The sequence below is a fragment of the Streptomyces sp. NPDC050738 genome (genome assembly GCF_040654175.1).
Taxonomy (GTDB): Bacteria; Actinomycetota; Actinomycetes; order Streptomycetales; family Streptomycetaceae; genus Streptomyces.
In genome coordinates this window covers 56,426-171,370 of the sequence record NZ_JBFAHN010000015.1, presented here as the reverse complement: position 1 = coordinate 171,370, position 114,945 = coordinate 56,426, and the positions used below count along the sequence as shown (strand labels likewise).

The 114,945-nt window shown below is 70.1% G+C and carries 96 protein-coding genes and 1 pseudogene (1 of these 97 running past the window's edge); 39 read left to right on the top strand and 58 right to left on the bottom strand.

The annotated features are described in order from the left end of the window. Positions 1 to 181 precede the first annotated feature (181 nt). Entirely contained in the window at positions 182 to 1,135 is a 954-nt protein-coding gene (locus AB0H78_RS30820; protein ID WP_363237952.1) for a PHB depolymerase family esterase, read from the top strand. Between the two features lie 8 nt (positions 1,136 to 1,143). On the opposite strand, the gene AB0H78_RS30815 is transcribed toward AB0H78_RS30820, so the two are convergent. The 3 genes and pseudogenes from AB0H78_RS30815 to AB0H78_RS30805 form a co-directional block, all read right to left on the bottom strand. Then, positions 1,144 to 1,728, bottom strand: a complete 585-nt coding sequence (locus AB0H78_RS30815; RefSeq protein ID WP_363237950.1) for a DinB family protein — start codon at positions 1,726 to 1,728, stop codon at positions 1,144 to 1,146. A 195-nt stretch (positions 1,729 to 1,923) separates the two neighbouring features. Beyond that, positions 1,924 to 2,316, bottom strand: a pseudogene (locus AB0H78_RS30810) (hypothetical protein); the annotation flags it as partial. A gap of 187 nt (positions 2,317 to 2,503) precedes the next feature. Next, positions 2,504 to 3,103: a TetR/AcrR family transcriptional regulator gene (locus AB0H78_RS30805; RefSeq protein ID WP_363237949.1), complete on the bottom strand. Its 600-nt coding sequence runs from the start codon at positions 3,101 to 3,103 to the stop codon at positions 2,504 to 2,506. Between the two features lie 95 nt (positions 3,104 to 3,198). Between AB0H78_RS30805 and AB0H78_RS30800 the strand changes: the two genes are divergently transcribed. Continuing rightward, on the top strand, positions 3,199 to 4,044 hold the full coding sequence (locus AB0H78_RS30800; protein WP_363237948.1) for a methyltransferase domain-containing protein: 846 nt from the start codon (positions 3,199 to 3,201) through the stop codon (positions 4,042 to 4,044). A 26-nt stretch (positions 4,045 to 4,070) separates the two neighbouring features. Here the strand turns inward: AB0H78_RS30800 and AB0H78_RS30795 are convergent, their stop codons facing one another. Further along, the gene (locus tag AB0H78_RS30795) at positions 4,071 to 4,868 is read right to left on the bottom strand and encodes a polysaccharide deacetylase family protein (protein ID WP_363237947.1); all 798 of its coding nucleotides are present in this window, start codon (positions 4,866 to 4,868) and stop codon (positions 4,071 to 4,073) included. A 179-nt stretch (positions 4,869 to 5,047) separates the two neighbouring features. On the opposite strand from AB0H78_RS30795, the gene AB0H78_RS30790 reads away from it, so the two are divergent. Next, positions 5,048 to 5,821, top strand: a complete 774-nt coding sequence (locus AB0H78_RS30790; RefSeq protein ID WP_363237946.1) for a hypothetical protein — start codon at positions 5,048 to 5,050, stop codon at positions 5,819 to 5,821. A gap of 94 nt (positions 5,822 to 5,915) precedes the next feature. Next, entirely contained in the window at positions 5,916 to 6,458 is a 543-nt protein-coding gene (locus AB0H78_RS30785) for an FABP family protein (RefSeq protein ID WP_363237945.1), read from the top strand. A gap of 10 nt (positions 6,459 to 6,468) precedes the next feature. On the opposite strand, the gene AB0H78_RS30780 is transcribed toward AB0H78_RS30785, so the two are convergent. Continuing rightward, complete coding sequence (locus tag AB0H78_RS30780) at positions 6,469 to 7,086, bottom strand: sigma-70 family RNA polymerase sigma factor (RefSeq protein WP_363237944.1); 618 nt, start codon at positions 7,084 to 7,086, stop codon at positions 6,469 to 6,471. A gap of 77 nt (positions 7,087 to 7,163) precedes the next feature. Here AB0H78_RS30780 and AB0H78_RS30775 point away from each other — a divergent pair, with 77 nt between their 5' ends. Further along, the gene (locus tag AB0H78_RS30775; protein WP_363237978.1) at positions 7,164 to 8,000 is read left to right on the top strand and encodes an alpha/beta hydrolase; all 837 of its coding nucleotides are present in this window, start codon (positions 7,164 to 7,166) and stop codon (positions 7,998 to 8,000) included. A gap of 45 nt (positions 8,001 to 8,045) precedes the next feature. On the opposite strand, the gene AB0H78_RS30770 is transcribed toward AB0H78_RS30775, so the two are convergent. Next, entirely contained in the window at positions 8,046 to 11,543 is a 3,498-nt protein-coding gene (locus AB0H78_RS30770) for a M28 family peptidase (RefSeq protein WP_363237977.1), read from the bottom strand. Positions 11,544 to 11,696: 153 nt separating this feature from the next. On the opposite strand from AB0H78_RS30770, the gene AB0H78_RS30765 reads away from it, so the two are divergent. Further along, entirely contained in the window at positions 11,697 to 12,659 is a 963-nt protein-coding gene (locus tag AB0H78_RS30765; protein WP_363237942.1) for a LysR family transcriptional regulator, read from the top strand. 28 nt (positions 12,660 to 12,687) lie between these two features. Here the strand turns inward: AB0H78_RS30765 and pgm are convergent, their stop codons facing one another. From pgm to AB0H78_RS30740, 5 genes are all read right to left on the bottom strand, one after another. After that, positions 12,688 to 14,328: a phosphoglucomutase (alpha-D-glucose-1,6-bisphosphate-dependent) gene (gene pgm / locus AB0H78_RS30760; RefSeq protein ID WP_363237941.1), complete on the bottom strand. Its 1,641-nt coding sequence runs from the start codon at positions 14,326 to 14,328 to the stop codon at positions 12,688 to 12,690. 124 nt (positions 14,329 to 14,452) lie between these two features. After that, positions 14,453 to 16,201, bottom strand: coding sequence for a glycosyl hydrolase family 18 protein (locus tag AB0H78_RS30755; protein ID WP_363237940.1), 1,749 nt, complete (start codon positions 16,199 to 16,201; stop codon positions 14,453 to 14,455). Between the two features lie 134 nt (positions 16,202 to 16,335). Beyond that, entirely contained in the window at positions 16,336 to 18,351 is a 2,016-nt protein-coding gene (locus AB0H78_RS30750) for an NB-ARC domain-containing protein (RefSeq protein ID WP_363237938.1), read from the bottom strand. Positions 18,352 to 18,466: 115 nt separating this feature from the next. After that, positions 18,467 to 19,492, bottom strand: coding sequence for a cobalamin-dependent protein (locus tag AB0H78_RS30745; protein WP_363237936.1), 1,026 nt, complete (start codon positions 19,490 to 19,492; stop codon positions 18,467 to 18,469). Then, the gene (locus AB0H78_RS30740; protein WP_363237935.1) at positions 19,489 to 21,171 is read right to left on the bottom strand and encodes a PP2C family protein-serine/threonine phosphatase; all 1,683 of its coding nucleotides are present in this window, start codon (positions 21,169 to 21,171) and stop codon (positions 19,489 to 19,491) included. The genes AB0H78_RS30745 and AB0H78_RS30740 overlap by 4 nt, the downstream gene beginning before the upstream one ends. Before the next feature lie 287 nt (positions 21,172 to 21,458). Here AB0H78_RS30740 and AB0H78_RS30735 point away from each other — a divergent pair, with 287 nt between their 5' ends. Together AB0H78_RS30735 and AB0H78_RS30730 are read left to right on the top strand one after the other, a co-directional pair. Further along, on the top strand, positions 21,459 to 22,076 hold the full coding sequence (locus AB0H78_RS30735) for a phosphoribosylanthranilate isomerase (RefSeq protein ID WP_363237934.1): 618 nt from the start codon (positions 21,459 to 21,461) through the stop codon (positions 22,074 to 22,076). A 51-nt stretch (positions 22,077 to 22,127) separates the two neighbouring features. Then, the gene (locus AB0H78_RS30730) at positions 22,128 to 22,826 is read left to right on the top strand and encodes a YoaK family protein (RefSeq protein WP_363237933.1); all 699 of its coding nucleotides are present in this window, start codon (positions 22,128 to 22,130) and stop codon (positions 22,824 to 22,826) included. Positions 22,827 to 22,829: 3 nt separating this feature from the next. On the opposite strand, the gene AB0H78_RS30725 is transcribed toward AB0H78_RS30730, so the two are convergent. The 7 genes from AB0H78_RS30725 to AB0H78_RS30695 form a co-directional block, all read right to left on the bottom strand. Further along, positions 22,830 to 23,027 (bottom strand): DUF4236 domain-containing protein, encoded by a 198-nt coding sequence (locus AB0H78_RS30725; protein ID WP_329113380.1) that lies wholly within the window; start codon positions 23,025 to 23,027, stop codon positions 22,830 to 22,832. A 97-nt stretch (positions 23,028 to 23,124) separates the two neighbouring features. Beyond that, complete coding sequence (locus AB0H78_RS30720; protein WP_363237932.1) at positions 23,125 to 24,411, bottom strand: CAP domain-containing protein; 1,287 nt, start codon at positions 24,409 to 24,411, stop codon at positions 23,125 to 23,127. Between the two features lie 35 nt (positions 24,412 to 24,446). Beyond that, entirely contained in the window at positions 24,447 to 26,387 is a 1,941-nt protein-coding gene (locus AB0H78_RS30715) for an ABC transporter permease (protein ID WP_363237931.1), read from the bottom strand. Positions 26,388 to 26,459: 72 nt separating this feature from the next. Next, positions 26,460 to 27,272 carry a molybdate ABC transporter substrate-binding protein gene (gene modA, locus AB0H78_RS30710; RefSeq protein ID WP_363237930.1) on the bottom strand — a complete coding sequence of 271 codons (813 nt, stop codon included), beginning with the start codon at positions 27,270 to 27,272 and terminating at the stop codon, positions 26,460 to 26,462. A gap of 79 nt (positions 27,273 to 27,351) precedes the next feature. Beyond that, positions 27,352 to 27,747: a helix-turn-helix transcriptional regulator gene (locus tag AB0H78_RS30705; protein WP_363237929.1), complete on the bottom strand. Its 396-nt coding sequence runs from the start codon at positions 27,745 to 27,747 to the stop codon at positions 27,352 to 27,354. A 98-nt stretch (positions 27,748 to 27,845) separates the two neighbouring features. Next, entirely contained in the window at positions 27,846 to 28,307 is a 462-nt protein-coding gene (locus AB0H78_RS30700; protein WP_363237928.1) for a molybdopterin-dependent oxidoreductase, read from the bottom strand. A gap of 155 nt (positions 28,308 to 28,462) precedes the next feature. Next, the gene (locus AB0H78_RS30695) at positions 28,463 to 30,433 is read right to left on the bottom strand and encodes an amino acid transporter (protein WP_363237926.1); all 1,971 of its coding nucleotides are present in this window, start codon (positions 30,431 to 30,433) and stop codon (positions 28,463 to 28,465) included. Positions 30,434 to 30,939: 506 nt separating this feature from the next. Here AB0H78_RS30695 and AB0H78_RS30690 point away from each other — a divergent pair. Next, positions 30,940 to 31,449 (top strand): LAETG motif-containing sortase-dependent surface protein, encoded by a 510-nt coding sequence (locus AB0H78_RS30690; protein ID WP_363237925.1) that lies wholly within the window; start codon positions 30,940 to 30,942, stop codon positions 31,447 to 31,449. 84 nt (positions 31,450 to 31,533) lie between these two features. Here the strand turns inward: AB0H78_RS30690 and AB0H78_RS30685 are convergent, their stop codons facing one another. The 10 genes from AB0H78_RS30685 to AB0H78_RS30640 all read right to left on the bottom strand — a co-directional run bounded on the left by AB0H78_RS30685 (position 31,534) and on the right by AB0H78_RS30640 (position 40,415). Continuing rightward, positions 31,534 to 32,283, bottom strand: a complete 750-nt coding sequence (locus AB0H78_RS30685; protein WP_363237924.1) for an SDR family oxidoreductase — start codon at positions 32,281 to 32,283, stop codon at positions 31,534 to 31,536. A 91-nt stretch (positions 32,284 to 32,374) separates the two neighbouring features. Further along, the gene (locus AB0H78_RS30680) at positions 32,375 to 32,785 is read right to left on the bottom strand and encodes a PTS fructose transporter subunit IIA (RefSeq protein WP_363237923.1); all 411 of its coding nucleotides are present in this window, start codon (positions 32,783 to 32,785) and stop codon (positions 32,375 to 32,377) included. Next, positions 32,782 to 33,348, bottom strand: coding sequence for a dihydroxyacetone kinase subunit DhaL (dhaL, locus tag AB0H78_RS30675; protein WP_363237976.1), 567 nt, complete (start codon positions 33,346 to 33,348; stop codon positions 32,782 to 32,784). The genes AB0H78_RS30680 and dhaL overlap by 4 nt, the downstream gene beginning before the upstream one ends. Before the next feature lie 77 nt (positions 33,349 to 33,425). After that, positions 33,426 to 34,418: a dihydroxyacetone kinase subunit DhaK gene (dhaK, locus tag AB0H78_RS30670; RefSeq protein WP_363237922.1), complete on the bottom strand. Its 993-nt coding sequence runs from the start codon at positions 34,416 to 34,418 to the stop codon at positions 33,426 to 33,428. Between the two features lie 248 nt (positions 34,419 to 34,666). After that, complete coding sequence (locus AB0H78_RS30665) at positions 34,667 to 35,938, bottom strand: HAMP domain-containing sensor histidine kinase (RefSeq protein ID WP_363237921.1); 1,272 nt, start codon at positions 35,936 to 35,938, stop codon at positions 34,667 to 34,669. 10 nt (positions 35,939 to 35,948) lie between these two features. Next, positions 35,949 to 36,686: a two-component system response regulator CseB gene (gene cseB / locus AB0H78_RS30660; RefSeq protein WP_363237920.1), complete on the bottom strand. Its 738-nt coding sequence runs from the start codon at positions 36,684 to 36,686 to the stop codon at positions 35,949 to 35,951. Between the two features lie 74 nt (positions 36,687 to 36,760). Next, positions 36,761 to 37,735 (bottom strand): endonuclease/exonuclease/phosphatase family protein, encoded by a 975-nt coding sequence (locus tag AB0H78_RS30655; RefSeq protein WP_363237919.1) that lies wholly within the window; start codon positions 37,733 to 37,735, stop codon positions 36,761 to 36,763. A 2-nt stretch (positions 37,736 to 37,737) separates the two neighbouring features. Then, on the bottom strand, positions 37,738 to 38,676 hold the full coding sequence (locus AB0H78_RS30650) for a D-alanyl-D-alanine carboxypeptidase (protein WP_363237918.1): 939 nt from the start codon (positions 38,674 to 38,676) through the stop codon (positions 37,738 to 37,740). 297 nt (positions 38,677 to 38,973) lie between these two features. Further along, complete coding sequence (locus AB0H78_RS30645; protein WP_363237917.1) at positions 38,974 to 39,633, bottom strand: class I SAM-dependent methyltransferase; 660 nt, start codon at positions 39,631 to 39,633, stop codon at positions 38,974 to 38,976. 188 nt (positions 39,634 to 39,821) lie between these two features. Next, a complete protein-coding gene (locus AB0H78_RS30640) occupies positions 39,822 to 40,415 on the bottom strand; it encodes an ANTAR domain-containing protein (RefSeq protein WP_363237916.1) in 594 nt (197 codons plus the stop codon). A gap of 177 nt (positions 40,416 to 40,592) precedes the next feature. Here AB0H78_RS30640 and AB0H78_RS30635 point away from each other — a divergent pair, with 177 nt between their 5' ends. Next, on the top strand, positions 40,593 to 40,922 hold the full coding sequence (locus AB0H78_RS30635) for a helix-turn-helix domain-containing protein (protein WP_363237915.1): 330 nt from the start codon (positions 40,593 to 40,595) through the stop codon (positions 40,920 to 40,922). 18 nt (positions 40,923 to 40,940) lie between these two features. On the opposite strand, the gene AB0H78_RS30630 is transcribed toward AB0H78_RS30635, so the two are convergent. Next, positions 40,941 to 41,411 (bottom strand): helix-turn-helix domain-containing protein, encoded by a 471-nt coding sequence (locus AB0H78_RS30630; RefSeq protein ID WP_363237914.1) that lies wholly within the window; start codon positions 41,409 to 41,411, stop codon positions 40,941 to 40,943. A 92-nt stretch (positions 41,412 to 41,503) separates the two neighbouring features. On the opposite strand from AB0H78_RS30630, the gene AB0H78_RS30625 reads away from it, so the two are divergent. Then, the gene (locus tag AB0H78_RS30625) at positions 41,504 to 41,998 is read left to right on the top strand and encodes a PaaI family thioesterase (RefSeq protein ID WP_363237913.1); all 495 of its coding nucleotides are present in this window, start codon (positions 41,504 to 41,506) and stop codon (positions 41,996 to 41,998) included. Between the two features lie 14 nt (positions 41,999 to 42,012). Here AB0H78_RS30625 and AB0H78_RS30620 read toward each other — a convergent pair whose 3' ends face one another. Beyond that, the gene (locus AB0H78_RS30620) at positions 42,013 to 42,993 is read right to left on the bottom strand and encodes an alpha/beta hydrolase (RefSeq protein WP_363237912.1); all 981 of its coding nucleotides are present in this window, start codon (positions 42,991 to 42,993) and stop codon (positions 42,013 to 42,015) included. Positions 42,994 to 43,285: 292 nt separating this feature from the next. Here AB0H78_RS30620 and AB0H78_RS30615 point away from each other — a divergent pair, with 292 nt between their 5' ends. Then, positions 43,286 to 46,618, top strand: a complete 3,333-nt coding sequence (locus AB0H78_RS30615) for a S8 family serine peptidase (RefSeq protein ID WP_363237911.1) — start codon at positions 43,286 to 43,288, stop codon at positions 46,616 to 46,618. A gap of 124 nt (positions 46,619 to 46,742) precedes the next feature. After that, positions 46,743 to 48,002: a cytochrome P450 gene (locus tag AB0H78_RS30610; protein WP_363237910.1), complete on the top strand. Its 1,260-nt coding sequence runs from the start codon at positions 46,743 to 46,745 to the stop codon at positions 48,000 to 48,002. Positions 48,003 to 48,027: 25 nt separating this feature from the next. On the opposite strand, the gene AB0H78_RS30605 is transcribed toward AB0H78_RS30610, so the two are convergent. Next, the gene (locus AB0H78_RS30605) at positions 48,028 to 49,125 is read right to left on the bottom strand and encodes a phosphatidylinositol-specific phospholipase C domain-containing protein (protein WP_363237909.1); all 1,098 of its coding nucleotides are present in this window, start codon (positions 49,123 to 49,125) and stop codon (positions 48,028 to 48,030) included. Positions 49,126 to 49,306: 181 nt separating this feature from the next. Here AB0H78_RS30605 and AB0H78_RS30600 point away from each other — a divergent pair, with 181 nt between their 5' ends. Genes AB0H78_RS30600 through AB0H78_RS30590 form a run of 3 tightly spaced genes read left to right on the top strand, consistent with a single transcriptional unit; the run spans position 49,307 to position 52,542 of the window. Continuing rightward, on the top strand, positions 49,307 to 50,206 hold the full coding sequence (locus AB0H78_RS30600; RefSeq protein WP_363237908.1) for an alkaline phosphatase family protein: 900 nt from the start codon (positions 49,307 to 49,309) through the stop codon (positions 50,204 to 50,206). 1 nt (position 50,207) lies between these two features. Beyond that, positions 50,208 to 51,476 carry an MFS transporter gene (locus AB0H78_RS30595; RefSeq protein WP_363237907.1) on the top strand — a complete coding sequence of 423 codons (1,269 nt, stop codon included), beginning with the start codon at positions 50,208 to 50,210 and terminating at the stop codon, positions 51,474 to 51,476. Between the two features lie 43 nt (positions 51,477 to 51,519). Then, entirely contained in the window at positions 51,520 to 52,542 is a 1,023-nt protein-coding gene (locus AB0H78_RS30590) for a TolB-like translocation protein (protein ID WP_363237974.1), read from the top strand. Between the two features lie 2 nt (positions 52,543 to 52,544). On the opposite strand, the gene AB0H78_RS30585 is transcribed toward AB0H78_RS30590, so the two are convergent. Beyond that, on the bottom strand, positions 52,545 to 53,192 hold the full coding sequence (locus tag AB0H78_RS30585) for a fasciclin domain-containing protein (protein ID WP_363237906.1): 648 nt from the start codon (positions 53,190 to 53,192) through the stop codon (positions 52,545 to 52,547). A gap of 153 nt (positions 53,193 to 53,345) precedes the next feature. On the opposite strand from AB0H78_RS30585, the gene AB0H78_RS30580 reads away from it, so the two are divergent. The 3 genes from AB0H78_RS30580 (at position 53,346) to AB0H78_RS30570 (ending at position 56,074) form a co-directional block, all read left to right on the top strand. After that, positions 53,346 to 53,822, top strand: a complete 477-nt coding sequence (locus tag AB0H78_RS30580) for a peroxiredoxin (RefSeq protein ID WP_363237905.1) — start codon at positions 53,346 to 53,348, stop codon at positions 53,820 to 53,822. Positions 53,823 to 53,900: 78 nt separating this feature from the next. Further along, complete coding sequence (locus AB0H78_RS30575) at positions 53,901 to 55,493, top strand: molybdopterin-dependent oxidoreductase (protein WP_363237904.1); 1,593 nt, start codon at positions 53,901 to 53,903, stop codon at positions 55,491 to 55,493. 71 nt (positions 55,494 to 55,564) lie between these two features. Continuing rightward, complete coding sequence (locus tag AB0H78_RS30570; RefSeq protein ID WP_363237903.1) at positions 55,565 to 56,074, top strand: SRPBCC family protein; 510 nt, start codon at positions 55,565 to 55,567, stop codon at positions 56,072 to 56,074. 37 nt (positions 56,075 to 56,111) lie between these two features. On the opposite strand, the gene AB0H78_RS30565 is transcribed toward AB0H78_RS30570, so the two are convergent. Then, positions 56,112 to 57,923, bottom strand: coding sequence for a coagulation factor 5/8 type domain-containing protein (locus AB0H78_RS30565; RefSeq protein ID WP_363237902.1), 1,812 nt, complete (start codon positions 57,921 to 57,923; stop codon positions 56,112 to 56,114). 338 nt (positions 57,924 to 58,261) lie between these two features. On the opposite strand from AB0H78_RS30565, the gene AB0H78_RS30560 reads away from it, so the two are divergent. From AB0H78_RS30560 to AB0H78_RS30545, 4 genes are all read left to right on the top strand, one after another. Continuing rightward, positions 58,262 to 59,356 carry a DUF1996 domain-containing protein gene (locus AB0H78_RS30560; RefSeq protein ID WP_363237901.1) on the top strand — a complete coding sequence of 365 codons (1,095 nt, stop codon included), beginning with the start codon at positions 58,262 to 58,264 and terminating at the stop codon, positions 59,354 to 59,356. 144 nt (positions 59,357 to 59,500) lie between these two features. After that, the gene (locus AB0H78_RS30555) at positions 59,501 to 61,249 is read left to right on the top strand and encodes a discoidin domain-containing protein (protein ID WP_363237900.1); all 1,749 of its coding nucleotides are present in this window, start codon (positions 59,501 to 59,503) and stop codon (positions 61,247 to 61,249) included. A 116-nt stretch (positions 61,250 to 61,365) separates the two neighbouring features. After that, the gene (locus AB0H78_RS30550) at positions 61,366 to 63,795 is read left to right on the top strand and encodes a glycoside hydrolase family 3 C-terminal domain-containing protein (protein ID WP_363237899.1); all 2,430 of its coding nucleotides are present in this window, start codon (positions 61,366 to 61,368) and stop codon (positions 63,793 to 63,795) included. Between the two features lie 66 nt (positions 63,796 to 63,861). Continuing rightward, the gene (locus AB0H78_RS30545; RefSeq protein WP_363237898.1) at positions 63,862 to 64,908 is read left to right on the top strand and encodes a LacI family DNA-binding transcriptional regulator; all 1,047 of its coding nucleotides are present in this window, start codon (positions 63,862 to 63,864) and stop codon (positions 64,906 to 64,908) included. 4 nt (positions 64,909 to 64,912) lie between these two features. Here the strand turns inward: AB0H78_RS30545 and AB0H78_RS30540 are convergent, their stop codons facing one another. From AB0H78_RS30540 to AB0H78_RS30530, 3 genes are all read right to left on the bottom strand, one after another. Continuing rightward, on the bottom strand, positions 64,913 to 65,275 hold the full coding sequence (locus AB0H78_RS30540; RefSeq protein ID WP_363237897.1) for a (2Fe-2S) ferredoxin domain-containing protein: 363 nt from the start codon (positions 65,273 to 65,275) through the stop codon (positions 64,913 to 64,915). 79 nt (positions 65,276 to 65,354) lie between these two features. Then, a complete protein-coding gene (locus AB0H78_RS30535) occupies positions 65,355 to 66,119 on the bottom strand; it encodes a CbtA family protein (RefSeq protein ID WP_363237896.1) in 765 nt (254 codons plus the stop codon). A 19-nt stretch (positions 66,120 to 66,138) separates the two neighbouring features. Then, entirely contained in the window at positions 66,139 to 66,357 is a 219-nt protein-coding gene (locus tag AB0H78_RS30530) for a CbtB-domain containing protein (protein WP_329113326.1), read from the bottom strand. A gap of 263 nt (positions 66,358 to 66,620) precedes the next feature. Between AB0H78_RS30530 and AB0H78_RS30525 the strand changes: the two genes are divergently transcribed. The 4 genes from AB0H78_RS30525 (at position 66,621) to AB0H78_RS30510 (ending at position 70,817) form a co-directional block, all read left to right on the top strand. Then, positions 66,621 to 67,190, top strand: coding sequence for a histidine phosphatase family protein (locus AB0H78_RS30525; protein WP_363237895.1), 570 nt, complete (start codon positions 66,621 to 66,623; stop codon positions 67,188 to 67,190). Positions 67,191 to 67,291: 101 nt separating this feature from the next. Further along, positions 67,292 to 68,935, top strand: coding sequence for a GMC oxidoreductase (locus AB0H78_RS30520; RefSeq protein ID WP_363237894.1), 1,644 nt, complete (start codon positions 67,292 to 67,294; stop codon positions 68,933 to 68,935). 84 nt (positions 68,936 to 69,019) lie between these two features. After that, entirely contained in the window at positions 69,020 to 69,529 is a 510-nt protein-coding gene (locus AB0H78_RS30515; RefSeq protein WP_363237893.1) for a DUF664 domain-containing protein, read from the top strand. A gap of 109 nt (positions 69,530 to 69,638) precedes the next feature. After that, the gene (locus AB0H78_RS30510; RefSeq protein WP_363237892.1) at positions 69,639 to 70,817 is read left to right on the top strand and encodes an acyl-CoA dehydrogenase family protein; all 1,179 of its coding nucleotides are present in this window, start codon (positions 69,639 to 69,641) and stop codon (positions 70,815 to 70,817) included. On the opposite strand, the gene AB0H78_RS30505 is transcribed toward AB0H78_RS30510, so the two are convergent. From AB0H78_RS30505 to AB0H78_RS30475, 7 genes are all read right to left on the bottom strand, one after another. Continuing rightward, positions 70,774 to 71,634: an ATP-binding cassette domain-containing protein gene (locus AB0H78_RS30505; protein WP_363237891.1), complete on the bottom strand. Its 861-nt coding sequence runs from the start codon at positions 71,632 to 71,634 to the stop codon at positions 70,774 to 70,776. The two genes, AB0H78_RS30510 and AB0H78_RS30505, sit on opposite strands and share 44 nt — an antisense overlap. Continuing rightward, positions 71,627 to 72,589: an ABC transporter ATP-binding protein gene (locus tag AB0H78_RS30500; RefSeq protein ID WP_363237890.1), complete on the bottom strand. Its 963-nt coding sequence runs from the start codon at positions 72,587 to 72,589 to the stop codon at positions 71,627 to 71,629. The genes AB0H78_RS30505 and AB0H78_RS30500 overlap by 8 nt, the downstream gene beginning before the upstream one ends. 1 nt (position 72,590) lies before the next feature. Further along, a complete protein-coding gene (locus AB0H78_RS30495; protein ID WP_363237889.1) occupies positions 72,591 to 73,475 on the bottom strand; it encodes an ABC transporter permease in 885 nt (294 codons plus the stop codon). Beyond that, positions 73,472 to 74,422: an ABC transporter permease gene (locus tag AB0H78_RS30490; RefSeq protein ID WP_363237888.1), complete on the bottom strand. Its 951-nt coding sequence runs from the start codon at positions 74,420 to 74,422 to the stop codon at positions 73,472 to 73,474. Before AB0H78_RS30490 ends, AB0H78_RS30495 begins: the two co-directional genes overlap by 4 nt. Further along, entirely contained in the window at positions 74,419 to 76,074 is a 1,656-nt protein-coding gene (locus AB0H78_RS30485) for an ABC transporter substrate-binding protein (RefSeq protein WP_363237887.1), read from the bottom strand. Before AB0H78_RS30485 ends, AB0H78_RS30490 begins: the two co-directional genes overlap by 4 nt. A gap of 109 nt (positions 76,075 to 76,183) precedes the next feature. Then, positions 76,184 to 77,128 (bottom strand): nitrilase-related carbon-nitrogen hydrolase, encoded by a 945-nt coding sequence (locus tag AB0H78_RS30480; RefSeq protein WP_363237886.1) that lies wholly within the window; start codon positions 77,126 to 77,128, stop codon positions 76,184 to 76,186. Continuing rightward, on the bottom strand, positions 77,125 to 78,162 hold the full coding sequence (locus AB0H78_RS30475) for an agmatine deiminase family protein (protein ID WP_363237885.1): 1,038 nt from the start codon (positions 78,160 to 78,162) through the stop codon (positions 77,125 to 77,127). The genes AB0H78_RS30480 and AB0H78_RS30475 overlap by 4 nt, the downstream gene beginning before the upstream one ends. 126 nt (positions 78,163 to 78,288) lie before the next feature. Between AB0H78_RS30475 and AB0H78_RS30470 the strand changes: the two genes are divergently transcribed. The 5 genes from AB0H78_RS30470 (at position 78,289) to AB0H78_RS30450 (ending at position 85,000) form a co-directional block, all read left to right on the top strand. Then, positions 78,289 to 78,909 (top strand): TetR/AcrR family transcriptional regulator, encoded by a 621-nt coding sequence (locus AB0H78_RS30470; protein ID WP_363237884.1) that lies wholly within the window; start codon positions 78,289 to 78,291, stop codon positions 78,907 to 78,909. Positions 78,910 to 78,992: 83 nt separating this feature from the next. Then, complete coding sequence (locus tag AB0H78_RS30465) at positions 78,993 to 80,120, top strand: agmatine deiminase family protein (RefSeq protein WP_363237883.1); 1,128 nt, start codon at positions 78,993 to 78,995, stop codon at positions 80,118 to 80,120. A gap of 74 nt (positions 80,121 to 80,194) precedes the next feature. Further along, complete coding sequence (locus AB0H78_RS30460; protein WP_363237882.1) at positions 80,195 to 81,121, top strand: oxygenase MpaB family protein; 927 nt, start codon at positions 80,195 to 80,197, stop codon at positions 81,119 to 81,121. Continuing rightward, positions 81,103 to 83,376 carry a serine/threonine-protein kinase gene (locus AB0H78_RS30455; RefSeq protein ID WP_363237881.1) on the top strand — a complete coding sequence of 758 codons (2,274 nt, stop codon included), beginning with the start codon at positions 81,103 to 81,105 and terminating at the stop codon, positions 83,374 to 83,376. Before AB0H78_RS30460 ends, AB0H78_RS30455 begins: the two co-directional genes overlap by 19 nt. A 46-nt stretch (positions 83,377 to 83,422) precedes the next feature. Continuing rightward, positions 83,423 to 85,000 (top strand): NAD(P)/FAD-dependent oxidoreductase, encoded by a 1,578-nt coding sequence (locus AB0H78_RS30450; RefSeq protein ID WP_363237880.1) that lies wholly within the window; start codon positions 83,423 to 83,425, stop codon positions 84,998 to 85,000. A 207-nt stretch (positions 85,001 to 85,207) separates the two neighbouring features. Here the strand turns inward: AB0H78_RS30450 and AB0H78_RS30445 are convergent, their stop codons facing one another. Genes AB0H78_RS30445 through AB0H78_RS30395 form a run of 11 tightly spaced genes read right to left on the bottom strand, consistent with a single transcriptional unit; the run spans position 85,208 to position 99,069 of the window. Beyond that, complete coding sequence (locus tag AB0H78_RS30445; RefSeq protein WP_363237879.1) at positions 85,208 to 86,191, bottom strand: acetylxylan esterase; 984 nt, start codon at positions 86,189 to 86,191, stop codon at positions 85,208 to 85,210. 2 nt (positions 86,192 to 86,193) lie between these two features. Continuing rightward, the gene (locus tag AB0H78_RS30440) at positions 86,194 to 88,584 is read right to left on the bottom strand and encodes a polysaccharide lyase 8 family protein (protein WP_363237878.1); all 2,391 of its coding nucleotides are present in this window, start codon (positions 88,582 to 88,584) and stop codon (positions 86,194 to 86,196) included. 10 nt (positions 88,585 to 88,594) lie between these two features. Next, positions 88,595 to 89,725, bottom strand: a complete 1,131-nt coding sequence (locus AB0H78_RS30435; RefSeq protein ID WP_363237877.1) for an SGNH/GDSL hydrolase family protein — start codon at positions 89,723 to 89,725, stop codon at positions 88,595 to 88,597. Continuing rightward, on the bottom strand, positions 89,722 to 90,795 hold the full coding sequence (locus tag AB0H78_RS30430; protein ID WP_363237876.1) for a right-handed parallel beta-helix repeat-containing protein: 1,074 nt from the start codon (positions 90,793 to 90,795) through the stop codon (positions 89,722 to 89,724). The genes AB0H78_RS30435 and AB0H78_RS30430 overlap by 4 nt, the downstream gene beginning before the upstream one ends. After that, a complete protein-coding gene (locus tag AB0H78_RS30425) occupies positions 90,792 to 91,376 on the bottom strand; it encodes a DUF624 domain-containing protein (protein ID WP_363237875.1) in 585 nt (194 codons plus the stop codon). The genes AB0H78_RS30430 and AB0H78_RS30425 overlap by 4 nt, the downstream gene beginning before the upstream one ends. A 1-nt stretch (position 91,377) precedes the next feature. Next, entirely contained in the window at positions 91,378 to 93,348 is a 1,971-nt protein-coding gene (locus AB0H78_RS30420) for a hypothetical protein (RefSeq protein WP_363237874.1), read from the bottom strand. A gap of 1 nt (position 93,349) precedes the next feature. Further along, positions 93,350 to 95,146, bottom strand: a complete 1,797-nt coding sequence (locus AB0H78_RS30415; protein WP_363237873.1) for a heparinase II/III family protein — start codon at positions 95,144 to 95,146, stop codon at positions 93,350 to 93,352. After that, complete coding sequence (gene fabG, locus AB0H78_RS30410; protein WP_363237872.1) at positions 95,134 to 95,898, bottom strand: 3-oxoacyl-ACP reductase FabG; 765 nt, start codon at positions 95,896 to 95,898, stop codon at positions 95,134 to 95,136. The genes AB0H78_RS30415 and fabG overlap by 13 nt, the downstream gene beginning before the upstream one ends. 26 nt (positions 95,899 to 95,924) lie before the next feature. Continuing rightward, positions 95,925 to 96,833 carry a carbohydrate ABC transporter permease gene (locus AB0H78_RS30405; RefSeq protein WP_363237871.1) on the bottom strand — a complete coding sequence of 303 codons (909 nt, stop codon included), beginning with the start codon at positions 96,831 to 96,833 and terminating at the stop codon, positions 95,925 to 95,927. Further along, on the bottom strand, positions 96,820 to 97,782 hold the full coding sequence (locus AB0H78_RS30400) for a sugar ABC transporter permease (RefSeq protein ID WP_363237870.1): 963 nt from the start codon (positions 97,780 to 97,782) through the stop codon (positions 96,820 to 96,822). Before AB0H78_RS30400 ends, AB0H78_RS30405 begins: the two co-directional genes overlap by 14 nt. A 12-nt stretch (positions 97,783 to 97,794) precedes the next feature. Continuing rightward, on the bottom strand, positions 97,795 to 99,069 hold the full coding sequence (locus AB0H78_RS30395) for an ABC transporter substrate-binding protein (RefSeq protein ID WP_363237869.1): 1,275 nt from the start codon (positions 99,067 to 99,069) through the stop codon (positions 97,795 to 97,797). A gap of 228 nt (positions 99,070 to 99,297) precedes the next feature. Here AB0H78_RS30395 and AB0H78_RS30390 point away from each other — a divergent pair, with 228 nt between their 5' ends. Continuing rightward, complete coding sequence (locus tag AB0H78_RS30390; RefSeq protein ID WP_363237868.1) at positions 99,298 to 100,350, top strand: LacI family DNA-binding transcriptional regulator; 1,053 nt, start codon at positions 99,298 to 99,300, stop codon at positions 100,348 to 100,350. Between the two features lie 4 nt (positions 100,351 to 100,354). Here AB0H78_RS30390 and AB0H78_RS30385 read toward each other — a convergent pair whose 3' ends face one another. After that, positions 100,355 to 102,142, bottom strand: coding sequence for a serine hydrolase (locus AB0H78_RS30385; protein ID WP_363237867.1), 1,788 nt, complete (start codon positions 102,140 to 102,142; stop codon positions 100,355 to 100,357). Positions 102,143 to 102,296: 154 nt separating this feature from the next. Here AB0H78_RS30385 and AB0H78_RS30380 point away from each other — a divergent pair, with 154 nt between their 5' ends. The 3 genes from AB0H78_RS30380 to AB0H78_RS30370 all read left to right on the top strand — a co-directional run bounded on the left by AB0H78_RS30380 (position 102,297) and on the right by AB0H78_RS30370 (position 106,155). Continuing rightward, entirely contained in the window at positions 102,297 to 103,403 is a 1,107-nt protein-coding gene (locus AB0H78_RS30380) for a nitronate monooxygenase family protein (protein WP_363237866.1), read from the top strand. 2 nt (positions 103,404 to 103,405) lie between these two features. Further along, positions 103,406 to 104,956 (top strand): acyl-CoA synthetase, encoded by a 1,551-nt coding sequence (locus AB0H78_RS30375; protein WP_363237865.1) that lies wholly within the window; start codon positions 103,406 to 103,408, stop codon positions 104,954 to 104,956. A gap of 92 nt (positions 104,957 to 105,048) precedes the next feature. Next, positions 105,049 to 106,155, top strand: coding sequence for an ionic transporter y4hA (locus AB0H78_RS30370; protein WP_363237864.1), 1,107 nt, complete (start codon positions 105,049 to 105,051; stop codon positions 106,153 to 106,155). Here the strand turns inward: AB0H78_RS30370 and AB0H78_RS30365 are convergent. Continuing rightward, complete coding sequence (locus AB0H78_RS30365) at positions 106,145 to 108,520, bottom strand: penicillin acylase family protein (RefSeq protein WP_363237863.1); 2,376 nt, start codon at positions 108,518 to 108,520, stop codon at positions 106,145 to 106,147. The two genes, AB0H78_RS30370 and AB0H78_RS30365, sit on opposite strands and share 11 nt — an antisense overlap. A gap of 150 nt (positions 108,521 to 108,670) precedes the next feature. Here AB0H78_RS30365 and AB0H78_RS30360 point away from each other — a divergent pair, with 150 nt between their 5' ends. Further along, positions 108,671 to 110,185: an acyl-CoA synthetase gene (locus AB0H78_RS30360; RefSeq protein WP_363237862.1), complete on the top strand. Its 1,515-nt coding sequence runs from the start codon at positions 108,671 to 108,673 to the stop codon at positions 110,183 to 110,185. Here the strand turns inward: AB0H78_RS30360 and paaK are convergent. Beyond that, a complete protein-coding gene (gene paaK, locus AB0H78_RS30355) occupies positions 110,139 to 111,440 on the bottom strand; it encodes a phenylacetate--CoA ligase PaaK (RefSeq protein WP_363237861.1) in 1,302 nt (433 codons plus the stop codon). The genes AB0H78_RS30360 and paaK overlap by 47 nt on opposite strands. A gap of 163 nt (positions 111,441 to 111,603) precedes the next feature. On the opposite strand from paaK, the gene AB0H78_RS30350 reads away from it, so the two are divergent. Next, on the top strand, positions 111,604 to 113,127 hold the full coding sequence (locus AB0H78_RS30350; RefSeq protein ID WP_363237860.1) for an alpha/beta hydrolase: 1,524 nt from the start codon (positions 111,604 to 111,606) through the stop codon (positions 113,125 to 113,127). Here the strand turns inward: AB0H78_RS30350 and AB0H78_RS30345 are convergent. Next, the gene (locus AB0H78_RS30345; RefSeq protein ID WP_363237859.1) at positions 113,098 to 114,402 is read right to left on the bottom strand and encodes an MFS transporter; all 1,305 of its coding nucleotides are present in this window, start codon (positions 114,400 to 114,402) and stop codon (positions 113,098 to 113,100) included. The genes AB0H78_RS30350 and AB0H78_RS30345 overlap by 30 nt on opposite strands. 70 nt (positions 114,403 to 114,472) lie before the next feature. Here AB0H78_RS30345 and AB0H78_RS30340 point away from each other — a divergent pair, with 70 nt between their 5' ends. Further along, positions 114,473 to 114,945: the 5' portion of a helix-turn-helix domain-containing protein gene (locus tag AB0H78_RS30340; RefSeq protein WP_363237858.1), read on the top strand. It continues 523 nt past the right edge of the window; the window shows 473 of its 996 coding nt (coding positions 1-473); the start codon lies at positions 114,473 to 114,475; its stop codon lies off the right edge, out of view.

The following is a 114,945-nucleotide window of genomic DNA, read 5'->3' as shown; positions in this document are numbered from 1 at the left end:
TGGGCGCGGCTGCGAGGCCCCTCGCCCACATCAAGTGAAGTCCCGCCGCCGGGAAAAGCGGGGCGCAACCGTATTGCGCGGTCATGAAGTGACGCTATGGTCCCGGCCGTTGGCCCATCGGCGCACCTGGCGCCGTACGTGCCGCCCACCCGCAGTGGTCCCCTCTGCTCCTGGAGTAGTCATGCACACGACATTCCGCTCGCTTGTCTGCGCGACGGCAGTCGCCACCGCTTTCGCGGCGACGGCCTTCGGCCAAGGGTCCGCAGCCGCCCGGCCGCAGCCGGCCCACCCCTCCGTGCGATCCGCGGGCTGCGGTACGGCCACGGGTCTCACGCCGGGCCGCACCACCCCGCAGAGGCTCACGGTCGCCGGTGTCACCAGGACCTATCTGCTGCATCTCCCGGCGACGTACGACCCGAGCCGTTCGACCTCCCTCGTGCTGTCCTTCCACGGCCACGGGCGCACCTCCGACTACCAGGAGCGCCTCACGCAGATGTCGGGGCTGGACGCCGTCGTGCTCTACCCGCAAGGTGTCACGGGCACGGACGGCAAGAGCGCCTGGCAGGGCGCCCCGTACTCAGCGGACATCGACGACATCGCCTTCACCCGCGCACTGATCGACCGGACCGAACAGCGGCTGTGCGTGAACACCCGACGCGTCTTCGCCTCGGGCAAGTCCAACGGAGGCGGATTCGCGGCCCTGGTGGCCTGCCGGCTCGCCGACCGCGTCGCCGCGAGTGCCGTCGTGTCCGGAGCCTTCTACCCGCAGGGCGGCGACTGCCGGCCCGCCCGCCCCATTCCTGTTCTGGACTTCCACGGCCAGGCCGACACCACCATCCCGTACGGTGGCGAGCCGGCCAAGGGCCTCCCGCCCCTCGGCGACTGGCTCGCGCAGTGGGGCAAGCGCGACGGCTGTGCCACCGGGCCGCGCGAGACCCGGGTCGAGAGCAATGTCGTCAAGCAGCGCTGGGTGCACTGCGCGGGCGGCTCGACCGTCGAGCACTACCGCATCGAGGACGGCGGACACGTCTGGCCCGCCACCGTCCCCAACGACGACTCGGCCACCCCCACCACGATCGACGCGACCCCGATCATCTGGAAGTTCTTCACGGAGCACCCTCTGCCGACGGTCTGACCCCGCCTCTAAGCCTGGATCGGTGCGGCCGACCTGGCGGCCTGCTCGATCTTCGCGCAGTAGGCCGCACGGGCTTCCTCGTCGATCCGCTGCTCGTGTTCGGGGCGCAGCCCCGTCCGGCCGTCGAGCCCCTCGCGCAGAATATCGGCGTGTCCGGCATGCCGGACGGACTCCCCGAGGACATGGACCATGATGGCGAACAGGTTCGAGGTGGAAAAAGGCTCCGGCCACCACGGCACGTGGCCGGGGGCGTCGAGGGCAAGCTCGTCGATCGTCGCGTCCGAGTGTTCCCACGTGCGCCGGTAGAAGCCGATGATCTGATCGCGGGTCTCGTCCTCGGCCGCCCACTGATCGCTGCCGTCGGAGTCCTGCCACCGGGACAGGGGTTCGGGGGAAGGGCGGCCGAAGACCTCGCCGAAGTACCTCGCCTCGACCGTGGCGACATGCTTGACCAGGCCGAGGAGGTTGGTCCCGGTCGCCGTCAGAGGCCGGCGGGCGTCGTACTCGGACAAGCCGTCCAGTTTCCAGAGCAGGGCCTCACGGTCCCGCCGCAGTCTCCCGTGCAGGTTGTCCTTCGCGAATTCATCGATCATGCGGCAAGAGCCTGCCATGGGCGGCTCGTGGTCTCAAGATCCCGTGTGTGGTCCGCGACGACCGGCGGCGCCGGGTCGACCACGACCCGGGCCTTCATCACGCCCCGCTCATCCTGCTGCGGAGCTGAATACGACGGTGGAGCTTTTCAGCGTGGTGAGCAGTGCCGCGCCCGAAGGCAGCCTGTCGAATGCGGGAAGAGCGGGGATGGCGCGCTGCATCCGCAGTGCGTCGACCGACTCCGCGAGGAGCTCGTATTCCGTGGTGTCGTCGCGGACGGCGAATCGCATGAGCCGGCCGGCGGTGAGTACTTCGGCGGCCGATTCCTGGCGCGCGAGATCATCGCGCCAGGTACGGAACGCATCGGGTATGTCCGGTGCATCCGCGGCCGGTTGGAAAAGCGCCCGCGCCGGAAAGTGCTCGCTGTCGGGGCTGGGATCCAGCCGCTCGGAGATCCACGTGGCCCTGTCCCGCAGCCACCACAGCGCGAGTGCGAGGGTCGGCGCGCGGTACGTGCCCAGCGGCACACCGACACGTCGGCCACCGCAGACTCCGTACGCGGTGACATGACACAGGAATTCGTCGTGCACAGCCACTCCCCTTGGGCAGTTTGCGGCTCGGCAGTCAAAGTCGTACGGTCACCGAGCAACGCGCCAAGAGCCCTTGGGGCATTGCTCAGTTGACTCAACAGGCAATTATCTTCGCTCCCGCCACACCGGTCACCCATGAATCTGGCCATTTCCTTGGCATATTCACTGCTCGGAATGGCCGAAAGTGTCAGGCCGGTGACCCTGCGGCGCCGGAGAGCAGAGCGACCAGCCGTTCCACTTGGGCGCGGGGTTCGGGAGATCCGGCCCAGCCGGTCATCAGCAGATGGTGAACGGTCCCGACGAGCGCGAGTGCGAGCGAGGCGGTGTCGGCGCCGTCCCTGAGCCGTCCGAGCCGCAGTTCGGCGTCCAGATAGTCGGCGACCGAGTCCTGGGTCGCCGCGAATCCTGGCGCACCTGCCTCCAGCGCCTGCCGTACGAGGGCGGCCGCGGCGGGGCGGGAGACGGCAAGGCCGGTGATCCTCGGGCTGGTCGAGGTCAGCAGAGCGAGGGCTGCCGCGGTGAGATTCTCGGCCACCGTCGCCAGGCCTGCCCGCGCAGGGAGTTCCCCGACCTCCCGCGCGGTGGCCGCGAACCGGTCCAGTACGAGTTCCGCGACGAATTCGTCCAGTCCGCTGAAGTGGGCGTGCAGCAGCCCCTTCGCGCAGCCCGCCTCGTCCGTGATGGCGCGGCTGGTCAGCGCCGTCGGCTCCGCACCGGCCAGGACCCGCTCAGCGGCGGCGAACAGCAGCTCGCGTACGTCGGGGGTGGCTACTCCGCGTGGTGACACAGGGCTCTCCTTGCCAGTTTGGGCGTACGCCCATACTGTTTGGGCGCACGCCCATTCTAGCTGTGGAATGCTCGGCCATCACCAGGAGGTGCCGTATGTACGACCTCGTCAACACCCAGCAGGCGCAGGCATGGAACGGCTACGAGGGCACGCACTGGGCGCGGAATCAGGACCGGTGGGACGCAGTGAACGGGGGCTTCGACGAGCCGCTGCTCGCTGCTGCCGGGATCACGGAACAGGACAGGGTCCTGGACATCGGCTGCGGCGCCGGGAGCACGACCCGGCTGGCCGCACAGCGGGCATCCGCCGGGAGTGCCATGGGGCTGGACCTTTCGGCGCCGATGCTGGAGCGCGCCCGGGAGTCGGCGCTGCGCGCGGACATTTCCAATGTGTCCTTCGAGCAGGGGGACGCCCAAGTGCGAGCCCTGCAACCGGAATCGTTCGATGTCGCGATCAGTCGTTTCGGGGTGATGTTCTTCGCCGATCCGGTGGCCGCCTTCGTCAACATCAAAAAGTCCCTGCGTCCGGGTGGCCGGATCGCATTCGTCTGTGCGGCGAATGCGGAGGGAAACGAATGGCTCCAGGCCGTCGCGGCCTTGCGCGACTTCCTGCCCGTCGGAGGCTTCGGGGACTCGGAAGGCCCCGGAATGTTCTCGCTCGCCGACCCTGAGCGCATCAGGGACGTGCTGACCGCCGCCGGGTTCGACCGCATTGCGGTGGAAAGCGCGGAGGCGCGGGGGAATTGGGGGAGTGATGCCGAAGACGCGGCCGACTTTCTTCTCGGATCCGGTCCCGGACGTCATCTGATGGATCAAGCCGACGGGGAATCAAGGGCCCGTGCTCGTGCGGCACTCACCGGAATCCTGCGTTCCTATGAGGAGGGCGGCGCGGTCCGGCTGCGCAGCACCGCTTGGCTGGTCGTCGCCGAACGTCCGGCCTGACCCCGATTTCCTTTTGCCCCCGATGGTCAGCCGGCATTCCAGTACGCGGTACCCGCCTGAGGTTTGTCGGGGGCGAAGAGCTGCGAGACGGTCACCGGGGTGAGACCGCGGGCGCGCAGACCGTCGATGATGCCGGGTACCGCGGGCACCGTGCCCGGGTAGATGTCGTGGAGCAGGATGATCCCGCCCGGCGCCGCACCCTCCAGGACCCGGCTCGTGATGACGTCGGGATCGTGGTCGCGGTAGTCGCTGGCGGTCACGGTCCACAGGATCTGGGCGAGCCCGAGCGAGCGGGCGACCGCGGCGACCCGCTCGTCGGTCCTTCCCTGGGGCGGGCGCATCAACGTAGGTGTACGGCCGGTGAGTTGCCTGACGCGTTTCTGTACGCGCCCGAGCTCGCTGCGGATCTCCGCGTCGCTCACCTCGGTGAGGCGCGGGTGGGTCCAGCTGTGATTGCCCACCTCGTGGCCTTCCAGGTCCTCCCTGGTCACCAGTCGGGGGCGCGTCCGGATGTCGTTGCCCAACAGGAAGAACGTCGCGTTCACACGCTTGGCCTTGAGGATGTCCAGCAGCTCGGCCGTGTCGCGGCCCGGCCCGGCGTCGAAGGTCAGCGCGACACACCGGGCTGTCCGGCAGTCCACCGGATGCGGCCTGGCCCGGGTGGGGCGGGGTGAGGGGACCGGGTTCCGTGGCGCGGCGAGGGGCGACGCGGCGGCGCTCTTCGCCGGTGGAGAAGGGGCCACCTTCGCGGAGCCGCACGCCGCCACGGCGGCGGACAGGGCAACGGCAACGGCTGTCTGCGCAAGGCGACGAGAGGTGAGCACGTGGAATCTGTACCAGAGCCGTCGCTCCGGGCGCGGTCCAGACATGGCGTGATGCCGGGCTTCCCGGCAAACGGCCGACAGCCGCTGCACCGATGCCGGGGCTTCCCAGGGCGTTCAGCCCCGGTTTCCCTCCGGCGGCGACGATCCGCAGGTACCGCCCGGAGAAGAAAGGCCCCCACGTGCAACGACGTGATTTCGCAGCCGCACTGACCGCCGCCCTCGCCGCCCCGGCCGTCCTCGGCGCGACACCGGCTCACGCCGACGAGCGTTCCGGCGGCGGTCTTTCGCGCCGCATGCGCGCGGCTCTGGCGGCGGAGCTCGACGACCAGGACACGGCCCGCACCGTGGTTCCGTACCTCCAGGACATCGGATTCGACTGGCATCCGGAGACCATCGCCCCGGAGCGGCTGGACTTCATCGTGGCCTACGGCTTCGGCAACCGTCCCCCGGCAGGCGGCGGCGACCCCGCGAAGGTGCTCCCCGAGCCGGGGCCGGTCAATGAGGAACTGGCCGACACCGTCGCGCGCATCCGGCGCCGCCGCACCGTACCCGTGTACGCCCAGTGGGAGATCGCCCGGTTCCTCGAGTCGAAGTACCGCATGAAGAACGTGACCTCGATTGAGCCGGTGATCGCCCCCGACGGCACGATCACCTATCTGAGCACCGACGGCGTCGCCGCTCAGGTGGCCGAGGCCCGCAAGCACGTGCCTGGCGGCATCGGCACCGCCGGTGTGGTCGGATTCCGCGACCATGTGAAGCGGTGTGTGCAGACCACCCGCGACCGGGGCATGACGGCGTACGCGCCGCGCGGCTTCGAGATGCCGGGGACCTACGACCCCGAGTCCGGCCAGGCATGGACCAGGCGCCGCGACCTGTACGTGGTGCACGACATGGCCGCCCAGTGGCAGGTCCTGCGGCAGAAGCTCATCGCGCAGGCGTACCCCAACGGCTGAACAGCGGTGCGTATCCAGGGCGGGGCCCGGACGCCTTAGGCTTCGAGCCGTCACCGGCCACCGGCCACCGGCCCCGATCCCTGGAGCGCGCATCGTGTTCGACCTCGTAGCGGAGAACCCGTACCCCGACGGTCACCGTCCGGACGAGGCGCCACAGCCGCACGCGCTGCTGGCTCCGGTGACCGGCCTCATCGGGACGTGGCGCGGGCGGGGGCGCGGCCAATACCCCACGCTCGAAGCGGACTTCGCGTATGCGCAGGAGGTCACCTTCTCCCACGACGGCCGGCCCTTCCTCCGGTACGAGGCCCGCGCCTGGCTGCTCGACGCCGACGGCGCGCCGCTGCGCCCCTCGGCCCGCGAGAGCGGCTGGTGGCGGCTCCAGCCCGACGGCCGGGTGGAGGCGCTGGTCACCCAGCCCACCGGCATCGCGGAGATCCTCGTCGGAACGGCGGACGGAAGCGTCGTCGACCTGTCCACGCACCAGGTCGCCGTCACGCCCACGGCCAAGGAAGTGGACGCCACCCGCCGCAGGTACTCCCTGACCGGTGACGACCTGCTCACCTTCACCCATGACCTCGCGGCGGTCGGTCAGCCGCTGCAGCACCATCTCTTGGCGGAGCTGAGCCGTACGAAGTAGGCGGCCGTTCCTAGGAGTTGTCCCTGAGGCGGTCGCGCTGGAGCTGGTGGGCGAGGGTGCGGCGCACCGAGGCCGGTGCGGTGGAGGCAGTCGAGGCCTTCCCGGGGACGTCGAGCCTGCGGCTGATCTCGTCGTACGCGGCCCGGAATCCGGCGTCCAGGTGCTTCCGGTGCAGCCTCAGGTCCTCCTCCACGAGGCGGCGCAGTTCGTCCACGCTCTGCGGGGTGAAGCGCTTCTTGCCCCGGGTGAGGGCATGGACGTAACCGGTGCAGCTCGTGGCGTCGTGAAAGGTCTCCGAGATCTCCTCGGCCAGGCCCCAGAGCCGTCCTTCGAGCCACGGGGCGTCGTCCTGGTCGAGGGCGAGCTCCATCGGGGGAAGCGGGTCGTCCGTCCGGTGCTTGGTCATCTGCTTGGAAACGGCGGGCTGGCTCATCTCGGTGAGCCGGGCGATCTTCTCCTGGGTCCAGCCGAAACCGGCGAACAGTTTGATCATCTCGGTGCGGAGCTTCCGCATCTCGTCGCCGGCGCGGATCACCTCGTTCATCCGCGCGAGCATCCGCTCGGCCTGCGCCTCTGTGAGCGCTCCGGCGTGTCCGGCGTTCTGTCGACTGCTCTCTTGACCTGCCACCTCTCGGTTATACACCCGTTCGGCACCCCGTCATAACCAGGTTGTATAACCGGGTTATGGATGGCATCATCCAGGGCATGCCCACCTTCTGCGCAACCGACGGAACCCGGCTCGCCTACCGGGTGACCGGCGACGGTGATCCCGTCGTCTGCATCCCCGGCGGACCCGCCGACTCCGCGTACCTCGGCGACCTCGGCGGCCTGTCCGCGCACCACCGGCTGATCGTCCTCGACCTGCGCGGCACCGGCGGGTCGGCCGTCCCCGAGGACCCCGCCTCGTACCGCTGTGACCGCCTGACCGACGACGTCGAGGCGTTGCGCGCTCATCTCGGCCTCGATCGGATCCGGCTGCTCGGCCACTCCGCGGGTGCGAATGTCGCGGCGCAGTACGCGGCCCGCCACCCCGAGCGCGTCGGCACGCTCGCCCTCGTCACCCCCAGCACGCGCGCGGTGGGCATCGACATCACCCCGGAGATGCGACGCGAGCTCGCGCAGCTCCGTAAGGACGAGCCGTGGTTTCCGGCGGCGTACGAGGCCCTGGTGGCGATCACCGAGGGCAGGGGCGGCGACTGGGAGGCCGTCGACCCCTTCTTCTGCGGGCGCTGGGACGCCGCGGCGCGGGAGCAACTGGCCGCCGGGCGACCGGACAACGAGGAGGCTGTCACCCACTTCGGCGCCGAAGGAGCCTTCGATCCGGAGGCCACGCGCGCGGCACTCGCCCTGTGCGCAGCGCGTGTTCTCGTGCTCGCAGGGGAGTACGACCTGAACAGTCCGCCTCGGTCGGCGGCCGAGTTCGCCGGGCTGTTCCCCGCAGCCTCGCTCGTGGTGCAGCCGGGCGCGGGCCACTATCCGTGGGTCGACGACGCCGGCCGGTTCGTGGCCGCCGTGGACGAATTCCTGGGGGGAGAAGCGTGATGTGCCCCGCCCGGGAAACGGGCGGGGCACATCACGGGTGTGGGGTCAGCTCACCTGGAGGGTGACGTCGTCCACGACGTACGAGCTCTGCAGGGCCTGGTCCTCCACTCCGTTGAACTTCAGGACGACGGTCTGTCCGGCGAACCGCGAGACGTCGAACGTCTTCAGTACGTAGCCGGAAGCGGCGTCCAGGTTGGAGTAGCTCGCCAGGTTCTGCCCGCCCACCGAGACGGTGAAGACGTCATAGGCGACGTTCTCCGTCTCGTCGGTGTCGATGTGCTGGTAGAAGGAGAGCCGGTAGGCGGAGCACCCGGCCGGAAGGGTCAGCGACTGCGAGACGCTGTCCGTACGGGGAGAGCCCCAGCCGTTCAGCCAGGCCATGTACGAGCCGCTGCGCGGCGACTCCCCGGCCTGGTTGGTGATGACCCCCGAGGTGCTGGACCACGGGGTGGTGCCGTTCTCGAAGCCGCCGTTGACGACGAGCTGGCCCGCGGTGCAGGTCGAACTGCCGCCCACGGTCACCGAGTAGGTGGTGCTGTGGCTGACCGTGCCGGAACCGGTGACCGTGAGGGTGTAGGTGCCCTTGGGTGCGCTCGCGCCCGCCTGCACGGTGAGGGTCGAGGAGTTCCCCGACTGTACGGAGGTCGGGCTGAGGCTCGCGGTCACGCCGCTGGGTGCGCCGGAGACCGACAGGGCGACGGTCTGCGCGGCGCCGCTCACCGTGGCCGTGTTCACCGTACTGGTGACACTGGAGCCCGGGTCGACGCTGCCCGAGGACGGGCTGGTGGACAGGGAGAAGTCCTGGGCGGGGGTGTCGCTGCCGACGGCCGTCTTCCAGACCGCGTACGCGACACCGTCGGCGCTGCGGTCCAGGACCGTGGCGCTGATGTTGTTCGTGGTGTCGCAGGCGCTGTGATAGCAGGAGTCGTAGGCGGAGTTGGCGGTGCCGCCCCACTTCGTGGCCTGCGCGGCCGTCTTGCGGGCGCTGGCCCCGGCCGCGTATCCGGAGGTCGCGATGCCGGCCGACTGGAAGGACGCGTCGTCACTGCGGCCCTGGCCCTCGACGTTCTCCTCGGGGGCGAGGTTGAGCGAGGTCCAGTACGCCTTGAGCGGGGCCGCGGTGGTGGAGTTGACGTTGTTGATGAAGTAGCCGGCGTTGGTGGAGCCGACCATGTCGAAGTTGTAGTAGCCCTTGATCGTGGCGCGTTGGGCGCTGCTGAGCTGGTTGACGTAGAACTTCGAGCCGTTGAGGCCCTGCTCCTCGTCGGTCCACCAGGCGAAGCGCACGTGCTTCGTCATCGTGGGGTTCTTCTGCGCCAGTACGAGCGCGTTCTCCAGCAGGGTCGCCGAGCCGGAGCCGTTGTCGTTGATGCCGGGGCCCGCCGACACGCTGTCCAGGTGCGCCCCGAACATGACGGTCTGGTCGGCGGGGCCGCCCGGCCAGTCGGCGATCAGGTTGTTGGACGGGTAGGTGCAGGAGGTGCACGGCTGCTCGGTGACCGTGTATCCGGCGGCCTGCAGCTTGCCCTTCACGTATGCCACGGACTGGGTGTGACCGGCGCTGCCCGCGCGGCGGTTGCCGCCGTTCTGCGAGGCGATGGTGTTGAGCTGCGTCAGGTGCGCCTGGATGTTGGTGACGCTGATGTCCGGCGGGTCGGTGCCGGGTGTGGTCGACCCGACGTTGAGCGCGTAGTCGACGGTGTGCGAGAGCGTGGTGCCCTGGCCCTTCACGGTGACGGTGGATGCGCCGGGTGCCGCGTTGGCGGTCGCCGAGAGGGTCAGCACCGAGGACTGGCCGGACTGCACGGTGGCCGGGTTGAAGGATGCCGATACGCCGGCGGGCAGGCCCGAGGCGGTGAGCGTCACGGACTGGGCCGTACCGGTGGTGGTGTTGGTGGACACCGTGGTGGTGACCGAACCGCCCTGCTGGACCGTCCCCGACGCCGGGCTCAGCGCCAGCGAGAAGTCGCTGTTCTGGCCGCTGGGCGTGCAGGTGGGATCGGCGCTCTGGGCGGGCACGCTGATCGCGTCCCAGGCCGCCTTGGTCTTGGTGTAGAGACCGCAGGTGGCATCGAGGGACTTGGCCGAACTCAGCGTCGCCGTACGGTACTTCTTGTACGACATGCTGCTGGTCTTGAGCAGCATCCCGCCGTAGAAGATCTTGCCCGCGTTCTGGACGCCCGCTCCGGTCAGCGTGGTCTGGTTGCAGGTGCTGCTGTTCGGCTTGCCGCCGCCCGGGCTGGTGCCCTCGGCCAGCAGGTAGAACCAGTGGTTGAGCGGACCCGCTGCCGCGTGCACCTCGGTGTTCGGGATGGCGGAGCTGTAGCAGGCCGGGTCGTTGTTGACCGCCGGCGGGTTGTACATGTTGCGGATGGGGCCACGGCCCTGGAGGTTGATCATCTCGCCGACCGTGTAGTCGGGAGTGTCGTACGGGGACGGCTCGTTGATGTACGCCTCGGTCAGCGCGCCGAAGATGTCCCCCGTGCCCTCACCGAGCCCGGCCTCCTGGCCGCTGGTCCCGCCGGGGGTGTTGGTGTCGATGGCGTGCCCGTACTCGTGGGCCACCACGTCCACGCCCGCGATCCACTCATTGGCGCTGTTGTGGCCGATGGTGACGGAGCTGCCGTCCCAGTACGCGTTGAGATCGCTGAGCCCGACCTTGCCGGGGAAGCTGCGGCCGTTGCCGTTGACACCGTTGCGGCCGAGCCAGCTGCCGAGCATGTCCCACTGCTTCTGCGCGGCGAACATCAGGTCGACGCAGCCGGTCTCCTTGGAGGTGGGGTTGCCGGTGCCCCAGGAGTCCGAGGACTTCGAGAAGACCGAACCGGAGCTGTAGTCCGCGCAGCTCAGCCCGGTTCTGCTCGGGTCGCGCAGGCTGTACGTACCACCGGAGTTGGTGGTGTCGATGGTCAGCGGGTTCGGGCCGTTCCACTTGCTGGTGCCGCTGCCCGCCGCGACCTCGTCGTAGCTGTCGATCACCTTGCCGGTGCGTGCGTCGACGAAGACGTGCAGCTTGCTCGGTGCGGTGTTCGTACGGCCCGAGAGCACGGTCTCCCACGCCAGGTTCTGCCGGTCGTCCCTGAGCCGCACGACAAGCCGGCTGGTCAGGACCTTGTCGACCGCCTTCAGCTTCGCCCGCGATACGGCTTCGGCCTTCTTCGCGGTGACCGAGGCCTCGGTCGCGACATCGATGCGCCGGGACGACGCGGACTGCACGGCGCGTACGTCACCGTCGCCGTCCGACAGGACGACCGCGTCGCCCCCGACGACCGGCAGGCCGCGGTAGCTGCGCTCGTACGCGACGGAGTAGAGCCCCTTCAGCCACGGGGTCACCTGACGTCGCTCGTACTGTTCCTGCGGGGCGTTGACAGCTGCGTCCATGCCGCTGCGCACGGCCTGGTCGGCCGCGGCGACGGCCCGGGAGAGCGGGGTGGCCGGCTGGTCGGCCGTGGTGCGGTTCGGTGTCTGCTGCGCGGCCGACGCCTGGCCGGCGGCGGTGCCTGCCAGGCCCGCGGTCAGCGCGAGGGCTGCCACGGCGGCCATCGATCTTATGGGGTGCACGGTCCACTCCGTTCGTGGTGGGGGGCGGGTTCGTCGCGCCGAGTATGGGCGTGGGCATGGCAATGTGGAGACATCTCACCGGGCATAGGACGGGAGTTATGGTGCGCCGGTGAACTGCTGCGTACGCTGCGGAAGATGCAGCTGGAGTTGAGGCACTTACAGGCGGTGTGCCGGATAGCCGAAGCGGGCAGTCTGGGACGCGCGGCACGTCGGCTCGGGGTCTCCCAGCCCGCGCTCTCCGCGCAGTTGCGGCGGATCGAACGGGTCACCGGTGGCGATCTCTTCGTCCGCACGCAACACGGGATGGAGCCCACCGCACTGGGTCAGTTCGTGCTGGACCGGGCGCGCAGGGTGCTCAGCGAGATGGACGCGCTGGGCTCGGAGGCACGCGCGATGACGGCCGGCGCCCCTCTGCGGCTCGGCTGCATCCTGCTCGTCCTGCTCGACGGACTCCTGGAGCAGACGGATCTGCTGATGACCGAGGAGATCACGGTGGATCTCGAACACTCGGTCACCGCGCTGGCGCGGATGCTCGGGACCGGGCGGTACGACGTGATCGTCTACGGCGAGGTCAACGACCACGAGGTCCCGCTGCCGGAAGGGGCGACGGGCAGGACCCTCATCCCCAAGGAACCGTTCGCCGTACGGATGTCGGCGCTCCACCCCCTGGCGGAGCGCCCCGCCATCGAACTCGCCGATCTGGCAGGTGAGTTGTGGATGTCGCTGGTCGAGGACGACGACGGGGGCCCCGAAGCGCTCGTCGAGGCCTGCGCCAGGGTCGGATTCGTGCCCTCGCTCCGGCACCGGATCACCGACCGCAAGATGCACTACAGCCTGATCGCCAGGGGCCGCGCGGTCGCACTGAGCCAGCCCACGGCGCCCGGTGCTGACGGCACGGTCATGCGACCGCTCGCCGGAGCTCCGATCACCGGGCGCATCCGCCTCGCCTGGAACCGCTCTGCCGTCTCGGCCCGGCAGGCCGAGCTGCTCTACCTGGCCGCGGCGCGTGCCTACCTGGCCAATGTGGACAACAACGCCTTCCACCGGGCCTGGTGGGACGCCCACCCGGAGCTGCACCCGGCCGCCACGACGGTGTGAGGCGGGCGAGCCCCGGTGGGCCGGCGTGTCAGGCGGACAGGGCCGCCGAGACCACGGCCTTGGCCTCCTCCTGGACGCGGGCCAGGTGGTCGGCGCCGTGGAAGGACTCTCCGTAGATCTTGTACACGTCCTCGGTGCCCGAGGGACGGGCCGCGAACCAGGCGTTCTCGGTCGTCACCTTGATGCCGCCGATGGCCGCGCCGTTGCCGGGCGCCTCGGTGAGCACGGCGGTCACCGGCTCTCCGGCCAGGGTGTCCGCGGTGACCTGCTGCGGGGAGAGACGGGCGAGCACGGCCTTCTCCTCGCGGGTGGCGGGAGCGTCGATCCGCGCGTAGGCCGGTGCACCGAAGCGGTCGGTGAGCCGCGCGTAGTGCTGCGAGGGAGAGCTGCCGGTGACGGCGAGGATCTCCGAGGCGAGCAGCGCCAGCAGGATGCCGTCCTTGTCGGTGGTCCACACCGATCCGTCGCGGCGCAGGAAGGACGCGCCGGCGGACTCCTCGCCTCCGAAGCCCAGCGATCCGTCGGCCAGTCCGTCCACGAACCACTTGAAGCCGACGGGCACTTCCACGAGCCTGCGGCCCAGGTCGGCGGCGACCCGGTCGATCATCGTGGAGGAGACCAGGGTCTTGCCGATGCCCGCTTCGGCCGGCCACTGGCCGCGGTGCGCGTACAGGTACTGGATGGCGACCGCGAGGTAGTGGTTGGGGTTCATCAGCCCGCCGTCCGGGGTGACGATCCCGTGCCGGTCGGCGTCCGCGTCGTTCCCCGTCGAGATCTGGAACCGGTCGCGCTGCTCGATGAGCGAGGCCATCGCGTACGGCGACGAGCAGTCCATCCGGATCTTGCCGTCCCAGTCCAGCGACATGAACCGCCAGGTGGGATCGGCAAGGGGGTTGACGACGGTCAGGTCGATGCGGTGCTGCTCGGCGATCCGCCCCCAGTACGCGACCGACGCACCACCCAGCGGATCGGCGCCGATCCGCACGCCCGCGTCCCGGACGGCGTCGAGGTCCAGGACGGAGGGCAGGTCGGCGACGTACGCGCTCAGGAAGTCGTGGCGCGAAGTCGTCGCTGCGGCGAGCGCACGGGTGTACGGGATGCGCCGGACGTCCTTGAGGCCGCCCGTGATGATCTCGTTCGCCCGGTCCTGGATCCAGCCGGTGGCGTCCGACCCCGCGGGGCCGCCGCTCGGCGGGTTGTACTTGAAGCCGCCGTCGGCGGGCGGGTTGTGCGAGGGGGTGACGACGACACCGTCGGCCAGAGCGGAGGTCCGGCCCCGGTTGTGGGTGAGGATCGCGTGCGAGACCGCCGGGGTGGGCGTGTACCCGTCGGCGCTGTCGATGAGCACGGTCACGTCATTGGCGGCGAACACCTCGAGGGCCGTCACCCGGGCCGGCTCCGACAGTGCGTGGGTGTCGGCGCCCAGATAGAGAGGTCCGTCGGTGCCCTGCCGGGCCCGGTACTCGCAGATGGCCTGGCTCGTCGCGGCGATGTGGTCGTCGTTGAACGCGGTGGCGAGCGCCGATCCGCGGTGGCCGGACGTACCGAAGGCGACGCGCTGATCCGGCACGGACGGGTCCGGACGCAGTGCGTAGTACGCGGTCACCAGACGGGCCACGTCGATGAGATCCCCGGGACCTGCCTGCTGTCCGGCTCGTTCGTGCGGCATCTGCCCACTCCTGAAGATTGGTTGTCACGGTCGGCTGGACCACCATCTTTGCCGCTCCAGGGCGAGAGCGCCGCATCGCCGTACGGCGGGGGCCGCACCTGGGCAGGTGCGGCCCCCGGTGTGCTCAGCCCACGGCGAGGTCGTCGCCGTACACGACGCCCTGTCCGTACCAGCCGTGCAGATAGACGGTGACCGCGCCCGAGGCGCCCGTCGTGAAGGGGACCGACAGCTTGGTCCAGCCCGCGGAACTGGTCCAGGTGCTGGCACTCGCCCCGCCCCGTACACCGAGGTAGGCGTAGTTCCCCTGGACCCAACCGCTCAGCGTGTACTTGGTGTTGGCGGCGAGCGTCAGGGTCTGGGTGCACTCGCCGCTCTGCGCGGACGTCGGGTTCGTCTTGAGCGCGTGCGTGCCGCCGTGCACCGGGGTGCTCACCACCGCGCCGCCGCTCTCGCAGGTCCACGGTGTCAGGGAGCCGCTCTCCAGATCGCCGTTGACCAGTGCGCCCGTACCACCGCCAGGACCGGAGACGGTGAGGGTGTACGCCGAGGAGTGCGTCGCCGCCCCCGAGGTGCCCTTGACGGTGATCGGATACGTGCCCGGGGCGGCCGACGCCGATGCGGTGACCTTCAGCTGCGATGTGCCGCCCGCGGTGACCGAGGCCGGTGTGAGCGTGGCCGTCACACCGGCGGGCGCACCCGAGGCGGTGAGCGTCACGGTCTGTGCGGTGCCCGATGCGACCGCGGTGCTCACCGTCGCGGTGGCCGAGCCGCCGGGAGCGACCGTCGCCGAACCGGGGGCCACGGAGAGCGAGAAGTCGTCCGCCACCGGACCGCCGCCGCCCGTGAAGGGCGCGAAGGTATGGGTGAAGTACCACTGGTCCTGGGCGATCCCCGAGCAGGTGTCGGAGCCGCCGGTGCCGGGGCAGCCTCCGTTGTCGCGCTGCAGCGCCCAGAAGGAGAGGGTGTTGACGCCCTTGGAGACGGCCCAGTTGTAGACGGCGGTCGCGTCGGCGGTGGTGAACGTCTCCGCCGCGCCGAAGTCGTCGATGCCGGGCATCTCGATGATGCCGGTCATGCCCCACAGCTGTGCGGAGGTCTTCGACGGGTACAGGGAGCCCAGTTGGCCGACCAGACCGGTGATCGCGGTCTGGGTGTCGGTGGCCATGTTGTGCGAGGCGCCGTCGTAGTAGTCGAAGGTCATGAGGTTCACGACGTCGACGCGGGCGCCGTTGGTGACGGCATTGCGGAGCACCGCGAGCCCGCTGCTCGCCAGACCGCTGGTGGTCGTCGGCAGGGTGTACGAGATCTGTACCGTACGGCCGTTGGCGGCGGCCCAGTCCTGCAGCTTCTTGATCGCCTTGTTGCGGCGGTCGATCCCGGCCGTGTTGGTCAGCGAGTTGTCCTCGATGTCCATGTCGAGGCGGGTGACGTCGTAGGTGGTGACGAGCTTCTCGTACGCGGCGGCGATCGAGTCCACATCGGTGCAGCTGTCGGCGATCTCGGTGGCGCCGTTGTCGGCCGCGTATCCGCCGAAGGACGGGATCACATCGCCGCCGCGCGAGCGGATGGTGGTGAAGTCCGCGCCGAAGACGGAGGAGGAGACGGGCTGAGCGGTGCTGCCGTTCCAGTAGGGGGTGCAGGACCCCTTCGCCTCGGTCTGGACGAAGGCCATCGTCAGGTACTTGGCGCCGGACTGCTGGGCGAGTGCGGCGGGGCTGTCGCCGTTGTACGCCTCGAAATAGGGGGCGAAGACATGGGCGGGCAGGGGTGTGGCCGCGTGGGCCGCACCCGAACCGCCCAGGACCAGGCCGGCCGAGGCGACCGTGGTCGCCAGGGTGGCCAGAAGGGCGCGCAGGGGTCTGTTCCGTCTCATGGGGGCTCCCGATGGGTGAGACAAGGAAGGGATCGCGCCCATGATTGGTCTGGACCATGTCCACGTCAAGGGTCCAGACCACTTCATGCCCCAGTGTTTGCCGAGCGCCCGGAGCCGCTGGACGAGGGGGCCGGTTACGGGGAGAAATGCCCCTGCAGGGCGTGGGCCAGGCCGCGTTCGGCGTCGTCCTCCACGGCACGGTGGTACGCCGTCTCGTAGGCGTTGTCCCCCGCCGACTCGCGGGCTCTGCGCTCCCATCCCTCGCGCAGCGCGCCGAGTTCGGGGGTGCCTCGGTTGGGATGGCCGAGCATGCGCCAGTACGTGTCGCCCGTGCCGGAGGTGCGCGCGGCCTCCACCCCGTCGCCCTGGACCGCGATCGTCCCGGCGAGCAGGTCGAGCCCCAGGGCGATGCCGAGGCTGTCATGGATGTCGTGCTTGCTCGCGAGCATCGAGCGGGCATGCCCCTCGGCGTACTCGGGCCGCCCCTGCAGCAGGTGTATGAAGGCGAGTTGGTGATCCGCGTACGACCGCGCCCAGTGCTCGCCGTGGCGCAGGCTGATCCGGCGCAGACTGGAGGCCTCCCGGTACGCCTCGTCCAGCCGTCCCATGGCGGAGAGCGCGAAGGCCCTGATCACCAGACAGCACATGTACGAGGGACCTGCCGGGGGCGCGTCCTCACAGGCGCGCAGCGCGCGGTCGCACACGGCGTACGCGATCTTCGGATGCCCCGTCATCAGACGGGTGAGGCCGACAGTGTGCGCCGCGAAGAGCACGGAATCGGGCTCGTGGTCCTGCCAGGCGGCGAAGGTGCACTCCTCTCCGATCCGCAGGGCGGCCTCGTGGTCGCCCTGGAGGGTGAGGGTGATACCCAGCGCCCAGAGTGCCTGGGTGCGGTGGGGCCCCTTCTCCGTATCGAGGGCCAGGGCACGCTGGAGGTAGTCGCGGGACTCGTGGAGGTGTCCGCAGCAGGGCCAGAACAGGCCGGTGCGCCCCGCCATCTCCACGGCCGTCTCCGGATCCTCGGTGAGGAGATGGTCGAGTGCGGCGCGCAGATCGGCGTGGCTTTCGGAGATCCTGCCGTACCAGGTGACCTGCTGCGGGCTGAGCCAGCCGGCCTGCGCCTGGGCCATCATGTCCGCGAAGTGTGCGGCGTGACGTCCCGCGAGAGTCTGTTCCTCGCCGAGCTCGGCGAGCCACATGGCGCCGTACTCGCGCAGGGTGTCGAGCATCCGGTAGCGGCTGCCGTCCCGCTGGAGCACGGACTGCGCGACGAGCCGCTCCAGGATCGCGGGGATGCTCCCGGCGCTCAACGGACCGCCGGCGCAGACCGATTGGACGTCCGCCTCGTCGACAGGGCCCCGGAAGACCGAGAGTCTGGCCCAGAGGAGCCGCTCCAGCGGGGCGCAGAGTTCATGGCTCCAGCCGATGGCGGTCCGCAGGGCGCGGTGGCGCACCGGCCACATCGACTCGTCGACAAGGGTGTCGAGCCGGGACGTCAGACGCTCCGAGATCTCCGCGACGCTGTTCTCGTACAGCCGTGCACAGGCCAGTTCGACGGCGAGGGGAACCCCTTCCAGGCGGCGGCAGATGTCGGCCACCGCACCGGCGGACTCCGGGGAGTCGAGCGATACGTCGGGAGCGGCCGCGGCGCACCGCTCGCGGAAGAGGAGCACCGCCTCGTCCCCGTCGTCGCCCAGCGAGAGCGGGGGCACCTCCAGGCAGAACTCCCCGATCACGCCGAGAGGTTCGCGGCTGGTGGCCAGGATCGTCAGTCGCGGAGCCGCGGTGAGGAGTTCGCCCACCAGCTCCCTTGCCGCATCGAGGACGCGCTCGCAGCAGTCGAGGACGAGCACCACCTGACGGTCGGCCAGCCAGTCGCAGAGCGCCTCGACGGGGCGTCGCAGACTGTGGTCGAGGAGGCCGACGGCATCGCAGACCATGGCGGTGAACAGCCGGTCGTCGTAGAGGTGGGAGAGGTCCGCCCACCACACCCCGTCGCTGTAGGTGCCGCGCACCTCTTCCGCGGCACGTAAGGCCAGCCGGCTCTTGCCGACACCGCCGGTCCCTGTGAGGGTGACCAGCCGGTGATCCGCCAGCGCCCGCCGGGTAGCGACCAGTTCGCTTCCGCGACCGATGAAACTGGTCGTCATGATGGGGAGGTTGCCTACCACGGCCCTAATCCTGTCGTGTGAGGGTGCACGGTCGTACCGCATCCCGGAAAACGGTCAGAAGCGTTCAGTCCTGGCTATGCGCCGGTCGGTGAACCTAACCGACGCTCGCGTGCAGAACGGCCGCGGCCAGCGGGAAGTCCCTGAGCCGCGCGGCCATGCGTTCCAGGGCGGATTCCAGGAACGCGGGGGTGAGTTGGCGGGGCCGGCCGATCTGCGTCAGCCAGGAGACCGACTCGGCGAAGATGAACGGGTCCGCCATGTACACGGACGAGGCGAGTGACTCCGCGAGCAGCGCCAAGTGGTCCGTGAGCTGCGCGCGATGCAGCGGGTGGGCCGGATCCGGGTGCCCGAGACCGGTGGCCAGATCGTGCACGAGGCGGGCACGGGTGGAGGTCAGGAGCCAGAACTCCTCCTGGTTCTCCGGATCCGGTACGTACGCGGGTGAGCTGTCGCCGCCCAGGGTGCCTTGAGCGAGGAAGGACGCTGCCTCCAGCGCGTCCCCGCACCACTGATCCGCACCCACCTCACGCGCCCGCGCCCCGGAGGGCCCGAACGCCGCACCCCCGGCCAGTACGGGTATGCCCGCGTTCCGGCAGGCCCCGACCGCCGCGTGGGCGAAGGGCAGCCGCGAGGCCATGGAGCAGCTGAGCGCCATGATCTGCGGCCGGTCGGTGCGCAGATGGGCGCGCAGATGGTGGGTGGGGACATGGGCACCGAGGAAGGTGACCTGCCGGCCGTGCAGGCGCAGGATGTCGGCGACCAGACGGGCGGGCAGGGCGTGCCATTCGCCCTCCACGCAGGCGACGGTGATCCGGGTGCGGTCGGGCCGGACGTCAGGACCGTACTGGGGGGCGGCGAGCGCGAGGGTCACGGCCCGGTCGCTGAGGGCCGTCGCGGCATGCTCCTGCGCGACGCCGATCGCGCCGGACGCCCAGGCCTCACCGATCCGCTGCTGGGCGGGAGCCACCACTTCGAGCAGGAAGTCCTGCGGGGTGACCCCCTTGTCCAGGGCCCGGCGGACCAGGGCCGTGGCCATGCTCTCGTTCTGCTGGAGCAGGCTGTTGTGGAACTGGACGGACAACTGCGCGGTGACGGTGCGCCCGTCGGGGCTGTTCATCATGGAGTCTCTCCTCTCCGGCCGCCGGGAAGCGGGGGAGCCTGGATGGCGACCAGGGTGATGTCGTCGTGGTCGCGTCCGTCGAGCCACTGGGCGGTGGTCATCAGCATGTGCTCGACCAGGGCTTCGGGCGGCAGTCCGTAACAGCCGGCGAGCGCGTCCGCGAAACGGTCGTCGCCCAGCAGTTCCCCGTGCGGGCCCCCGCGCGCCTCGGTGAGGCCGTCGCTGTACAGAAGACAGGTCTCGCCGGGCCGCAGCCGTACGACCCGGCTCCGTCCGCTCGCCCAGGGCATGACCCCTATCAGCGTGCCGCCGGAGGCGACGGGCTCGATCTTCCGTCCGCGCCGCAGGAGCAGGGCCGGCGGGTGGCCTGCCGTGGAGATGCGCAGGACGAGCCCGCCCCGGGTGCCGGGTGCGATGGAGGCGAGGACGAGTGAGGAGAAGGCGTATTCGTCGTCGTGGTGCTGGAGGGCGTTGAGGCGGCTGAGGAGTTCGCGGTGGGTGACGTCGTAGCCGGCGAGGGCGGCGAGTTGTTCGCGCATGGCGCTCGCCCGCAGAGCGGAGCGCGTGCTGTTGCCGCAGATGTCGCCCAGCACCACGGTGTCGGGGTCGTGGCGGGGAAGGAAGTCGTAGAAGTCGCCCCCGGCGCCCAGGCCGGTGGGGGAGGGCCGCCAGGCTCCGGCGACATCGGCGCCCTGGAAGCGGAGAGCAGGGGGCGGCCGCAGCTGGTCCCCGAGACCTGCGGCCACTTCGTCCACGATGTGCTGCAGTCCTGCGGCGTGCAGGGCGACCGCGGCCTGCCGTGCGAAGGTGCTGAGCGTGCCGCCCTCGGCGACGGGCTCCTGCGGCCGCTGCCCACGGCGGAGCAGCACCAGGGCTCCCGAGGGTGTGTCGTCACCTGGGAGCGGCACGATGAGCAGTGAGTCGAACTCCGCGGGATCGGGCCCGGTCAGCCATATCGGGAGCTGCGGGGGCGCGGGCTGCCAGTACGGTTCGGGCGCGGGGCCGCCGCCCAGCGCGTCGGCGAGGCCGGGCACCAGGTGCTCCTCGATCCGTACGCGCTCGTGCCGCTCGGTACGGCAGCGCAGGGCTCCGTCGCGCCGGGTGGCCCGGGTCACCTCGGCCGAACCCCGGCGGAAGTGGGTGAGCACTGCCGCACCGTCCGCCCACCGGTCCACCAGCCGGTGCGCGACTGCCCGCGTGCACTGCTCCCATGACGCGCCCGTGTCCCAGAGACTCGGTGGCGGAGAGGCACAGCAGGGGGCCGCGGAAGCGAGGGGCGCCGGCGGGGTGCGTGCCGCCGAGGTCCCGGTCGGCCTTCCGCTCCCGGTCCCGCTCTCACGATGTACGTCGTCCGGGTGAATCTCCTGAGGGGGCGCCGTTGACCGGCTCGCGGAATCCACGGCGTCGACGGCCGGCGACCCGGGCCCGCCGGAGCCCCGGAGATACACATCGCGGCAGACGAGCCAGCCGGGCAGTGCGTCCGGTTCCAGCGGATCGCCCGCTGCGAGGCCCGGCAGCAGTGTGGCGGCGGCCGGACTCAGGGAGACGATGCGGTTGCCCTCGTCCACGAACACAGCGGCCTCGGGCGCACTGAGGAGCAGGGCCACCCAGGACAGGGCCCTCTGGTCCCGGTGTGCCCGATCACTTTCCGGGGCGGGCTGCTGGTGTGTTCGCGACATGATCATTCCGGGGCGGGGTGCCCTACGGCCCCTGCTCCGGAGCCCTCCGTATTCGTCGGTGCTGACAACCGATAGAACACCGTGCCTCAACTGCCGTGTTCGTGCAGGGAACTTGAAGGCAATGGCACACGATCATCGGCCGATGTGAAATCATCGGATCCGGCTCGGATGTGAAAAAACGTATCAGCGTGGCATGTACACGGACGGAAGGGCGATTCGCGTCCACCGGACCGGCGTGAAGAAGATCAAAGTTTCCGGCCGGGCCCGGTATTTGCTTGAATCCGGGCATGAGTGATCTCTTCGTCAAAATTTGTGGTCTGCGGACCGAACAGGACGTGGACACCGCCGTGGACGCCGGAGCCGACGCCGTCGGCTTCGTCTTCGCGTCCGGCGCGCGGACGGTCGACGGTGCCACGGCCTGGCGGCTGGCGCGGCTGGTGCCGGACCGCGTCCTGACGGTCGGGGTCTTCCGCGGGCAGTCCCTGGACGAGGTGCGGCGGCTGACCGAGGAGAGCGGGATCCGCGCCGTACAGCTGCACGGGGACGAGGGCGTGGAGTACTACGAGTCCCTGCGGGCCGAGGGGCGCACCCTGATCCGGGCGACAGCCGCCACCGATGTCCCGGTCAACAACGGGGAGTTGGGTGAAGACCTGCTGCTTCTCGATGCCCCTGACCCCGGTTCCGGCAAACCCTGGAACTGGTCCTCACCCGCGTTCGTGGCCCCCACGGGCCGCTGGCTACTGGCCGGCGGACTGCATCCGGGCAACGTCCGCCGGGCCGCCGAGGCCACCGGAGCGTGGGGTGTGGACGTGTCCAGCGGAGTGGAGAGCGAACGCGGAGTGAAATCACCGGAGTTGATCCGCGCCTTCGTGACGGAGGCCCGGCGGACACCTTCCGGCGCCTGATACCGGGCGGCCGCCGCTCGGGAGCGCCCGTCGTTCTGCCGAAGGAAGCGTATGGACTCTCTCCTCGACCGGGCCGCCGCCCGGCTCTTCCCCGAAGATCCCCGACACCACGGCGTACTGCCGCCGTTGCTGGTGGTGCTGACCGTCGTCACCGGTCTGGTGGACGCGGTCAGCTATCTGGGACTCGGCCGGGTCTTCGTCGCCAACATGACGGGCAACGTGGTCTTTCTCGGATTCGCACTCGCCGGTGACATCCAACTCTCCGCCACCGCCTCGCTGTTGGCGGCCGGGGCCTTCATGGTGGGCGCACTGGCCGGCGGCCGGATCGCCCCGCGGATCCCCGACCGTGTGCGACTGTTCGCGGCATTGGTCGGGGCGCATGCGGTGCTGGTGGCGATGGCGCTCGTGGCGTACCTCACCGGCTTCTCCCCGTACGTACTGATCGCGCTTCTCGCGCTGGGCATGGGCCTGCAGAACGCGGTGGTACTGGGCCTGGGCGTCCCCGACTTCACCACCACCGTGCTCACCCGCACCCTGACCGGACTGGCCGCGGACCGGCCGGGGCCGGCCACCGTGCGCCGGCTGGTCTCGCTCGCCGCCATGTTCTGCGGTGCGCTCGCGGGCGGCCTGCTCCAGCTCCGCCATGGGACGGCCTGGGCGCTAGCGCCCGCGGTCGCCCTGCTCGCGGCCGTCGCGCTGGCCGCCGCCCGCTCCGTACGACCGCCGGCCCAGGCCCAGGCCCAGGCCTAGGCCTCAGCCGCGGCGACGGCGCGTGGTGCGACGCCAGCCGAACGGACCGGGGAGGTCCATGGACGTGGTGCGCCGCCCCGTACTGCTCGACGTGTGGTGCGGCCCGTTGCGCCCGCCGGTGGTGATGGACCAGGAGTGGCGGTTGATGTTCAGCCGCACTCCGGGCAGGATCCGGAAGCTCTTGCGGAACGTGATCGGCATCTGGGGCTCCCTCGGCTTGCAGAGTCGTAGTTCCGTCGGGGATACGGGTAACCCCGAATCCCCTGCGAATGCGCGGCAGTTGCCCGCCGTCCGCGCACTACCCCGACTGTCCGAAGAGCTGGGTCCAGTACGTCCCCGCGAGACCGCCTCCCGCGAAGCCGATCCCGATGTGCGTGAAGTCAGGTTTGAGGATGTTGGCGCGGTGGCCCGGGCTGTTCATCCAGCCCAGCACCACCTCGGGTCCGGTGCGCTGGCCGCAGGCGATGTTCTCGCCGATGCCCCGGTGGTCGGCGCCCGCGGCCGCGGCCCTGTCCCACGGCTGGAGCCCCTCGGGGGAGGTGTGCGAATAGAAGCCGCGGGCCGCCATGTCGGTGCTGTACGCCTGTGCGGCCGCGGCCAGCCTGGGGTCGGTGGCCAGCGGCCGCAGTCCGTCCCGTGAGCGCTCGGAGTTGGTGAGGGCCACCACCTCCGATGCCGTACGGGCCAGCCCCTCCGCCGTGAAGGGCCTGGCCCACAAGGCCGTCCAGTACTCCCCGACGTGCGCGAACCCGGCATCGGTGAGGGCCGGGTTCCGCAGGGCACGCCGGCTCTGGCCGTCGCCCCGGCAGTAGTCGACGAACTCGGCCGGCGTACGGGGCCCGGAGACGAGGTGCTCGGCGATGGTGAGGTACGCGTACCCGGAGGCGGAGACCCGCTGATAGACGGAGATGCCGTCCGGCCCCTCCACGCTGAGGCGGTCCTGCCTTGCCATGCCGGTCGCGTGCGCCCGGGCCGCCGACGTCAGCCGTGGGTCCAGGCGCACGGCCGGGACGCCCGCACCGGAGCGGTCCGCGTTGACGAGCCGCAGCAGACCGTCCGGGGCGTCACGGCTGTCGGGCGCAGGAGCGAGGGTGTCGCCGGGACCGTCCTCCGCGATGTCGACGCCGAAGTCGCGGGCGATCCCGGCAAGTCCGTCCGCGTACCCCTGTCCGAGCGCACGGAGCTTCCAGCCGGTGCCGCGGCGGTAGACCTCGGCGAGCAGCAGCACGGTCTCGTGGGTCGGGCGCGGCGGGACGAACGTGGCGAGGGTCTGACCGCCGGAGCCGGCCAGGCGCAGGGCCGGGGCGGGCAGCCGGCCCAGCGGTGTGCCGGGGTCCGCCGGGCTGATGACGACGGTGACCCTGCTCGCCCCGGACCGCAGCCGGGGCGGGTCCACGCTCACGGTGCCCTCGCCCAGCCGGGCGCCGGGTGCCGTCGGCTGGTTGTAGAAGACGAAGTCCCCGTCGCCGGAGACCTTTCCGCTGTCGTCGGTGATCAGCACCGAAAGATCGAACGGCCCCGGCACATGGAACGTCAGCACACCGCCGGGGAGGGCCAGATTGCCGCCGGGGACCAACTCGCTCATGCCTGGAGAACGCAGTTCGGACCGGTGGCGGTTCCCTACAGCGCGACGAGAGTGACCTCGGTGGCCTTGATGCTGGTCCAGACGGCCGATCCGTCCGCCAGCCCGAGCTCGGCGGCAGCGCCCGGAGTGATCTCGGCGACCAGATCGGGCGCCCCCTCGGAGGTGATCACGATACGCAGACGGCTGCCGACGGCGGTGATCTCACGGACGGTGCCCGGCCACACATTGCGCGGACTCCCGCCCGGCTTGTCGCGGTGCACCGAGACCGCCTCGGGGGCGATGACCGCCAGCGCGGCGGCCCCCTCGGCGAGAGGGTCGGCGACGACGAGGCGCCCGCCCCCCGCGAGTGCGAGGGATCCGTCCCCGTCGGCGGTCCCCGGCCAGGCGTTGCGGCCGAGCATCCGCGCCACCCACGGCGAGCGCGGATGCCGGGAGACGTCGGCGGGCGGCGCGTACTGCAGGGTGCGCCCCTCGTCGAGTACGAGAACCCGGTCGGCCAGCGACACCGCCTCCACCGGGTCGTGCGTGACGATCAGACAGACGCCGCCGAAGCCGGCGAGGTGGGTGCGCAGGGTGTGGCGTACGTGAGCCCGCGTGGTCTGGTCGAGGGCGGCGAGAGGCTCGTCGAGGAGCAGCAGCCGGGGGCGGGCCGCCAACGCCCGTGCCAGGGCCACCCGTTGGGCCTGCCCCCCGGAGAGCTGGCCCGGCTTGCGGTGGCCGAGATGCCCCACCCCGAGCCGCTCCAGCCACTGGCGTGCCTCGCGGCGGGCCTCCGCGCGCCCGGCGCCCTGGGCGCGCAGCCCGTACGCCGTATTGCCGAGGGCGGTCAGATGCGGGAAGAGCGCGCCCTCCTGCGGGACCCAGGCGACGCCGCGCCGGTGCGGCGGCAGGCCCGTCACATCGGCGGAGCCCAGGCGCAGGTCGGCGTGGGCGCGCGGGGTGAGTCCGAGGAGAGCGCGCAGCAGGGTGGTCTTGCCCGCGCCGTTCTCGCCGACGACCGCGATGGTGGTGCCCGGATCGGCGTCCAGGGTCAGCTGGTTGAAGCCGGTGACCTCCGCGTGCAGCGGCCAGAGCTCCTTCGCGGGAGCCGGAGCGATGGCTTCGAACGGGGCGAAGTCGTCGGCGGACACCGGTACTTCGTCCGCCCGGCGCTTGTCGGTCCTGCGGTCCGCGCTCCCGCCGATCCAGCGGCCGCGCAGCGCGATCAGCACGGCCATCGCGATGGCGAGCAGCAGCAGCGAGACGGACGTCGCGGCCTCGGGGGAGTCCTGGAGGAGGAGATAGACCTGGAGCGGGAGCGTCTGGGTGGTGCCGGGGAAGTTGCCGGCGAAGGTGATGGTGGCACCGAACTCGCCCAGCGCACGCGCCCAGGTCAGAGCGGCCCCCGCCGCGAGCCCCGGAGCGACCATCGGCAGCGTCACGGTGAGGAAGACCCGTACCGGCGAAGCGCCGAGGGAGGAGGCGGTCTCCTCGTAACTCGGCCGCAGTCCGGCCAGCGCACCCTCCAGGCTGATGACCAGGAACGGCATCGCGACGAAGGTCGCGGCGACGACCGCGCCCGCGGTACTGAACGGCAGCGTGATGCCGAAAGTGCTCTCCAGCCAGGGGCCGAGCAGTCCGCGCCGTCCGAAGCCGAGGAGCAGCGCGACGCCCCCGACGGTCGGCGGCAGCACCATCGGGAGCAGGACCAGGGAGCGTACGAGCGTCTTGCCGGGGAAGTCGACCCGCGCGAGCAGCCAGGCCAGCGGCACCCCGAAGAGCAGGGAAAGCCCCAGGGCCCAGAAGGAGACGACCAGCGACAGCTTGAACGCCTGGGTGACGCCGGGGCTCGTCAGATGGGTGCCCAGGTCGCCCCAGGTGGTGCGGGCGAGGATCCCGATGAGCGGCATCAGCAGGAACGCGATCGCGAGCAGCGCGGGGACGACCAGGGCGACGGGGGCTCGGGTCGTACGGCTGCGGGGGCGAAGGCGCTTCATCGGCGGTCCCTGAACTGGGGCGGATGCGGGAGGGGCCGCCCGGACCCGTGAGGTCCGGGCGGCCCGTCGAGGTTACGGCTGCTGGAAGCCCGCGTCCTGGAGGATCTTCTGCGCCTCGGGGGTGGAGAGCCACTTCACGAAGGCGGCAGCGGCATCGGCGTTCTTCGACGCCTTCAGCGTCGCGGCCGGGTAGGAGGCCACGGCGTTCTGCGCATCGGGGATGGTGATGGCATCGACCTTGCTCGTCGCGGTGGACGCGTCCGTCTTGTAGACGATGCCCGCGTCGGCCTCGCCCAGCTCGACCTTGCTCAGCACGGCGCGCACGTTGGGCTCCTGCGAGACCGGCTTGACCGTGATCTTCTGCGCGTCCAGGACCTTCTTGCTGTACTTGCCGACCGGCACCTCGGGCGCGGCGAGCACCACCTTCAGCTTGGTGTCCGCGAGGTCCTTGAGCGCGGCGACCTTGTGCGGGTTGCCCTTGCCGACCGCGATGACCAGGCGGTTCTTGGCGATGACCGTCGGGGAGCCGGTGTCGGACGTCAGCCCGTCCATGGTCTTGGTGTCGGCGGTGACCAGCGCGTCGGCAGGAGAGCCCTGCTTGACCTGCGCGGCCAGCTCCTGGGATCCGGCGAAGGAGAACGCCAGCTTGACGCCCGGGTTCTCCTTCTCGTACGCCGCTCCCGCCGTCTTGAAGACGTCGGTCAGTGAGGAGGCGGCGAGGATCTTGAGACTGGCCTTCGACGAGGACGCCCCGGAGGACGCCCCGTTCGAAGCCGTCGCCCCGCTGTCCTTCTTGCTGTCGCTGCCGCAGGCGGCGAGCGAGAGAAGCAGTGCCGCGGAGAGGACGGCTGCGGCGGATCGGCGCCAGGTGATGACGAGAGACATGAGGGTGGGACTCCTAGGTGGAACGAAGCGGCGGGAGCCGTGGGACGGACGGCTCCCGCAGGGGGACGGAGCGGTGACGTCAGACGCGGTCGATGTGCACGCTGGTGGACTTCACACGGGCGGTGGCCTGCATGCCGACCTCCAGACCCAGCTCCTCGACCGCCTCGCGGGTGAGCAGCGAGACGAGCCGGTGCGGACCCGCCTGGATCTCCACCTGTGCCGCGACGTCGCCGAGCTTGACCGCGGTGACGATGCCCGGGAAGGCGTTGCGGGCCGAGGTGTACGAGGTGTCCTCCTCGTCGGTGCCGCTCTGGGCGACCTCGATGGAGAAGGCGGCCAGATCACGGCCGTCGATCAGCCGGCGGCCGCTCTCGTCGCGGTGGGTCGCGACCTTCCCGGCATCCGCCCAGCGACGAGCGGTGTCGGGGCTGACGCCGAGCAGACGCGCTGCCTGGCCGATCGTGTAGGACTGCATAAGCGGAAAGTTAGGCCTTATGGGCTGGCATCTGCAATCCCTGTCCATGTTTTGTGGGGCATCTGCCAACCCTCCTGGAGGAAGGTCCAAGGTCTGGATCACTCCGGGACGGTGCAGGCGCCGACCCAGACGCGGGTGATCGCACTGACGTACCGGGCGCCGCAGCGATCCGAGGGAACCACCAGCTGGCTGCCCTGCGCATCGAGCGCCCGCCCGTCCACGCGTGTGGCCAGCAGGACCGGTGCGTCGCCGAAGTCGGCGTCGATCTCCGCCCAGGACAGCACCGTGTGGTGACCGTCCCCACCGGTGACCGCCAGGACGAACCGGGAGCGGTCCTTGCGTCGCCGCGCGTCGAAGGCCGGGCCCGCGGCCGTGACGACCTCCCTCAGGAGCGGCCCCTCGAAGGTGTGCCGCTGAGGGCCCGCGGTGGCGCAGTCGAAGACCACATCGGCCCGGTGCTGCTCCCACCCCTCCCGCAGTTCCGCGACGGTCAGCGTCACCGGACGGAGAAGCTCCCCCTGCAGGACGAACGGCCTCGTGCGTGTACCGAGCCGGCTCATCGGCTGCCCCCTGTGAGCGATTCGCTGTGACGGATGCCTGAACGTCCTGCCCGGCGTGCGGTGACACGAACCTCAGAAGCAAGGAAAAGGTCGAATTTGCTTGGCAGTTCACGCAATGATGCGCGAACTGTCCCAGCAGATGCGGAAGCGGCGGATCAGCCGACGTGGATGCGCGGGCGCCGCGCCGGATCCGGTTCCGCGCGCCGCAGCACCTCGCGGGTGACCGGGGCGACCTCGCCGTCGCCGAAGACCAGGAAGCGCAGCAGATGGCTGAGCGGGTGGCCCTCCGTCCAGTTGAAGTAGGCGTGCGGGACCTTTCCCGTACGGTCGCGCAGCTCCAGCAGTACGGCGGCGATCGTGTTGGGCACCCCCGGACCCTCGGCGCGCAGGATGCGGACGGCGTGGCGCTGGACACCGCGGACGGCGACCTCGCCGGTGAAGTCGGAGGAGTTCGGGACGGTCACCTCCAGGAACAGCACAGGGCCGCCGCCGGGGATGTGGGTCGCCTCGCGCTGGCTGTACTCCTTGCTGCGGTACTCCGCCATGTCCCGCTCCTGCGGCTCATTGGCGATGACCCGGATCGGCCCGCCCTGCGCGCACTCGTCGATGACCTGGAGCGCCTTCTTGTCGAAAGCGACCTCGGAGGCCCGCAGTTCGAAGGCGCGGTGGACCCGCGAGGCGAAGGACGTCGCCAGGATGCCGATGATGAACAGCAGGGCGATCTTGATGCCGTCGGGCCGCTCGATCACATTGGTGACCAGGGTGTACGCGAAGACCGCGGTGATGGCCCCGAAACCGAGGGTCGCCCGCCGCCGCCCCTTCCGGTGCACCGCGACGGTCGAGGCGAACGCGGCCGAGAGCATCAGCACCAGCACGCCGGTCGCGTACGCACCGCTCTGCGCGTCCACATTCGCGTTGAACCATGCGGTGATGAAGAAGGCGATCGCCACGAAGATCAGCACGAGCGGACGTACCGCGCGTGTCCATTCGGGCGCCATGCCGTAGCGCGGCAGATACCGCGGTACGAGATTGAGCAGACCGGCGGTCGCGGAGGCCCCGGCGAACCACAGGATGGCGATGGTGGAGACGTCGTACACCGTGCCGAAAGCCTCGCCCAGATTCTGATGTGCCAGATAGGCGAGCGCGCGTCCGTTGGCCGGGCCGCCCGCCTTGAACGCGTCCTCGGGAATCAGGATCGTCGTCGCGAAGCTGGAGACCAGCAGAAAACAGCTCATGATCACGGCGGCGGTGGTCAGCAGCTTGCGGGTGTCGCGGATGCGCCCGGCCGGATTCGCGTACGTGTCCGACGCGTCGCCGCGCACCTGCGGCATCACGGCGACGCCCGTCTCGAACCCGGACATGCCGAGCGCGAGCTTCGGGAAGACCAGAAGAGCGACGCCGATCATGGCCAGCGGTGAGGAGTGCTCCGCTGTCATGGCATCCCACCAGTTGCCGATCACCACAGGCTCGGTCGCCACGTGCCACACGGCGTCGGCGAGCACGACGAGATTGAGTGCCAGATATACGCCGACGAGAACCACGGCGATGCCGATGGCCTCCTTGAAGCCCTTGAGGAACACCGCGCCGAGGGCGGCGATCAGCGCCAGGGTGATCCAGAGGTTCTCTCCGTGCAGCCAGCCGGGAGCGAACGGATTCTCCACCACGTGCGCGGAGGCGTCCGCCGCCGACAGCGTGATGGTGATCATGAAGTCGGTTGCGGCGAACCCCAGCAGAACAAGCACGAAAAGCTTCCCCGCCCACCAGGGCAACAGCCGCTCCAGCATGGCGATCGAGCCTTCGCCGTGCGGGCTCTCCTTCGCGACGCGCCGGTACACGGGCAGCGCACCGCCGAGAGTGAGGGCCAGCAGGACGATCGTGGCCAACGGGGAGAGCAGGCCTGCGGCCAGGGCGGCGATACCCGGCTGATAGCCGAGGGTGGAGAAGTAGTCCACCCCGGTCAGGCACATGACCCGCCACCAGGTGTGGCCCTTGTGCTCCGACGGGGGAGTGCCGTGCGGACCGGGGTGGCGGGCCGACTGCTCGCTCAGGCCCTCCAACAGCCAGGCGCGCCAGGAGCGTACCGATGGCTTGGGCGCGGCTGTCGTCTCGGCCTGGGTGCCGGTCATGCGGGTGTCTCCCTGGAGCGGTGGGGCGGTGCAGGGCGGGTGTGGAGCACATCGTCACCCGGCTCCCGCGCCGGAGGCGGCTACTTCGCAGGTCACGGCGCGGCGCGCACCGGCTACCGGGCTTTTCACGATGCATGGCGGGTGCAGGCGGTCGTCGCGGCAATTCAAGCGGAGATAAGGCAACTTGGGTCGCCTGGGGCATTTGGGCGGCATGTGGGCGATTACAGAAAGGTTCGATCACGACGTCGCCGGGACGGTTGCCAACTGCTCGTGTCTGTGGGTGTATTGGGCGCACCTGCGCTATGTGGGGCCTGTGTAAAGGCCTGTGCAGCCAGGCGATAATCTGCGCGCGTGCCGCCAGTCGGGCGGCGCAGCAATTCCGGAGGAATTTAGTGACCGTGACCAGAGGATCGTGGCGACGCCGGGGGGCGCTCATAGCGGCCGCGACTGCAGGCGTTGTCAGTGTCGGACTCAGCGCCGTTCCGGCGCAGGCGCACACTCCCAAGGTGAGCACCACCTGCGATTCGGTATCCGTTGAGCTGACCAACTACGGCAACAACACCGACAACACGGTGACTGTCACCGTGGACGGCACCAACAAGATCATCGACGAGCACTTCAAGAACGACTTCAGTGCGACGAAGCCGCTGCCGGCGCACGACAAGGCAGTCTCCGTTCACTTCGTCATCGTGGCGCAGGACGGCGAGCAGTACTCGCTCGACAAGACCGTGACGGTCGAGCCCTGCAAGACCACCCCGCCGTCGACTCCGCCGGCGTCGGAGTCCCCGACCCCGACCCCGTCCGCCACCCCCAGCTCCGAGGCCCCGGCCCCGAGCCAGTCGGCGACCGTGGCACCTTCCTCCGCGGCCCCCGCGCCGAGCAAGTCCTCGGACAACCTGGCCGAGACGGGATCCTCCAGCTCCACGCCGCTCATCGCGGGCACGGCTGCTGTGGTCATCCTGGCCGGTGGCGGCATCGTGTGGGCCACGCGCAAGCGTCGCTCCGCACAGCACTGACGTACGGAACCACCGCAACACTGAGGCGGCCGGCACCCTCGAAGGGGTGCCGGCCGCCTTGGCGTCCGCTGCCGTGCCGAGACGTCAACGTCCCAGCGCGGCACCGCCGTTGACGTGCACGATCTGAGCGGTCGTGTACGCGGCCTCGGGCGAGGCCACATGGAGGATCGCCGCTGCGATCTCGCTCGGCAGTCCCGGCTTGCCCGTCAGTGACTGGGCCACCCGGCTCGCGATGAACTCGGGCGTCGCCCGGTCCCCGAAGAACTCGGTGTCCGCGACGAACCCCGGGGCGATCGCGTTGACGGTGATGCCGTCCTTGCCGAGGCGCTGGGCGAGTTCGAAGGTGTACGTATTGACCACGGCCTTCGATCCTCCGTACGAACCGGGCCCGCGCAGCGCCGCGATCGACGACAGATGGATGATGCGGCCTCCCGGACGGCTGATGTGGGGGAGCAGCCCCTCGGTCAGCAGTACGGCGGTGAGCACATTGGCGGCGAAGTTGGCCCGGTAGCCCTGGGCGATGGACTCCAGGGTGCCGTCGCCGCCCGACGCCACGTTGCCGCCCGCGTTGGTCACCAGGACATCCACCGGACCGCCGTCCGCCGTGATGAACCCGACTGCGGCGCGGACCTGTTCGGGTTCGCTCAGGTCGGCGGTCGTCCAGGTGGCCGTTCCCTCGCCGTGCACGGCGTTGATACCGTCCGCGGCCTTCCGTAGGACTTCTTCACGCCGGCCGATGATGACGACCTGGTCGCCGTCGGCGGCGAAGGCCTCGGCCGCCGCAAGGCCGATCCCCGTACCGCCGCCGGACACCACTACGCGTCGCTGGCTCACGACTCACCCCACTGTCCCGATATGTGAATATCAATCATGTCCTTGCATGGCGACGCTAGGACGGTGGGATGTGCCGAGTCAAGGAAATGGCCTATGCCTTCCGGTAGTCGTACGCCTCCGCGGCCGCCGCCTCGACCGCATCGAGATCCGCTCCGGCGGATGCGGTCACCAGCGCGGCCACCGCGCCCTCCACGAAGGGCGCATCCACCAGCCGGGTGCCGACGGGCAGTTCGTCCCCCTCGGCCAGCAGCGCCTTCACGGTCAGTACGGCACTGCCCAGGTCGACCAGTACGGCGATGCCCGCACCCCGGTCGACCTCCCGCGCCGCCGCGCAGATCAGTTCCGCACTCGTACCGAGACCACCGTCGGGCGTGCCGCCCGCGGCGGCGACCGGTGCGGTGCCGCCCCCACCCGCCAGCCCGACAGCGAGCTCGGCGACGGCGGCGGCGACCGACGCACTGTGCGAGACGAGCACGATCCCGACAGCGTGCTCCGTGCTCACGCGGCCACCTCCGCCAGTGCGCCGATGAGCAGGGCGGCCGAGGTCGCCCCGGGATCCTGGTGCCCGATACTGCGCTCGCCGAGGTAACTGGCCCTGCCCTTACGGGCCTGCAGGGGCACGGTCGCCAGCGCTCCGGCTCCGGCCGCCTCCCGCGCCGCGTGGAAGGACGAGCCGAGCGCGTCGACCGCGGGCAGCAGCGCATCCAGCATGGTCTTGTCCCCGGCCTGCGCGCCGCCGAGCTGGGCCACCGCGCCGACCCCGGTGCCGAGCGCCGAGGCCAGCTCCTGCCGGCTCACCGCCCCCGCGTCGCCCAGTTCCTTGCCGGTGCGCCGCAGGAGCGTTCCGTACAGCGGCCCCGAGGCCCCGCCCACGGTGGAAATCAACTGCCGTCCGGCCAGGGTGAGTACGCCGCCGGGCGTGTCCGGCGTCTCCTTCTCCAGCACAGCACTCACGGCGGCGAATCCACGCTGCAGATTGCTGCCGTGATCGGCGTCGCCGATGGCCGAGTCCAGGTCCGTCAGCCGACCCGCCTCACGGTCGACGGCGGCGGCCATCGCGTACATCCAGCGGCGGAAGAGTGCGGCGTCAAGGGTGTCGGGCACAGAGTCTCCTCGATGAGATGGCGGTGTACGGAAACGGATCAGCAGCCCCAGCGCAGGGCCGCCGTCTGCACCGGCGCGTCCCACAACCGCAGCAGCTCCTCGTCGATCTGACAGAGCGTCACCGAACAGCCCGCCATGTCCAGCGAGGTCACGTAGTTCCCCACCAGCGTACGAGCGACGACCACCCCGCGCTGGGCGAGCACGCGCTGCACCTCCGCGTTGAACCCGTACAGCTCGAGCAGTGGCGTCGACCCCATGCCATTGACCAGGACCAGCACGGGGCCCGTCGGCTGCCGGTCGTCGAGGATCGCGTCCACCGAGAAGTCGGCGATCTCCCGCGAGGTCATCATGGCCCGCCGCTCGCGCCCCGGCTCACCGTGGATGCCGACGCCCAACTCCAGCTGCCCGGACGGCAGATCGAAGGTCGGGCTGCCCTTGGCCGGCGTCGTGCAGGCGCTGAGCGCGACCCCGAAGGACCGGGAGTGGTCGTTGACCCGCTTGGCTATCTCCGCCACGCGCTCCAGCGGCGCACCCTCCTCGGCCGCCGCACCCGCGATCTTCTCCACGAACAACGTCGCCCCGGTCCCGCGCCGCCCCGCCGTGTACAGGCTGTCGGTCACCGCCACGTCGTCGTTGACGACCATCTTGGCGATCCGGATGTCCTCCTCCTCGGCGAGTTCGGCCGCCATGTCGAAGTTGAGGACGTCGCCCGTGTAGTTCTTCACGATGAACAGCACGCCCGCACCGCTGTCCACGGCCGCGGCGGCCCGCACCATCTGATCGGGCACGGGCGAGGTGAACACCTCGCCGGGGCAGGCGGCGTCGAGCATGCCGCGCCCCACGAACGACCCGTGCAGCGGCTCATGTCCACTGCCACCGCCGGAGACCAGGCCGACCTTTCCGGCGACGGGCGACTCCCTCCGTACGATCACACGGTTCTCGACGTCCACATTGAGCCCGGGATGTGCGGCGGCCATGCCACGCAGAGCGTCGGCGACGACCGATTCCGGGACGTTGATGAGCATCCTCATGTGTGCCTCCAGGGGGACTGACAGCGGGGTATTCGACCTGTGTATTGCCTGTTCGGAGTGGAGAGGAAGAGTTCTGGATCTTGGTGCTTCGTGGGGGCTCTCGGCGGGGCCCGGGTCTCAGTATCGGCTGACGCCATTCGCGAGTCACGGGTGGTGGCGGTACGGGTTACGGCGGCGGACTCGGCAGCCTTACGGGACCCGCATGGGCCCAGCCCCTCCGTCACCGTCAGGCAGGCCGGCACAAGACGTCACCGGGAAGGGCCTGACAGGGACGCGGGCGGATCCTCGTCCAGTTCGAGGGTGGCGACGGCTCCGCCGTCAGGCGCGTTGGCGAAAGTCAGTCGGGCGCCCAGTACCGCTGCCTGGCCGAGGGCGATGGTCAGCCCGAGGCCGTGTCCTGTCCCGCGTTCGGCCGCGCCCGTGACGAAGCGCCGGGGGCCGTCGGTGAGCAAGTCGACGGGCAGGCCCGGGCCGTGGTCGCGTACGGCGATCCTGGTTCCGGTGACGGTGACTGTCACGGGAGGTGCGCCGTGGAGATGGGCGTTGGCGACGAGATTGGTGACGATGCGCTCCACCCGGCGCGGATCGGTCCGTACGGTCTGCGCGTTCTCGACGTCGACGCGGGTGGCGTGGCCGCCCCGGCGGACCACGTCGGTGACCAGTTCGCCGAGGGGGACCTCGTCCAGGCGGGCGCTCTCGGCGCCGGCGTCGAGCCGGGAGACCTCCAGGAGATCCTCGGTCAACTTCCGCAGGGTGCGCACACGTTCCCGTACGAGTCCCGCGGCTTCGTCGTCCTCGTCGAGCAGCCCGGCAGCGGTGACCAGACCCATCAAGGGGGTGCGCAGTTCATGAGCGACGTCGGCCGTGAAGCGTTTCTCCGCCTCGATCCGCTGCTGGAGGGAGGCGGCCATCGCGTCCATGGCGGCGGACATCTGACTGATCTCGTCGCGGGCCCGGCCACGGCGGCCGATACGGGCGGCGAGATCGCCGCCGGCGATGTCGCGGGCGGTGCGTGCCCCGCGCCGCAGGCGGCGGTTGATCGGTTCGGTGGCCAGCGCCGACAGGGGGACGACGACAACGAGCGCGGCGAGTACGGACTTCGCGATGCTCCGGTCCAGGAGCTGGAGGCGGCGCACTTCGGAGCTCATGTCCGTACGGACGGCGAGTACGCGGTCCTCCACGGGTACGGCGGCCCACAGCCAGTACCAGTTGGGCGCCTTGACGTCGTACCAGGTGGCGTAGTCGTCGGACCGCTGCCTGTCCGCCAGGGCGCGCGCCAGCGGCTTCGGCACCTCTCCGGGCGACAGCAGCTCGGCCCCCTCCGGCCGCTTGCCCGTGGTCGCCAACTCCTCCTTGGCCTGGGTCAGTTGAGTGGTGACGCGGTCGTGCCCGACGCGCTCCCCGTACTTCGCCGTCGACTGGTGGACGAGCACCCCGATGACCAGGGCGACACCGCAGCAGGCAGCCGCGGTCAGAGCGGCGATCTTCCATCGCAGAGAGCGGAGTGTGGGGAAACCCATGACTGCCGTTTCAGAACTTGAGGAGTTTGTAGCCGAAGCCCCGGACCGTCTCGATGCGGTCGGCCCCGATCTTCTTGCGCAGCCTCACGACACACAGATCGACGACGCGGGTGTCGCCCTCCCAGCCGTAGTCCCAGACCTCGCGCAGCAGAAACTGGCGGTTCAGGACGATGCCGGGATGTTCGGCGAACACGAGGAGCAGACGCAGCTCAGTGGGTGTGAGCGGGACGAGCTCGCCCGCCCTGCGGACGTCCAGGCCCAGGAGGTCGACGGTCAGGTCACCGAAGACAAGGAGGTCGGGCGGCTCCGCCTCCGTGGCGGCAGCGGGCACCCCGGGGTTCGACGCGGCCTCCGCGGCAACACCCGAGGGCACTGCTGCGCGCCGCAGCAGCGACCGGATGCGGGCGACCAGGACGCCGATGTCGACGGGCTTCACCACATAGTCGTCGGCACCGGCCTCCAGCCCGGACACGATGGCGAGGGCGTCACCGCGAGCGGACATCAACAGCACGGGTACGAGGCTCTCCTCGCGGATACGCCGGCACAGCCCGATCCCGTCCAGTCCCGGAAGCATCACATCCAGGATCAGTAGCTCGTGCTTTCCGGCCCGGAACGCGTCGAGACCGTCGAGCCCGTCGCCTGCGACCGACACCTCGTATCCGTACCGCTCCAGGGCGAGCTGGACGGAGCGGCGGATCACGGCGTCGTCCTCGACGACCAGCACCTTGACTGCGCTCGCTGTCGACACGACCTCACCTCTGTTCGGGCAGCAGTTTGAATATGGGTTGGATTGTACTGATACGCCGAGCGGTGCCGGCCGTCTCACAGACGCAGCGAGGCGGCGACCGGCAGATGATCGCTGCCGGTGGCGGGCAGCGTCCATGAGGAGACCGGTGTCACGCCCCTGACCAGGATGTTGTCGATGCGTACGGTGGGGAACGCGGCCGGCCAGGTGAACCCGAATCCGGCTCCCGCCTCCGCCTGCGCCGAGCGCAGCTGTCCGGTCAGCGGCTCCAGCGCCGAGTCGTCGACCGACCCGTTGAGATCGCCCGCCACGACGACCCTCGGGAGCGGCTCCGCCCGCACGGCCTCGGCCAGTTTCCTTGCCGCCTCATTGCGATTCGCCGTGGTGAAACCGGAGTCCAGGACGACGCGTACCGAAGCCAGATGCGCCGCGTACAGCGCGACGGGCCCCTTCGCGGTGACGACCGTGGCGCGCACCGCGCGTGTCCACGGCATGATGTCCACCGGCTCCACGCCCTTCAGCGGCCGTTTGCTCCACAGGCCGATGCCGCCGAGTTCCGCGGAGTACGGGTAGACGGGGTCCAGTTCGCGTTCGTACGGCGCCCGGTGTTCGCTGGGCAGTTCCTCCAGCGCCAGCACGTCGGCTCCCGATGCGGCCAGCGCCCGCGCGGTCCGTCCCGGATCGGAGTTTCCTTCGCTGACGTTGTGGCTGACCACGGTCAGGTCCCCGCCGGGCGAGCGTTTGTCGGTGAGCGTGCCCGCGAAGAGAGAGCACCAGACCAGAACCGGGGCGAGGGTGGCGACGGCGGCGAGCGGCGAACGCCTGATCCCTGCGAGCGCCAGCAGCGCCACTGCACTCAGCCCCGTCCAGGGCAGCAAGGTCTGGAACAGGCTTCCCGCATTGCCGAAGACGTTCGGGATCCAGGAGTTCAGGGCCATGACCAGCGCGCAGATCAATGCCGCTGCGGCGATCAGCCGGCCTCGCCGCCACCTGCCAAGAACCGGCGGGACGAGCGGCCCGGCATCCGCGGCAGTCTCCGGAGTCGTGTCCATCGTCATATCCGGCCGCCGCCCTGCGCGGCGAGTGCGGCGGGCAGCTTGCGCTGCAGTGCGTCGAGGATCCGGCCGCTGCTCTCCACGGCTGCCGCTTTCCCCTCGGCGGGCGGCGAACCCGTGCGCTGGCCGAGAACGACGCCGTACACAAGCCGGCTCTTCGCACCGTCCACGATTTCGGCCGCCCACACCAGATTGCCGCCCGCCGGGGTGCTCGAGCCGGTCTTCAGGCCGATCACTCCCGCGCGGTCGAGCAGCGTATTGGTGTTCATCACCGGCGTGGCACGGCCGGGGAGCGTGGTGCTGCGCAGGGCCACCGTTGTCCGCAGCGCCGGATCCTTCATCGCCTCGCGTGCCAGCTTGAGCTGATCGGTGGCGGTGGAGCGGGTGGTGGACTCGATACCGCTGGCACCGGTGTACGTGGTGTCCTTCATCCCCAGCCCGGCTGCCTCGTCGTTCATCCTGGCCACGAACTTCTCCTGGCTGCCGGCGTCCCAACGGGCCAGCAGGCGTGCGACGTTGTTCGCGGAGGGGAGCAGCATCAGTTCGAGAAGCTTGCGCTGGGAGAGCTGTTCGCCTTCGGTGACCGGCGCGGTGGACTCGCTGAGTGAGAGTGCCTCGGCCGCGGCCTGGCCGTCGACCGTGATCAAGGGCCCGTCCGCACCGTCCTTGAGCGGATGGTCTTTGAGGATCACGTAGGCGGTCATCACCTTGGTGACGCTCGCGATCGGCACCGGCCGCTGCGTGCCCGGGATGTCGAGCGCGCCGAGGCTGTCCACCGCGATGGCTGTCTGGCCCTCGCGTGGCAGGGGCAGCTCCAGCGTGGCCGTAATGGCCTCGATGACGCGCTCGCGTTCCTTCGCTGCGGCACCATCGGGTACGAGCGCCGATCCACAGCCGGTGGCGGTGGACAGAAGAGCCGCGGCCAGGCCGCAGAGCATGAATCGCCGTGTCAGCTGGGGTCTCGCGGCGGGAACGGAATCATTCGCGGCGTTGAACACAGCAGGGGCCTCCTTGAGCCGGGGAGATGCACGCCGGGAGAACCGGGTACGTCCACACCCTCCAAGGGGCCCGCTTCCGGCAGGTCAGGGCCGGACTTCCGCCTCCGCGCGACTGTGCTGCAACTGTGTATCAACGCGCCTCCCACGGAGCGCCGCGAGCGCCGGAGGCGGAAAGTCGAGGAGGCCGACCCGCCACGGCACATCACGTGAGACACCGGCTCAGGGGTCCGCAGTCATTCAGCGACGTGCGAGCAGTACTCCGCCGAGCTTGCGCGCGGCCGATGTGAGCGTGGGGTGGACCTCGACGGTGAAGCCGGCCTCTTCGAGCCAGGCAGCCACTTGACTCGGCCGGCGACGACGGACGTAGGACTCAGGCCAGCTCTGGCCGTCCTCCTGCGGCTTGGGCGGTGAGGCGTCGCCGACGTGAAAGCCCACCAGCAGCAGACCGTCGGGCCGCAGCACCCGACGGAAGCCGGCCAGGACCGCGCCGATCGCGTCATCGGGGACGTGAATGATCGAGTACCAGGCGATCAGTGCGGCCAACGTGCTGTCCGGCAGGTCGAGTTGAGTCATCGACCCGACTTCGAACCGCAGACCGGGATGCTCACGCCGCGCCACCTCGATCATCCGGGGCGAAAGATCGATGCCGAAGGCGTTCACGCCGAGGTCCCTCAGGTGGGCGGTGATCCTCCCGGGCCCGCACCCGACGTCCGCGACCGGCCCGCCGCCGCGCGCCCGCACCCGCTCGGCGAACAGGGCCATGACGTCCTGCTCGGCCGGCAGTTCGGCCAGGAGGTTTCGCACCTCGTCCGCGTAGCTGGTGGCGTCGGCATCGTAGGACGCCCGGGTGTCCGTCAACCACCGCTCAGGCTCTGGGCCTTTTCGTCCGGTGCTCACACCCGCAGGTTAGCCGGGATCGCGGAGCCGGGGGGCCGCGATATCCAGGCGCTGTCCCATACGGAGGGAGAACGTGCCTGCGCGCCATCTACTGCAGTCGGGTCGGCTCGAAATCGCACCACCTTGACCATGACGGCGTACGAGAGCGGGGCCTCGGCCGGTCCGAAGGCGTGACCGCGGCGCAGGGCTCAGATGTCGGCAGATCGCGCGGCTGTCAGCCGTGCGACGGCCTCGTTGATCTCTTGCCGTGCGGGGTCGGGGAGTTGTTCGCCGTTGACCGTGCCGAGGAGGTTCTGGGCGAGGTGGTGGAGTTTGGTGTTGGTGCGTTGGGAGACCTCCACCAGGACGCTCCAGGCGTCTTCGGGGGTGAGGTTGAAGGATGCGATGAGCAGGCCCCGGGCCATGTCGATGACGGGGCGGGTCTGCATGGCCCGGCGGAGCTGTACGACCTCGGTCCGCAGTTCCTGGTCGATGCTGTCCTCGGGGGAGGTGAACAGCGGAAGGGTGTGGGTGAGGCCGAGCAGTCGGGTCATGGCAGTGCTGGTGGTGGACACCGTGACGGTCTTGCCCTGCTTCAGGGCGAGTTGGCGTATCCGCAGCAGTGTGTTGAGTCCCGAGCAGTCGCAGAATCCCACCTGGCCGAGGTCGAGATCGATGCCGGTGCGGGACTGGCGCAGTGCCGTGTTCAACGTCCTGTGCAGGGAGTGGTCGGTCTCGATGTCGAGTTCACCGATCACCACGACATGCATGCGGTCGCCGCGACGGTCGGCCGTCGCCGTCACGCACCGGCCGCTCGCAGAGCATGCAGACGAAGCACTTTTCAGCATGACAGCCGCTCCCCAGGCCCGTCTGTCGTCAGGTTCCTTCAGATTCCCGCCCTGAGGGCTGACACGTCAAGAGATACACGAAACTTATTTCACCCTTTGATATGCGTGAACAGTCCGTCGTACCCTGGTGCGATGGGAGCTGTACCTGAATCACATACCGGCTGGACGTTCTTGACCAACCACGCCCGCGTACTCGCGGTGATCGCCGAGGATCCGTCCAGTCGCATCCGCGACATCGCGGCGCACTGCATGCTCACCGAGCGGGCGGTCCAGAAGATCATTTCCGACCTGGAGCAGGACGGCTATCTCTCCCACACGCGCCAGGGGCGATCCAACAGCTACAGCATCCAGCCCGGCACCCCGCTGAGGCACCCTGCCGAGGCCGGTGTGACCGTGGCGACGCTTTTGACGGTACTGGCCCGCCATGACGCGGAGCGCGCAACTCCGCACCCGGAATCGTGACCTGATCTGACCTGGCCGTCAGGAGCGGGGCCGGGCCGCCGGACCGGGACTGGCGCGGACCTCGGTGGGGGACAGGCCGGTGTGCCCCTGCTCGCACTCGACCGACACCCGCACCTGCGCTCCGCAGGGGTCGTGCCGAAGGTCGAGCACAGGCCCCTCCGCGTCGTCGCCGGTGTACGTCTCGCCCCACTGCTTGAGCGCCACCAGTACGGGCCACAGATCCCAGCCTTTGCGGGTGAGCCGGTACTCGTTACGGGAGCGTCTGCCGGGCTCCTGATACGGCACGGCCCTCAGGACTCCGGCCTCGGTCAGCTTCCTGAGCCGGTCGCTGAGGACCGCCTCCGACAGGCCGATGTGGCGGCGGAACTCGTCGAAGCGGCGGACTCCGTTGCTCGCGTCGCGCAGGATGAGCAGCGTCCACTTCTCCCCGACCAGGTCGAGCGTGAGCTGGACCGGGCAGTTCTCCGTACTCATCTCAAGCCACTCCATCCCGGCATCGTAGAACCCTGGCTCTGCAATTGACAGTCAGGTGACGCCGGGCTAGCTTCGCCATTCGAAGTCAGATCGGGAGGAGCGGGGCCGTGGCACGAACACGCACGTACGAGTGGGAGGACCCCGCGCTCACGGCAGCGGCCGTCGGGCAGTCCTCCGGTCTGGACTTCCTGCGCGAACTGCAGGCGGGCCGCCTGCCGGGAGCTCCCGTGGGCGCGACCGTGGGCTTCGCGCTCGACGAGGTCGAGAAGGGGCGCGTGGTGTTCTCGCTGGTGCCGGGGGAGGAGCACTACAACCCCATCGGCAGCGTGCACGGCGGCATCTACGCCACACTGCTGGACTCGGCCGCCGGCTGCGCCGTTCAGTCGACCCTGCCGCCGGGCATGGCGTACACCTCGCTCGATCTGACCGTGAAGTTCCTGCGCAGGGTCACCGTGGACACGGGCAGGGTCCGCGCCATCGGCACAGTGATCAGCGGTGGGCGTCAAACCGCCCTTGCGCAGGCGCAGTTGGTCGATGCCACGGACCGGGTGCTTGCTCACGCGACCAGTACCTGCATGCTCTTCCCGCTGCCGACCGGGTGACGCCCCAAGGGGTTTCAGGCGGGTAGGCCGGCCAGCCAGTCGGTCAGCAGCCGATTGATCTCCGCAGGGCGCTCCTGCTGGATCCAGTGGCCGCAGCCCTCGATGATCTCGGAGGAAACCAGGCCCGGCAGGGTCGTGGGGAAAGCCCGGATCGCATCGGCCATCCAGGTGGTGGAGGCGTCCAGGCTGCCGCCCGCGAACAGCGACGGCTGGGTGAGGGGTGCGCCGTCGAGGTCCGCGAGGTCCTCCCAGTCCCGGTCCATGTTCCGGTAGCGGTTGAGCGCCCCGCTCATCCCGGCCCGCTCGAACTCCCCGGCGTAGACGTCCAGATCGTGCTCGCCGAGCCAGCCGGGGAGCCGGCCGGTGGGGAAGCGGTCGCGGAGCCTGCCGCCCCGGTCGGCGAAGTGGGGGTCCGGCGCGTCGGGGGCGGGCATGGTGTCGGCGGACAGGGCGGCGTAGAAACCGGCGAGCCAGCCGCGTACGTCGGGCTCGATCTCGGACTCGGCCCGGCCCGGCTCCTGGAAGCGGGAGACGTAGAACTCCTCGTCCCCGCCCAGCTGTGCGAAGACGGTGCTGGGCCGCGGCCCGCCGCGCGGGGCGTAAGGGACGCTGAGCATCCCCACCGCGCGGAAGACATCCGGCCTGAGCAGGGCCGAGTTGGCGGCGATGGCCGACCCCCAGTCGTGGCCGACGATCACGGCGGACTCCTCGCCCAGCGCGTGCACCACCGCGGCGTTGTCCGCCACCAGCTCCAGCATCCGGTACGCCTCCGTGCCGCCGGGCTTGGAGGAGCGGCCGTAGCCCCGGACGTCGATGGCGGCCGCGCGGTATCCGGCTGCGGCCAGGGCCGGGAGCTGGTGGCGCCAGGAGTACCAGGATTCCGGGAAGCCGTGCACGAGCAGCACCAGCGGTCCGGCGCCCTGCTCCACCACATGGATACGGCCTGCGGGTGAGGGGAGCATCCGTCGCGTGGTGTCCGTGGGCTGCTTCACCATGATTCCTTCCAGGGGCTTTCGTCCGCCGTGCGGCGGGTCCGACACCCGATCATGTGAGCAGCCGCGTGGGTGCGGCGAGTTCTGTTGCCGCTTCGGCAAAGGGGCCCGGGCCGGGCAATTGGCCGACCAGGGGTCGATTCGGGCCGGCGTAAAACGGGTGTCGCGGAGGATATCCCTCCGCCTCTTGCCCTGAGATGCGACACCCATGAATACTGCCCCGCACCGACCAGTCGGTATGCCAAATCATTGGAGCCCCGCGGGCCCAACAGGCCGACCATCCACAAGGATTGATGTGCAGACACCTCACAGAAGACCGATCCTCATCGCACTGGCCGCCACCGCGGCCGTCGCGGTGACCACGGCAGCCATGGTTCCGGCCACCGCCGGAAACGCGACTGCGAAAGCCCCTTCCGCCAAGAAGCAAACCGCCACGCATCGGGTTCAGTTGATCACCGGAGACGTGGCCGAGGTGACCGACGGGCGCGTCAGCGGATTCGACCCCGCGCCGGGCCGCGAGAACATGCCCGTGCATGTGGAGAGCGACGGCAAGCACTCTCTCGTCGTCCCGCTCGACGCCCAGCGACTGATATCCGACGGCAAGCTCGACCGCCGGCTCTTCGACGTGTCCCTCCTCGACTCGGCCGCATCCCGTACCGCGTACAAGAACGGACTGCGCGTCATCGTCGGCTACACCGGCGCCGCATCCGACGCCCGCGCCCGGCTGCGCGACACCGGGTCCACCAAGGTGCGCCACTCGCTCAAGTCTCTCAATGCCGAGGCGGTGAGCGCGCCGTCGGCCGATCTCCCCGCGCTGTGGAAGACACTCACGCGCTCGGACAACGATGTCACGGTCACCGCCGCGCCGGGTGTCGCCCACATCTGGCTGGATGCCACCGTCAAGGCCCAGCTCGACGTCAGCGTCCCCCAGATCGGCGTGCCCAAGGTCTGGGCGGCGGGATACGACGGCAAGGGCGTCAAGGTCGCCGTCGTCGACACCGGTGTCTACGCCGACCACCCCGACCTGGCCGGCAAGGTCATCGCCGCGAAGAACTTCTCCACATCGCCGGACAACGTGGACCACCAGGGGCACGGCACCCACGTGGCCTCCACGATCGCCGGGTCCGGCGCGAAGTCGGGCGGCAAGTACAAGGGTGTCGCACCAGGGGCGAGCATCATCGCGGCGAAGGTCCTCGACGACACCGGAAGCGGTGACGAGTCCGACATCATCAGCGGCATCGACTGGGCCGTCGAACAGGGCGCCGATGTCGTCAACATGAGCCTGGGCGGCCCGGACACCGCCGACACCGACCCGCTGGAAGCGACGGTCGACCACTACAGCGAGACCGACGGCGTCCTCTTCGCCATCGCAGCGGGCAACGAGGGCCCCGGCGCGAGCACCGTCGGCTCCCCGGGGTCCGCGCAGAGCGCGCTCACCGTCGGCGCCGTCGACAGCGGCGACAAGATGGCCGACTTCTCCAGCCGCGGCCCGCGCATCGGCGACGGAGCGATCAAGCCCGACGTGACCGCACCCGGCGTCGACATCACCGCCGCATCCTCCCCGGGCAGTGTCATTGCCGGTGAGGTCGGCGAGAACCCCGAGGGCTACGTCACGATCTCCGGCACCTCCATGGCGACGCCCCATGTCGCGGGCTCTGCCGCCCTGTTGAAGCAGCAGCACCCGGACTGGAAGGCCGCCCAGCTCAAGGGTGTGCTGACCGCCTCCACGAAGGACACCGGGTTCGCGGCGTACGACCAGGGCTCCGGCCGCATCCAGGCCGACCACGCCATGGACGCGACCGTGTACGCCGAGCAGACCTCGCTGAACTTCGGCAAGGCCGCCTGGCCGCACGACGACGACCAGCCGGTCACCCGCACGCTGGCCTACCGCAACACGGGAACCTCCGATGTCGCCCTCGATCTGACGGCGACGGGTACGGGGCCGGACGCGAAGTCCGCTCCCGAGGGCATGTTCACCGTCAGCCCGGCGAAGGTCACCGTGCCCGCCGGAAAGACGGCCGAGGTCACCGTCACCGCCGACACCAAGGTCGAGGCGGCCAACGGACAGTACAGCGGCGCCGTCGTCGCCGCCGGCGTGGGCCAGAGTGTGCGCACGGCCTTCGCGGTCGAGCGCGAAGTGGCCTCGTACGAGGTCAAGTTGGCGCACCTGGGGCGTGACGGCAAGCCCGCCGCGCACTTCCAGACGTACCTCAAGGGCCTGACCGGCGACGCCGCGGGCCAGGAGTTCGCGTTCGACGAGAAGAGCGCGTCCACCTCCGTGCGCCTGCCGATCGGCGAGTACAACGTGCAGGGTGTCGTCCTCGCCGACCGTGCCGACTCGACGAAGGGCACCGACTGGATCGCCCAGCCGAAGCTCGTCGTGGACAAGGACCAGACGGTCACCCTGGACGCCCGCACCGCCAAGCCGGTGGACATCACGGTTCCCGACCGCGACGCGAAGGCCAAGCAGGCGTTCATGGTCTACGCGGTCAAGAAGGGCTACACGAGCTACCAGTTCGGCTGGCAGCTGACCTCGTACGAGAACTTCCGCGCCGCGCACCTCGGTCCGCAGATCACCGACGGCTCGCTCCAGCAGCTGTGGGACGCCGACTTCCTCGTGGGCGCCCACGCCCAGTACTCGCTGGTTTACGGCGGCCCGGTCCAGCACCTGGCCACGGGCTACTCCCGGCACGAGTCGCGCCGCGGGCTGGCGAAGGTCAACGTCGGTCTGGGCGAGGGCATCGAGGGCAAGGACGCGTGGTTCGCGCCGATCCCCTCCCTGAAGGGATCGCTCCTCGGCTACGCCTCGGGCCGGACCCTGCCCGCGCCGGACAAGCAGACGCTGTACGTGTCCACGTCCGACGAGGCGCAGTGGAGCATCTACACGGAGCAGCTCGGTGACATCCTGCCCAACGGCTGGCAGGTCACCGACTCCCGGAACCGGGTGAGCTTCGCGACGTACGAGGCGGGCCGCACGTACACCGAGACCTTCAACACGGGAGTCGCCGGACCCACGCTCGACCCGGGGGCGTACCAGAGCATGTCGCGTTCGGGGAACACGATCTACATGTTCACCAGCGTCTTCAGCGACGGGCAGGGGCACCCGGGCGACGTCAGCACGAAGACGGCCCGCACCAGCCTCGCGCAGGACGGCAAGGTGATCGCGGAGAACGACGGCACGATCGACATCCAGTCCTTCCCCGTGCAGGCCGAGGACCACGAGTACACCCTCAGCTCCACGGTCACGCGCGATCCGAAGACCACCCTGGTCGGCACCCGGATCGACACGAGCTGGACCTTCCGCTCCAAGGAGGGCGACAAGAAACTGCCCGCCTCGGTGGTCCGCTTCCACCCCGCCCTCGACCTCCAGTCGCGGGCCAAGGCCGGCCACAAGATCAGCATGCCGGTGGAGGTGCAGGGCGCGGCGACGGGGGACAATCTCAAGTCCCTTACCGTCGAAGCCTCTTATGACAACGGCGTGACCTGGCAGAAGCTGAGCCTGAAGCACGGCAAGGTGTCGCTGCGCGTCCCCGCCCAGGGCAAGAGCGTCGCGCTGCGCGCCGAGGTCGTCGACCAGCAGGGCACCATTTCCACGGTGGCCGTATACGACGCGTTCCTCGGACGCTGAGGCACTGAGCGGCCCGACCGGGCCGCGGGCATGACCGCCGACACCACTGTGTACCGTCGGCGGTCATGCCCGCGCTTTTCCCCAGCCCCTGGAGTGCACGTTGAGGACGCCGTTCCGTTCTCGTATGACCGCCCGCATAGCGCGCGCCTTCCTGTCCAGGATCCAGCAGCGCGGGCTGGGACCGGCCACCATCAGGCTGCTGCCCGCGGACCTGCTGATGCTGATGCGCCGCGACGGCATGGACCCCGTGGAGCGGCTCGCCAAGGTGCAGGCCAGGACCCCGGTGTCCAAGGTGACGCTGCCCTTCGGCATGGACGCCTGGATCGTCACCGGCTACGAGGAGACGAAGGCCGTCCTCGGCGAGGCCGAAGCCTTCAGCACCGACTTCGCCCGCCTCGCCGTCAACGCCGGGGTGGAGGCGGAACAGACGCCCGGCGGGCTGGGGTTCAGCGATCCTCCCGTACACACCAGGCTGCGTCGCATCCTCACCCCCGAGTTCACGATGCGCCGGCTGCGGCGCCTGGGCCCCCGGATCGACGCCATCGTGGAAGAGCGCCTGGATGCGATGGAGGCCCGGCAGGGGCCCGTCGACCTGGTGCAGGAGTTCGCGCTGCCGATCCCCTCCCTGACCATCTGCGAACTGCTCGGCGTGCCCTACGAGGACCGCCACGACTTCCAGCAGCTGGCCATGGACCGCTTCGACATCGCCGCCGGATCGACCGCGCCCTTCGGTGCGATGTCGGCCTCGCTCGCCTACTTCCGCGACATCGTCAAGAAGCAGCGCGCCGATCCGGGCGACGGGCTGCTCGGCATGATCGTGCGCGAGCACGGTGACAGCGTCGACGACGAGGAGCTCGCGGGTCTCGCGGACGGCGTCCTCACCGGCGGATTCGAGACCACCGCGAGCACCCTCGCGCTCGGCTCGCTCGTCCTGCTGCAGGACGAGGGCCTCGCCGGGCGAATACGGACCGAGGAGGCGATGACCGGACCGTTTGTCGAGGAGGTGCTGCGCTACCTCACCGCCGTCCAGATCGCCTTCCCCCGTTTCGCCCGCCGGGACATCGAGATCGCCGGACAGACCATCCCCGAGGGCGACATGGTCCTGTGCTCACTGAGCGGCGCCAACCGCGATCCCGCGTACACGGCGGACAGCGGCCGCTTCGACCCGCATCGCGACACCGGCGGACACCTGGCGTTCGGCTACGGAATCCACCGCTGCATCGGCGCCGAGCTGGCCCGCATGGAACTGCGCGCCGCCTACCCGGCCCTGCTGCGCAGATTCCCCCACATGCGTCTCGCGACCCCGCCCCAGGACCTCAACTTCCGCAAGCTGTCGATCGTGTACGGCATCGAGTCGCTGCCGGTGCACCTGCGCCGAAGCTGAACCGGCAGAGACTCGGATGCGCGGATCAGCCGGTTCCGCGCGGCAGGGCCAGTGCCTGGATCTCGGGGAGCGCGGTCCAGTCGTTTGAGGCGACCGTGGCGTGCGCGGCGGCCAGCCGGGCCACGCGCGCCCGGGCGTCCGCCGGTGAGGGGTTGGCCGGGTCCAGGGCCGGGGCGACGTTCTGGGCGTCCGTCATCACCAGCAGGTAGTGGCGGGTGTCGTACCAGGCGGTGTCGATCGTGCCGTTGAGGTAGGTGGCCGCATCCCCGTCGAAGACCACGAACCATGGGCGCAGGGAGGTGTCCGCATAGCGCGTACGGGGATCACCCGCGCTCGCCGTGTGGACTGCCGGGAAGATCTGGGCGCTGTCCAGTGTGCCGGCGGACTGCAGGTCGCGGAGGTGGCGCGCGTACTCCGTGTCCGTCCACAGCGAGTCGGTCGGGTTGCTCTCCTCGACCGTGCCGGGGATGACCTCCAGGATCACCTTTCCGGCCAACTGGGCCCGGGTGGGCCAGTTCCCGGCGGTCGCCGCCTCGTCGAGCGTGGCGTACCGGCCGCCGCCGGGGCGGTTCAGCAGGTCCGCGGGGCGGAAGACCGTGCTGCCGAGGTGGGCGGCGACGGCCTTGTCCAGCTGGGCCGGGCCGAGTCCGTAGGTGGACTGGAAGCCCGCCTTCATCTCCAGCTTGATCATCAGCGGCGGGTGCCCGGGGTGGGCCGAGAGCCAGACGCGTACGTCGTCCAGGCAGCTCTCCAGGTTCTTGTTCGCGCCGCCCGAGTAGAGCTGATCCGGGGTGGAGGCGTTGACGCAATTGTTGCTGTTGCCCAGGGGGTTGGAGTGGCTGACCTTCCACTCCTTGGTGATGAAGTCGTCCCACACGTCCAGCTCGATCATCGAGGTGCCGGTGTCCAGGGCCCGGGCCAGATAGGGGAACGCGGCCGGGTCGTAGGTGTTGTGCAGGCCCGACGTCGTCGCACCGGAGAGCGGCAGGTCCTGGGGGCCCGACGCGGCGGCCGTACCTGAGGCGCCCGCGGTGAGTCCGAGGGGGACGAGCGCCGCGACCGCTGTGGCGACGAGTGCCGTACGCAGCCGGGGGAGACGGAGTCTGGGGTGTGAAGGGGACATCGGTCCTCCTGGGTGTGGGGGATGGTTTCGCGTCCGGACCCTGGCAGATCCGAGTGAACCGACGTAGACATGACAACTGCCCTACGTTCCCCGAGACTTCACCCACTGGCACTTCCAGCACAAGGCCACCGTGTCTAACGTCGCGGTGCACCGCCCCCGTTCCCCACACCGGAGGTAAGCCGTGTTCGGCAGGACCCCACGCCATTCCCTTCAGCGCCGTACCCGTCTGGCAGTCGCCGCGTCCGCCGCTCTCGCGGCTGCCGCGGCCGGTCTGTGGACCGGCCTCGGCTCCGCGTCGTCCGCCCATGCGGCGGCCGGACTCCCCACCCCCGACCATGTCGTCGTCGTGGTCTTCGAGAACCACGCCTACAACCAGGTCATCGGCAGCTCCAGCGCCCCGTACATCAACTCCCTGAAGACGGGCGGCGCCAACCTCTCCGCCTCGTACGGGGAGACCCACCCCAGCCAGCCCAACTACTACGCGATGTTCTCCGGCTCCACCCAGGGCATCACGGACGACAGCTGCGTCACCCCCGGCTTCTCCTCCGCCCCCAACCTCGCCTCCGAGCTCATAGCCGCGGGCAAGACCTGGGGAAGCTACAACGAGACGCTGCCCAGCCAGGGTTCGACCACCTGCAGCAGCGGCAAATACGCCCAGAAGCACAACCCCTGGTTCGGGTTCTCCAACGTCCCCACCTCGTCGGCCCGCACGTTCGCCCAGTTCCCCTCCGACTACACGACCCTGCCCCAGGTGTCCTACGTCGTACCGAACCTCTGCAGCGACATGCACGACTGCTCGGTGGGCACCGGCGACACCTGGCTGAAGAACAACATCGGCGCGTACGCGACCTGGGCCAAGACCCACAACAGCCTCCTCGTCGTCACCTTCGACGAGGACAACAGGCTCAGCGGCAACAAGATCCCGACCGTGCTGTACGGCCAGCCGGTGACGCCGGGGTCCTCGTCGTCCACGACCTACAACCACTACAACCTGCTCCGCACCATCGAGGACATGTACGGCACCTCGCACGCGGGCCAGGCCGCCTCCGCCTCCGACATCACGGGCGTCTGGGCTTCCTGACGTGTACGTAGCAGACAGCCGCTCCACACCAGCGGCGACCGCCGCCCGGACAGGTTCCGGGCGGCGGGCCGTGGCGCCCACCGTCCTCGCCCTGGGATCCGTCAGTCTCATCACCGACATCTCCTCCGAGATGGTCACCGCCGTGCTGCCGCTCTATCTGGTGGCCGGACTCGGTCTCTCACCGCTCGGCTTCGGACTGCTCGACGGCCTCTACAACGGGTTCAGCGGACTCGTCCGGCTGGTCGGCGGCCACCTCGCCGACCGCGGCGGCCGCCACAAGACGGTCGCCGTGTTCGGCTACGGCCTCTCCGCCGTCTGCAAACCCCTTCTGCTGCTGGCCGGTTCACTGCCCGTGATCGGGGCGGTGCTCGCCGCCGACCGCACCGGAAAGGGGCTGCGCACCGCACCGCGCGACGCCCTGATCTCCCTCGCGGCCCCACCGGAGGTCCGGGGGCGCGCCTTCGGCATCCACCGGGCGATGGACACAACGGGCGCGCTGCTGGGGCCGCTTGCCGCGTTCCTGATCCTGCACATGGCCGCCGACGGCTATGACGCGGTGTTCACGGTGAGCTTCTGCGTGGCCGTGCTGGGCGTGCTCGTGCTGGTGCTCTTCGTGCCCGGTTCGCGTCCGGGTACGAAGCCCGCCGCACCCGCGGCGCGCTCGGCCGACCCCGTCTCGCTGCGGGCGGCCGTCGGCCTCCTGCGCAGACGGGATGTGCGCGGCCTCGCCCTGTGTGCACTCCTCCTGGGCCTGGCCACCGTCAGCGACTCCTTCGTCTATCTGCTTCTCCAGCGCCGACTCGGCGTCCCCGACCGGTGGTTCGCGCTGCTCCCGCTGGGCACTGCGGCCGCTTTCCTGCTGCTGGCCGTGCCGCTCGGCCGCCTCGCCGACCGGGTCGGACGCCGGCAGGTCTTCCTCGCCGGCCATCTGGTCCTGCTCGCCGTGTACGGACTGCTCCTGTCCTCCTGGCACGGGACCGCCCTGCCCTATGCGGTCCTCGCCCTGCACGGCTGCTTCTACGCGGCCACCGACGGCGTGCTGATGGCGGCCGCGGCGGAGGCCGTCCCCGCCGAACTCCGCTCCAGCGGCATGGCGTTGATCCAGACCGGCCAGGCCTTCGCCCGGTTCGCCTGCTCCTTCGCGTTCGGCGCCGCATGGAGCGTCTGGGGCGACCGGGCCGCCCTGCTCGCCGCCGCCGGGCTCCTCGCGCTGTGCGCCTCGCTCTCCGCCGCGATCCGACCGGGCGCCGGCCGGCCCGTATCCGTATGACGTACCCCGGAACCTGGAAGTGGAAGGCCCCCGTATGCCCGCGCTGACACTCCGCTCGAAACTCCTCGTGCTGCTCGCCGCCGTCCTCGCGCTGTCGGCCGTCGCGGCCACCACGCTGCTGCACGCGAGCGACCGGGCCGCGCGCAAGGACCAGGCGCAGCCCGGCGGCCCCCGGGTGGTGGACGGGCGGGTGTCGCTCGTCCCGGAGGCGGCCGGGCGGCGGATGGTCTTCAGGAACATGGCGTGGGGACCGCACCGCGACGAACTCAGCAGCGTCCCGGCCGGGTCCCCTGGCGGGACGCGCACCGCATCGGGGGTGAAGTGCCTGCGCTTCTACGCCGCCGCCGGCACCGGGATCTGCCTGCAGGCGGAGCACGGCGCGGTCCAGGACAGCTACCGTGCCGTGCTCCTCGACGCGAATCTCCACGAGCGGGCCCACTACGCCCTGCCCGGTATCCCCACCAGGGCGCGGGTCTCACCGAGCGGGCACCTCGTGGCATGGACGGTCTTCGTCGGCGGCGACTCGTACGCGGGCACCAACTTCTCCACCCGCACGGCCGTGCTCGACACCCGCACCGGTCGGCTCGACGCGTCCCTGGAGGACTTCGACGCGATACGCGACGGCCACCGGCTGCACGCCGCCGACCTCAACTACTGGGGCATCACCTTCGCCGACGACCAGCACTTCTACGCCACGATGGCGACCGGCGGAAAGACCTACCTGGTCCATGGCGACCTGACCGCGCGCACGCTCACGGTCCTGCGCTCCAACGTCGAATGCCCTTCCCTGTCACCCGACGGCACCCGGATCGCCTTCAAGAAGCGCGTATCCGGACTGTCCGTGGATGCCCCCTGGCGGCTGTACGTCCTGGACCTGCGCACGATGCGCGAAAAGCCGCTCGGCGAGACGCGCAGTGTCGACGACCAGATCGTGTGGCGCGACGGCCGCACGGTGGTGTACTCGCTGCCCGGTGACTACGGCGCAGACCTGTACTCCGTGCCGGCCGACGGATCGGGCAGCCCCCGCATGGTGACGGGGGCCGCGCTCTCGCCCGCGTACCTCTGACGTCAGCTCTTGGGCATCAGGACGGTGTCGACGATGTAGACGGTGGCATTGGCCGTGGGGACGTTGCCGCACACGACGTTGGACGTGTCGTTGACCTTGTAGGAGGTCCCCGAGCCCGACGTGGTGAGCTTGCTCTTCTCCAGGGTGTCGAACGAGCCGTTCTCCAGCTGCTGGGGCGTCAGCTTCTGGCCCACGACGTGGTACGTGAGGATCTTGGTGAGCTGCGCCTTGTCGTTGAGGACCTTGTCGAGGTCGGCCTTCGGGATCTTCGCGAAGGCGTCGTTGGTCGGCGCGAACACCGTGATGTTCTGGGCGTTGTTGAGGGTGTCGACCAGGCCGGCCTTCTTCACCGCGGTGACGAGGGTGGACAGCGCGGGGTTGTTCGAGGCGGCCGTGGCCACCGGGTCCTTCGCCATGCCGTCGAAGCTGCCCGCACCGTCCGCGGGGACCGACGCACAGGCCGCACCGAACGGCTTGTCCGTGCTGGTCATGTCACCCGAAGCGCTGGCGCTGGGAGCGTCGGACTTCGCGGTCTCGCTGCTGGACGCGCTGTCCTTGCTGTCGCTGGAACAGGCGGCCAGCGACAGGGGAAGGACGGCTGCCGCGGCCACGGTCAGGGCGACGCGGCGGAGGCGGATGCTGCTGTTCATGGTGTTCTCCTTGCGGGTGGGGCGGGATGCGCTCGCACCGGTGATTCGAAGCCGACCCCCGGGCGGCTTGGTCCCTCACCCGATCGGACCAATTCCGCTTCCCCGTACGATCGCCCGGGCAGCAGCCCACCCCGAACGAACTGGAGCCCAGCCATGACGCCCTCGACCGTGCTCGGACAGCCCGCACCCGAGTTCAGCCTCCCTGGCGGGGAGCTCAAGGACGGGGAGTTCGTACGGGGTGAGTACGACCTCTCCGCGCAGCGGGGCCGCCCGCTGGTGCTCGCCTTCTACCCCGGCGACAACACCCCCGTCTGCACCAAGCAGCTGTGCTCCTACTCCAGCGGGTTCGAGGCGTTCGAGGAGCTGGGTGCCCAGGTGTGGGGGATCAGCCCGCAGGACGTGGACAGCCATGAGGCGTTCGCGCTCGCACACGGCCTGCGGATGCCGCTGCTCGCCGACACCGACCGTGCCGTGGCCCGTCTGTTCGGCATCGCGGCGCCCGGGATCGGGGTCCGGCGGTCGGTCTTCCTGATCGCCCCGGACGGCACGCTCCACTGGAAGCACGTCGCCCTGCTCGGCGCGAGGTACCAGAAGCTCGACACGCTGACGGAGCGTCTCGCCGCTCTCTGAGCTCTCTCCGAGATCTCGCTGAGGTCCGAATGGGTGGAGGAACCAATCCGGCGCCCGCGCGGAAACGGATAGTTCGGTGTGAGCAACGAACTGAGGACATCCGCACCCCGGAAGAAGTGGCGGCTCGCAGGGCTGGGCGCATTGAGCGGCCTGCTGGCGGGATACGCGGCGCTGGCGGTGGCAGAACTGGTCTCCGCCGCACTCCGTCCCGAATCAGGACCGATCGTCGCGGTGGGCGGCGCCGCCATCGACCGGACGCCACCGGCGGTGAAGGACTGGGCGATCCGGCACTTCGGGACGAACGACAAACTCGTCCTGCAGCTCGGTATTCTCGCCGTTCTGACGCTCCTCGCCGTCGTCCTCGGCGTGCTGGCCGCCCGCTACCGGCGTATCGGGTCCGCCGGTGTCCTGCTGTTCGGTGTCGTCGGCGCACTCGCCGCGACGAGCCGCCCCGACTCCACGAGCGTCACCGACGCCCTGCCCTCGGTCGTCGGAGCGGTGGTGGGCGCGGGGCTGCTGTACTGGCTGACCGGGCGGCTGCGGCCCGCCGCGCCGGTCGGGGCAGTCCCCTCCGAACCCGACTGGGACCGCCGCGGATTCGTCATCGCCGCCACGGCCGCCGCCGTCGCCTCGACGGGGGCGGGCCTGCTGGGCCGGTCCCTGAACGGGAACAAAGGCCAGAGTGCGGTCGCCTCCCGCGGCCGCATCGTCCTGCCGGCGCCCGCTTCTGCGGCGGCCCCGGTACCCCGGGGTGCGGCTCTGCGGGTCAAGGGCGTCAGCCCGTTCATGACACCCAACGGCGACTTCTACCGGGTCGACACCGCTCTGGTGGTGCCCAAGGTCGACGCCGGCACCTGGAGCCTGCGCATCCACGGAAAGGGTGTCACCCGCGAGTTGAAGGTGTCCTTCGCCGACCTGCTCCGCATGCCCTTGATCGAACGCAACATCACGCTGACCTGCGTGTCCAATGAAGTCGGTGGACCGTATGTGGGCAATGCGCGCTGGATCGGTGTACGACTGGCCGACCTGCTGGAAAGCTGCGGTGTGCGGCCCCCGTCCAAGGGCGGCCCCGCCGACCAGCTGGTGGCGCGGTCCGTGGACGGGATGACGATCGGCAGCCCGGTCGAGGACGTGATGGACGGGCGCGACGCGATGCTCGCGCTCGGCATGAACGGACAGCCGCTTCCCTTCGAACACGGCTTCCCGGTGCGGATGGTGGTCCCCGGGCTCTACGGCTACGTGTCCGCCTGCAAATGGATCAAGGACATCGAGCTGACCACGTTCGACGCCTACGACCCGTACTGGGTGCAGCGGGACTGGGCCCAACGGGCGCCGATCAAGACCGAGTCCCGTATCGACACCCCCAAGCCTTTCGCCCGGCCCGCAGCCGGGAACGTGATGGTCGCCGGGGTGGCCTGGGCCCAGCACCGGGGCATCGACAAGGTCGAGGTCCGGGTGGACGACGGCCCGTGGCAGCAGGCGGACCTGGCCGCCGAGGACACCAGCGACACCTGGCGCCAGTGGTCCTTTCCGTGGGCGGCGACACGCGGAGGGCACACGCTGACCGTCCGGGCCACCGACCGCACGGGCACCACGCAGACGGAGAAGCGGACCCGCACCATTCCCGACGGCGCGAGCGGCTGGCACTCGGTGGTCGTCACCGTCGACTGAGCCGTTGAACCGGCACCCATGACAACTTCCTTACCGGCTAGTAGGGTCATGGGCCGAGGATCGGAGTTGTCATGGCCCGTACGTTCACCGTCTCCCGCAGCATCCTGGTCGAGGCGTCACCTTCAGCGGTGTACGAGCAGATCAGCCGACCCGCACAGATGGGGCGCTGGAGCCCGGAGAACCTCGGGGCCACCCTCCCCGAACCCGACGCTCCGGCGGGCGTGGGCGTGGTCTTCGAAGGGCACAACAAACGCGGCGCCTTCCGCTGGACCACCCGCTGCACGGTCACCGAGGCGGATCCGGGCAGGGTCTTCGCCTTCCGCGTGCACGCGATCGGGCTCAAGCACCCACGGCTCCGGTCGCGTATCGCCACCTGGCAGTACCGCTTCGAAGCGGAGGGCGCGGCGACCCGGGTGACGGAGACCTGGACCGACGACCGCCGCTCCTGGCCGACGGTGGTGGCCAATGCCTTCGACCGTATCGCCACCGGCGGAAAGACCTTCGCGGCGTTCCAGGTCGGCAACATCGACCGGACCCTGAACGGGATCAAACGGGAGTTGGAGGCCGTGCCCCACCCCTGAGACGGGATGGGGCACGGGCCTTCACGCCTGCTCCGGATCAGGGGTAGGAGACCACATTGGAGGGCACGGTCGTCGTCCCCGAAGTGGCGGCGCCGATGTCGTTGATGACGTGCTCGTACTGGCCCATGCCACCGAGCGAGACGACCAGCAGGTCGTGGAACTTCACTCCCGGTGTGTTCGGTGCCGCGAAGCCGTGGTCCTGGCGGATCGTGGAGTCGGAGGTGAAGTTGCAGTAGCTGCCAAGTCCCCATCCTTCGTGGGCGGTCACGGAGTCGGCGACCTTGTACGCGGCGAATCCTTTGACGTTTCCGTCCTGGACCGAGGCCTGGTTCGGGGCGTCGTACGCCTTCTCGTTCTGGAAGAAGACCGTGCGTCCACGCTCACCGAGCCAGTGGACGTCGTACTTGTTGAAGTGCTCGACGAACAGGCCGGTGGCCAGCACGTCGTCGCCGTTGACGACGAATCCGTAGTCGGCGCGGTTGGTCTCCCAGCCCACGCCCTCGCCGTGGTCCGCCCGCCAGATCCAGGTGTGGTCGACGATGGTGTGACGGCTGTTGACGACGATGCTGGTGGTGGCCTTGCCCGCGCCGGCGCCGCCGATGCGGACGAACACGTCCTGCACGGTGATCGGGTTGGCCGAGTGGTCCGTCGAGGCGCCCTGCGGCCCGATCTCCAGCAGGGTCGGGGAGTTGACCGGGCCCGCGTCGATGAGGAATCCGGCGAGCCGCACTCCGTCGACGTCGGCCACCTTCATCGCGGTGACACCGTTGTCGGGGATCAGGGTGGCGTAGCCCAGACCGAGGACGACAGCGCCCGCGCGGTCCACCTGGACAGAGGCGTCGAGGTGGTAGATGCCCGGCGTCAGAAGGAGATTGAGGCCTTGGGCCAGTGCGGCGTTGAGTGTGGCGGCGGAGACGCCGGGCTGCGCCACGTAGAACTGGCTCAGGGGCAGTGAGGTGCCGCGCGGTGTGCCGGAGCCCCAGGTCGTGCCCCGCGCGTTGGTCCGCTGCTCGGGCAGGAACACCTTGTACTCGGCGCCGTCGAGGTACAGGAACGGCTTCTCGCGGGATACGGGTGTCGTGTCGAGCGTGGTGTACGGCGGGGTGGGGAAGCTCTGCCCGGGTGCGCCCTCGACGCCGGAGAACACCATGTTCCAGACGGCGTTGCCCCAGCCGCCTATCGTGCTGTCGCGGGTGTACCACTGCTGCTGGGAGTAGGGGTTGACCGCGCCGTCGATCCGGGAGTCGGCGATGTAGCCGCCGCTCGCCCAGCCGTAGCCGTTGGGGGCGAGATTGAGATCGCCCTTGATGTGCATACGGCGGAACGGGGCGGCCTGCGCGACGGCCCACCGGTTGGTCCCGCTGACCGGCTTGAGCGCGAGGTTCTCGGCGGAGCGCCAGAAGTTCTGGGTGGCGTTGCCGTTGAACCAGCCCGCGTCGACCGTCACGTCCCCGTTGATCGTCGTGTCGTCGGGGGAGAGGCCCAGGCCGGCGATCGAGGTGTAGAAGCCGAGTTGGGCGTTGAGGCCGTTGTACGTGCCCGGCTTGAACAGCAGCGCATAGCGTCCGGTGCCGAACTGGGCGGACTCCTGCTGCTTGAAGATGTCGTCGAGTTTCGTCTGGATGCCGGCGGTGGAGGGATCGAAGACGATCACGTTCGGGCCGAGGTCGCCGCCACCGGGCAGGGCGTCGGCGGCTGCGGTCCGCGGGGAGGGATCCGCCGAAGCGGGGGTGGTGAGGGACGCGATCGCCGGCGCGGCGGCCGCCACCGCTATCGCGCCGAGCACCGTCCTGCGTTGGGGGGACCGGACCGTGCGGGGGGTCGAACTCTCCGTGGGGGGAGTGAACATGTGATGGCTCTCCTGGTTCAGAACTTGAACGAATGAAACAGCTGGGAGCGCTCTCTTGCGGTCGAATGCTTCATCTGTGTGAACGATGCGTCAAGAGTTGAGCCCAGAGTCCTTGAAGTTTTACGGGAGTTGGCGACAACGGCTCTTAACGAGACGTTCATCGACTCTTGACACGGTCGCGTCATCGCCGGAACACTCCGGGCAGGGAGAGCGCTCTCCCGAACGCCTCGCTGGATGAGAGCGCACCCCCCAAAGGCGGTCCCCGGGTGCGTACACGGCCTCCTGGGACCGCCTCCAACCCCCCTCGAGGTTCCGTACTGACATGGCAGGAGGTCTCCATGGCACGGAGATCGAAGATCGTCTCAGGGTTCCTGATATCCGGCGCGCTCCTGCTGACCTCGCTCGGCGTGGGCGGCATGGCGATGAACGCCAATGCGGCCCAGGATCCGAAGAGTTCGGCCGCGCAACCGGCGGCGGCGCACGCGGGTCACGTCATGGCCGCGTCCACCGTCGCCTCCGGGGACGACCCGGACGGTGACGGCTACATCCCCGCGAACCCGCCGGTCACCGGCGTAGACCCGTCCACGAAGGAGCCGCCCCACGCGTACTTCCACGAGTTCCAGGCGCACTGCACGGTGACGCACCACAAGCCGGACGACCCGATCGTCTACCCGGGTCAGCCCGGCAAGTCGCACGACCACACCTTCATGGGGAACACGACCACGGACGCCAACAGCACCACGGCCTCCCTGAACTCCGGTTCCACCAGCTGTCTGGCACCCGGTGACAAGTCCGGGTACTGGATGCCCACCCTGCTCAAGGGCAACACTCCGGTGCTCCCCGTCGGCGAGCAGACCATCTACTACAAGGCCGGTGTCACCGACTACACGAGCGTCAGGCCCTTCCCGAAGGGGCTGCGGTTCGTCGTCGGCAGTCCGATGCAGACCGCGGACGAGTTCCGCCATCACCCCGGTTTTGTCGAGGGATGGGAGTGCGGCACCAGCTACTTCAACACCGAGATCCCGCAGAACTGCCCCACTTCGCAGGACACCCAGCTCAACATCCGTTTCCAGGCACCGAGTTGCTGGGACGGCAAGTACCTGGACACGCCGGACCACAAGAGCCACATGGCCTACCCGATCGTGGTTCCCGGCACGAACAACAACGCCTGCCCGGCGGACCACCCGGTGGCTCTGCCGATGATCGAGTTCAAGATGGCCTTCCCCGTCAACGGCGACCTCTCGCAGGTCAGGCTCGCGAGCGGGACCGGCCACTCCTTCCACTACGACTTCTTCAACGCGTGGGACGACCGCACGCTGAAGGCGATGGTGGACCACTGCGTCGTCGGAGGACTGCAGTGCGACCCGCGTGGCTACGACCAGAACCACCCCGAGGCCGGAGCCGCGCTCAACGAGAGGTACGAACTCCCCTGACCGGGAGCAGTGTCTGACCGGCGTCTTCCCGGGACGGTTCCGCGCTCTGCGGCAGCGGTCCCGGGGAGCGCTCTCCCTGATCCGATCGGGCGCACCCCCCCACTTCCGGCACGACCCCCGTCCCCCCACACAAGGAGATTCGGCATGTACAGACCCCAAGCAACCCGTCGTCGCGTCGCGGCACCGCTCACCGCGGGCCTGCTCGCGGCAGGCGCGCTCGCCCTGCCCGCCCAGCACGCTCAGGCCGCGGGCACGGTGGTCAAGGTGACGGGATCGCAGGGCAACTGGGAGTTGAGCGTCAACGGTTCCCCGTACCAGATCAAGGGCCTGACCTGGGGGCCCTCCGTAGCCGATGCCGAAACGTACATGCCCGATCTGCAGTCGATGGGCGTCAACACCATCCGCACCTGGGGCACCGACGCCTCCAGCAAACCGCTCCTGGACTCCGCCGCGAGCCACGGCGTGAAGGTCATCGCGGGCTTCTGGCTGCAGCCGGGCGGCGGGCCGGGCAGCGGCGGTTGTGTCAATTACTTGACGGACACCGACTACAAAAATCAGATGCTCGCCGAGTTCCCCAAGTGGGTGGACACCTACAAGGACAACCCCGGTGTGCTGATGTGGAACGTCGGCAACGAATCGGTGCTCGGCCTGCAGAACTGCTACAGCGGCGACGAGCTGGAGAAGCAGCGCGACGCCTACACGACCCTCGTCAACGACATCACCAAGAAGATCCACGCGGTCGACCCGAACCACCCCGTGACCTCGACCGACGCATGGGTCGGCGCCTGGCCCTACTACAAGAAGAACGCCCCTGACCTCGACCTGTACGCGGTCAACTCCTACAACGCCGTCTGCGATGTGAAAGCGGCCTGGGAGCAGGGCGGTTACACCAAGCCGTACATCGTCACCGAGACCGGTCCCGCGGGCGAGTGGGAGGTCCCCGACGACGCCAACGGAGTGCCCGAGGAGCCCACCGACCAGGCCAAGGCGGCCGGCTACACCAAGGCCTGGAACTGCGTCACCGGGCACAAGGGCGTCGCGCTCGGCGCCACGATGTTCCACTACGGCACCGAGTACGACTTCGGTGGCATCTGGTTCAACCTCCTGCCCGCAGGCCAGAAGAGGCTCTCGTACTACGCGGTGAAGAAGGCGTACGGCGCCGACACCAGCCGCGACAACACCCCGCCCGTCATCGCGTCGATGAGCGTCGACGGCGACGCGGCCAAGGTCCCCGCAGGCGGCGCCCTCACCCTCGACACCCAGGTGAGCGACCCCGACGGCGACCAGATCTCCTACGAGGTCCTGGTCAACAGCAACTACATCGACCAGAACAAGGCCCTCACCCCCGTCCCGGTGACCGACCTCGGCGGAGGCAAGCTCAGGATCACCGCGCCCGACCGGCCCGGCGTCTGGAAGGTCTATGTCAAGGCCACCGACGGGAAGGGCAACGTGGGCGTGGAGACGCGCTCTGTGCGGGTGGTCCCGCCGCCGGTGAACGGCACGAACATCGCCGTGGGCAAGACCGCGACGGCCTCCACGTACCAGCCCGGGAGCGGCGACTGCCCGTGCCCCGCGGCCAACGCCGTCGACGGAAAGAACGAGACCCGCTGGGCCAGCGACTGGAGCGACCCGCAGTGGCTCCGGGTCGACCTCGGCACCAGTCGGAGCTTCAAGCATGTGCAGCTCAACTGGGAGACCTCGTATGCGAAGGCCTACACGATCCAGACCTCCGACGACGGCCAGAACTGGAAGACCGTCCATGAGGAGGCCAACGGCAACGGCGGAGTCGACGACTTCGACGTGAGCGGCACGGGCCGCTACGTCCGGGTGAACGGCACGGCGCGTGGCACCGGATACGGCTATTCGCTCTACGAGTTCGGCATCTACAGCTGATCCGTCCGCGCGCGGCCCGGCCGGCCGGCATGGCGTGTGCGCATTGACATGGATCACCGACGTTCCCGATGCTGTGGAGAGCGCTCTCCGGGAGCGCTGCAGGGGAGGGGACGAGGATGACCGACGAAGAGATCGCACGTCTGGTGGAGAAGCTGGGCCTGGTGCAGAAGGTCCGGCTGCTGACCGGGGCCACCACCTGGCGCACCCACCCGGAACAGGCCGTGGGCCTGGGGGAGCTGGTGGCCTCGGACGGCCCCGCCGGCGTACGGGGCGAGGCGTGGGACGAGCGCAGGACCTCGGCGCTCCTGCCCTCCGCCTCGGCGCTCGGCGCGATGTGGGACGAGGCGATGGCCGAGCGGCTCGGGGGACTGCTCGCCCAGGAGGCCCGGCGCAAGGGCGTGCACATCGTCCTTGCGCCGACCCTGAACCTCCACCGCTCGCCCCTGGGCGGCCGCCACTTCGAGTGCCTGTCGGAGGATCCGGAACTGGCCGGGCGTACGGGGGCCGCGCTCGTCCGCGGGATCCAGGCGCACGGCGTGGCCGCCACCGCCAAGCACTACGTCGCCAACGATGCGGAGACCGACCGGCTGACGGTCGATGTCCGCGTCGGGGAACGCGCCCTGCGCGAGGTGTATCTGGCACCGTTCGAGGCTGCCGTCGAGGCCGGGGTGTGGGCCGTGATGTCCGGATACAACGGCGTCAACGGCTCCACGATGACCGCCAACCCGCTGCTCGCCGAACCCCTCAAGGGGGAGTGGGGCTTCGACGGCCTCGTCGTGTCCGACTGGGGTGCCGTACGCACCACCGTCGAGACCGCGCTCGCCGCCCAGGACCTGGCGATGCCGGGCCCCGAGGGCGTATGGGGCGAGCGCCTCCAGCGGGCTGTGGAGTGCGGCGAGGTGCCCGTGGAGGCCATTGACGACAAGGTCGCCCGACTGCTGCGCCTGGCGGCGCGGGTCGGCGCGCTGGGCGAACCGGAGCTCGCACCGCCGCCCGTGCCCGTCCGGCCACGACGTCTGCTGCGTGAAGCCGTCGCCGCGGGCTCCGTCCTGTTGCGCAACGAAGGCGTACTGCCTTTCAGTACAGCCGAGTTGGGCACCATCGCCGTGATCGGCGTGCACGCCACGCAGCCCAGGTCCCAGGGCGGCGGCAGCGCAGGCGTCTTCCCCACGCGCGTCGTCACCCCCCTCGAAGGCATACGCGCGAAACTGCGCGGCCGCGCCCGAGTGGTCCACGTCCCCGGCCCGTCCGCAGGGACCGAGCCGCTGCCGCTCGACACCTCCCGCTGTGTGGACCCACGGACCGGCGACCCCGGCGTGCTTCTGCGCGTACTGGACGCGGGAGGACGCGAACTGTACGGCGAACACCGGGAGTCCGGGCGCCTGTTGGAACCGACTCTGGTCCCCGGAGCCCACACCGTGGAGATCAGCGCGCTTCTGCGGCCCGACACCGGCGGCGAGTGGACCTTCGGGATCGGCGGCTTCGGGACGCTGCGGCTCACCGTCGACGGACACACCCTGATCGACGACGACTTCCCCCGGCTGACCGACGACCCGGCCGTGGTGCACGTCGCACCGCCGTGCCACTACGGACGGACGAGCCTGACGCGCGGACACGCGGTGCACGTGGTCGCCCGCCGCGAACTGGCCCCGGACACCGGACGCGCCACCCTCGTGACCGCCGCACCGCCCGCCCCCGACCCGGCCGCCGCGCTGGCCGAGGCCGTCGCCGCCGCCAGGGACGCGGACGCGGTCGTCGTGGTGGTCGGCACCACCGAGGGCAGCGAGTCCGAGGGGTACGACCGGACCTCGCTCGCCCTCCCCGGCCACCAGGACGCCCTCGTCGCCGCTGTGGCCGCGGCCAACCCGCGCACGGTGGCCGTCGTCAACGCCGGCGGCCCGGTGGAACTCCCGTGGCGCGAGGAGACGGGCGCCGTGCTCCTGACCTGGTTCCCCGGGCAGGAGGCGGGTGCGGGCCTCGCCGACGTGCTGTTCGGGGAGGCGGAACCCGGCGGGCGCCTGCCGACGACCTGGGGTGCGCGCCTGGGCGACGTACCCGTCAGCCGGACGCTGCCCGAGGACGGAGTCCTGACGTACGAGGAAGGACTGCACATCGGCCACCGGGCCTGGCTGCGCTCGGGCGGCCGGCCCGCGTACTGGTTCGGACACGGCCTCGGCTACACGACCTGGGAGTACGAGGCGCTCGACGTGCCGCGCGCGACACGTCCCGCGGAATCCTTCGCCGTCCGGGTCCGGCTGCGCAACACCGGTCGCCGTACGGGAAAGGAGGTGGTGCAGGTCTATCTGGCCAGGCCCGAATCGCAGGTGGAGCGCCCGGTGCGGTGGCTGGCCGGGTACGCGTCGGTGGAGTGCGCCCCGGGGGAGACGGTGACCGCCGAGGTGACCGTCCCCGGCCGTGCGCTGCGGCACTGGTCGCCCGACGAGCAGGGCTGGCGTACGGAATCGGGGGTGTACCGGGTGTGCGCCGGCAGGTCCGCCGCGGACCTTCCCCTCGGGGCGGACATCCACCTCGAAGAGCGCCGCTGAGCAGGGCATCGAGCCGGGGAGAGCGCTCCATACCGCTCCCCGGACCAGGACAGTTAGGGTGCGGGAATGAACAGACAGCTGCCGACCCTGGAGGACGTGGCACGGGAGGCGGGCGTCTCGCGTGCCACGGTGTCCAGGGTCATCAACGGCGTACGGAACGTGGATCCGCTCATCCAGGACCAGGTGCGCCAGGCGATCGACCGGACCGGCTACGCCCCCAACCGGGCGGCCAGGTCCCTGGTGACCCGACGGGCGGAGACCATAGCGCTGGTGGTCTCCGGAGCGGGTGACGAGGCCGAGGGGGACGGCGGACAGAACGCCTTCGCCGCCCGGGTGTTCGCCGACCCGTTCTTCGGACGTGTCGTGAGCGGGGTGGTCGGCTATCTCCGGCCGCGCTCGATGCACCCGGTGCTGATGTTCGCCGAGACCGAGAGCGCACGGCAGCAGGTCGTGGGATACCTGCGCCAGGGCAGCGCGGACGGCGCTCTCGTCGTCTCCACGCACGCCGAGGACCCGCTGCCCGCGCTGCTCGCCGCCGAGCACCTGCCGACCGTGTGCTTCGCCCGCCCCGCACTGCCCGCGCCGGTCAGCTACGTCGACCTGGCGCATCGCAACGGCGGCCGGATCGCCGCCGAGTACCTGCTGGAGCGTGGGCGGCGCAGAGTGGCCACCGTGTCGGGCCCGCTGGACCTGCCCGCGGGCCAGGAGCGGCTCGCCGGTTTCCGCGACGGGATGGAGCGCGGCGGTATCCCGTACGTACCGATCGCCGAGGGCGGGTTCACACTCGACAGCGGGGCGCGGGCCATGGCCCGGCTGCTGGGCGAACACCCCGATATCGACGGGGTGTTCGCGGCCAACGACCTCATGGCCCAGGGCGTGTGCCAGGTCCTCAGGGAGCAGGGCAGGCGGGTGCCCGAGGACGTGGCCGTGGTCGGTTTCGACGACTCGTCCGTCGCGGTCACCTGCACGCCGCAGCTGACCACGGTGCGTCAGCCGGTGGAGGAGATGGCCGCGACGATGGCGCAGCTCCTCCAGGAGGTCGTCGAGGGGACCCGTACCGAACCCACTTCGGTGATCTTCGAACCGGAGCTGGTGGTACGGGAGTCGGCGTGACGAGTCAGCGGTCGAGCTCGCGCTGGATGCGGCGCGAGGGCTTGAAGACGTAGAGGCTGAGGATCTCGGGCGGCTCCGCGATGCCGGGGCCGCCTCTGTGCACCCAGTCGGTGATGTCGGCGGTGGCGTCGCGGTCGTTCACCAGGCCGAGCCAGACGGGACGGCCTCCGGCCCGGCGGCCCTCGGGCGAGGGCTGGACGACCACGACGTTGGCACGCTCGCACGCATCGAGGCAGTCGACCCTGCGGACCCTTGCCGCGCCCTCCAACGATGAGCGCAGGTCGGCCAGTTGGGCCTCGTGATCCAGATAGGGGACTTTGGTGGCTGAGCCGCAGCAGCAGTCGCGGCAGACAGTGACCGTGGGCATGGAGAAGGGGCCTTCCGGAGGGGGACATGCGGAACCCGCCGGTGGAGTTCCGGCGGGTTCCGCATGAGGGCGCGGTCGGTCAGTTGACGGGGGCCGCGGCCCGTGCGGCGGTCGGGGTCCCGCGGGTCGCCGCTGCGGCCTTCGGGACGAGCAGACGTTCCGCGAGGTGGCCAAAGAGCAGGCCGAAACCCGTCCACAGCGTCAACTGGATACCCAGGGCCGCCAGCCTGAACTGCCAGAGCAGCGTGGCAGGGAAGTCCTTGGGCACCTCGTTGACCGAGGGAAGGAAGGCGTAGGAGAGACCGATGGCGACCAGGAAGGCCGCACCGGCGACGACGCTCGCGTTCCAGTTGCCGAGCCGTGGCGCCAGACGCTTGCCGAGGACGATCGCCCCGACCGTGAGCAGCACGCTGAGCGCGATCATCAGGAAGTACAGGGTGGTGCGTTTGCCGATGGTGTCGGCATCGCCCACCGCCGGCGGGTTGGCCGGATACTTGAGGAACGGTACGACGTACACGCTCACCAGCGCGCCGACCGAGACCAGCGCCGCGGTGGCCCGCGGTCCGAACCGGCCGATGCGGCCCAGTGCGAAGCAGAACGCCAGCGCGGCGATGCCGCCGAGCGCGACCCCGAACAGCAGCACACCCGTGGCGAGTCCGGCGGTCGACTGCAGGGAGCGGCTGACCAACTCCTCGCCGTGTTCATGGTGATGACTCTCGAGGGCGATGGCCGAGTCAACCCGGGGCTCACCGAGCAGATAGGCCACGACCAGGGCCAGGACGCCGGCCGCGAGGCCGGCGAGCATGCCACGCACCAGAAGGGCGCGGACGGATATGGAGTTCACGCGTGGGTCCCCTCTGTTCTCAGTGGCAGGGGAAGCCGAGGAGGTGGCGTCCGTCGTGGACCCACTCGTGGACGTTCTCGCCGGAGATCAGCGAGGTGGCACCCTGTTCGGCGCCGACGAAGTACAGCAGTACGAGCATGAGAATGCCGAAGAAGACCGCCCAAGGGGCAATGGCCTTCAGAGAGATGGGAGTGATGGCCGGGGTGTCGACGGCGCTGGGCGCAGCAGTCTGTGCCATGGCAGAACCTCCTGGGGGAACACGCGTCCCGATCGTGGTGCCTGAGACGAAGGTGCCGGGTCTGACTTCCCGCACAGGTGCGGGTACACAGTGGCGCGACCGTGCCGGGATCTCACCGGACTTCCGTCACACCTTCGTCATGTCCTCGGGACCGTACCGCCTGAGCGAGGTGCTCCGCTACAGCGCAAGGGGGGCGTGCCGGTGCATGCCAACAGCCGTGATGTGCTGGGGGACATGGGCGGCACGGAGCGCGAGGAGCTGGAGTGACGGTGCGAGTGATCTTGGTCTCACCGGATGTCGGCACGCCTTCGCGGGAGGCCGGGTTCGACGGTGACGCGGAGCCCGACGAGGCCTCGCTGCGGCGCGCCCGGCTCGTCGCGGGGGCGCTGCCGGCTGCGGAGCGACAGTGGTGCGGCCCCTCACGGATGTGCCGTGCGACGGCCGGTGCCCTCGGTTTGCGGGTGCGCACGGAACCGGCTCTCGGGGACTGGGACATGGGCCGCTGGCGCGGGCGGAGGCTGGACGAGGTCGGAGCGGCGGAGCCGGAAGCGGTGGCGCGGTGGATGGCGGTTCCCGCCGCGGCGCCGCACGGGGGCGAGTCGCTGCTCGATCTGTGCGACCGGGCGGGTGCCTGGCTGGAGGGTCTGACCGCGGAGAGCGGGCGGGTGGTGGCGGTGGCAGGTCCCGCGGTGGTGCGGGCTGTTGTCGTACGGGCGCTGGGGCTGCCGGCGGAGGCGTTCTGGCGTCTGGACGTCGTGCCGCTCACCGCTACGGAGCTCAGCGGGCGTTCGGGGCGCTGGAACCTCCGGTGCGGCAGTCCGCTGCGTGTCTGAAGGCGTTCGACGGGTCGAAAGTTACCTTGAGGTATGTAGTGACTTCGTATGCCGTCGGCAGTAGAACCTGTTCCCACTCCATCGAGAGTGAGGAACGTCACATGAGTGACAATGCCATGCGTGGTAAAGGTTCCAGAGGCGTCTCACGCCGAAGATTCTTAGCTGGAACGGGTTCTATTCTGGGGGCCGTTACCCTCTCGGCCCGCGTCACCCCTGCACTGGCCGACAGCGCGGCGGCAACCGCCCCGATCGATTCCGGAGCGCATGTCCCGGTGCTCGTGATCGGCACCGGATACGGCGGTTCGGTCGCCGCCCTGCGACTCGCCCAGGCAGGCGTCGACGTACAGATGGTCGAGATGGGCATGGCCTGGGACACCCCGGGTTCGGACGGCAAGATCTTCTGCAACACGACCACGCCGGACAACCGCTCGTACTGGCTGCGCACCAAGACCAAGCAGCCCCTGAGCAACTTCTTCGGCATCCCGATCGACAAGAGCATCCCGAAGTACACCGGAATCCTCGACGCCGAGGACTTCGCCGGCATCACGGTCTACCAGGGCCGAGGCGTCGGTGGCGGTTCGCTGGTCAACGGCGGCATGGCCGTGACCCCCAAGCGCGAGAACTTCGGCGCCATCCTCCCGTCGGTGAACGCCGACGAGATGTACAACACCTACTATCCGCGGGCGAACGCGGGGCTCGGGGTCGGCACCATCGACCCGGCCTGGTTCGACACCGTCGACTGCTACCAGTTCGCCCGGGTCGGCAGGAAGCACGCCCAGCGGTCCGGATTCCCCTTCGTCTTCGTGCCCGACGTATACGACTGGGACTACATGAAGCAGGAGGCGGCCGGAACCGCCCCCAAGTCGGCCGTTGCCGGAGAGATCCTCTACGGCAACAACTACGGAAAGAAGTCGCTGCAGAAGACCTACATCGCCAAGGCCAAGGCGACGGGCAAGGTGAACATCTCGCCGCTGCACAAGGTCACTTCGGTCGCCCCCGCGGCCGGCGGCGGGTACACCGTCGTCATCAAACAGATCAACACCTCGGGAGACACCACGGCCACCAAGACCGTGACCGCCGACAAGGTGTTCTTCGCGGCGGGCAGTGTGGGCACCAGCAAGCTGCTCGTGCAGCTCAAGGCGATCGGCGCACTGCCGAATCTGAACAGCGAGATCGGCAAGGGCTGGGGTGACAACGGCAACGTCATGTGCGGCCGCGCCAACCACCTGTGGGACCCCACCGGAAAGATCCAGGCGTCCATCCCCTGCGGGGGCATCGACAACTGGACCGCGGGCGGGGCGTTCGCCGAGGTCGCACCGCTGCCGACCGGGATCGAGACGTACGCCTCGTTCTATCTGTCCATCACCAACACCCCCCACCGCGCGTCGTTCACCTACAACGCCGGGACGGGAGGCGTCGACCTGGACTGGCAGACCGCCTGGAAACAGACGTCCATCGACATGGCCAAGACGATCTTCGACAAGATCAACGCCAAGGAGGGGACGATCTACCGGACGGACCTCTTCGGCGTCTACAAGATCTGGAACGACACGCTCACGTACCACCCCCTGGGCGGTGCGGTGCTGAACAAGGCGACCGACAACTACGGCCGCCTGCACGGCTACACGGGCCTGTATGTGATCGACGGCTCGCTGATCCCCGGCAACACCAGCGTCAATCCGTTCGTCACCATCACGGCACTCGCCGAGCGCAACATCGAGAAGATCATCGCGACCGACCTCTAGCGATGTTCTGAAGGAACAAGGCACGGCAGGAGGCGGGCGGACGTCCTCCTGCCGTGGCGTGGGTCCGGGTGTGAGTATGGGTGGATGAACACTGCGGAGGTTTTGGCGGACGCGTTCGGACGCGTCCAGGAGGTAGTGCACGCGGCGATCGAGGGTCTGTCGCCCGAGGAGCTGGAATTCCGCCCGGACGACGGCGCGAACTCCATTGCCTGGCTGGTGTGGCACCTCACCCGGGTCCAGGACGACCACGTCGCCGACGCGGCGGGACTCGACCAGGTGTGGACCGCCCAGGGCTTCGCCGAGCGGTTCCAGCTGCCGCTCGGTGAGGCGGATACGGGCTACGGACACACGGCGAAGGAGGTCGCGAAGGTGCGCGCCGTCTCCGCCGACCAGCTGGGCGCCTACTACGACGCCGTGCACGAGCAGACCCTGTCCTATGTGCGCGGCCTCGACGAGGGCGCGCTCGACCGGATCGTCGACGAGCGGTGGACGCCGCACGTCACCCTGGGAGTGCGCCTGATCAGCGTCATCTCCGACGATCTGCAGCACGCGGGCCAGGCGGCGTACGTCCGGGGCCTGCTGCAGCGCCGCTGACGCGCCGTCACTCACGTACACCAGAGGGCCGAGCCCCTTCCGGATTCTTGAAACACGTTCTACTGTGTGCGCCGCCGCAGGGACGCAAAGCGAGAAGCCTGGAGGGGCCGTGCACCTCGAATACACGCCTGAGCAGCAGCAGCTGCGGACCGAACTGCGTGCCTACTTCGCCGAGTTGGTGCCGGACAACGCCTATGCGCGCTACGGCGACCCCACCGCCCAGAAGCGGTTCTACCGCGAGACCGTGCGGCGCCTGGGTGCCGACGGCTGGCTCGGTGTCGGCTGGCCGAAGGAGTACGGCGGCCGGGGGCTCTCCCCGATGGAGCAGTTCATCTTCTTCGACGAGGCCGCCCAGGCAGGCGTACCGCTGCCGCTCATGGCCCTCAACACCGTCGGCCCCACGATCATGCAGTTCGGCACGGACGAGCAGAAGGCCTTCTTCCTCCCCGGGATCCTCAAGGGCGAGCTCGACTTCGCGATCGGCTACAGCGAGCCCGACGCGGGCACCGACCTGGCCGCGCTCAAGACGCGTGCGGTACGCGAGGGCGACGAGTACGTGGTGAACGGCCAGAAGATCTGGACCACGAACGGCGACACGGCCGACTGGGTCTGGCTCGCGGTACGCACCGACCCCGAGGCCCCCGCCCACAAGGGCATCACCATGCTCCTGGTCCCGACGTCGGACCCCGGCTACACCTGCACCCTCATCAACACCCTGGCCTCGCACGACACCACGGCCAGCTATTACGAGAACATCCGCGTCCCCGTCACCCGCCGCGTGGGCGAGGAGAACAAGGGCTGGCGCCTGATCACCAACCAGCTCAACCACGAGCGCGTCACCCTCGCCGCCCACGGCACCATGGCGATCCGGGCCCTCCACAACGTCCAGCGCTGGGCCGCCGACACCAAGCTCGCCGACGGCCGGCGCGTGATCGACCTGGGCTGGGTGCGCGGCCGCCTGGCGAAGACCCACACCAAGCTCGACGCGATGAAGCTCCTCAACTGGCAGATGGTGAACGCCGTCCAGGCCGGCACCCTCACCCCCCAGGACGCCTCGGCCGTCAAGGTCTACGGATCCGAGGCGCGCCGCGACGCCTACGCCTGGCTGATGGAGATCGTCGGCGCGGCGGGCGCGCTGAAGGAGGGTTCGGCGGGGGCCGTACTGCACGGAGAGCTGGAGCGCGGCTACCGCTCCGCCGTCATCTTCACCTTCGGCGGAGGCAACAACGAGATCCAGCGCGAGATCATCTCGTGGATCGGCCTGGGGATGCCGCGCGTACGGCGCTGACCGCACGCGGATCCCAGTTCGGACCCGGCACGGAGTCCAACAGGAGCTGTGTGTACGGGGTGCTGGGCCGGGAGAGAACCGTGTCCGTGGTGCCGGATTCGACGATGTGCCCCTGCCGCATGACGATCACGTCGTCGGTCACGCTGCGGACCACCCCCAGGTCGTGGGTGATGAACAGGTAGGTGATGCCGGTCTGTTCGCGTATCTGTGCCAGCAGATTGAGGATCTGTGCCTGGACGGAGACATCGAGCGCGGCGACCGCTTCGTCCAGGACGAGGATCCTGGGCTGTACGGCGAGGGCGCGGGCGATGGCGACCCGCTGGCGCTGGCCTCCGGAGAGGCTGCGCGGCCTGGCCTCGGCGGCGCGTGAGCCGAGTTGCACCTGGTCGAGGAGCTCGTCGATCCGCGGGGACCGCGGCGTGCCGGGGCAGTGCAGGCGCAGCGTCTCGTCGAGTGCTTCCCGGGCGCCCAGGCGGGGGTCCAGGCTCTGCAGCGGGTCCTGGAAGACGATCTGCACCTGCCGGGCCCGGGCCAGCCGGTGGGCTTTGCCGCGTCCTGTGGTGCGCGGCAGTCCGTCGATGGTGATCGTGCCGCTGGTGGGGGTGTCCAGGCCGGTGATGATCCGGGCGGTCGTGGTCTTTCCGGATCCGGATTCGCCGACGATGCCGAGCGACCCGCCGGCGGGCACGGAGAAGGTGACGTCGTCCACGGCGGTGAAGTCGCCGAAGCGTTTGCTGAGGCTCCGCACGTCGAGCAGCGGTCGGTCCGCGGTGTCGGAGCCGTCGGAGCTGTCGGAGGCGAGCTCGGTATCAGACATGGAGGTCCAATGTGGTGCTGTGGTGGCAGGCGACAGGGGCTTCGGGCGGGACCTGCCGGAGACAGACCTCGGTGCGGTGGGCGCAGCGTGGGGCAAAGGCGCACCCGGTGACAGGAGTGTCCGGATCGGGCGGGCCGCCGGGTATGGGCGTGAGCTGTCCGGCTTTGCGGTGCAGCCGGGGCGTGGCCTGCAGGAGGGCTGCTGTGTAGGGGTGCCGGGGCCGGGCGAACAACTGGTCCGGGGTCCCGGTTTCGACGATCGTCCCGGCGTACATCACGCAGATGCGGTCGCTGATGGCGGCGGCGAGGTCGAGGTCGTGGGTGATGAACAGCAGTCCGGTGTGGAAGCGCTCGCGCAGGTCGGCCAGGAGTCCGATGGTCTCGGCCTGTGTGGTGGAGTCCAGAGCGGTGGTGGGTTCGTCGGCCAGGAGGAGCTGGGGGTCGGGCATCAGGGCCGCGGCGATGGCGACGCGCTGGAGCATCCCTCCGGACAGCTCGTGAGGATGCTGTCGCAGAACCTTCTCCGGCAGGCTGACGGCTTCGCACAGTTCGCGGGCGCGGGCGAGCGGATCGCTCGTGTACGGCGGCTGGGCGTGGCGGGCGGCTTCGGTGAGGAAGTCGCCAATGCGGTGCAGGGGGTTGATCGATGCCTTGGGGTCCTGGAAGACCATGGAGGCCGTGTGCGAGCGCAGGGTCCGCAACTGGCCGGGGGACGCGGTCAGGACCGCTTGCCCGGCTACGTCGATGCTCCCGCTGGTCCGGGCCCCTGCTGGAGTCAGGCCCAGGGCGCTGCGGGCGGTGAGCGACTTGCCCGAGCCGGATTCACCGACGAGGGAGACGGTCTCACCGGCCCCGACCGTCAGGGTGACGCCTGCCAGGACGGGGCGCGCCTGATGGGGCAGTTGCATGGTCAGCCGGTCGATCCGCAGGACCGGGGCACTTTCCGGGGCGGGCATCTCAGGACCTCCGGGCGACGGTGTCGGCGACGCGTTCGGTGACGACGTTGAAGGTCACCACGGTCAGGACGATGGCCAGGCAGGGCACCGCGGCGGACAGGGGAGCGGATTGCAGGATGGCCGTCTGGCCTTCGTTGACCATGGTTCCCCAGTCGGGTTCGAGGGGCGGGGTGCCGAGTCCGAGGTAGGACAGGGCGGCGAGGTCGAGGAGGGCGTACCCGAAGTTGACGGCGGACTGGGCCAGGACCACGGCGATGATGTTGGGCAGCAGGTGGCGCAGGCACACCCACCAGCCGGAGAAGCCCTGGATGGTGTACGCGGCCAGGTAGGGCTTGTTCATCTCGCTCAGGGCGAGGGAGCGGGCCAGGCGGCTGACGTAGGGGATGTAGGCGAGGGACAGGGCCAGGACGGGGGCGAGCAGCCCGCGTCCGTACAGCGCGACCAGCAGCATGGCCAGGAGCAGTCCGGGGAACGCCAGCAGGAGTTCGCTGCTGCGGGAGAGCAGAGTGTCGACGATTCCGCCGCGCCAGGCGGCGGTCACTCCGATCAGCAGTCCGGCGGCGGTGGACAGGACGACCACGAACAGCGGCCCCAGCAGCGAGGTGCGCGCGCCGATCAGCAGGCGGGAGAGCGTGTCACGGCCGCTGATGTCCCCGCCCAGGAGCCGGTCGGGCGACGGGTCGGCCAGTGCGGTGGAGAAGTCGATGCTGTTGGGGTCGTGGGGGACGATCCACGGGGCGAGGAAGGCAGCGAGGATCACCGTCACCAGGAAGGCCGTGCACAGCGAGAACAGGGCGTTGTTACGGGTCGTCAGGCAGCGCAGCAGCCGGCGGTGCGGCAGCGCGGTCCTGAGCGCGGGGGACCGGGGGACGGCATCGGTGCTCATGCGGTGTTCCTCGCGCCGAGCGTCGTGCGGGGGTCGACCAGCGGGTACAGCAGGTCGATCACGGCGTTGACGCTGATGAACAGGGCGATGATGAGCAGGGAGATGCCCTGCACGACAGGGAAGTCCTTGATGGTGACGGACTTGGCGAGCAGCTCGCCCAGGCCGCCGAGGCCGAAGGCGTACTCGACCAGCACGGTGGAGACCACGAGGTTGGCGACGGCCAGTCCGCTCTGGGTGAGGATGACGCCGAGGGAACCGCGCAGCAAGTGACGTCGGACGATGACGCGTTCGGGTACGCCGCGTGCCCGGGCGACCGTGGTGTGGTCCATGCCGGCCTGTTCGATGATGCTGGCGCGGGTGACGCTGGAGATGACGCCGATGAAGGGCAGCGCGAGCGCGACGGCGGGCAGGGTGAGGTGCCACAGCGTGTCGAGGGGGCCGTCGCCGGATCCCAGCGCGGGAAACCAGCCCAGCTGGACGGAGAAGACGGACAGCAGGGCGATGGCCGCGACGAACGAGGGGGTGGCCACCGCGGTGGAGGTGGTCACGCTGACCGCGGTGTCCACCGGGCCTCGCCGTACCGCCGCGAGAGTCCCCAGGGCGACGCCCACGACGATCACCAACACCGTGGACAGGGTGAGCAGTTCGAGGGTGACGGGCAGTCGCGAGGCGATCAGCGAGGACACGTCGGAGCGGTACTGGACGGAGATGCCGAGGTCGCCGTGGAGGGTTCCGCCGAGCCAGTGCCCGTACTGGGCGAAGAACGGATCACCGAAGTGGTAGCGCTCGCGGATGGCGGCCAGCGCCTCGGGGCTCGCCGCACGGCCGCCGAGCAGGAACGTCTCGGGCCGGCCCGGGGCGATCTGCACCGAGGCGAAGATGAGGAACGAGGCGACGAGGAGCGTCGCGAGGAGTTCGGCCAGGCGCCGGGTCAAGAAGCGGATCATGGCCGCGTCCTTTGTGGTCGTGCCGCACCGATGTCGGCGGCCCAGGGGTAGTAGAGGTAGGAGATGGTGGTGGGGGCGCCGGTGATCCGCTTGTTGAGGAACACACTGTTGGGCAGCTCGGCGACGGGGATGACCGGGAGCTCGCGGTCGGCCAACTGCTCCAGCTGTACGGCGAGGTGGCGGCGCTTGGGCAGTGCGCCCTGTGCGGAGGCCTCGTCGGCGAGCTTGTCGTACGCGGGTGAGGAGAACGCGCCGTAGTTCTCGAACTCGTCGGTGTGCATGTTGGTGTAGAAGCCGAGCGGATCATTGAGGGAGAGGTAGTAGGTGTAGGGGAACAGGTCGATTCCCTTGCGGGCCTCGGCATCGCTGAAGAGCGCGGTGAACGCGTCGGGGGCGATGGTCTTGAGGTCGACCTCGAGCCCGATGCGGGTTCCGGCATCCTGTACGGCGGTGGCCAGCTGGGAGACGTCGGGCCCGATGGGGCTGGTGGCGATGGTGATCTTCTTGCCCTGTGCGTGGGCCTCCTTGATCAGGCGGCGTGCCTGGGGCAGGTCCCGTCGGGTGGACGGCCTGCCCCGCTCGCGTGCGGTGCGCTCGGCCTGCGGCAGGCCGTTCCAGGTTTCTCCGGTGACCAGGGAGGAGCTGGGGGTGGCCGAGTTGTGCATGGCGACGCGGGCGAATCCGTCGCGGTCCAGGGCCAGGGAGAGGGCCCGCCGTACGCGCACATCGCCGAGGGTGCCCTTGAGGTCGGTGAGGGCGAGATTGATCGTGGTCAGGCCCTCCCCGAAGTACACCTTGCCTTCGTCGCTGGCTCTGAGGCGCTCCAGGGATTCCGGTGGTGGGGAGTAGGTGCCGTCCACTTCTCCGGTGAGCAGGGCATTGGTGCGGGCGCCGGCATCGGGCAGGAAGGAGAAGGTGACGGCGGTGTTCCTGGCCGGCCGACCCCAGTAGTGGTCGAAGCGGGTGAGCTTGATGGAGCTGCCGCGCGACCAGGAGGTGAGCGTGTAGGGGCCGGTGCAGTTGAGGGTGCCGTCGGCGGTGCCGAAGCGGGTCTTCTCGGTGCGCATCGTGGCCGCGTCGGCGATGGTCCCCGCGCTGTTGGCCATCGCCTGGGGGAACAGGGCGTCGGGCGTGCCGAGTTTGACCGTGATCTGCAGCGGCCCGCTCTTGTCGATCGAGCGGACGTTCTTGAAGTCCTCGGCCCAGTAGGAGCCGATCTTCTCGTCCATGTGGCGGCGCAGGGAGTAGACGGCGTCGTCGGCGGTCATGGTGCCGCCGTGCTGGAAACGGACGCCGGGGCGCAGGTCGTAGATCCAGGTGAGCGGGTCGGGATGGCTGGCCTTGCGCGCCAGACCCGGTTCGGTGCGCAGCGAGGGGGTGAGCCGCATGAGGCTCTCGCAGACGTTGGACAGGATGGTGTTCTGGGGGTAGTCGAAGGCGTAGACGTAGTCCAGGACCGGGGGTTCGGCGTACAGGGCCCAGCGGATCGCACCGGTGTCCGCGCGGGAGGGCGGGGTGGAGGCGGACAGGGCGGGTGGTGAGCCGAAGTTCTGCGGGTGGCCGCAGCCGGTGAGCAGCAGCAGGGCCGCTGTCAGTACCGCGCCGGCGCGCGAAAGCCGCGCGTGCCGCAGGTACCGCAGGAGATGAGGCATAGGGGCTCCAGCGTGAAGGGGCAGAACCGGTTGGGCCGGGTGTGCCGTCGGAGACCGGGGCCTCGCGCACGTCGCGCTGCGGGAGGCCCCGGCTTCCGATGGGCTGGTGTCAGGTGCTGACGGGGCGGGTGAGGTCGCCGTAGAGCTCGGGGCGGCGGGTGGCGATCAGCCCGAACTCGAGCCAGTCGCGGCGCTGGTCGAGATCCAGGTCGGCGACGAGGACCGCGGGACGGTCCCGGGGCCCGCGGAGGACAACCCGGCCGTAGGGGTCGGAGATGAACGACGATCCGTAGAACGTCGAGAGGCCCTCCGTGCCGGTGCGGTTGGGCACGACCATGAACAGCGCATTGGCCAGGCCGTTGCTGCTGATGGCCTGCTCCCACATGGGCCGCGTGTCGAACTGGGGCATCTCGGGTTCGGAGCCGATCGCGGTGGGGTGCAGCAGGATGTCCGCGCCGCGCAGGGCGTAGGTGCGGGCCAGTTCGGGGAACCACTCGTCCCAGCAGGTGGGGAAGCCGAACTGGGCGCCGTCGATCTTCGTCACCGGAAAGTCGCTGTCACCCGGGCGGAAGCACAGATCCTCGCGATAGCCGGGGAAGGCGGGAATGTGATTCTTGCGGGTACGGGAGACCAACTGCCCGTCGGGCCCTGTGCACACAGCGGTGTTGTAGCCAAGACCGCCGTCGGAGGCCCGCTCGTAGAGCGAGGCGGAGACATGGATGCCCAGGTCGGCGGAGAGCTGCGCGATCAGCTGCACGGTGGGGCCGGACTCGACGTCCTCCTCCCACTGCCGGGCGCCGTCCGCCATGGGGTCGTCGGTGTTGCAGAAATACGGAGAACGGGTCAGCTCCGGCAGCGCGACCAGCCGCGCGCCCTGGGCGGCGGCCAGCCGCACACCGGCACGCAGAGCCTCGTCGTGCGCTGCGGCATCCGGACTCCACCGCATCTGGACCAGGCCGATGCGCAGCAGGCCGCGTTCGGCGTCCAGGGTGCGGCCGGGCGAACCGAGCGGCGAACCGAAGGAGGTGAGCAGGTCATGGTGCACGTAGGTCACTGCCTCTCGCTGGGGATCTGCTGGGTGATGCAGTGCACGCCGCCGCCACCGAAAGCCAGGGTGGGCGTCACGACGGGGACGACCTTGCGCTCGGGCATGGCCTTGGCCAGCACCTCGACGGCTTCCGCGTCCTGAGGCGCGCCGGCCACGGGCACCACACAACCTCCGTTGGGCAGATAGAAGTTGAGATAGCCGACCTCGACGCTGCGGCCGTGGGCATTGCCGTAGGCGGTCTGGGGGAGCACGACGATGTCGAGCTTGCGTCCCCTGGCGTCGCGGGTCGCCTCGAGCACGGCGAGGTTGGCGCGCATGCGGGCGTAGTCGGGGTGGTTCTCGTCGTCGGGCAGGCTCACCACGACACGGCCGGGCGCGATGTAGGCGGCGACACCGTCGACGTGTCCGTCGGTCTCGGTGTCCTCGAGACCGCCGTAGGGAAGCCAGATCACCTTCTCGATGCCCAGCATGCGCGCGAGTTCGGCCTCGATGCCGGCCCGGTCGAAGCGGGGGTTGCGGTTGGGGTGGAGCAGACACTGCTCGGTCGTGATGAGGGTGCCTTCGCCGTCGACGGTGATCGCTCCGCCTTCGAGCACCATCCCCGAGTGCAGAGGCTCGACCCCGAGCCGGTCCAGGACCAGAGCGGCGAGTCTGTCGTCATCGGCGTAGGGCCAGTGCTTGCTGCCCCAGGCGTTGAAGCGGAAGTCCGCACCGAGGCGGCGGCCGCTCTCGTCGTAGACGAAGATCGGGCCGCTGTCGCGGGTCCAGGAGTCGTCCAGCGGCAGTTCCACGACCTCGACGCTGTGGGCCGTGGGCTCCCCGGTGAAGTACGGGCGGACGTCGGCCGCCGTCCCGGGCGCCGTCACCATCAGCACCGGCTCGAACTCCGCCACCGCCCGGGCGACGGTCGCGTACTCCTGCTGCGCGGCGGCCAGCTGGTCGCCCCACAGCTCGCTGCGGTAGGGCCAGGCCATCAGGCAGCCCTCGTGCCGCGACCACTCCGCCGGCATGCGCACGGTTCGCGCTGTGTGTGCACCCATGGCGCACTCCTCTCACCGGCCACCGCATGTGGCCGAAATCCAGTAGGTTCGGTCCCAGAGTGAACCCTGACTGAATTTTCAGTCAAGAGGTGAGAGGTGATCGGATCTGCTGCGGGGTGAGCGAGAATGGGCGCGGGTAACCGTCAGGGAGGAAGGATTCGGGTGTCAGATCGCCAGCGCACGATTCTGGAGGCGGCCGTGCGGACCATTGCCCGCTCGGGCGTCCGCGGCCTGCGGGTGGAGGAGGTCGCCGCCGAGGCGGGGGTCTCCACTTCGCTGCTGTACTACCACTTCAAGGACCGCGCCGGCCTGGTGCGGCGCACCCTGGAGTTCGTCAACGACCGGGTGGGCGACGCGACCGACCCCGCCGCCGCCGCGGATCAGAGCCCCCGCGGGATACTCGAATACCAGCTCCTGATGGAGCTGCAGGACTCGCCTGCCGTACGTGAAGTCTCCACCGCCTGGGGCGAGATGCGCGCGGCGGCGGTCTTCGAGCCGGATCTGCAGCCCACCCTCGCGCACACGACGAAAGTGTGGGCGGAGGAGATCGCGGGCGTCATCAAGGCGTCCCAGCTGACCGGGCAGGCCCGGCGCGACGCCGACCCGCAAGCGGCGGCGGAGCGGCTCACCTCGCTGGTCGAAGGACTCAGCGAGCGCTGGCTCAGCGGTTCGCTGACCCGGGACCGTGCCGTCTTCCTGCTGCGCGGCGCCATCGACGTGGAACTCGGTCCGCAACCGGCTCCCTGACCTTTTCCGGCGTGGATGCGGGACCGGAATCAGGCTTGCTGTTACGCTTGACTGAAAATTCAGTCAGGAGGCGGATGATGTCCATGTCCAGGCGATGGTCCCTTCAAGCAGCCTTTGCCACGGTGCTCGGAGCCGCAGGTGTGGCTGCCTGCGGCAAGAGCGGCAGCGGGGGGCGCGCAGCCGCGGCCTCCCAGGCGCTGCTGCCGCAGGCGGGCGCGTGGCGGATGCCCGACGAGTCGCATCCCCATGAGCTGACCTTCATGGCCTGGCCCACCCGGCAGATCTGGGGGTCGGACATCGGCGGGGTCCGCGACGACATCGCGGGCATCGCCCGGGCCATCGCGACCTTCGAACCGGTGACACTCCTGGCCAACGCGCAGGACGTCAAAGACGCCCAGAGCGCGTGCGGCGAGGACGTCGACGTCATTCCCGTCCCGGTGAACGATCTGTGGATGCGCGACACCGGACCGAGCTTCGTGCTCGGCTCACAGGGGATCGCCGGCATCGATCTGAACTTCAACGGCTGGGGCGGAAAGCAGAAGCACGACCGGGACGGTCACGTCGCCGAGGAGATCCTGCACAGCGAGCGCATCACGCGGATCCAGGCGCCGATCACCGGGGAAGGCGGCGGGATCGAGGTCGACGGAGCGGGCACCTTGCTGGCGACCGAGAGCTGTTGGGTCAACAAGAACCGCAACCCCGGAAAGTCGCGCGCCGATATCGAGCGCGCCATGAAGGCCCTCTTCGGCGTCACCACCGTGATCTGGGTCGACGGTGTGAAGGGGCAGGACATCACGGACTATCACGTCGACGCGCTGGCCCGCTTCAGCGAGCCGGGCGTCGTGGTGATGAGCACCCCGCCCGAAGACGCCCCCGACGATGTGTGGACGAGGGCCTACGACCAGGCGCGCAGCGTCCTGGAAAAGGCCAAGGACGCCCGCGGCAAGAGTCTGGAGATCGTCGAGCTGCCGGAACCGACCGACCGTCGGGGGCACAGCGAGGACTTCCTGGCGAGTTACGTGAACTACTACGTGTGCAACGGCGGTGTCGTCGTCCCGCGCTTCGGCGACGCCCGGGCGGACCGCGACGCCGTCTCCATCCTGAAGGATCTGTATCCCGGCCGTGAGGTGACGCAGGTCTCCGTCGACAGCCTCGGCGAAGGCGGAGGAGGCATCCACTGCTCGACCCAGCAGCTGCCGAAGACGTCCTGAGCGCGGAACCGCGTTCCTGACGCGGGCTCGTCCCCCGCGGATCCGGTGCGTAGCCTGCGGTCAGGAGGTGTGGCATGCGCGATGCTGACCCGGGGCTCTTCGGCCCCGACTCGGTGACCTGGCAGGTGCACTCGGACCCGGTCATGTGGATCGGCGGGATCCGCGCCCTGTACCTCCAGGCGCTCCATCCGCGGGCCGTGCGCGGGGTGATGGAGAACTCCGACTTCAGACGGGACGCCTGGGGGCGGCTGATCCGTACCGCCGGATTCGTCGGGACCATCACGTACGGCACCACCGAGGCGGCCGAGAGGGCGGGTGCCCGGATCCGGAAGATCCACAGCATGCTCGGGGCGACCGATCCGCGGACCGGGGAGCGGTACGGCGTCGACGAACCGGAACTGCTGCTGTGGGTGCACTGCGCCGAGGTCGACTCCTACCTCACCGTGCTGCGCCGCTCCGGCTACCCGATCTCCCAGGCGCAGGCCGACCGCTATGTCGACGAACACCGCCAGGGCGCACGCCTCGTCGGTCTCGACCCGGACAAGGTCCCCTCCAGTACTGCCGAACTGGCGGCGTACTTCGAGAAGGTCCGCCCCGAACTCGCCGCCGGGGCGGACGCCCGCGCGGTCGACGACTTTCTGCGGCGTCCCCCGATCCACGCACTGCTCGTACCGGCGCGCGAGTTGATCTGGCGGCGCGTGGCAGCGCTCGCGTACGCGTCCCTGCCTCCTTACGCCCATGAGCTGTACGGCAGGACCGCACCGGCCCCAGGAGCCGTCAGCCGTCAACTCACTGTCACGGGGAACGTGCTGCGCTGCATCCCCGGGCGTGTGCGCTGGCGGCTCCCCCCAGGTCACATCTTGAAGGCAATGGCACGGCTGGGCTCCGACGCGCGGCCTGCCCCGTACAAACTCCCGGGTCGGGCCGTCATACTGGACGAGCCGGGGAGGGCGAAGCGACACAACGGGGGCGACAGCACGAGATGGCGGACACCAGGCTGATCCACGGCCGGTACCGGCTGCTCGATCTGATCGGGCGCGGGGGCATGGGCGAGGTGTGGCGGGCTCTCGACGAGTCGCTGGGCCGGCGCGTCGCGGTCAAATGCCTCAATCCGCTGGGTCCGCAGCAGGACCCCTCGTTCACCAGAGTGCTGCGCGAGCGCTTCAGGCGCGAGGCGCGGGTGGCGGCCTCGCTGCAGCACCGCGGGGTCACCGTCGTCCATGACTTCGGCGAGGACGACGGCGTCCTGTACATCGTCATGGAACTGCTCGACGGCAGTAACCTCAGCCAGCTCCTGGATGCGAACAAACAGCACCCGCTGCCCGTGTCCGACGTCATCGACATCGCCCAGCAGGCCGCCGCGGCCCTCGCCTACACACATGAACAGGGCATCGTCCACCGGGACTTGAAGCCCGCCAACATCATGCGCCTCGCCGACGGTACGGTGAAAATCTGCGACTTCGGCATCGCCCGCCTCGGCCACGACATCGGATTCACCTCCCGCCTCACCGGCACCGGCATCGCCATGGGCACCCCGCACTACATGTCGCCCGAGCAGATCAGCGGCGGCCATGTCGACCACCGGAGCGACCTCTACTCCTTCGGCTGTGTGCTGTACGAGATCTCTACCGGCGTCCCGCCCTTCGACCTCGACGACGCCTGGGCGGTCCTCATCGGCCACCGCGACACGATTCCCGAGCCGCCGCGCACCCATCGCGCCGACCTGCCCGAGTACTTCGACCGGGCCGTCCTCGACCTGCTCGCCAAGGCCCCGGAGGAGCGGCCCGAGGATGCCAGGGACCTGGCCCGAAGGCTGACCGCCGGGTTTCACGCCGGGAACACCCCCGGCCACACCGTCCCCGCCCGGCAACTGCCCGCACTTCCCGCTCTGCGCGCCCCGCAGCAGCGCCCCGACCAGCCGCCGTCGCGCGCACCCCATCTGCCGTCGTGGACACGCGGCATGACCACCGGCCACAAGGCGACCGGCACCTGGACGCTCACCCCCACCCCGCCCGACCACGCGGCGTCGCTCACCGGCGAGTGGACCACGCCCACCTCGCCGCGCGCCGGCATCCCCGAGCAGCCCCGCCCCGAGCACCCCACCCCCTCGCCCGAGCGGCTCGCCGTCCTCGCGGGCCAGCACAACGCCGGGCTCAGCCTCAGCCGGCTCGGCCGGTGGAACGAGGCCGGCGAGGTGCACCGCACGGTCGCCGCCGAGCGCGAACAGCTCCTGGGACCCGATCACCCGGACACCCTGGCCAGCCATTACGAGGTCGGGTTCACCCTCAGCCGCACCGGTATCGCCGTCGAGGCGCTGCGCGAGTTCTCCCGGGTCGCCGAGGGACGGACGCGTCTCCTCGGCGCCGACCATGCCGAAACCCTGGGCGCGCGCCAGGAGATGGCGTACGTCCTGGGCCAGCTCGGCCGTCACTTCGAGGCGCACCAGGTGTACGTCTCGGTGCTCGCCGCCCGCGAACGCACCGTCGGGCCCGACCATGCGGACACCCTGCGCTGCCGGCACAACCTCGCCTTCAACCTCAGCCGGCTAGGCCGCCTCGAGGACTCGTACCGGATGGCGCACGAGGTCGCGTCCGCGCGGGCCAGGGTGCTCGGTGCGACCCACCCCGACACGCTCGTCACCCGCTACGAAGTCGCTTACGCACTGGGGCAGTTGGGCCGCTGGACCGAGGCGCTGCAGACCTACCGCGAGGTCGCCGCCGCCCGCGAAAGGGCCCTGGGCCCCGACCACCCCGACACACTCGCCGCCCGCTACGAGGTCGGCATCAGCCTGGGCCGCCTCGGCCGCAGCGCGGAAGCCCTCGAGCTGTACCGCTCCCTGGTCGACGACCGCACCCGTGTACACGGCCCCAGCCACCCCGAGACCCTGCGCGCCCGCCACGGACTGGGCGTCAACCTCGGCCGCCTCGCCCGCTGGGAGGAGGCGCTCACCGAGGCGCGCGACGTCTGCGCGATCCGCGAGCGGATCCTCGGCGCCGACCACCCGGACACCCTCGTCAGCCGCCGCGAGGTCGCCGTGGGCCTCGGCTGGCTGGGCCGCTGGGCCGATGCGCTCGCCGTCTATCGCGCGGTGGCCGAATCCCGCGAGCGGGTCCTCGGCGCCGACCACCCCGACGCCCTGGCCAGCCGCAACGACGAGGCCCACTGCCTGGAACAGCTGGGCAGGGGCGCCGAGGCCGTGGAGCTCTACCGCCGCGTCGCTGCCCTGCGCCAGCAGCGCGGCTCCGGAGCCCACTGACCCACCGACTCTGGCCGCCGGTGATCACCACGTGTTACGAAGAGACATGCACGCACCCTCGCCCGCACCCGCACATGACGCGTACGACGCCGTGATCGTCGGCGGCGGCCACAACGGCCTCGTCGCCGCCGCCTACCTGGCCCGCGCAGGACGCTCCGTCCTCGTCCTGGAACGCCTCGGCCACACCGGCGGAGCCGCCGTCTCGACCCGGCCCTTCGCCGGAGTCGACGCCCGCCTCTCCCGCTACTCCTACCTCGTCAGCCTCCTGCCGCAGAAGATCGTGCACGAGCTCGGCCTGGACTTCGCGGTACGGGAGCGCACCATCTCCTCGTACACACCGACCGTGCGCGGCGGCCGCCCCACCGGGCTGCTCGTCGGCGGGGGAGAGCAACGCACCCGTGCCTCGTTCGAGGCCCTCACCGGAAGCGACCGCGAGTACGCGTCCTGGCAGCGGTTCTACGCGACGATGCGCCATGTCGCCGAGCGGGTCTTCCCCACCCTCACCGGCCCCCTCCCCACCCGGGCCGCCCTCCGCGAGCGCATCGGGGACGACGACGCCTGGCGGATGCTCTTCGAGGAGCCCGTCGGAGTTGCCGTGGAACGCGAGTTCGCCGACGACCTGGTCCGCGGAGTGGTCCTCACGGACGCCCTGATCGGCACCTTCGCCGACGCCCACGACCCCACGCTCGCCCAGAACCGCTGCTTCCTCTACCACGTCATCGGCAACAGCACCGGCGACTGGAACGTGCCCGTCGGCGGCATGGGCGCTCTCACCGACGCCCTCGCGAAGGCCGCGCGCGACGCGGGCGCGGAGATCGTCACGGGACACGAGGCCACCCGTATCGAGACCGACGGCACGCGAGCCGAGGTCACCTTCCGTGACGACAGCTCCGCATCGACCGTCGCCGCCCGCCACGTCCTGGTGAACGCCTCACCCGAAGCGCTCGCCGCGCTCCTCGGCGAGCAGCCGCCCGTCCCCGCCGAGGGCGCCCAGCTGAAGGTCAACATGCTGCTGCGCAGGCTGCCCCGGCTCCGTGACCACGGCGTCGACCCACGCGAGGCCTTCGCCGGGACCTTCCATATCGCCGAGGGCTACGGGCAGTTGGGTACCGCGTACGCGGAAGCCGCTGCGGGGAAGCTCCCCGGCGCGCCGCCCTCCGAGATCTACTGCCACTCCCTGACCGACCCCTCGATCCTGGGTCCCGAACTCGCCGCCCAGGGCTACCAGACCCTCACCCTCTTCGGTCTCCACACCCCCGCCAGGCTCTTCGCCGCGAACAACGACGCCGCCCGCGACGAGCTCCTGAAATCCACCCTCGCCCAGCTCGACGCCCACCTGGACGAGCCCATCGCCGACTGTCTGGCCCTGGACGAGGACGGCCGCCCGTGCATCGAGGCGAAGACGCCCCTCAATCTGGAACGCGATCTGCGGCTGCCCGGCGGAAACATCTTCCATCGGGAACTGGCCTTCCCGTACGCGGACGAGACGACCGGCCGCTGGGGCGTGGAGACCGAGCACGCGAGCGTCCTGCTCTGCGGCGCGGGCGCGGTCAGGGGCGGCGGAGTCAGCGGCATCCCGGGACACAACGCGGCCATGGCCGTACTGGAGGCAGGGACCCGCTGAGCTTCAGCGCCGCGGGACCTTGTACCGCGTGTCCTTCCACCCTGTCCGCAGCTCGCCGGTGTCGACGATCGCGTCGCGCGGCACCAGGCGCCGCGCCTCCGGATACGTCCGGAGGCGCGGCAATCGTCCTGCAGGCGCTGCACAGCCGTTTCGCGGTCGCTTTCACGCAGCAGCGACAGTGGATCTTCCGGCGGAGAGGTCACCGATTCACTCTGGTGGCGGGCCGAAGACGCTCCGCAGCGCGGCCAGTTTGCGCCGCAGGTCGTACTCCGCGCCGCCCTCATGACCGTTGTACGGAAAGATCTCGATCTCTGCCGGGCCCGCATAGCGGTGGTAGGCGGCGAACACCGTCGAGGACGGACAGATCTTGTCCATCAGACCCACCGAGAACCAGCCGGGACAGCTCGCACGGGCCGCGAAGTTGACCCCGTCGAAGTACGACAGGGTCTCCATCGCCTGCTCCACGGAGAAGCGGTGGCCCGAGAGCCACCGGGCGATCTCCGCGTACGGACCGGAGTCGGTGATCTGCGAGGCGCGCCGGTAGTGGCAGAGGAACGGCACATCGGCGACCGCCGCCACCACGTCGTCCCGCAGTCCGGCGACGGCCAGCGTCAGCCCGCCGCCCTGGCTGCCGCCGAGCACCGCCACGCGTGCGGGATCCACCTCCGGGTGGGCCTTCGCCGCGTCGACGGCACGCACCGCGTCGGTGATGAGCCGCCGGTAGTAATGGCGGTAGGGGTCCTCGATGCCGCTGGTGAGGAATCCGGGGGAGGAGGAGCCGTGGCCCTCGGGTGCGATGTCGGGGGTGTCCGCGGTGTTCTTGCCGCCACCGCCCTGGCCGCGGTTGTCCATCACCAGATGCGCGTAGCCCAGGGCACTCCAGGTCAGCCAGGAGTACGGGATGCCCCGACCGCCGTTGTAGCCGATGTACTGGACGATGGCCGGCAGCGGACCGGTGCGGCCGCGCGGCAGCAGCAGCCAGGCCTTCACCGGCTGCCCGCCCCACCCCCGGAACGTCACGTCGAGGACGTCTACGGTCGCCAACCCGCTCTCGTACGGCACGAATTCGGCATCCAGCGGATGGCGCGAAGTCTCGGTGAGGGTCTTTTCCCAGAAGGCGTCGAAGTCCGCGGGCTCCTCTGGCTGCGGCCGGTAGTCGCGCAGCCGCTCCAGTGGCATGTCGAACAGCAAGGTCAGCTCCTTGTCAGGGTCAGGGTGAGGGTCGTGCCGCGCAGGCCGGCCGTGTCCGCGGTGATGCGGATGCCGCCGGGGGTGGGCTCGGTCCGTACGCCCGAATCGGCCGAGGCGACCTTGAGGCCGCGCAGCGCCAGGTCGAGGACGACCTGTGCGCGCAGCTGCGTCGGGTCGGAGAGCGCGACGGTCACCGTCCTGCCCTGCGGCCGTACGAGGACGGAGGCCGGGCCGTCGGCCGCCAACTCGCCGGCCCGGCCCGCCGCCCAGAAGTTCGCGGCGAGCAGCCCGTCGGCGCACCGGCGCACCGCGTGCACCGAGGTTGTCGTGGCGATCGCGCGCACCGGAGGTGAGGCGGAGAGCTGCTGCGTGCGCGCCGCGGAGGCCATCGGCGCTTGGAGCCAGAAGTACCCCGCGTCGGTGGGTGTCGCCCCGTGGTCGTGCCAGAGCGTCAGGTACGGGCGGGTGACGGGGGTGTCCGTGCCGTACTTGAGGTTGATCTCCCGCCAGGTCGCGGTGCGTTCCTCGCGCAGCGTCCGGACGTGGGCCGCCTGCGGGAAGACGTAACCGCCGGTGCCCTCCAGGTGCAGCCAGCGCACGGCATCGAGATCCACGGGACCCGGGACGGTCGAGGCGGGGGAGCCGTTGACGAGGAGGGCCGCGGCCGGGTCGCGCAACTTGCGGTTCTCCACGACCGTCTCGACGGTGCCCGCGTCCACCGTGATCCCCGAGCCCGCGCAGGCGATCACGTCGTCCAGACAGAACCAGCTCTTGAGCGCCCGCAGCGAACTCCCGTACGCCCGCAGCTCCATGCCGTACGCACCGAGCGTCGTCCCGGGCAGCGCGGTGCCGCCCGCCCAGTCCGCGGTGGACGTGGTGCGCTGCCCTGCGGCGTCGGCCGGCCGCCCGGCGACCACGGTGGTGCCGGGGAGGCGGGTGGGGTCCACGGTCGGCCAGTAGTCCTCGCTGTAGTGGCCGAGGTCGTCGGTGTAGAGCAGCACCATGCCGTCGGAGAGGTGCCAGGCGTGGAGGTTCTCGTTCTGGATCGACTCGTAGTTGTAGATGCGCGTCGAGTATGCGGAGATGCCGAGCGCGAAGCCGGGGCGGTGGTGCGCGGCCTTGTCCATCAGCGGGTGCTGCTTGTGGGCGACCAGCGGGCCGCGCGCGGGGACGGGGCCGGCGAGCACCTGCTGTGCGGCCACCAGCGAGGCGAGGTCGGTGGCGGCGAGGAAGTCGCGGTAGGTGTCCTCGGTGATCCACTGCTTGACCAGTGCGGTGAAGCGGTCGGCGGTCTCGCCGGGGAAGCCGGGGATCAGCCGCAGCACCGCCTCGATGACCGTCTGCGCGGAGACATGGCCCTGCTTGCTGGGGCGGGCGATCTCGCGTCCGCACACCGAGGCCATCACGTCGCCGCGCACGATCAGCGGGTCGAAGCCGTCGTCCACCCAGCGGCGGACGTTGTCGAGGTCCGGGTCGGTGACCGTCCACTCCGACGAGGCCAGGAGGTTCAGGAGGCGGGAGAGGTTGTTGAGGAGTTCCTTGCCGTAGCCGCCGTTGTAGGGGTGCTTGTAGTGCTGGAGGAAGGAGCCGTCGGAGTAGAAGCCCTCGCCGGTGCCGTCGGCGCCGCCCGTACGGTCGTTGAAGGCCAGCACGCTGTTGGCGCCGCCGCCCTCGACATCCGAGAGCGCGTCGCGGACCCGGGTGAGGGCTGCGCCGTCGTTGCTCAGGACGGCGTTGACGGCGACGACCGTGGAGATCCACACCCGGTTGGCGCCTGTGGCGATCTGGCGGTCCGCACGCCACAGGTTCGGGTCGGGGGTGTAGGAGTGCACGGCGCCGGTGATGCGGGTCAGGCGCTCTGTGCCCAGGACGTCGTACAGCAGGACCGCGGCGTCGTTGAGGGCGAGCGCCGAGCCGATCTCCCAGTCCCAGTCGTTGTCGAACCGAGTCATGCCGGGCCCGTAGCGGTGCGCCAGCATCCAGTCCAGCGAGGCGAGCAGCAGCTGCGCGGTGGCGGCGTCCCCGTACTGCGGGGTGCCGGGCACGGCCCAGGCGGTGGCGATCGTGGCGATGCGCTTGAAGGAGGTGGTGACGTGGTTGGAGAGGGTGGTGCTCGCCAGGTCGGGCCACAGTCCGTCGGTGCGCGTGGGGTCGAGGCCCTTCGCCGTGGTGGCCGCCGTCCTGCCGATCCGGTCCACGGCGGCCGCGATCCGCGGGTTGCCGAGGTCGAGGCCGGGGCCGCCGGTGAGGAGGGTGTGCCAGCGGGTGCGTAGGGCCGCGGCATCCGCGACGGCGGGCTCTGCGGCGGTGGCCGGTGCCGAGGGCAGAGCAAGTGCTGTTCCCAGGGCGGCAGTTGCGGCGAGGACGGTGCGTCTGGTGGTGCCTGATGTCATGATCCGGGCCTCACAGAAGGTGTCGGCGGTTCACGGCCGCGGCAAGTGCGGTGTGTCCGGCGGGATTGGGGTGCAGATGGTCGCCGCTGTCGTACGCGGGCAGCATCCGCGAGGGGCGTACGGGATCCCGTAGCGCCGTGTCGAAGTCTGCGATGCGGTCGAAGATCTTCCCGGCCCGCAGCTCGGCGTTGACCTTCTCGCGTACGGCTTCGAGGTCGGGCGTCCAGCGCACCCATCCCTCGAAGGGGGTGATGGTGGCGCCGACCGCCCGCAGCCCCGCGTCGTGCGCGCGGACCACCAGCTGGCGGAAGCCGGCGATGAGCCGCTGCGGATCGGTCTGACTCGGCGGCTGCTGAAGGTCGTTGATGCCGAGGTGGACCAGGACGGTGCGCAGCCCGGGGAGCGCCAGGACGTCGCGGTCGAAGCGCGCCTGACCGCCGGGACCGAACCGGGCGTCGTCCAGGAGCAGCCGGTTGCCACTGATCCCGAGATTGGCGACGGCGCCGCCGGGCAGCCTGCGGGCCAGTTGGTCCGGCCAGCGGAGGTTGGCGTCATCGGGTGTGCCGACGCCCTCGGCGATGGAGTCTCCGAGCACGGCGACCGACGGGCCGTGGGCGTCCGAGACGTCCACCCCGGTGAGCAGGAACACCGAGGTGGTGCGGACGCCGTCGATCCAGTGGCTCGCATGGGTGTTGCGGTGGAATGACAACGGGCCGGTGGGGCCGGGGAGTTGGGTGACGACCGTGAGGTCAGCGCCGTCCTGCGCGCGCAGTCCCGCGACCGGGTCGCTGGTGAGCGAGGCGCCTGCGGCCAGCCAGGCCTGCGGCTCGCCGCCGAAGGTCACGGGGTGGCCGTCCGCGGTGACGGGGCCGATCAGTACGGGCTGCGTACCGAAGGCGTGACCGTACCTGAGCCGGACCCGGCCGCCGGCCGACAGACGCACCGTGGCCCGGAAGGTGGCGTCGGTGAGTCCTGCGGAAGCGAGGGGGTCGGCCGCGGTCGGTGCGGTCTGGGCCGTGGACCAGGACGCGGTCCACGGGGCGGGGTGGCGCGTGGCCGCGTGTGCGTCGGCCGGAGCTGCGGCCACGGCCACGATTCCCGCCGCCGCACCCAGCAGGCCTCTTCGGGTGGGCGCGCTCACTGGGGGCACGGCCCGGTCGGGTCGTACTCGGCGCCGTAGGTGCCCACCGAGTCGCCGCCGGTGTTGCCGCTCATGGTGTTGGTGCACACCGGGCCCTGCGGGGTGCGCATGAACTTGATGCCGCCGCCCGCGTTCCCGGTGATGGTGTTGCCGTAGATCCCCGTGTTGATGCCGTCGGTCGCGGTGTCGCCGCCGAGTCGGATGCCGGAGCCGAGGTTGTCGTGGACGGTGTTGTACCGGAAGATGTTGCCGCTTCCGCGTGCGTCGAGCCCGGCCGAGCTGGGGTCGCGCTGGGCGCTGCAGTCGTTGTACTCGACGTAGTTGGACGTCGAGTTCTCCTTGATGTCGACGCACTCGTTTCCGTGCGTGGCAATGGTGTTGTGGTGGATACGGTTGCCGTGGCTGATGTCGGGTGCCGCGTCCGGTGCCCCGTTGGCACCCTGCTGCTCGGGTGCCGTACCGAGGTAGATGCCCTCGCCGTTCTTGCCTCCGCCGCCGAAACGGAAGTCGGCGACGCCGCAGTCGCTGATGGTGTTGCCCGACACCTCGGCGCTGGAGACGAGATAGCGGAGGCGTACGCATTCGTCCGCGGCGTTCTTGAGCGTCATGTCGGTGATCCGGAGTCCGCCGACACCATTGCCGGGAGTCGTGCTCATGACATAGATGAGCTTGAGGCGATAGCCCGCGACACTCGACGAGGAGCCGAACAGCCCGTCGACGGTGAACCCCTCCAGCACGGTCTTGTCGTGCTGCACCTGGATGATCCGGGAGTCCCCTGCCCCCTTGACCACGGCGTTCGCAGGGCCGGTGAGCGTCACTTCAGGGCGCCGGGTCACGACATCCTGGAGGTACGTGCCCGACGCCAGATGCACCACCGATCCGGAGGGCGCCAGGTCGAGCGCGTGCTGGATCGTGGCGAGCGGACTGCCGGACGACGTACCGGAGTTGGCGTCGCTGCCCGACGGGCTGACGTAGTACGCGCTTGCCGCCGCGACAGCGGGGGCAGGCAGGGCGAGGGGCGCTCCCGCGGCCAGTGCGGCCAGCAGGGCGGCGGTCAGTGAACGGCTCATACGGTGTTCCTCCTGGGATCGGCGAACGACAGAGCGAGCAGTACGGGAACGCTCGGGCCGAGCAGCAGCGGCCCGAGCGGCACGACGGCGGAGAGCAGGACGGCCGAGACGACCGCGCCCAGCAGCGCGGTCCCCCGGGCGGGCGAACCGAAGCCGAGAGCGAGCGCGCCGCGCGTCCACGCGGCGACCGAACCGTTCGGCGCGTGCCCCGCCTGAGCGGCGAGCGCGACATGGTGGATGACCAGCGCGGCGGCGATCCCCGCCTGAGCGGCCAGCGCGACGAAGGCGATCGGGTGCGAACTGCCCAGCAGATACGCGATGTTGGCGATGAGCACCGCGGCGGCGGCCGTGGACAGCAGGCTGTGCTTCCACAGCGCCCGCCAATAGCGGGGGAAGGCCTCGAAGACCCCGGCGAAACACCGGCTGTCGCCCTCGGTGCGCCACCGCTGCAGCGCGCAGGCCATGGCCGCGAGCGCCGGCAGCCAGGTCACCACACCCAGGGCCAGTACGGTGAACGCGGCCCCGGCCGCCGCCGGGTACGCGAGGAACTCAAGACGCCGCATCAGCGCGAACGACCGCATGTCAGCCGACCTTTCCTGTGTACGGTTCCCGGACGTCCAGGACCAGTTGCCCCTGCACCTCCACCCGCCGGGCGCCCACCACGGCGATCGCGTCGCCGTCGATCAGTACGGCCGCCGCGTCTGCGGTGACATCGGCGGTGCGGATACGCCGCAGCACGGGGGAGAGGAGCACGGTCTCGGCGCCGAAGGTGAGACCGAAGCCCTCCTCGCACGCCACCTCCTGCGCGACGGTCGCCTGGCCCGGCTCGATCGCCGTGAGGAACACGGCAGTTGGTGTCGGCGGCGTCGTCGTGCGCAGGGTGTGCAGCGTCCGGGTGATCCGCAGTTCCGGGGTGCTGGACGTGGGGTTCGCCTCGACCGTCACCGCGGCGGATTCCGTACGGGCGCCTGCCGGGGCGAAGCGGCGTACGAAAGCGCCGGCCGCACCTGAACGGATCCGGTGGAGGTCCTCGGCGGTCCGTTCCGTCGGCGCGTCGGTCTGCAGCAGGAACGACCACTCCCGTGCGACGTCCGCCTCGGCGACGTCCAGGAGTACCAGGCGGCCCGACGGCGTGAACACCAGTGTCCGGTCGAGGCGTTGGACGCCGAGCGCGGGATCGTACATCGCGGCGATCTCCGCCGTCGCGTGCGCCCAGCCGCCGTCGGCGAGCACATCGCGCTGGCGGGCCTGACGCTCGTACGGGATGTCCCGGTACACGTGGTACCGGTCCTCGTCGGCGTATCCCTGGCCGTCCACGAGCAGCAGATTGTGATGGGCGGCCCGCTTGCGGTTGCTGTACCCCTCGTCGACCGCGAGATGCGCGCCCTGCGAGAGAAGGACGAAGGAACCCGAATCGGGGTGGTGGTGACCGGTGTTGAGCGTCTCCCAGCCCAGTTCCGCCCGGTGCTTGGCCGAGGTCTCCCACGCCTTGTGCCCGCCGCCGGGGCTCGCCTTGAAGGACACCAGGGTGGCCTGCTCGTCCCATCCCGTCCGCGAGGTGAGCAGCCCGAGATCGGGGAAGTACGCCTGCGTGCGCGACGGTGCGACGGGGGTCACCGCCGGGTCGTACCAGAGGTGCTCCAGATACGCCTCGGGAAGGATCCCGGGCCGCACCCCGCTCAACTCCGCTTCCCCTGCCAGCAGTTCACCGCCCACCAGATCGCCGAGCCACTGTGCCTCGCCGATGCCGTACCGGGACGCCAGCCGGTAGTAGAGGGCGGCGCTGTGTCCGCTGTGCCGGTCGTGGCAGTCCCCGTGGTCCACGATGCGGGCGAACCCGGGCGCCGACTGGTGGAGCCGGTAGTCGAACGTGCGGGCCATGAAGCCGCCGCGCTCCCACCAGTCGATGCCCTCCGCCTCCTGGAGCAGATCGAGATGCATCGCCAGCCAGGGCACCCCGTACCGCCAGTAGACGACGCCTTCGGCATGCGAACCGTCCTCGGGCAGCGCGTCCAGCACTCGCCCGAGATTGTCCTTGGCGCGCTCCGTCCACTCCTCGCGTCCCAGCACATAGCCGGCGGTGGCCAGGCCCGCGTAGCAGATCCAGTTGTGGTTCTGCCAGTACGAGGAGGACCACCAGCGGCCCTCGGAGGCGACGGCGAATTCGTACAACCTCCGCCCCTGGAGCAGGAGTTTGTAGCGCACCAGCGCCCTGACCTCCTCCGGCAGGGCGTCGCCCAGCCAGTGGAAGGCGAGCGAGATGCCGTGCAGCAGCCAGCCCGCGTCCAGGTCGTGGTCGGGCATATGGGCGCTGCCCCAGTGCGGCAGCCGCACCGCGGCCTCCAGCCAGCGCCGGCTCTCCGCGAGATGGGCGGGGTCGCCGGTGATCCGGTACGCGAGTGCCGGGTTGGCGGCGGCCGGACCCAGCCAGGTGATGCTGGCCTGCGGGTGGACGGAGGGCGGGGTGAGGGCCAGATTACGGACGGCCTCGTGCAGGAGCCGCTGCTCCTGGGCGGACCGGGGGCCTGCGGGCGGCGTCGCGGAGAGCAGCATGTCAGGCCTCCGCCCGGTGCGCGGCCGTGGTGCCGTCGGCCAGCTCGACCGTCAACTCGACGACCTGGCCGTCCTGTTCGGTGAGCGAGACGCCCACGACGGCGGGGCCCGCGTCACCGGACTGGTAGACCGATGCGAACGTCACGCGCTCGGACCGCGCGGTGAAGTCCACCCAGCTGCGGGTGCGCCCGGGGTCGTCGGCGGGTCCCGGCCCGGGTCGCGTGAAGGGGCGTACCGCAGTCGTGGCCGTGTGCAGGCCGTGGAGGTTCTCCGTGCCGTACCAGGTGGTGCGCACGGCCCCGTCCGCCGTGATCTGGACGTCGAGGGCTGTGCCGGGGCGCAGTTGGGCGGTGACGGTACGGGGCTCGGGCGCGGTGACGGTGAGCAGGTCCACGAGGTAGCAGGACCCCGCCTCGACGCGGCGGACCGCGCGCACCCCCGGGTAGGCGGAGGTCACCTCGGCCGTCACCGATGCGGAGTCCGCCGCGAGCAGCCGGCCGGCGCACTCCGCCTGCTCCACGCCGTCCACCCGGAATGCGGGATGCGCGGCGGTCGAGGCGTACAGCTCGCGGAACTCGGCGTGCGCATAAGGGACTTGGCCGTAGTCCGGCTGCCACGGGGTGCGTGCCCCGTAGAGATAGAGCGCCAGCTTGTCGCGGTGCCCGTGCGATCCGCCGTGCGGACCGAAGTCCAGGAGTGCCTGTACGCCACCTGCGCGGAGCACGGCATACCCCGTGTCGGAGAAGACGACGGCCGCCTCCGCTGCGGGCAGCTCGGCCAGCGGAGCTCCAGCGAACCAGCCGCCCAGTTCGCGGTCCAGCCCGTCGTCGGCGGCGCCGAGCTCCTCGCGGGCCTGCCCGGCCACCGCATCCAGCCGGGGCGCGGGAGTGAACTGATCTGCAAGCGCCGCGAGTTCGAGCCACTCCAGCGCCAGCGGTGCGCGCAGATACGGCCCGTCGTGCAGCGCGGGCAGCAGTCCGCCGTCCGTCGCGATCGACGCCAGCGCCCCGGTCATGCCCGCCAGTACGGCGCTCACATCGGCCGGGACCGACGCCGGTTCCGTACCGCGCAGGGCCAGCAGCGCGGCCCGCAGCACGAAGCCGTGGTAGTACGTGGAGCCTTCCCACTCCCAGCCGTCACCGGCGACGGCTGCCCGCAGATGCGCGTACAGCCCGCCCTCGCCGTCCCGCCACTGCTTGGCCCCCTCCCAGGGCGCCTTGCGCACCGCCGCCGAGGCCCGGCTCGCCGCCGTGCCCGCGGCGTTCAGCCACGCCGTGTAGTTGGAGGCCAGGTCGCCGCGGCCCACGAGGACCTCGCGGGCGTCCAGCGCCGCCTGCTCCAGGTCGTCGAGGAGCGGCAGCACCGCGGCCAGACCCTCCGTGTCGCGCTCGGCCAGCGTCCACACCGCATGAGCGATGTTCACCGCCCAGATGGCATCGGTCAGCGCCTGGTGGAAGAGGCAGCCGCGCAGCATCCACGACTGGGCCTCGTCGTGCCGTGCGCCCGCCAACTCCGCGTACAGGGAGGCGTATTCGACCAGCCGGGCGAGCGCCTGCGCGCTCTCGCCCCGGTGGGCGAGGACCCGGATGTGCCGGGCCCAGGCCTGGTGGGAGAGCACCAGCCAGGCGCCGCGCACCGCCTCGGTGTCGACCCGGCAGCCGTACGCACAGCGTGCGCCGTCCTCGGGGAAGACCCCGCTGAGCGGATCGCCGTGGTCGAGTTCGCCCCCATGGGCCGGGCACACGTACGCATGCCACCAGCCGCCCCGCTCGCGCGGGATCGTCCTCAACGCGGCCACACGCCACCGTCGATGTCCACGGTGGTCCCGTTGAGGAAGCCGGAGGCGGGCGAGGCCAGGTGGACGACCGCTGACGCGACGTCCTCGGGGGTGCCGGCGCGGCCCACCGGGATGCCCGCAGCCATCGCCGCCTGCGCCTCGGGGGCGGTGAACGTGTCGTGGAAGGCGGTGCCTCCGATGAAGCCGGGCGCCACCGCGTTCACGGTGATTCCTGCCCCGCCGACCTCCTTCGCGAGCCCCTTGGTGAAGCCGCGGACCCCGGCCTTGGCGGCCGCGTAGGCGACCGACCCGGGGCCGCCGCCGTTGTGGGCGGCCAGCGAGGCCATGGTGATGATGCGGCCGGCCTCGGAGGTACGGAGGTGGGGGAGCGCGGCGCGGCAGGTGCGGAAGGTGGAGGTGAGATTGACGTCGACGACCCGGCCGAAGTGGTCGTCGGACATCTCCTCGACCGTGGCACGCCCGATGAGGTGCCCCGCGTTGCAGACCAGGATGTCGAGCCCGCCCAGGAATCCGGTCGCCTCGTCGACCAGTCGGTCCACCTCGCCGGTCACGGTGACATCGGCGCGGAACGCCTTGGCGCGCCGCCCCAGGGTCTCGATCGCGGAGACCGTCTCCCCGGCCTGCTCGGCGGAGCTGTTGAAGTGCACGGCGACATCGGCTCCGGCCGCGGCGAGCGCGATCGCGATGGCCCGCCCTATGCCGTGGGCCGCGCCCGTCACCAGTGCACGGGAACCGTTGAGATCAGCAGACATGAAAGTCAAAGCCCTTTCAGGGGTGGTTACTTGAGACCTGCGGTGGCGAAGCCCTGCACGAAGTAGCGCTGGCCGATGAGGAAGAGGACGACCATCGGGAGGGTGGCGAGCGTGGTGCCCGCCATCAGGTAGTGCCACTGCGTGCCGTTCTCCGTCTTGAAGACGGAGAGCCCGACCTGGATCACGCGGAGGCTGTCGGTGTGCGTGACGAGGAGCGGCCACAGGAAGTTGTTCCATGAGGCCTCGAAGGTCAGCAGGGCGACGGTGGTCAGCGCCGGCTTCACCTGGGGCGTCATGATCTGTGCGTAGATACGGAACTCGCCGAGCCCGTCGAGGCGGGCGGCCTCCTCCAGCTCGACCGGGAGGTCCAGGTAGAACTGGCGGAAGAGGAAGACGGCGAAGGGGGTCACCGCGCCGGGGACGATCAGCGCCCACCAGGTGTCGAGCCAGCCGCTGCCGCCCTGCCCCAGCCAGTCGTTGCCGCCGGCCAGTGGCATGAAGCGGACGATCAGGAACTCGGGGAGCACCTTGGTGTAGGTGGGGATCATCAGTGCCGCGACGAAGCAGTAGAAGATGAGGTCGCTGCCACGGAACTTGATGCGCGCCAGTGCGTATCCCGCCATCGACGCCACGACGACGTTGATCAGCGTGTGGCTGAGCGCGATGATGAAACTGTTGCGGGCGTACGTGGCGAACGGTGCGGCCTTGAAGGCCTCGACGTAATTGCCGAACTCCCAGTGGGAGGGCAGCAGTCCGGAGTTCGTGGAGGCGATCTCGGCCGGGGTCTTCAGTGAGGTGAGGACCATCCAGACGAACGGCACCACCATCAGCAGCGAGACCACGGTCAGCACCGCATAGAGCGCGAGCCGGCCCCAGTTGAAGGGCTTGCGTACGCCCTTGACCAGCTCGCCCTTGCTCAGCTCAGCTGTGGCCACGGGTGCCTCCCATGATCCGCCGGTTGACCAGGGTGAAGACCAGCAGCAGCGCGAAGAGCACCAGAGACTGGGCGCAGGCGTAGCCGACGCGGAACTCCCGGAAGGCGGACTTGTAGATCTCGAACGTCATCATCGTGGTGCTGTTCGCCGGACCTCCGTCGGTGAGGACGTAGATCTGGTCGAAGGACTGGAAGGCGTTGATCATCGAGGTGATCAGGACGAAGAACGTCGCGGGCTTGAGCAGCGGCAGGGTGATGGAGAAGAACTGCCGCACCCGCGAGGCGCCGTCCACGGAGGCGGCCTCGTACAGCTCCTTGGGCAGGGACTGCAGCGCGGCGAGATAGATGAGCATCTTCATGCCGATGCCCTGCCAGATGCCGACCAGGATCACCGAGGGCATCGACCAGGACGTGGAGAGCAGCCAGGCGGGGCCATGGATCCCGAAGATGCTCAGGACGGTGTTGAAGAGTCCGTTGCCCGGGTTGTAGATCCACAGCCAGACCAGGGCGATCGCCACGGTGGCCGTGACCTGCGGCAGGAAGACCGCGGTGCGGAAGATGCCGCGCGCCTTGAGCCCGGTGTGCAGGGCCATGGCGAGGAGCAGGCCCAGCAGCATGCCGAAGGGCACGGTGAAGAAGGTGTAGACGACGGTGTTCCAGATGGACTTGCGGAAGATCGCGTCGTCGAACATCTCCCGGAAGTTGTCGAAGCCGACGAACTGCGGGGCGCTGAGCACGTCGTACTTGGTGAAGGCGAGCGCGAACGTGGCGACGACCGGCAGCCCGATCCAGAGCGCGGCGTGCAGCAGGGCGGGTGCCACCATGAGCCAGCCGGCCCGGCGGCGCCTGCGTCCGGGGCCGCCGGCCCGCGGTGTCCGGCGCGGGGGCGCGGCGTCAGGGGTGGAGGGCGGCGCGAGCGGCCGCGATTTCAGTGCGGATATGGTTCCCACGGTGAGCGGCCCTCACATCCGCGCGATGGCGGCCTCGGCGAGCTTGCCGAGGTTGGCGATGGCGTCCGCCGCGGACTGACCGCCCACGATCGCGGGCTCCAGCGTGGGCTTGATCTTCTCCCGGATCTCCATCCAGGCCGGAGTGCCGCCCTCGGAGCGGGCATTGCCCAGGTTCTTGAGGGAGAGATCGACGAACTGGTTCTCCTTGGTGTACGCGGCTCCCGCCGACCCGAGGTCGGTCAGGCCAGGTACCGAGCCGCGCTGTGCGGCCGCACCGAGGATGGCCTCGGGGCCGGCCAGGTACTCGACGAGCGCACGGGCCGCGGCGGGGTGCTTGCTCCGCGCGGCCTGGGTGACCAGGGTGCCGCCCTGGAGCATGGCGGGTTTGCGGTTGGCCAGGATGAAGGCGCCCATCTTGTCGCTCTTGAGCAACTCCGGGTTTTCTTCCTTCAGTTGCTGCCACAGGGCGCTGGTCGACATCATCATCGACGTCTTGCCGGTCTGGATGTTCGTGGGTGCCCCGAGCTCGGTCTTCTTCGCGTAGTCGGCGCTGCCGTCGGACTGCAGGTCCTTGAAGAACTGCAGTGCCTCGACCCCGCGCGCATCGCTGAAGAGCACCTTCTTGCCGTCCTCGCTGAACAGCGAGCCGCCGTTGGCGAAGAGGAAGGTCTCCCAGCACTGTCGCAGGTCGATGGAGAACGGGTCGAAGCCGACCCTGCCCTTCGTGGTCAACTGCTTCGCCATGGCCCGCAGTTCCGACCAGTTCGCGGGCGTCTTCTTGATGCCCGCCTCGGCGAAGTGGTCCTTGCGGTACACGACGATCCGGGTGTCCAGGACGACCGGGAGCGCGTAGAGCTTCCCGCCGAACCGTGACGGCTCGAGGACCCGCTTCTCGTAGGCGTGCGCGGTGGCCAGGGACTCCGGCAGCTCGGCTATCGCCTTCTTGGCGGCGAACGGGGGGATCCAGCCGACGCCCATCATCATCACGTCGGGCAGCAGACCGCCCGCCATCGCCGTGGTGATCTTCTCGTTGAGCTGGGCGTACGTCGTGTAGTCGACGCTCACCTTGACGTCCGGATACTTCTTCCGGAAGCCGCCGAGGATGTCCTGCTCCAGCAGCTTCTTGCCGCTCGCCTTCTCGAAGATCGGCGTGAGCAGTGTGATCTCGCCCTTCGCGGGACCGTCCGCCGAGCCGCCGCCGGCCGAAGCGCTGGAGCCACAGCCGGTGAGAGTCGCGGCGGCACCCGCGCCGAGGGCGGCGAGGACGGATCGTCTGTTGAGTTCCATGGGACACCCCTTGGGGATGGTGGAGTGGTGGATCGATCCAGCGGTGAAGTCCCGGCCATGGATGGGAAGTGCTGGTAAATCGATGCACTGAAGCTAGGTGAGCGTGGGAACAGGCGTCAACAGCTGATGCACAAGAATTTTTCGGGGAAGTTAACTGGTGTACGGGTAGAGCAAGTTCAGTAAATCGGTACACTGATCGGCGTACGAGCAGTTCGAACCGGAGGTGGCATGAGCGGGGCAACGATCCATCAGGTCGCGGAGGCCGCAGGGGTTTCCGCGAGCACCGTCTCCAACGTCCTCAACGGGCGCGTCGAGCGGATGCAGCCGGCCACGCTCGCCCGTGTGGAACAGGCGATAGAGACCCTCAGCTACCGGCCCAACCGGGCCGCCCGGATGCTGCGCACCGGCAGGATCCAGGTCATCGGCCTCATCGTTCCGTCCGTCGCCAACCCCTTCTGGGGCGCCCTGGCACGGGAGTTGGAGGCCATCGCGCTGGCCGAGGGCTATCACGTACTGCTCTGCAACAGCGAGCGCGATCCGGCCAGGGAGCTGAAGTACGGGGAGGAGCTTCTCGCCGACGGCGTCAGCGGCGTGGTGCTCTGCTCGTCACTGCCCTCGCTCGACCATGTCGCGCCGCTGCTCAAGCGGGGGCTGAAGATGGTCGCCTTCGACCGGACCGCCCAGGCCGGCGACCCGGCCTCGCTCGCCAGCATCAGTGTGGACAACGCGATGGGCGCGGAGCTCGCGACCCGTCATCTCCTCGAACTCGGCCACCGAAGACTGGCGTTCGTCTCCGGATCGGTGAACAGCGTCAACCGCAGGGAACGGCTGCGCGGCTTCCGTGCGGCACTGGAGGAGGCCGGCATCGACCCGGCCGAGGGCGTCGTCTGGCCCGGCGCGTCGACCAGTGAGTTCGGCGACAAGGAGTCGGCGGAGCTCGGCCGCAGCGCGGCGCGCGAGCTGCTCTCCGCACCCGAGCCGCCCACCGGATTCGTCGCCATCAACGACATGTGCGCCATCGGGATCTGCCGTGGCGTCAGGGATGCGGGCCTCGTGGCCGGCCGGGACGTCTCGGTGGTGGGCTTCGACGACATCCTGCTGGCCGACCTGTTCGAGCCCCCGCTGACCACGGTGCGTCAGCCGCTGCCGGAGATGGCGGCCGAGACCTTCCAGCAGTTGAGGTCGCGTATCGAATCGGCGCCCGCGGCCGGACGTTCCCTGCTCATCCGGCCGCGGCTGGTCGTGCGCGCCTCGACGGCACCTCTGCAACTGCCGGGCTGAGGGCTCAGTCTGCCGACGGCGCCCAGCCCGATGCGTCGATCCGGGCGGCGTCCGCCGGCCGGGATTCGTCGAAGACGGTACGGCGCCCGTCCGTGACCCGGATCTCGTCGACGTACGCGCCGCGCCCGACGTACAGCTGATCGGTGGTGTACCGCCAGCGCAGCAGGACCTCCTTGCCGCGCCACGCCGCCAGATCCGCGTCGAGCCGGTGCCAGACGCGCCCTGACCAGCCGGTCGCGGAACCTGCCGGGTGCTCCTGTGGATCCTGGCTCTTGGCCGTGGTGGTGAAGGGTGCGGGCTGCCAGCTCGTCCCGCCGTCCGCTGACGCCTCCAGGAACAGGACGTCGGAAGCGGGCTCGGTGTCCCACCACAGCGAACACGACAGCCGGGACCGTTCCGCGGCCAAGGTCAGCGCGGGCAGCGTGAGCGTGGCCGTCGTCGCGCTCGCCATCCCGGAGAACCAGGCCGTGCGTCCATGGTCGGGCCGTACCGGAACGGCGCGTGCCAGGTCGTTGGCCGCGGCCACCCGCGGAGCGCTTCCCGAGCGCCAGGTGCGCACCGGGTGGACCGAGTTGCCCAGGACGATCAGGAAGGTGTCGGTCGTCGGGTCGAGCACCAGGCTGGTGCCGGTGAATCCGGTGTGGCCCGCCGTGTGCGGGGTGGCCATCGCCCCCATGTACCAGTGCTGGTAGAGCTCGAAGCCCAGACCGTGCTCGTCGCCGGGGAAGGCGGTGTTGAAGTCGGTGAAGAGCAGTTCCACCGAGGCGCGGCTCAGGATCCTGGCCCGGCCGTACGCCCCGCCGTTGAGCAGGGTGCGGGCCAGCACCGCCAGATCCCAGGCGCAGGAGAAGACGCCCGCGTGGCCGGCGACGCCGCCGAATCCATAGGCGTTCTCGTCGTGCACCTCGCCCCACACCAGCCCGCGCTCCAGGCCCGACCAGGGCAGCCGGGTGTCCTCGGTGGCGGCGATCTTCGGCTTCCACGAGGCGGGCGGGTTGTAGCGCGTGCGGTGCATCCCGAGCGGAGCAGTGATCTCGTCGTGGAGCAGGACATGCAGAGTGCGACCGGTGATCTTCTCCAGGACCAGCTGCAGCGAGATGAGATTGAGGTCGGAGTAGAGGTACTTGGTCCCCGGCGGGTTCAGCAGCGGCTGATTCCACAGCAGTTGGAGCTGCGCCTCCCGTGTCGTCCCCTTGTACAGCGGGATCCAGGACACGAACCCCGACGTGTGCGTGAGCAGTTGCCGTACCGTCACGTCCTGCTTGCCGGCTCCCGCGAACTCCGGAAGGTACGAGGCCACCTTCGCCTCCAGCTCCAGCGCGCCCCGCTCGATCTGCTGCACCGCGAGCAGCGAGGTGAAGAGCTTGGACACCGACGCCAGGTCGTAGACCGTGTCCCGCTCCGCCGCGATCTGCTGGTCGGCCGGGAACTCGACCCCGGTGTCGGTCTTCTCGTCGTACGCCGAGTAGCGCACCGCCATGCCGATCGGCTGGTGCAGCGCCACGGTCGCACCCCGCCCGGCCAGCAGCACCGCGCCCGCGTACCAGGGGTGCTTGGGGGAGGGCGCGAGATAGCGTTCCGCGTCGGCCACGAGTCGACCGAGGTGCTCGGGCAGCAGCCCGGCCTGCTCGGCACTCCCGCGGTGCAGCGTCGCATTGCCGCCCGTACCGGAGCGCGCCGCCGCCGGACCCGCCGGGAGCGAGGTGAAAGCGACCGCCCCGCCGAGCGCCAGCAAGGTCCCGCCGAGTGTGCGCCGGCTGATACCTCTGCCCGCCGCGTCGTCCTCACCCATGAGCCACGCCTCCCGCTGAAAGTTACTTCCCGCCGCATCCGCAACAGGTGAAACTTTCTTGCAGGCCGGGTGCGGTGTCAACCATGGCAAAGAATCTGACACTGCATCAGAAAATCTCTTCCCTCGTCCGTCCCGCTGCGGCATCCTGCGGGCCATGGAGACGGAGCTGAGCAAGAAACTGGGGATCGAGCACGCCATCTTCGGCTTCACGCCCTTCCCGGCGGTCGCCGCGGCCATCACCAGAGCCGGCGGATTCGGCGTACTCGGAGCGGTCCGCTACACCGCACCCGAGGACCTCAAACGCGACCTCGACTGGATGCAGGAGCACACCGAAGGACTGCCGTACGGCCTCGACGTCGTCATGCCGGCCAAGAAGGTCGAGGGGGTGACCGAGGCCCAGGTCGAGGCGATGATCCCCGAAGGGCACCGCACGTTCGTCCAGGAAACCCTCGCCAAGTACGACGTCCCCGGACTCGCCGAGGGCGAGGCGTCCGGCTGGCGCATCACGGGGTGGATGGAACAGGTCGCGCGCAATCAGCTCGACGTCGCCTTCGACTACCCCATCAAACTCCTCGCCAACGCGCTCGGTTCACCTCCCGCCGACGTCATCGAACGCGCCCACAGCCAGAACGTCCTGGTCGCCGCACTCGCGGGCAGCGCCAAGCACGCCAGGCACCACGCCGAAGCAGGCATCGACATCGTCGTCGCCCAGGGATACGAAGCCGGCGGCCACACCGGCGAGATCGCCTCCATGGTGCTCACCCCTGAAGTCGTCGACGCCGTGAACCCGTTGCCCGTACTGGCCGCAGGAGGCATCGGCAGCGGAGAACAGATCGCCGCCGGGATCGCGCTCGGCGCGCAGGGCGTCTGGCTCGGCTCGCTCTGGCTCACCACCACAGAGGCCGAGATGCACTCCCGCGCGCTCACAGCCAAACTCCTCGCCGCGGGCTCCGGCGACACCGTGCGCTCCCGCGCCCTCACCGGAAAACCGGCACGCCAGTTGCGCACCGAGTGGACCGACGCCTGGGACGACCCGGACGGTCCCGGCACCCTGCCCATGCCGCTGCAGGGACTCCTCGTCGCCGAAGCGGTCTCCCGCATCCAGAAGCACGAAGTGGCACCGCTGCTCGGCACCCCGGTCGGCCAGATCGTCGGCCGGATGAACTCCGAACGCAGCGTCCAGGCGGTCTTCGACGATCTGACGCGCGGCTTCGAACGCGCGGTGACCCGTATCAACCGCATCGCCGGAAGGAGCCAGTGACCGTGAACCAGCCCCCCAACGGATTCTGGGCGCAGGCCACCGCAGACCCCGGCCGCACCGTCCTCGTCGCACCCGACGGCGAGGAGTGGACGGCCGGACGTCTCCACGCGGCCGTCAACCAACTCGTCCACGGACTGCGCGCCGCCGGCCTGGAGCGCGGCGACGCCTTCGCCGTCGTCCTGCCCAACGGCGTCGAACTGTTCACCGCCTACCTCGCCGCATCCCAGGCGGGCTTCTACCTGGTCCCGGTCAACCACCACTTCGTCGGCCCCGAGATCGGCTGGATCGTCTCCGACTCCGGCGCCAAGGTCCTCATCGCCCACGAGCGCTTCGCCGACGCCGCCACCCAGGCGGCGGACGAGGCAAAGCTCCCCGCGAGCCACCGCTACGCCGTCGGGACGCTGCCCGGCTTCCTTCCGTACGCCCAACTCCTCGACGGACAGCCCGAATCCGCACCCGCCGACCGCACCCAGGGCTGGGTCATGAACTACACCTCGGGCACCACCGGGCGACCGCGCGGCATCCGCCGTCCGCTCTCCGGCAAGCTGCCCGAGGAGGCGTACCTCGGCGGCTTCCTCGCGATCTTCGGCGTCAAGCCCTTCGACGACAACGTCCACCTGGTCTGCTCGCCGCTCTACCACACGGCCGTCCTGCAGTTCGCGGGCGCTGCCCTGCACATCGGGCACCCCGTCGTCCTGATGGACAAGTGGACGCCCGAGGACATGCTGCGCGCCATCGACACCCACCGCTGCACGCACACGCACATGGTCCCCACCCAGTTCCACCGTCTCCTCTCGCTGCCCGATGCGACCAAGGAGCGGTACGACGTGTCCTCGATGCGCCACGCCATCCACGGCGCCGCGCCCTGCCCCGACCACGTCAAGCGGGCGATGATCGAATGGTGGGGGACCTGCGTCGAGGAGTACTACGCGGCCAGCGAGGGCGGCGGCGCCTTCGCGACCGCCGAGGACTGGCTGAAGAAGCCGGGCACCGTCGGCAAGGCCTGGCCCATCAGTGAACTCGCCGTCTTCGACGACGACGGCAACCGGCTGCCGGCCGGAGAGCTCGGCACCGTCTACATGAAGATGTCGACCGGCGGCTTCAGCTATCACAAGGACGACACCAAGACGAAGAAGAACCGCATCGGCGACTTCTTCACCGTCGGCGATCTGGGCATCCTCGACGAGGACGGCTACCTCTTCCTCCGCGACCGCAAGATCGACATGATCATCTCGGGCGGCGTCAACATCTACCCCGCCGAGATCGAATCCGCCCTGCTCACCCACCCCGCCGTGGCCGACGCCGCCGCCTTCGGCATCCCGCACCCCGAGTGGGGCGAGGAGGTCAAGGCCGTCATCGAACCCGCCGAAGGACAGCTCGCAGGGGAGGCCCTGGCGACCGCGATCCTGGCCCACTGCGAACAGCGCCTGGCGGGCTACAAGCGCCCCAAGAGCGTCGACTTCATCGAGACGATGCCACGCGACCCCAACGGCAAGCTCTACAAGCGCCGGCTGCGCGACCCGTACTGGGAGGGCCGCGAAAGGGCCGTCTAGGCCACAGGGCCACGGTGGCCGGGCCGATGCCCCGGCCACCGTTGGCGCACCACCCCGCGCGCCCCGCCGCCCGCTCTGGCAGCGTGATCCGCATGAGTACGGGCGCCGGCACGACATCGCTGACACGGCAGTGGACCACCTGGGTACCGGTCCTCGCGGTGATCGCCCTGATCTTCTCGTGGGGCCGCGACCTGCCCGCCTTCGCCGTCATCGTGGTCTCGGTCTGTCTGGCGGGCGCCGTCCTGGCCGCCGTCCATCACGCCGAGGTGATCGCCCACAAGGTCGGCGAACCCTTCGGCTCGCTGGTGCTCGCCGTGGCCGTCACGGTCATCGAGGTGGCGCTCATCGTCACCCTGATGGCCGACGGCGGATCCAAGTACTCCTCGCTCGCACGCGACACGGTCTTCGCCGCCGTCATGATCACCTGCAACGGCATCGTCGGCCTGTCGCTCCTGGTGGGCGCGGTGCGCAGCGGAGTGGCGGTCTTCAACGCCGAAGGCTCCGGCACCCTCCTGGCCTGCGTCGGGACCCTGGCCACCCTCACCCTGGTCCTGCCGACCTTCACGACCACCAAGCCGGGACCGGAGTTCACCGGACCTCAGCTCGCCTTCGCGGCGGTCGCCTCACTCGCTCTGTACGGGCTCTTCGTCGCCGTACAGACCATCCGCCATCGCGACTACTTCCTCCCCGTCACCCAGGAAGGCGAGATCCAGGACCCCGACGAGCACGCCGAACCGCCCACCAAGAGCGCGGCCCTCGCCAGCCTGGCGCTGCTGCTGATCGCGCTCATCGCCGTCGTCGGCAACGCCAAGGCCGTCTCCCCGACCATCGAGCGGGGCGTCGAGTCGGCCGGACTGCCGCACGCGGTCGTCGGCGTCATCATCGCCCTGCTCGTCCTCGCGCCCGAGACCCTCGCCGCCGTGCGGGCGGCCCGCCGCGAACGCGTCCAGACCAGCATCAACCTCGGATTCGGCTCGGCGATGGCGAGCATCGGACTCACGATCCCCGCCATCGCGCTGGCCACCATCTGGCTCTCCGGACCCCTCCTGCTGGGCCTGGACGCCACCCATATGGTGCTGCTCGCCCTCACCGTCGTGGTCGGCGCCCTGACCGTCGTGCCGGGCCGGGCCACCCTCGTACAGGGCGGCGTGCACCTGGTGATCTTCGGTGCGTTCGTGTTCCTCGCCGTCAGCCCCTGACGAACACCACCCGCAGCTTCGGCGAGGTCAGAATGTCCCGCTCACAGAACCGCTCCGTCACCCAGCGGCCCTGCGAGAACAGCGTGGTCTGGTCGCTGAAGTGGGACGAGTTCGGATTCGAGGACTGGCTGTACGTCAGCAGGGTGCGTGCCACCGGGCAGCGGCTGCCGTCCCACCCGACCGCCTGGATGTAGCTCGACCCGGTGGAGACCTCCGGGTAGCCGCCCGCCGCCGCGTTCCACACCCCCTCGACCTTGTTCCAGATGCCCAGCGACTCGGTGCCGCCGGGGACGGGGATGCGCTGTCCGTTGCGTACGACGAACTGGTGCTCACCCAGCGGTGCGTCGAGCGCGATCCCCGCCGCCCGCAGCTCGGCCACCGCATCGGTCAGTGCCTTCGCGAAGCCGGGCGCGGCCGTGTTGAGGGTGTTCGGCGTACGCACCGGATCGGCCGGATCGAAGGGGACCTTCCACAGATCGGCCGCCGGGACCGCGACGAGCAGCTTGCGCCAGAACCGGTCGAAGAGCAGCGCCCCACGGCTGTCGGTGGTCACCTTCCGGTCCCAGCGCGCCAGCACCCCGCACGCCTCGGTCACGTCGCCCGAAGGCAGAGCGGCACAGGCCTTCGCCACATCGGCGGCCGCCAGATCGGCGGCGGGCACCCGCCCGGCGAACTGCTGCTTCTGCAGATCGGCCACCTTCAGCCCGCCCTTGGAGGCCATCGCCGACACATCCTGGATCGCACCACGGGTGCGCATGGTGCGCGCGGTGCCGATGGTGCCGAAGACCCGCTCGTACCCGGTCAGCGGACGATCGGCATTGGCCAGCCACGCACTGTCGTTGGAGTTCTCCGCGTATGGGGCGTCCCGCAGCGTCGGCATCTTCGACGGACCGAAGATCCCCGGCTGCACCGCGTCAGGATCCGAGCCGAGCGCACAGTCGCTCCGCGAACCGTCGAGGACAGCAAGGCCCGAGGCCGGATACGTCGCCCTGCCCAGCGGAGTCGAACAGCGCTGTGCGAGGTCGTCGGTGATGCGCGGCAGCACCTGCGACTGCGTGTAGAGCGAGTGCCCGGCGGAGTCGGCGGCGATCGTGTTGATCCACGGGAGGCCCTGCGTGCGGCGCAGCGTGCTCTGCACATCGGCGACGGAGCGCGCCTTGCTGAAGCCCAGCGCGGTGTCCGAGGCGCGCAGATTGACCGCGTTCGGGTCGCCCAGCGCGTACGCCGTCGTCGCCGTCCAGGGGAGCGGCAGCCCCGCGCCGAGGGTGCTGACCACCGGACCGTACCGGGTCCACCACTGGGTGCGCGTCACCGAAGGACCGTCCTTCACGGGGACGCTGACGGTGCGCCGCGTCATCCTCTCCGGCTTCCCGTCGATCAGATACGCGGTCGGATCGGCCGGGTCGAGGGTCAGCTGATGCAGATCGAGGGTGGTGCCGGTGGCGACCGTATGACTCCACGCCAGCTGGGCGTTGTGACCGATGGAGACGGTCGTCGAGCCGAGCAGGGAACCGCCCATGACGTTCAGTTCACCCGGGATCGTCTGCTGCGACTGCCAGAAACGGCGGCCGCCCTGCCACGGGTAGTGCGGATTGCCCAGCAGAAGTCCCCGCCCGTCGGCGGTGGTCGCCCCGCTGAAGGCGACCGCATTGGAGCCCATGGCGCCGTCGTCCGTACGGAACAACTCGCGGGCCGCGTCCGCCGGGTCGGTGGCGGAACGCGCCGCGGGAGCCGCCCCGGGCGGCTGCGCGGCCGTGATCCCGTCCACGCCGCGCCCCTGTCCGCCGAGCACGGAGAGGGCGAACCCCTGGGCGGCGACGTCCAGTTCGGTGATCGGGCGCACCCAGGCGGCGCCCGCGCAGGCCGGGTCGGTGATGCGGTTCTGCTGCAGCCAGGCGTTGTACCCGGCGGCGAACCCGCGCATCGTCTCCTTGACGTCGTGGCTCGGCCCCGCAGGCGCGGGCACCTTCAGCAGCTTCTCCACGGTGCCGCTCTCGCGCACCCCGCGGAAGAAGAGATCGCTGCTGAGGTTCGTGGTGGCGGACGACAGCGAGCCGTCGGGCGCCGCGTCGGCGCCGAAGAACCGCGAGCGCTCGCCGCGTACGGTCGCATAGCCGCTCGCGAGGGTGCAGACCTGGTCGGCGGCCTGCGCCCAGCCGTTGCCGAAGCCGAGGTTCGCGTAATCCTTGGCGACGATGTGCGGGATGCCGTATTCGGTGTACCGGATGACGGCCGACAGCCTGCCATCGTGCGGCCGGTGATCACCGTGCGACTGCGCGGCCGCGGCGGGCGGCAGCGAGGCGATGGCGGTCAGCAGCGCGATTCCGGCGACGGCGAAATGTCTCAGGCGGCTACGGAGGGGCAACGTTCCTCCCAACTTGACTGGTGCACAAGGCGATTGCGTACGGCACACGGGATGCCATCCGCCACTCATCCACCAGCGACGGCGGCCTGTCAACATCCCGTTCGGTATCCATCCCTTGACCTGCCATCCGGCGGACCGCAGGATCACGCCATGACTGGTGTACGCAGCAGTACCGTCGACTCCGTCCTGCGCCGCAGCGCCCGCCGCAACCCGGGGCGCACCGCTCTGCGCTACGCGGACCGCTCCTGGACGTACGCCGGCCTGGACGAAGCGGTCACCACCGCGGCAGCGGTGCTCACCGCCGGACACGGCCTGCGCCCCGGCGACCGCGTCGCCGCGTACGGGCACAATTCGGATGCCTACCTGATCGGCTTCCTCGCCTGCGCACGGGCGGGCCTCGTGCACGTCCCCGTCAACCAGAACCTCACCGGCGACGACCTCGCGTACATCCTCGGCCAGTCGGGCAGCACCCTGGTCCTCACCGATCCGGACCTGGCGGGCCGGCTGCCCGAGGGATACGCGGTCCGGCTCCTGCGCGACACCGAGGACGCGCTGCTCGCCGAGCTGCGGACGCCCCGCGACTTCACACCGGCCGCCGAACCGGGCGCCGAGGATCTGGTCCAACTGCTCTACACCTCTGGGACCACGGCGCTCCCAAAAGGCGCGATGATGACCAACCGGGCCCTGGTCCACGAGTACGTCAGCGCCATCACCGCACTCGACCTGCGCGAGAGCGACCGTCCGGTCCACTCCCTGCCGCTCTACCACTCCGCGCAGATGCACGTCTTCCTGCTGCCCTACCTCGCCGTCGGCGCGGAGAACACCCTCATCGACGCCCCCGATGCCGCGCAGATATTCGACCTCGTCGAGGCGGGCCGCGCCGACAGTCTCTTCGCGCCGCCCACCGTCTGGATCGGCCTCTCCCACCATCCGGACTTCGCCGTCCGCGACCTGGGCGGGCTGCGCAAGGCGTACTACGGGGCGTCGATCATGCCCGTACCCGTGCTGCAGCGGTTGCGCGAGCGGCTGCCCTCGCTCGCCTTCTACAACTGCTTCGGGCAGAGCGAGATCGGCCCGCTCGCCACCGTTCTCGGCCCCGACGAGCACGAGGGGCGGATGGATTCGTGCGGACGGCCCGTCCTGTTCGTCGAGGCGAAGGTGGTCGACGAGAACGGCAAGGACGTACCCGACGGGACGGCGGGCGAAGTGGTCTACCGCTCACCGCAGTTGTGCGAGGGCTACTGGGACAAACCGCAGGAGACCGAGGAGGCCTTCCGGGACGGCTGGTTCCACTCCGGGGACCTCGCCGTACGTGACCCCGAGGGATACTTCACCGTCGTCGACCGGGTCAAGGACGTCATCAACTCCGGGGGAGTGCTGGTCGCCTCCCGCCAGGTCGAGGACGCCCTCTACACCCACCCCGCGGTCGCCGAAGTCGCCGTGATCGGCCTGCCCGATCCGCGGTGGATCGAAGCCGTCACCGCGGTCGTGGTCACCGGCGCCGAAGTCACCGAGCAGCAACTCCTGGACCACGCACGGGAGAAGCTCGCCCACTTCAAAGCCCCGAAGAGAGTGCTGTTCGTGGACGAGCTGCCGCGCAACGCGAGCGGGAAGATCCTCAAGCGTGAGCTGCGGGACCGTTTCGCAGATCCACGATCCGCTTGAACTTGCCCACCGACCGCTCCAGCGTTTCGGGGTCGACGACCTCGACGGCGGCGGTGACCCCGATCGAGTCCTTGACCGCCGCGGCGACCGTGCGGGCCGCGGCTTCACGCTCGTCCGTGGTGGCATCGGGCCGGGCCTCGGCCCGTACGGTCAGCTCGTCCATCCGGCCCTCGCGGGTGAGGCGCAGCTGGAAGTGGGCGGAGAGCGCGGGCGTACGCAGCACGATCTCCTCGACCTGGGTGGGGAAGAGGTTCACGCCGCGCACGATCACTAGATCGTCGCTGCGTCCCGTCACCTTCTCCATGCGCCGGAACGCCCGCGCCGTGCCGGGCAGCAGCCGCGTCAAGTCGCGTGTCCGGTAACGGATCACGGGCATCGCCTCCTTGGTGAGCGAGGTGAACACCAGCTCGCCGCGCTCGCCGTCGGGGAGCACCGCGCCGGTGAGCGGGTCGACGACCTCCGGGTAGAAGTGGTCCTCCCAGATGTGCAGTCCGTCCTTGGTCTCCACGCACTCCTGGGCGACGCCCGGGCCCATGACCTCCGAGAGGCCGTAGATGTCCACGGCGTCGATGGCGAAGCGCTCCTCGATCTCGGTGCGCATCGCCTCCGTCCAGGGCTCCGCGCCGAAGATCCCCACCTTGAGCGAGGTCGTCCGCGGGTCGATGCCCTGGCGCTCGAACTCGTCGAGGAGCGTGAGCATGTACGTCGGCGTGACCATGATGATCTCGGGGCGGAAGTCCTGGATCAGCTGTACCTGGCGCACCGTCATGCCGCCGGATGCGGGGATCACCGTGCAGCCGAGCCGCTCCGCGCCGTAGTGCGCTCCGAGACCCCCGGTGAACAGGCCGTATCCGTACGCCACATGGACCTTGTCGCCGGGCCGGCCGCCCGCCGCCCTGATGGACCGGGCGACGACGTCGGCCCAGGTGCCGATGTCCCGTTCGGTGTAGCCGACGACGGTCGGGCGTCCGGTGGTCCCGCTGGAGGCGTGGATGCGGCGTACGTCGCTCTGCGGTACGGCGAACATCCCGAAAGGGTAGTTGTCGCGCAGATCGGCCTTCACGGTGAACGGGAAGCGCGCGAGATCGGCGAGCGTACGGCAGTCCTCCGGGTGCACCCCCGCCTTGTCGAAGGCGTCGCGGTAGAAGGCGACATGGTCGTACGCATGCTGCAACGAGGTGCGCAGCCGCTCGATCTGGAGCGATTCCAGCTCCTCGCGGCTCAGCCGTTCCACCGCGTCCAGCAGAGGTTCCATGGGGGTGGCTCCCGCCTCAATCGGACGACCGATCATTCGGTCGTCGTGTTGGGGATCAGTAATTCAGGGGAGCGGGCGAGGGTCAAGAGATGTGCCCGTGCCGGTGTTCACCAGGCGCGGAACAGATTGCGTGCGGCGGCGCCACGCTGTGAGGATCGGGCGCATGCCCAAGTTCAGCGCGTACGACGGGACCGAGCTCGCCTACCACCTCAAGGGCGAGGGGCCTCCGCTCATATGCCTGCCCGGCGGCCCGCTGCGCGCCTCCGCCTACTTCGACGAACTGGGCGGCCTCACCGCGCACCGACAGCTGGTCCTCCTCGATCTGCGCGGCTCGGGGGACTCCGAGGCCCCGGCCGACCCGTCGACGTACCGCCGCGACCGCCTGGTCGACGACATCGAGGCGCTGCGCGAGCACCTCGGCCTGGAGCGGACGGACCTCCTGGCCCATTCGGCGGCCGGGGATCTCGCCCTGCTGTACGCGGCCCGCCACCCCGGGCGGCTCAGCTCGCTCGCGCTGGTCACCCCCGTGGCGCAGGCGGCCGGCATCGTGATCACCGACCAGGAGCGGCGCGAAGCGGCAGAGCTGCGCAGCGGGGAGCCCTGGTATCCCGCGGCGCGGGCCGCGCTCGACAAACTCCTGGACGGGGGCTTCTCCGCGGAACTGATGGCCGCCATCAGGCCCTTCGCGTACGGCAGATGGGATGCGGCGGCGCAGGCTCTGGCCGCCAGGTCGGCCGCCGAGCGGGCCGGGGAGGAGGCGCGGACGCGGTACTGGGCGGACGGCGCCTTCGACGCGCAGGCCATCACGGCAGCCCTCGCCGCGTCGGAGGTTCCGGTCCTGGTGCTGGCGGGCGAACTGGACTCCGAGCCGGGCCCCGCCCGGGCGCGCGAACTGGCCGCGCTCTTCCCGCACGGCGAAGCGGTCGTCATGCGCGGCGCCGCCCACTTCCCCTGGCTGGACGACCCGGGAGCCTTCGTCCGTACGGTCACAGCCTTTCTCGACCCCGAGGTCCGCACGCTCGACGCGGCGGGAGTCCGCATCGCCCACCGCACCTGGGGCGAGCCGGCGGCGCCGCCCGTCGTCCTGCTGCACTGCCTCGGCGCGGACGGCGCCGACTGGCGCGAAGTGGCCGGGCAGCTCGCCGCCGCATACCGCGTGCACGCCTTCGACCTGCGTGGACACGGGCTGAGCGACTGGCCGGGGGATTACGGCCTGGAGGCGGTACGCGACGACGTGCTGGACTGCCTCGACGCGCTCGGCCTCGACCGCATCACCCTGATCGGCCACTCGCTGGGCGGTTCGGTGGCCCAGCTGATCGCCTCGCACCGCCCCGGTCTGGTCGCGCGGCTGGTCCTGGAGGACCCGCCGCCGCTGCTGCCCGCCGATCCGCCGATGGTGCGTTCCGCGCAGCCGGATGACGCGACGGGCTTCGACTGGGAGTTCAAGCTCCAGTCGGTCGGCTACCGCAACGCACCCGACCCCGCGTGGTGGGACGACCTGGGCCGCATCACGGCGCCGACGCTCATCGTGGCGGGAGGTGCGGACAGCCACCTGCCGCAGGACCTCCTCGCCGAGATGGCCGACCGCATCCCCGACGGGCGTCTGGTCACCATCGACGCGGGCCACCTCGTCCACCAGGCGCGCCCCGCCGACTTCCTATCGGAGCTGAAGGCATTCGGGATCTGACGCGCACCGGGCCGGGCGGGTGATCACCAGTGCCAGCAGGGCGCCCGCCCCGCACAGCGCCCCGATCGCCACCCACACCATGTCGTACGAACCGAACGCGTCCCGCGCCGCACCACCGGCGAACGCGGCCAGTCCCGCGCCCAGTTGGTGCGCGGCGGACACCCAGCCGAAGACGATGGCACTGTCCTCGCCGTAGAACTCCCGGCACAGGGCGAGCGTCGGCGGCACGGTGGCCACGTCGAGCAGCCCGAACAGCACCACGAACGCCACCATGGGCGCGCTGACCGATGCGCTCATCAGCATCGGAAGGCTCAGCAGCGTCACGCCCCGCAGTGCGTAGTAGAGGGCCAGCAGCCGGCGCGGGTCGAAGCGGTCGGTGAGCCAGCCCGAGCAGACGGTGCCCGCCACGTTGAAGACGCCGATCAGCGCGAGGAGCGAGGACGCCGCGGTGGCCGGCATGCCGTGGTCGTGGGCGGCCGGGGTGAAGTGTGTCCACATCACGCCGTTGGTCGAGGCGCCGCAGACGGCGAAGGTCCCGGCCAGCAGCCAGAAGGGTGCGGTCCGCGCGGCCGATGCGAGGGTGCGTACGGTACGGGCGGACGCGCCCGCGGTGGCCTTCGGCCGGGCGGTGAACTCCCGTGCGCCATAGGCCCGTACGCCCGCGTCCGCCGGATGGTCCCGCAGCAGCAGGAGTGCCAGGGGGAGCACCGCGAGGGCTGTCAGCGCGGGTACGACGGCTCCGGTACGCCAGCCGTGTCCGTCGACCACCCAGGACAGCAGCGGCAGGAAGGCGAACTGCCCGAACACCCCGGCGGCGGTCAGCACTCCGCTGACCAGTCCGCGCCGTGCGACGAACCAGCGGGCCGTCACCGTCGCGGCGAAGGTTCCGGCCACGGCTCCGGAGCCGAGCCCGACGAGGACACCCCAGGTCAGTACGTACATCCAGGGCGCCGTCATCAGGGTGCTGAGCAGCGCCCCCGTGGCGGCCGCGACCAGCGCGCCGCACACGATCCGGCGCATCCCGAACCGGTCCATCAGCGCCGCCGCGAAGGGCGCGACGAGTCCGTACAGCACCATGCTCACCGCGGAGGCGAGACCGATGGAACCGCGCCGCCAGCCGAACTCCTGGCGCAGCGGGTCGACGAACAGCCCGGCCAAGGTGGTGAACGCGCCCGCGGCGACGATGGCGAGCGTCGCCACGCCGGCGACCTTCCAGGCGGGGTGCACGCGGCGCGCGGGTGCGGTGTGCGTTACGGGAGCATCGGTGAGAACCATGTCTCGACCCTGCGCCGGTGCCGGCGACGGAACCAGTGGCGAGAAAGACATGATGTGCAAAGATCGCGCCATGGGTGCTTTCGCTTCGGACGGCCGCCACCGGGTCGCCGTCCTCGTACGCCACGGTCTGCTCGCGATGGAGCTGGGCATTGTGCACCGGCTGTTCGGTCAGGCGGTGTCGGCCGACGGCGAGCGGCTGTACGAGGTCCTGACCTGCACCGTGGAGCCGGGCGAGCTGCGCACCGACACCGATGTCACGATGAACGTCCACCGCGGTCCCGAGCTGCTCGCCGAGGCCGACACCGTGGTGGTCCCCGCAGCGGGCGAGGACTACGAGCCGCGCACCGTGCCCTCGCTCCCGCCTGAACTCGCGGACGCACTGGGCCTGATCCGCCCCGGCACCCGGCTCGCTTCGATCTGCACCGGATCCTTCGTTCTGGCCGCGGCGGGCTTCCTCGACGGCAGGCGGGCCACCACCCACTGGCGCTCGGCCGACGATCTGGCCCGTCTCCACCCGTCCGTCGAGGTCGACCCGGATGTGCT

Coding starts and splice junctions, on each gene's coding strand:
- AB0H78_RS30360 (WP_363237862.1), top strand. CDS start 108,671: ATGACTGGTGTACGCAGCAGTACCGTCGACTCCGTCCTGCGCCGCAGC.
- AB0H78_RS30635 (WP_363237915.1), top strand. CDS start 40,593: ATGGGAGCTGTACCTGAATCACATACCGGCTGGACGTTCTTGACCAAC.
- AB0H78_RS30555 (WP_363237900.1), top strand. CDS start 59,501: ATGTACAGACCCCAAGCAACCCGTCGTCGCGTCGCGGCACCGCTCACC.
- AB0H78_RS30620 (WP_363237912.1), bottom strand. CDS start 42,993: ATGGTGAAGCAGCCCACGGACACCACGCGACGGATGCTCCCCTCACCC.
- AB0H78_RS30745 (WP_363237936.1), bottom strand. CDS start 19,492: ATGATGAACAGCCCCGACGGGCGCACCGTCACCGCGCAGTTGTCCGTC.
- AB0H78_RS30700 (WP_363237928.1), bottom strand. CDS start 28,307: ATGAGCCGGCTCGGTACACGCACGAGGCCGTTCGTCCTGCAGGGGGAG.
- AB0H78_RS30380 (WP_363237866.1), top strand. CDS start 102,297: ATGGAGACGGAGCTGAGCAAGAAACTGGGGATCGAGCACGCCATCTTC.
- AB0H78_RS30550 (WP_363237899.1), top strand. CDS start 61,366: ATGACCGACGAAGAGATCGCACGTCTGGTGGAGAAGCTGGGCCTGGTG.
- AB0H78_RS30425 (WP_363237875.1), bottom strand. CDS start 91,376: ATGCGGTCGTTCGCGCTGATGCGGCGTCTTGAGTTCCTCGCGTACCCG.
- AB0H78_RS30515 (WP_363237893.1), top strand. CDS start 69,020: ATGAACACTGCGGAGGTTTTGGCGGACGCGTTCGGACGCGTCCAGGAG.
- AB0H78_RS30465 (WP_363237883.1), top strand. CDS start 78,993: ATGTCCAGGCGATGGTCCCTTCAAGCAGCCTTTGCCACGGTGCTCGGA.
- AB0H78_RS30650 (WP_363237918.1), bottom strand. CDS start 38,676: ATGCTCTGCGGCCTGGCCGCGGCTCTTCTGTCCACCGCCACCGGCTGT.
- AB0H78_RS30655 (WP_363237919.1), bottom strand. CDS start 37,735: ATGGACACGACTCCGGAGACTGCCGCGGATGCCGGGCCGCTCGTCCCG.
- fabG (WP_363237872.1), bottom strand. CDS start 95,898: ATGTCTGCTGATCTCAACGGTTCCCGTGCACTGGTGACGGGCGCGGCC.
- AB0H78_RS30560 (WP_363237901.1), top strand. CDS start 58,262: ATGGCACGGAGATCGAAGATCGTCTCAGGGTTCCTGATATCCGGCGCG.
- dhaL (WP_363237976.1), bottom strand. CDS start 33,348: ATGTACGCGATGGCCGCCGCCGTCGACCGTGAGGCGGGTCGGCTGACG.
- AB0H78_RS30740 (WP_363237935.1), bottom strand. CDS start 21,171: ATGTCGCGAACACACCAGCAGCCCGCCCCGGAAAGTGATCGGGCACAC.
- AB0H78_RS30460 (WP_363237882.1), top strand. CDS start 80,195: ATGCGCGATGCTGACCCGGGGCTCTTCGGCCCCGACTCGGTGACCTGG.
- AB0H78_RS30455 (WP_363237881.1), top strand. CDS start 81,103: ATGGCGGACACCAGGCTGATCCACGGCCGGTACCGGCTGCTCGATCTG.
- AB0H78_RS30485 (WP_363237887.1), bottom strand. CDS start 76,074: ATGCCTCATCTCCTGCGGTACCTGCGGCACGCGCGGCTTTCGCGCGCC.
- AB0H78_RS30580 (WP_363237905.1), top strand. CDS start 53,346: ATGACGCCCTCGACCGTGCTCGGACAGCCCGCACCCGAGTTCAGCCTC.
- AB0H78_RS30395 (WP_363237869.1), bottom strand. CDS start 99,069: ATGGAACTCAACAGACGATCCGTCCTCGCCGCCCTCGGCGCGGGTGCC.
- AB0H78_RS30815 (WP_363237950.1), bottom strand. CDS start 1,728: ATGATCGATGAATTCGCGAAGGACAACCTGCACGGGAGACTGCGGCGG.
- modA (WP_363237930.1), bottom strand. CDS start 27,272: ATGTCTCTCGTCATCACCTGGCGCCGATCCGCCGCAGCCGTCCTCTCC.
- AB0H78_RS30750 (WP_363237938.1), bottom strand. CDS start 18,351: ATGACGACCAGTTTCATCGGTCGCGGAAGCGAACTGGTCGCTACCCGG.
- pgm (WP_363237941.1), bottom strand. CDS start 14,328: ATGCCGCACGAACGAGCCGGACAGCAGGCAGGTCCCGGGGATCTCATC.
- AB0H78_RS30530 (WP_329113326.1), bottom strand. CDS start 66,357: ATGGCACAGACTGCTGCGCCCAGCGCCGTCGACACCCCGGCCATCACT.
- AB0H78_RS30570 (WP_363237903.1), top strand. CDS start 55,565: ATGGCCCGTACGTTCACCGTCTCCCGCAGCATCCTGGTCGAGGCGTCA.
- AB0H78_RS30500 (WP_363237890.1), bottom strand. CDS start 72,589: ATGCCCGCCCCGGAAAGTGCCCCGGTCCTGCGGATCGACCGGCTGACC.
- AB0H78_RS30385 (WP_363237867.1), bottom strand. CDS start 102,142: ATGGGTGAGGACGACGCGGCGGGCAGAGGTATCAGCCGGCGCACACTC.
- AB0H78_RS30720 (WP_363237932.1), bottom strand. CDS start 24,411: ATGAGCGAGTTGGTCCCCGGCGGCAATCTGGCCCTCCCCGGCGGTGTG.
- AB0H78_RS30430 (WP_363237876.1), bottom strand. CDS start 90,795: ATGAGCCGTTCACTGACCGCCGCCCTGCTGGCCGCACTGGCCGCGGGA.
- AB0H78_RS30820 (WP_363237952.1), top strand. CDS start 182: ATGCACACGACATTCCGCTCGCTTGTCTGCGCGACGGCAGTCGCCACC.
- AB0H78_RS30450 (WP_363237880.1), top strand. CDS start 83,423: ATGCACGCACCCTCGCCCGCACCCGCACATGACGCGTACGACGCCGTG.
- AB0H78_RS30695 (WP_363237926.1), bottom strand. CDS start 30,433: ATGACCGGCACCCAGGCCGAGACGACAGCCGCGCCCAAGCCATCGGTA.
- AB0H78_RS30605 (WP_363237909.1), bottom strand. CDS start 49,125: ATGTCCCCTTCACACCCCAGACTCCGTCTCCCCCGGCTGCGTACGGCA.
- AB0H78_RS30505 (WP_363237891.1), bottom strand. CDS start 71,634: ATGTCTGATACCGAGCTCGCCTCCGACAGCTCCGACGGCTCCGACACC.
- AB0H78_RS30730 (WP_363237933.1), top strand. CDS start 22,128: ATGGACTCTCTCCTCGACCGGGCCGCCGCCCGGCTCTTCCCCGAAGAT.
- AB0H78_RS30470 (WP_363237884.1), top strand. CDS start 78,289: ATGGGCGCGGGTAACCGTCAGGGAGGAAGGATTCGGGTGTCAGATCGC.
- AB0H78_RS30390 (WP_363237868.1), top strand. CDS start 99,298: ATGAGCGGGGCAACGATCCATCAGGTCGCGGAGGCCGCAGGGGTTTCC.
- AB0H78_RS30755 (WP_363237940.1), bottom strand. CDS start 16,201: ATGAGACGGAACAGACCCCTGCGCGCCCTTCTGGCCACCCTGGCGACC.
- dhaK (WP_363237922.1), bottom strand. CDS start 34,418: ATGAGGATGCTCATCAACGTCCCGGAATCGGTCGTCGCCGACGCTCTG.
- AB0H78_RS30495 (WP_363237889.1), bottom strand. CDS start 73,475: ATGAGCACCGATGCCGTCCCCCGGTCCCCCGCGCTCAGGACCGCGCTG.
- AB0H78_RS30370 (WP_363237864.1), top strand. CDS start 105,049: ATGAGTACGGGCGCCGGCACGACATCGCTGACACGGCAGTGGACCACC.
- AB0H78_RS30565 (WP_363237902.1), bottom strand. CDS start 57,923: ATGTTCACTCCCCCCACGGAGAGTTCGACCCCCCGCACGGTCCGGTCC.
- AB0H78_RS30735 (WP_363237934.1), top strand. CDS start 21,459: ATGAGTGATCTCTTCGTCAAAATTTGTGGTCTGCGGACCGAACAGGAC.
- AB0H78_RS30440 (WP_363237878.1), bottom strand. CDS start 88,584: ATGACATCAGGCACCACCAGACGCACCGTCCTCGCCGCAACTGCCGCC.
- AB0H78_RS30350 (WP_363237860.1), top strand. CDS start 111,604: ATGCCCAAGTTCAGCGCGTACGACGGGACCGAGCTCGCCTACCACCTC.
- AB0H78_RS30725 (WP_329113380.1), bottom strand. CDS start 23,027: ATGCCGATCACGTTCCGCAAGAGCTTCCGGATCCTGCCCGGAGTGCGG.
- AB0H78_RS30630 (WP_363237914.1), bottom strand. CDS start 41,411: ATGGAGTGGCTTGAGATGAGTACGGAGAACTGCCCGGTCCAGCTCACG.
- paaK (WP_363237861.1), bottom strand. CDS start 111,440: ATGGAACCTCTGCTGGACGCGGTGGAACGGCTGAGCCGCGAGGAGCTG.
- AB0H78_RS30770 (WP_363237977.1), bottom strand. CDS start 11,543: ATGGCCGCCGTGGCAGCCCTCGCGCTGACCGCGGGCCTGGCAGGCACC.
- AB0H78_RS30765 (WP_363237942.1), top strand. CDS start 11,697: ATGCAGCTGGAGTTGAGGCACTTACAGGCGGTGTGCCGGATAGCCGAA.
- AB0H78_RS30490 (WP_363237888.1), bottom strand. CDS start 74,422: ATGATCCGCTTCTTGACCCGGCGCCTGGCCGAACTCCTCGCGACGCTC.
- AB0H78_RS30705 (WP_363237929.1), bottom strand. CDS start 27,747: ATGCAGTCCTACACGATCGGCCAGGCAGCGCGTCTGCTCGGCGTCAGC.
- AB0H78_RS30800 (WP_363237948.1), top strand. CDS start 3,199: ATGTACGACCTCGTCAACACCCAGCAGGCGCAGGCATGGAACGGCTAC.
- AB0H78_RS30775 (WP_363237978.1), top strand. CDS start 7,164: ATGCCCACCTTCTGCGCAACCGACGGAACCCGGCTCGCCTACCGGGTG.
- AB0H78_RS30610 (WP_363237910.1), top strand. CDS start 46,743: ATGACCGCCCGCATAGCGCGCGCCTTCCTGTCCAGGATCCAGCAGCGC.
- AB0H78_RS30520 (WP_363237894.1), top strand. CDS start 67,292: ATGAGTGACAATGCCATGCGTGGTAAAGGTTCCAGAGGCGTCTCACGC.
- AB0H78_RS30585 (WP_363237906.1), bottom strand. CDS start 53,192: ATGAACAGCAGCATCCGCCTCCGCCGCGTCGCCCTGACCGTGGCCGCG.
- AB0H78_RS30540 (WP_363237897.1), bottom strand. CDS start 65,275: ATGCCCACGGTCACTGTCTGCCGCGACTGCTGCTGCGGCTCAGCCACC.
- AB0H78_RS30715 (WP_363237931.1), bottom strand. CDS start 26,387: ATGAAGCGCCTTCGCCCCCGCAGCCGTACGACCCGAGCCCCCGTCGCC.
- AB0H78_RS30345 (WP_363237859.1), bottom strand. CDS start 114,402: ATGGTTCTCACCGATGCTCCCGTAACGCACACCGCACCCGCGCGCCGC.
- AB0H78_RS30545 (WP_363237898.1), top strand. CDS start 63,862: ATGAACAGACAGCTGCCGACCCTGGAGGACGTGGCACGGGAGGCGGGC.
- AB0H78_RS30420 (WP_363237874.1), bottom strand. CDS start 93,348: ATGCTGCTCTCCGCGACGCCGCCCGCAGGCCCCCGGTCCGCCCAGGAG.
- AB0H78_RS30475 (WP_363237885.1), bottom strand. CDS start 78,162: ATGGGTGCACACACAGCGCGAACCGTGCGCATGCCGGCGGAGTGGTCG.
- AB0H78_RS30665 (WP_363237921.1), bottom strand. CDS start 35,938: ATGGGTTTCCCCACACTCCGCTCTCTGCGATGGAAGATCGCCGCTCTG.